This is a genomic window from Pseudomonas sp. DF11, from assembly GCF_058148565.1.
In genome coordinates, this window is record NZ_JBYVYN010000007.1 from 230,687 (window position 1) to 343,197 (window position 112,511).

At 60.3% G+C, this 112,511-nt stretch carries 109 protein-coding genes, 2 tRNA genes and 2 pseudogenes (2 of these 113 running past the window's edge); 57 read left to right on the top strand and 56 right to left on the bottom strand.

The annotated features are described in order from the left end of the window. The 3 genes from AC30D9_RS21095 to glyA all read left to right on the top strand — a co-directional run. Positions 1-302, top strand: partial view of a Rid family detoxifying hydrolase gene (locus AC30D9_RS21095; RefSeq protein WP_134925756.1) — the 3' portion only. It extends 130 nt beyond the left edge of the window; only the last 302 of its 432 coding nucleotides appear in the window; its start codon lies off the left edge, out of view; it ends in the stop codon at positions 300-302. 94 nt (positions 303-396) lie between these two features. Beyond that, entirely contained in the window at positions 397-1,650 is a 1,254-nt protein-coding gene (gene thrC / locus AC30D9_RS21100; RefSeq protein WP_307574547.1) for a threonine synthase, read from the top strand. An 11-nt stretch (positions 1,651-1,661) separates the two neighbouring features. Then, positions 1,662-2,900: a serine hydroxymethyltransferase gene (gene glyA / locus AC30D9_RS21105; protein WP_134925757.1), complete on the top strand. Its 1,239-nt coding sequence runs from the start codon at positions 1,662-1,664 to the stop codon at positions 2,898-2,900. 137 nt (positions 2,901-3,037) lie between these two features. Here glyA and AC30D9_RS21110 read toward each other — a convergent pair whose 3' ends face one another. After that, entirely contained in the window at positions 3,038-4,057 is a 1,020-nt protein-coding gene (locus AC30D9_RS21110; RefSeq protein WP_109754854.1) for a Glu/Leu/Phe/Val dehydrogenase family protein, read from the bottom strand. A gap of 186 nt (positions 4,058-4,243) precedes the next feature. On the opposite strand from AC30D9_RS21110, the gene AC30D9_RS21115 reads away from it, so the two are divergent. Then, on the top strand, positions 4,244-5,047 hold the full coding sequence (locus AC30D9_RS21115) for a SirB1 family protein (protein ID WP_307574549.1): 804 nt from the start codon (positions 4,244-4,246) through the stop codon (positions 5,045-5,047). A 206-nt stretch (positions 5,048-5,253) separates the two neighbouring features. Here the strand turns inward: AC30D9_RS21115 and maiA are convergent, their stop codons facing one another. From maiA to hmgA, 3 genes are read right to left on the bottom strand one after another with little or no spacing between them, the layout of a single operon-like run. Continuing rightward, a complete protein-coding gene (gene maiA / locus AC30D9_RS21120; RefSeq protein ID WP_490144770.1) occupies positions 5,254-5,889 on the bottom strand; it encodes a maleylacetoacetate isomerase in 636 nt (211 codons plus the stop codon). A 10-nt stretch (positions 5,890-5,899) separates the two neighbouring features. Beyond that, positions 5,900-7,204: a fumarylacetoacetase gene (gene fahA / locus AC30D9_RS21125; RefSeq protein ID WP_490144771.1), complete on the bottom strand. Its 1,305-nt coding sequence runs from the start codon at positions 7,202-7,204 to the stop codon at positions 5,900-5,902. 3 nt (positions 7,205-7,207) lie between these two features. Beyond that, positions 7,208-8,512: a homogentisate 1,2-dioxygenase gene (gene hmgA, locus AC30D9_RS21130; RefSeq protein ID WP_490144772.1), complete on the bottom strand. Its 1,305-nt coding sequence runs from the start codon at positions 8,510-8,512 to the stop codon at positions 7,208-7,210. Positions 8,513-8,663: 151 nt separating this feature from the next. On the opposite strand from hmgA, the gene AC30D9_RS21135 reads away from it, so the two are divergent. After that, complete coding sequence (locus AC30D9_RS21135; RefSeq protein WP_490144773.1) at positions 8,664-9,485, top strand: IclR family transcriptional regulator; 822 nt, start codon at positions 8,664-8,666, stop codon at positions 9,483-9,485. On the opposite strand, the gene AC30D9_RS21140 is transcribed toward AC30D9_RS21135, so the two are convergent. From AC30D9_RS21140 to AC30D9_RS21155, 4 genes are all read right to left on the bottom strand, one after another. Continuing rightward, positions 9,450-10,151 (bottom strand): hypothetical protein, encoded by a 702-nt coding sequence (locus AC30D9_RS21140; protein ID WP_307574557.1) that lies wholly within the window; start codon positions 10,149-10,151, stop codon positions 9,450-9,452. The genes AC30D9_RS21135 and AC30D9_RS21140 overlap by 36 nt on opposite strands. A gap of 122 nt (positions 10,152-10,273) precedes the next feature. Then, entirely contained in the window at positions 10,274-12,829 is a 2,556-nt protein-coding gene (locus tag AC30D9_RS21145; protein ID WP_490144774.1) for a helix-turn-helix transcriptional regulator, read from the bottom strand. A gap of 292 nt (positions 12,830-13,121) precedes the next feature. Beyond that, positions 13,122-14,489: a DUF1329 domain-containing protein gene (locus AC30D9_RS21150; RefSeq protein ID WP_134925765.1), complete on the bottom strand. Its 1,368-nt coding sequence runs from the start codon at positions 14,487-14,489 to the stop codon at positions 13,122-13,124. Positions 14,490-14,511: 22 nt separating this feature from the next. Then, on the bottom strand, positions 14,512-16,305 hold the full coding sequence (locus AC30D9_RS21155) for a DUF1302 domain-containing protein (RefSeq protein WP_134925766.1): 1,794 nt from the start codon (positions 16,303-16,305) through the stop codon (positions 14,512-14,514). Between the two features lie 631 nt (positions 16,306-16,936). On the opposite strand from AC30D9_RS21155, the gene AC30D9_RS21160 reads away from it, so the two are divergent. From AC30D9_RS21160 to AC30D9_RS21170, 3 genes are all read left to right on the top strand, one after another. Next, a complete protein-coding gene (locus AC30D9_RS21160; RefSeq protein ID WP_134925767.1) occupies positions 16,937-18,901 on the top strand; it encodes an S-type pyocin domain-containing protein in 1,965 nt (654 codons plus the stop codon). Beyond that, positions 18,898-19,149, top strand: coding sequence for a bacteriocin immunity protein (locus AC30D9_RS21165; protein ID WP_490144775.1), 252 nt, complete (start codon positions 18,898-18,900; stop codon positions 19,147-19,149). The genes AC30D9_RS21160 and AC30D9_RS21165 overlap by 4 nt, the downstream gene beginning before the upstream one ends. A gap of 211 nt (positions 19,150-19,360) precedes the next feature. Beyond that, entirely contained in the window at positions 19,361-20,125 is a 765-nt protein-coding gene (locus AC30D9_RS21170; RefSeq protein ID WP_490144776.1) for an N-acetylmuramoyl-L-alanine amidase, read from the top strand. Between the two features lie 44 nt (positions 20,126-20,169). On the opposite strand, the gene AC30D9_RS21175 is transcribed toward AC30D9_RS21170, so the two are convergent. The 4 genes from AC30D9_RS21175 to AC30D9_RS21190 all read right to left on the bottom strand — a co-directional run bounded on the left by AC30D9_RS21175 (position 20,170) and on the right by AC30D9_RS21190 (position 23,696). Continuing rightward, complete coding sequence (locus AC30D9_RS21175) at positions 20,170-21,081, bottom strand: SDR family oxidoreductase (protein WP_134925770.1); 912 nt, start codon at positions 21,079-21,081, stop codon at positions 20,170-20,172. A 338-nt stretch (positions 21,082-21,419) separates the two neighbouring features. Next, the gene (locus AC30D9_RS21180) at positions 21,420-22,322 is read right to left on the bottom strand and encodes an alpha/beta fold hydrolase (RefSeq protein ID WP_490144777.1); all 903 of its coding nucleotides are present in this window, start codon (positions 22,320-22,322) and stop codon (positions 21,420-21,422) included. Continuing rightward, entirely contained in the window at positions 22,322-23,104 is a 783-nt protein-coding gene (locus AC30D9_RS21185; RefSeq protein WP_307574571.1) for a class II aldolase/adducin family protein, read from the bottom strand. The genes AC30D9_RS21180 and AC30D9_RS21185 overlap by 1 nt, the downstream gene beginning before the upstream one ends. 136 nt (positions 23,105-23,240) lie before the next feature. Continuing rightward, complete coding sequence (locus tag AC30D9_RS21190; RefSeq protein ID WP_490144778.1) at positions 23,241-23,696, bottom strand: flavodoxin; 456 nt, start codon at positions 23,694-23,696, stop codon at positions 23,241-23,243. 153 nt (positions 23,697-23,849) lie between these two features. Between AC30D9_RS21190 and AC30D9_RS21195 the strand changes: the two genes are divergently transcribed. Beyond that, positions 23,850-24,323: a PAS domain-containing protein gene (locus AC30D9_RS21195; RefSeq protein ID WP_134925773.1), complete on the top strand. Its 474-nt coding sequence runs from the start codon at positions 23,850-23,852 to the stop codon at positions 24,321-24,323. Positions 24,324-24,377: 54 nt separating this feature from the next. After that, positions 24,378-24,983, top strand: a complete 606-nt coding sequence (locus AC30D9_RS21200) for a hypothetical protein (RefSeq protein WP_134925774.1) — start codon at positions 24,378-24,380, stop codon at positions 24,981-24,983. 1 nt (position 24,984) lies between these two features. On the opposite strand, the gene AC30D9_RS21205 is transcribed toward AC30D9_RS21200, so the two are convergent. Then, positions 24,985-25,944 carry a MerR family transcriptional regulator gene (locus AC30D9_RS21205; RefSeq protein WP_490144779.1) on the bottom strand — a complete coding sequence of 320 codons (960 nt, stop codon included), beginning with the start codon at positions 25,942-25,944 and terminating at the stop codon, positions 24,985-24,987. A gap of 209 nt (positions 25,945-26,153) precedes the next feature. Here AC30D9_RS21205 and AC30D9_RS21210 point away from each other — a divergent pair, with 209 nt between their 5' ends. The 7 genes from AC30D9_RS21210 (at position 26,154) to AC30D9_RS21240 (ending at position 30,755) form a co-directional block, all read left to right on the top strand. After that, complete coding sequence (locus AC30D9_RS21210; RefSeq protein WP_490144780.1) at positions 26,154-26,714, top strand: antibiotic biosynthesis monooxygenase; 561 nt, start codon at positions 26,154-26,156, stop codon at positions 26,712-26,714. A gap of 95 nt (positions 26,715-26,809) precedes the next feature. After that, on the top strand, positions 26,810-27,520 hold the full coding sequence (folM, locus tag AC30D9_RS21215; protein ID WP_490144781.1) for a dihydromonapterin reductase: 711 nt from the start codon (positions 26,810-26,812) through the stop codon (positions 27,518-27,520). Between the two features lie 20 nt (positions 27,521-27,540). Next, positions 27,541-28,101: a GTP cyclohydrolase I FolE gene (gene folE, locus AC30D9_RS21220; protein WP_490144782.1), complete on the top strand. Its 561-nt coding sequence runs from the start codon at positions 27,541-27,543 to the stop codon at positions 28,099-28,101. Next, positions 28,102-28,473 carry a dihydroneopterin triphosphate 2'-epimerase gene (folX, locus tag AC30D9_RS21225; RefSeq protein WP_003178065.1) on the top strand — a complete coding sequence of 124 codons (372 nt, stop codon included), beginning with the start codon at positions 28,102-28,104 and terminating at the stop codon, positions 28,471-28,473. Between the two features lie 104 nt (positions 28,474-28,577). Next, positions 28,578-28,874 carry a DUF1244 domain-containing protein gene (locus tag AC30D9_RS21230; RefSeq protein ID WP_490144783.1) on the top strand — a complete coding sequence of 99 codons (297 nt, stop codon included), beginning with the start codon at positions 28,578-28,580 and terminating at the stop codon, positions 28,872-28,874. Next, positions 28,867-29,205 (top strand): HopJ type III effector protein, encoded by a 339-nt coding sequence (locus AC30D9_RS21235; RefSeq protein ID WP_490144784.1) that lies wholly within the window; start codon positions 28,867-28,869, stop codon positions 29,203-29,205. Before AC30D9_RS21230 ends, AC30D9_RS21235 begins: the two co-directional genes overlap by 8 nt. A 299-nt stretch (positions 29,206-29,504) precedes the next feature. Next, the gene (locus tag AC30D9_RS21240; protein WP_490144785.1) at positions 29,505-30,755 is read left to right on the top strand and encodes a 2-aminoadipate transaminase; all 1,251 of its coding nucleotides are present in this window, start codon (positions 29,505-29,507) and stop codon (positions 30,753-30,755) included. 184 nt (positions 30,756-30,939) lie between these two features. Here AC30D9_RS21240 and trxB read toward each other — a convergent pair whose 3' ends face one another. Further along, positions 30,940-31,902: a thioredoxin-disulfide reductase gene (gene trxB, locus AC30D9_RS21245; protein ID WP_003205459.1), complete on the bottom strand. Its 963-nt coding sequence runs from the start codon at positions 31,900-31,902 to the stop codon at positions 30,940-30,942. Between the two features lie 310 nt (positions 31,903-32,212). On the opposite strand from trxB, the gene cysZ reads away from it, so the two are divergent. Continuing rightward, on the top strand, positions 32,213-32,968 hold the full coding sequence (cysZ, locus tag AC30D9_RS21250; RefSeq protein WP_134925780.1) for a sulfate transporter CysZ: 756 nt from the start codon (positions 32,213-32,215) through the stop codon (positions 32,966-32,968). A gap of 40 nt (positions 32,969-33,008) precedes the next feature. Further along, the gene (locus tag AC30D9_RS21255) at positions 33,009-34,208 is read left to right on the top strand and encodes a glycosyltransferase family 4 protein (protein WP_490144786.1); all 1,200 of its coding nucleotides are present in this window, start codon (positions 33,009-33,011) and stop codon (positions 34,206-34,208) included. A gap of 137 nt (positions 34,209-34,345) precedes the next feature. Here the strand turns inward: AC30D9_RS21255 and AC30D9_RS21260 are convergent, their stop codons facing one another. From AC30D9_RS21260 to AC30D9_RS21270, 3 genes are all read right to left on the bottom strand, one after another. Next, a complete protein-coding gene (locus tag AC30D9_RS21260) occupies positions 34,346-35,449 on the bottom strand; it encodes an NADH:flavin oxidoreductase (protein WP_490144787.1) in 1,104 nt (367 codons plus the stop codon). A gap of 300 nt (positions 35,450-35,749) precedes the next feature. After that, positions 35,750-36,232, bottom strand: a complete 483-nt coding sequence (locus AC30D9_RS21265; RefSeq protein ID WP_134925783.1) for a glutathione peroxidase — start codon at positions 36,230-36,232, stop codon at positions 35,750-35,752. Positions 36,233-36,345: 113 nt separating this feature from the next. Then, positions 36,346-36,831 (bottom strand): FKBP-type peptidyl-prolyl cis-trans isomerase, encoded by a 486-nt coding sequence (locus AC30D9_RS21270; RefSeq protein ID WP_003205467.1) that lies wholly within the window; start codon positions 36,829-36,831, stop codon positions 36,346-36,348. Between AC30D9_RS21270 and AC30D9_RS21275 the strand changes: the two genes are divergently transcribed. From AC30D9_RS21275 to yihG, 3 genes are read left to right on the top strand one after another with little or no spacing between them, the layout of a single operon-like run. After that, complete coding sequence (locus AC30D9_RS21275; protein WP_134925785.1) at positions 36,800-37,138, top strand: DUF3565 domain-containing protein; 339 nt, start codon at positions 36,800-36,802, stop codon at positions 37,136-37,138. The two genes, AC30D9_RS21270 and AC30D9_RS21275, sit on opposite strands and share 32 nt — an antisense overlap. A 58-nt stretch (positions 37,139-37,196) precedes the next feature. Beyond that, positions 37,197-39,296, top strand: coding sequence for a phosphate acetyltransferase (gene pta / locus AC30D9_RS21280; RefSeq protein WP_134925786.1), 2,100 nt, complete (start codon positions 37,197-37,199; stop codon positions 39,294-39,296). After that, positions 39,297-40,205 carry a 1-acylglycerol-3-phosphate O-acyltransferase, YihG family gene (gene yihG / locus AC30D9_RS21285; RefSeq protein ID WP_490144788.1) on the top strand — a complete coding sequence of 303 codons (909 nt, stop codon included), beginning with the start codon at positions 39,297-39,299 and terminating at the stop codon, positions 40,203-40,205. It begins immediately after the preceding gene. A gap of 180 nt (positions 40,206-40,385) precedes the next feature. Here yihG and cysN read toward each other — a convergent pair whose 3' ends face one another. From cysN to AC30D9_RS21300, 3 genes are all read right to left on the bottom strand, one after another. Further along, positions 40,386-42,284, bottom strand: coding sequence for a sulfate adenylyltransferase subunit CysN (gene cysN / locus AC30D9_RS21290; RefSeq protein WP_307574591.1), 1,899 nt, complete (start codon positions 42,282-42,284; stop codon positions 40,386-40,388). A 9-nt stretch (positions 42,285-42,293) separates the two neighbouring features. After that, positions 42,294-43,211, bottom strand: coding sequence for a sulfate adenylyltransferase subunit CysD (cysD, locus tag AC30D9_RS21295; protein ID WP_092329398.1), 918 nt, complete (start codon positions 43,209-43,211; stop codon positions 42,294-42,296). A 270-nt stretch (positions 43,212-43,481) separates the two neighbouring features. Then, positions 43,482-44,240 (bottom strand): Nif3-like dinuclear metal center hexameric protein, encoded by a 759-nt coding sequence (locus AC30D9_RS21300; protein WP_134925789.1) that lies wholly within the window; start codon positions 44,238-44,240, stop codon positions 43,482-43,484. 104 nt (positions 44,241-44,344) lie between these two features. Between AC30D9_RS21300 and algW the strand changes: the two genes are divergently transcribed. The 3 genes from algW (at position 44,345) to AC30D9_RS21315 (ending at position 48,644) form a co-directional block, all read left to right on the top strand. Next, the gene (algW, locus tag AC30D9_RS21305; RefSeq protein ID WP_134925790.1) at positions 44,345-45,505 is read left to right on the top strand and encodes a Do family serine endopeptidase AlgW; all 1,161 of its coding nucleotides are present in this window, start codon (positions 44,345-44,347) and stop codon (positions 45,503-45,505) included. Positions 45,506-45,805: 300 nt separating this feature from the next. Continuing rightward, a complete protein-coding gene (locus AC30D9_RS21310; RefSeq protein ID WP_490144789.1) occupies positions 45,806-47,911 on the top strand; it encodes a TonB-dependent siderophore receptor in 2,106 nt (701 codons plus the stop codon). 13 nt (positions 47,912-47,924) lie between these two features. After that, complete coding sequence (locus tag AC30D9_RS21315) at positions 47,925-48,644, top strand: DUF4198 domain-containing protein (RefSeq protein ID WP_490144790.1); 720 nt, start codon at positions 47,925-47,927, stop codon at positions 48,642-48,644. A gap of 330 nt (positions 48,645-48,974) precedes the next feature. Here AC30D9_RS21315 and AC30D9_RS21320 read toward each other — a convergent pair whose 3' ends face one another. The 3 genes from AC30D9_RS21320 to AC30D9_RS21330 are packed head-to-tail and all read right to left on the bottom strand — an operon-like array spanning position 48,975 to position 50,088. Further along, positions 48,975-49,598, bottom strand: coding sequence for an SOS response-associated peptidase (locus AC30D9_RS21320; protein ID WP_134925793.1), 624 nt, complete (start codon positions 49,596-49,598; stop codon positions 48,975-48,977). A 35-nt stretch (positions 49,599-49,633) separates the two neighbouring features. Beyond that, a complete protein-coding gene (locus AC30D9_RS21325) occupies positions 49,634-49,894 on the bottom strand; it encodes a putative signal transducing protein (RefSeq protein WP_072344436.1) in 261 nt (86 codons plus the stop codon). 11 nt (positions 49,895-49,905) lie between these two features. After that, positions 49,906-50,088 (bottom strand): CPXCG motif-containing cysteine-rich protein, encoded by a 183-nt coding sequence (locus AC30D9_RS21330; protein WP_134925794.1) that lies wholly within the window; start codon positions 50,086-50,088, stop codon positions 49,906-49,908. A gap of 138 nt (positions 50,089-50,226) precedes the next feature. Here AC30D9_RS21330 and AC30D9_RS21335 point away from each other — a divergent pair, with 138 nt between their 5' ends. Further along, the gene (locus AC30D9_RS21335) at positions 50,227-51,393 is read left to right on the top strand and encodes a 1-acyl-sn-glycerol-3-phosphate acyltransferase (protein WP_307574598.1); all 1,167 of its coding nucleotides are present in this window, start codon (positions 50,227-50,229) and stop codon (positions 51,391-51,393) included. Between the two features lie 211 nt (positions 51,394-51,604). Here the strand turns inward: AC30D9_RS21335 and AC30D9_RS21340 are convergent, their stop codons facing one another. Continuing rightward, positions 51,605-51,886 (bottom strand): hypothetical protein, encoded by a 282-nt coding sequence (locus tag AC30D9_RS21340; protein ID WP_109754892.1) that lies wholly within the window; start codon positions 51,884-51,886, stop codon positions 51,605-51,607. Between the two features lie 341 nt (positions 51,887-52,227). On the opposite strand from AC30D9_RS21340, the gene AC30D9_RS21345 reads away from it, so the two are divergent. After that, on the top strand, positions 52,228-52,434 hold the full coding sequence (locus tag AC30D9_RS21345; protein ID WP_047735959.1) for a hypothetical protein: 207 nt from the start codon (positions 52,228-52,230) through the stop codon (positions 52,432-52,434). A gap of 133 nt (positions 52,435-52,567) precedes the next feature. Here AC30D9_RS21345 and AC30D9_RS21350 read toward each other — a convergent pair whose 3' ends face one another. After that, positions 52,568-53,152, bottom strand: coding sequence for a YajG family lipoprotein (locus AC30D9_RS21350; protein ID WP_003205489.1), 585 nt, complete (start codon positions 53,150-53,152; stop codon positions 52,568-52,570). 205 nt (positions 53,153-53,357) lie between these two features. Between AC30D9_RS21350 and AC30D9_RS21355 the strand changes: the two genes are divergently transcribed. Both AC30D9_RS21355 and mqo read left to right on the top strand, forming a co-directional pair. Continuing rightward, positions 53,358-53,591, top strand: coding sequence for a hypothetical protein (locus AC30D9_RS21355; RefSeq protein ID WP_134925796.1), 234 nt, complete (start codon positions 53,358-53,360; stop codon positions 53,589-53,591). 739 nt (positions 53,592-54,330) lie between these two features. Beyond that, complete coding sequence (gene mqo, locus AC30D9_RS21360) at positions 54,331-55,836, top strand: malate dehydrogenase (quinone) (protein WP_134925797.1); 1,506 nt, start codon at positions 54,331-54,333, stop codon at positions 55,834-55,836. A gap of 56 nt (positions 55,837-55,892) precedes the next feature. Here mqo and AC30D9_RS21365 read toward each other — a convergent pair whose 3' ends face one another. From AC30D9_RS21365 to AC30D9_RS21375, 3 genes are all read right to left on the bottom strand, one after another. Continuing rightward, complete coding sequence (locus tag AC30D9_RS21365; RefSeq protein ID WP_490144791.1) at positions 55,893-56,357, bottom strand: hypothetical protein; 465 nt, start codon at positions 56,355-56,357, stop codon at positions 55,893-55,895. 187 nt (positions 56,358-56,544) lie between these two features. Further along, a complete protein-coding gene (locus AC30D9_RS21370) occupies positions 56,545-56,832 on the bottom strand; it encodes a PA4642 family protein (protein WP_109754896.1) in 288 nt (95 codons plus the stop codon). 60 nt (positions 56,833-56,892) lie between these two features. After that, positions 56,893-57,378 (bottom strand): hypothetical protein, encoded by a 486-nt coding sequence (locus AC30D9_RS21375; RefSeq protein ID WP_490144792.1) that lies wholly within the window; start codon positions 57,376-57,378, stop codon positions 56,893-56,895. Positions 57,379-57,664: 286 nt separating this feature from the next. Between AC30D9_RS21375 and dauA the strand changes: the two genes are divergently transcribed. After that, positions 57,665-59,398, top strand: coding sequence for a C4-dicarboxylic acid transporter DauA (gene dauA / locus AC30D9_RS21380; RefSeq protein WP_490144793.1), 1,734 nt, complete (start codon positions 57,665-57,667; stop codon positions 59,396-59,398). Between the two features lie 167 nt (positions 59,399-59,565). Here the strand turns inward: dauA and AC30D9_RS21385 are convergent, their stop codons facing one another. Next, on the bottom strand, positions 59,566-60,039 hold the full coding sequence (locus AC30D9_RS21385) for a WbuC family cupin fold metalloprotein (protein ID WP_307574611.1): 474 nt from the start codon (positions 60,037-60,039) through the stop codon (positions 59,566-59,568). Between the two features lie 3 nt (positions 60,040-60,042). Further along, positions 60,043-60,600, bottom strand: coding sequence for a hypoxanthine-guanine phosphoribosyltransferase (locus tag AC30D9_RS21390; RefSeq protein ID WP_060614135.1), 558 nt, complete (start codon positions 60,598-60,600; stop codon positions 60,043-60,045). Between the two features lie 173 nt (positions 60,601-60,773). Here AC30D9_RS21390 and upp point away from each other — a divergent pair, with 173 nt between their 5' ends. Both upp and AC30D9_RS21400 read left to right on the top strand, forming a co-directional pair. Beyond that, positions 60,774-61,412 (top strand): uracil phosphoribosyltransferase, encoded by a 639-nt coding sequence (upp, locus tag AC30D9_RS21395; RefSeq protein ID WP_134925803.1) that lies wholly within the window; start codon positions 60,774-60,776, stop codon positions 61,410-61,412. Between the two features lie 2 nt (positions 61,413-61,414). Continuing rightward, positions 61,415-62,689, top strand: a complete 1,275-nt coding sequence (locus tag AC30D9_RS21400; RefSeq protein WP_134925804.1) for a uracil-xanthine permease family protein — start codon at positions 61,415-61,417, stop codon at positions 62,687-62,689. A 143-nt stretch (positions 62,690-62,832) separates the two neighbouring features. Here the strand turns inward: AC30D9_RS21400 and hemH are convergent, their stop codons facing one another. After that, positions 62,833-63,858, bottom strand: a complete 1,026-nt coding sequence (hemH, locus tag AC30D9_RS21405; RefSeq protein WP_490144794.1) for a ferrochelatase — start codon at positions 63,856-63,858, stop codon at positions 62,833-62,835. A 13-nt stretch (positions 63,859-63,871) separates the two neighbouring features. Beyond that, on the bottom strand, positions 63,872-64,771 hold the full coding sequence (locus tag AC30D9_RS21410; protein WP_307574615.1) for a TIGR01777 family oxidoreductase: 900 nt from the start codon (positions 64,769-64,771) through the stop codon (positions 63,872-63,874). Between the two features lie 196 nt (positions 64,772-64,967). Between AC30D9_RS21410 and AC30D9_RS21415 the strand changes: the two genes are divergently transcribed. The 6 genes from AC30D9_RS21415 (at position 64,968) to AC30D9_RS21440 (ending at position 70,731) form a co-directional block, all read left to right on the top strand. Next, positions 64,968-65,954 carry an NAD(P)/FAD-dependent oxidoreductase gene (locus AC30D9_RS21415; RefSeq protein WP_307574617.1) on the top strand — a complete coding sequence of 329 codons (987 nt, stop codon included), beginning with the start codon at positions 64,968-64,970 and terminating at the stop codon, positions 65,952-65,954. Positions 65,955-66,128: 174 nt separating this feature from the next. After that, on the top strand, positions 66,129-67,091 hold the full coding sequence (locus tag AC30D9_RS21420) for a YbgA family protein (protein ID WP_490144795.1): 963 nt from the start codon (positions 66,129-66,131) through the stop codon (positions 67,089-67,091). Next, the gene (locus AC30D9_RS21425) at positions 67,091-68,038 is read left to right on the top strand and encodes a MerR family transcriptional regulator (RefSeq protein WP_307574621.1); all 948 of its coding nucleotides are present in this window, start codon (positions 67,091-67,093) and stop codon (positions 68,036-68,038) included. Before AC30D9_RS21420 ends, AC30D9_RS21425 begins: the two co-directional genes overlap by 1 nt. Before the next feature lie 12 nt (positions 68,039-68,050). Beyond that, on the top strand, positions 68,051-69,511 hold the full coding sequence (gene phrB / locus AC30D9_RS21430) for a deoxyribodipyrimidine photo-lyase (RefSeq protein WP_307574623.1): 1,461 nt from the start codon (positions 68,051-68,053) through the stop codon (positions 69,509-69,511). Between the two features lie 113 nt (positions 69,512-69,624). Beyond that, positions 69,625-70,398, top strand: a complete 774-nt coding sequence (locus AC30D9_RS21435) for an SDR family NAD(P)-dependent oxidoreductase (protein ID WP_490144796.1) — start codon at positions 69,625-69,627, stop codon at positions 70,396-70,398. Between the two features lie 27 nt (positions 70,399-70,425). Beyond that, positions 70,426-70,731, top strand: a complete 306-nt coding sequence (locus AC30D9_RS21440; RefSeq protein ID WP_134925810.1) for a YkgJ family cysteine cluster protein — start codon at positions 70,426-70,428, stop codon at positions 70,729-70,731. Positions 70,732-70,863: 132 nt separating this feature from the next. Here the strand turns inward: AC30D9_RS21440 and AC30D9_RS21445 are convergent, their stop codons facing one another. The 6 genes from AC30D9_RS21445 to hemA form a co-directional block, all read right to left on the bottom strand. Further along, positions 70,864-71,382 (bottom strand): acyloxyacyl hydrolase, encoded by a 519-nt coding sequence (locus tag AC30D9_RS21445; protein ID WP_060740656.1) that lies wholly within the window; start codon positions 71,380-71,382, stop codon positions 70,864-70,866. 115 nt (positions 71,383-71,497) lie between these two features. Beyond that, positions 71,498-72,289 carry a glutamate racemase gene (murI, locus tag AC30D9_RS21450; protein ID WP_134925811.1) on the bottom strand — a complete coding sequence of 264 codons (792 nt, stop codon included), beginning with the start codon at positions 72,287-72,289 and terminating at the stop codon, positions 71,498-71,500. Then, positions 72,282-73,037 carry a molybdopterin-synthase adenylyltransferase MoeB gene (locus AC30D9_RS21455; protein WP_490144797.1) on the bottom strand — a complete coding sequence of 252 codons (756 nt, stop codon included), beginning with the start codon at positions 73,035-73,037 and terminating at the stop codon, positions 72,282-72,284. Before AC30D9_RS21455 ends, murI begins: the two co-directional genes overlap by 8 nt. Further along, on the bottom strand, positions 73,031-73,861 hold the full coding sequence (gene prmC, locus AC30D9_RS21460) for a peptide chain release factor N(5)-glutamine methyltransferase (protein WP_490144798.1): 831 nt from the start codon (positions 73,859-73,861) through the stop codon (positions 73,031-73,033). Before prmC ends, AC30D9_RS21455 begins: the two co-directional genes overlap by 7 nt. Before the next feature lie 14 nt (positions 73,862-73,875). Beyond that, positions 73,876-74,958, bottom strand: coding sequence for a peptide chain release factor 1 (gene prfA, locus AC30D9_RS21465; protein WP_134925813.1), 1,083 nt, complete (start codon positions 74,956-74,958; stop codon positions 73,876-73,878). Continuing rightward, complete coding sequence (gene hemA, locus AC30D9_RS21470; RefSeq protein ID WP_053125199.1) at positions 74,955-76,244, bottom strand: glutamyl-tRNA reductase; 1,290 nt, start codon at positions 76,242-76,244, stop codon at positions 74,955-74,957. Before hemA ends, prfA begins: the two co-directional genes overlap by 4 nt. A gap of 172 nt (positions 76,245-76,416) precedes the next feature. Here hemA and AC30D9_RS21475 point away from each other — a divergent pair, with 172 nt between their 5' ends. The 8 genes from AC30D9_RS21475 to ychF all read left to right on the top strand — a co-directional run bounded on the left by AC30D9_RS21475 (position 76,417) and on the right by ychF (position 83,337). After that, entirely contained in the window at positions 76,417-78,141 is a 1,725-nt protein-coding gene (locus AC30D9_RS21475; protein ID WP_134925814.1) for a tetratricopeptide repeat protein, read from the top strand. Between the two features lie 4 nt (positions 78,142-78,145). Then, on the top strand, positions 78,146-78,763 hold the full coding sequence (lolB, locus tag AC30D9_RS21480; protein WP_109754911.1) for a lipoprotein insertase outer membrane protein LolB: 618 nt from the start codon (positions 78,146-78,148) through the stop codon (positions 78,761-78,763). Between the two features lies 1 nt (position 78,764). Beyond that, positions 78,765-79,616, top strand: a complete 852-nt coding sequence (ispE, locus tag AC30D9_RS21485) for a 4-(cytidine 5'-diphospho)-2-C-methyl-D-erythritol kinase (RefSeq protein ID WP_307574632.1) — start codon at positions 78,765-78,767, stop codon at positions 79,614-79,616. Positions 79,617-79,653: 37 nt separating this feature from the next. Then, positions 79,654-79,728 (top strand) — tRNA-Gln (locus AC30D9_RS21490). 47 nt (positions 79,729-79,775) lie between these two features. Continuing rightward, positions 79,776-80,717 (top strand): ribose-phosphate pyrophosphokinase, encoded by a 942-nt coding sequence (locus tag AC30D9_RS21495; RefSeq protein WP_003171603.1) that lies wholly within the window; start codon positions 79,776-79,778, stop codon positions 80,715-80,717. Positions 80,718-80,860: 143 nt separating this feature from the next. Beyond that, a complete protein-coding gene (locus AC30D9_RS21500; RefSeq protein WP_092329337.1) occupies positions 80,861-81,463 on the top strand; it encodes a 50S ribosomal protein L25/general stress protein Ctc in 603 nt (200 codons plus the stop codon). 166 nt (positions 81,464-81,629) lie between these two features. Beyond that, complete coding sequence (pth, locus tag AC30D9_RS21505) at positions 81,630-82,214, top strand: aminoacyl-tRNA hydrolase (RefSeq protein ID WP_003185374.1); 585 nt, start codon at positions 81,630-81,632, stop codon at positions 82,212-82,214. 22 nt (positions 82,215-82,236) lie between these two features. Beyond that, on the top strand, positions 82,237-83,337 hold the full coding sequence (gene ychF, locus AC30D9_RS21510) for a redox-regulated ATPase YchF (protein WP_490144799.1): 1,101 nt from the start codon (positions 82,237-82,239) through the stop codon (positions 83,335-83,337). Between the two features lie 62 nt (positions 83,338-83,399). On the opposite strand, the gene AC30D9_RS21515 is transcribed toward ychF, so the two are convergent. The 11 genes and pseudogenes from AC30D9_RS21515 to AC30D9_RS21565 all read right to left on the bottom strand — a co-directional run bounded on the left by AC30D9_RS21515 (position 83,400) and on the right by AC30D9_RS21565 (position 96,364). Further along, positions 83,400-85,463, bottom strand: a complete 2,064-nt coding sequence (locus AC30D9_RS21515; RefSeq protein ID WP_490144800.1) for a calcium-binding protein — start codon at positions 85,461-85,463, stop codon at positions 83,400-83,402. A gap of 218 nt (positions 85,464-85,681) precedes the next feature. After that, a complete protein-coding gene (locus AC30D9_RS21520; protein ID WP_109754916.1) occupies positions 85,682-86,269 on the bottom strand; it encodes a hypothetical protein in 588 nt (195 codons plus the stop codon). Between the two features lie 4 nt (positions 86,270-86,273). Next, positions 86,274-86,717 carry a DUF3592 domain-containing protein gene (locus tag AC30D9_RS21525; protein ID WP_307574638.1) on the bottom strand — a complete coding sequence of 148 codons (444 nt, stop codon included), beginning with the start codon at positions 86,715-86,717 and terminating at the stop codon, positions 86,274-86,276. A 145-nt stretch (positions 86,718-86,862) separates the two neighbouring features. Beyond that, positions 86,863-88,059 carry an enoyl-ACP reductase FabV gene (fabV, locus tag AC30D9_RS21530; RefSeq protein ID WP_490144801.1) on the bottom strand — a complete coding sequence of 399 codons (1,197 nt, stop codon included), beginning with the start codon at positions 88,057-88,059 and terminating at the stop codon, positions 86,863-86,865. A 94-nt stretch (positions 88,060-88,153) separates the two neighbouring features. After that, positions 88,154-89,191, bottom strand: coding sequence for a sensor histidine kinase (locus AC30D9_RS21535; RefSeq protein ID WP_490144802.1), 1,038 nt, complete (start codon positions 89,189-89,191; stop codon positions 88,154-88,156). Positions 89,192-89,200: 9 nt separating this feature from the next. Then, positions 89,201-90,661: an ATPase domain-containing protein gene (locus AC30D9_RS21540; RefSeq protein WP_490144803.1), complete on the bottom strand. Its 1,461-nt coding sequence runs from the start codon at positions 90,659-90,661 to the stop codon at positions 89,201-89,203. Positions 90,662-90,881: 220 nt separating this feature from the next. Next, positions 90,882-91,091, bottom strand: coding sequence for a hypothetical protein (locus tag AC30D9_RS21545; RefSeq protein ID WP_490144804.1), 210 nt, complete (start codon positions 91,089-91,091; stop codon positions 90,882-90,884). 219 nt (positions 91,092-91,310) lie between these two features. After that, on the bottom strand, positions 91,311-92,216 hold the full coding sequence (locus tag AC30D9_RS21550; RefSeq protein WP_371925610.1) for a methyl-accepting chemotaxis protein: 906 nt from the start codon (positions 92,214-92,216) through the stop codon (positions 91,311-91,313). Continuing rightward, positions 92,211-93,473: pseudogene (locus AC30D9_RS21555) on the bottom strand (cache domain-containing protein); the annotation flags it as partial. The pseudogene AC30D9_RS21555 and the gene AC30D9_RS21550, both read right to left, overlap by 6 nt. 532 nt (positions 93,474-94,005) lie before the next feature. Beyond that, positions 94,006-95,067: an ankyrin repeat domain-containing protein gene (locus AC30D9_RS21560; RefSeq protein ID WP_490144805.1), complete on the bottom strand. Its 1,062-nt coding sequence runs from the start codon at positions 95,065-95,067 to the stop codon at positions 94,006-94,008. Between the two features lie 79 nt (positions 95,068-95,146). Beyond that, positions 95,147-96,364 carry an MFS transporter gene (locus AC30D9_RS21565; RefSeq protein WP_490144806.1) on the bottom strand — a complete coding sequence of 406 codons (1,218 nt, stop codon included), beginning with the start codon at positions 96,362-96,364 and terminating at the stop codon, positions 95,147-95,149. Between the two features lie 331 nt (positions 96,365-96,695). On the opposite strand from AC30D9_RS21565, the gene AC30D9_RS21570 reads away from it, so the two are divergent. From AC30D9_RS21570 to AC30D9_RS21590, 5 genes are all read left to right on the top strand, one after another. After that, positions 96,696-98,753, top strand: coding sequence for a methyl-accepting chemotaxis protein (locus AC30D9_RS21570; RefSeq protein ID WP_490144807.1), 2,058 nt, complete (start codon positions 96,696-96,698; stop codon positions 98,751-98,753). A gap of 103 nt (positions 98,754-98,856) precedes the next feature. Continuing rightward, a tRNA-Met gene (locus AC30D9_RS21575) sits at positions 98,857-98,933 on the top strand. A gap of 508 nt (positions 98,934-99,441) precedes the next feature. Next, the gene (locus AC30D9_RS21580; RefSeq protein WP_212801451.1) at positions 99,442-99,882 is read left to right on the top strand and encodes a hypothetical protein; all 441 of its coding nucleotides are present in this window, start codon (positions 99,442-99,444) and stop codon (positions 99,880-99,882) included. Between the two features lie 307 nt (positions 99,883-100,189). After that, positions 100,190-100,417, top strand: a complete 228-nt coding sequence (locus tag AC30D9_RS21585) for a hypothetical protein (RefSeq protein WP_212801452.1) — start codon at positions 100,190-100,192, stop codon at positions 100,415-100,417. Between the two features lie 162 nt (positions 100,418-100,579). Then, positions 100,580-101,488 (top strand): hypothetical protein, encoded by a 909-nt coding sequence (locus AC30D9_RS21590; RefSeq protein ID WP_490144808.1) that lies wholly within the window; start codon positions 100,580-100,582, stop codon positions 101,486-101,488. Positions 101,489-101,666: 178 nt separating this feature from the next. Here the strand turns inward: AC30D9_RS21590 and AC30D9_RS21595 are convergent, their stop codons facing one another. Continuing rightward, the gene (locus AC30D9_RS21595; protein WP_212801454.1) at positions 101,667-102,167 is read right to left on the bottom strand and encodes a hypothetical protein; all 501 of its coding nucleotides are present in this window, start codon (positions 102,165-102,167) and stop codon (positions 101,667-101,669) included. Between the two features lie 456 nt (positions 102,168-102,623). Between AC30D9_RS21595 and ggt the strand changes: the two genes are divergently transcribed. Then, a complete protein-coding gene (gene ggt / locus AC30D9_RS21600; protein ID WP_490144809.1) occupies positions 102,624-104,465 on the top strand; it encodes a gamma-glutamyltransferase in 1,842 nt (613 codons plus the stop codon). Positions 104,466-104,543: 78 nt separating this feature from the next. On the opposite strand, the gene AC30D9_RS21605 is transcribed toward ggt, so the two are convergent. Continuing rightward, a complete protein-coding gene (locus AC30D9_RS21605; protein WP_370873836.1) occupies positions 104,544-104,975 on the bottom strand; it encodes a methyl-accepting chemotaxis protein in 432 nt (143 codons plus the stop codon). Positions 104,976-105,083: 108 nt separating this feature from the next. Then, positions 105,084-105,860: pseudogene (locus AC30D9_RS21610) on the bottom strand (PAS domain-containing protein); the annotation flags it as partial. A 219-nt stretch (positions 105,861-106,079) separates the two neighbouring features. Here AC30D9_RS21610 and AC30D9_RS21615 point away from each other — a divergent pair. The 3 genes from AC30D9_RS21615 (at position 106,080) to AC30D9_RS21625 (ending at position 109,476) form a co-directional block, all read left to right on the top strand. Beyond that, positions 106,080-107,498 (top strand): short-chain fatty acid transporter, encoded by a 1,419-nt coding sequence (locus tag AC30D9_RS21615; RefSeq protein ID WP_490144810.1) that lies wholly within the window; start codon positions 106,080-106,082, stop codon positions 107,496-107,498. A gap of 112 nt (positions 107,499-107,610) precedes the next feature. Next, positions 107,611-108,771, top strand: coding sequence for a hypothetical protein (locus AC30D9_RS21620; RefSeq protein ID WP_490144811.1), 1,161 nt, complete (start codon positions 107,611-107,613; stop codon positions 108,769-108,771). Between the two features lie 177 nt (positions 108,772-108,948). Beyond that, a complete protein-coding gene (locus AC30D9_RS21625) occupies positions 108,949-109,476 on the top strand; it encodes an SET domain-containing protein (protein ID WP_490144812.1) in 528 nt (175 codons plus the stop codon). Between the two features lie 7 nt (positions 109,477-109,483). Here AC30D9_RS21625 and can read toward each other — a convergent pair whose 3' ends face one another. Further along, a complete protein-coding gene (gene can / locus AC30D9_RS21630) occupies positions 109,484-110,128 on the bottom strand; it encodes a carbonate dehydratase (protein ID WP_003205581.1) in 645 nt (214 codons plus the stop codon). Between the two features lie 5 nt (positions 110,129-110,133). After that, the gene (locus tag AC30D9_RS21635; protein ID WP_256594270.1) at positions 110,134-110,262 is read right to left on the bottom strand and encodes a hypothetical protein; all 129 of its coding nucleotides are present in this window, start codon (positions 110,260-110,262) and stop codon (positions 110,134-110,136) included. On the opposite strand from AC30D9_RS21635, the gene AC30D9_RS21640 reads away from it, so the two are divergent. Further along, positions 110,261-110,665, top strand: a complete 405-nt coding sequence (locus AC30D9_RS21640; RefSeq protein WP_134925835.1) for a serine kinase/phosphatase — start codon at positions 110,261-110,263, stop codon at positions 110,663-110,665. The two genes, AC30D9_RS21635 and AC30D9_RS21640, sit on opposite strands and share 2 nt — an antisense overlap. A gap of 143 nt (positions 110,666-110,808) precedes the next feature. Here AC30D9_RS21640 and rimI read toward each other — a convergent pair whose 3' ends face one another. Both rimI and AC30D9_RS21650 read right to left on the bottom strand, forming a co-directional pair. Continuing rightward, on the bottom strand, positions 110,809-111,261 hold the full coding sequence (gene rimI, locus AC30D9_RS21645) for a ribosomal protein S18-alanine N-acetyltransferase (protein WP_047229376.1): 453 nt from the start codon (positions 111,259-111,261) through the stop codon (positions 110,809-110,811). After that, positions 111,254-112,039 (bottom strand): energy transducer TonB, encoded by a 786-nt coding sequence (locus AC30D9_RS21650; RefSeq protein WP_490144813.1) that lies wholly within the window; start codon positions 112,037-112,039, stop codon positions 111,254-111,256. The genes rimI and AC30D9_RS21650 overlap by 8 nt, the downstream gene beginning before the upstream one ends. Before the next feature lie 181 nt (positions 112,040-112,220). Between AC30D9_RS21650 and mksB the strand changes: the two genes are divergently transcribed. Beyond that, positions 112,221-112,511, top strand: partial view of an Mks condensin complex protein MksB gene (mksB, locus tag AC30D9_RS21655; protein WP_109754932.1) — the beginning only. 990 nt of this gene lie beyond the right edge of the window; only the first 291 of its 1,281 coding nucleotides appear in the window; its start codon is at positions 112,221-112,223; its stop codon lies beyond the right edge, outside the window.

A 112,511-nucleotide genomic window follows, 5' to 3' on the forward strand; every position in this document is an offset into this window, starting at 1 on the left:
CCATCTACCTGTCGGCACAGACCCCGGTCTCGGCGCTGAACAATGAAGTGCTGGCCAAGGATTTCGAAGGCCAACTGCGCCAGACCCTCGACAACCTGGCGCAAATGGCCGAAGCGGCAGGTGGCACCCTGGCGAACGTGGTCAAGGTCACGGCGTTCATCACTGACCTGAGTGAGTTCCCAACCCTCAACCGCGTCATGGAAGAGTACTTCACCAAGCCGTATCCGGCCCGCACCACCGCCGGTGCCAGTGCACTGGCACGCAATACCCTGGTTGCCATCGACGCCATCATGGTGATCTGAAACACCTTCTGTCAGCGGAGTGCCCGTCGGTCCGGTGAACTGGACCGACGTTGGCAAGGAAAGCACCAGCACAGCGTACTTTCAGAGGGTGACCATGAAAAATTCGTACAGAGAGTATGTATTGCAGTGCCTGGCTTGCGATCGAAGCTACCAGCCCCATGAGGTCAGCTACTACTGCCCTCACTGCAAAATCGATGGCGCGCTGGACGCGCTTTACGATTACCCGACACTCAAGCGCGAATGGTCCCGGGACAGCCTGGCCCATGACCACGGCCGTGGCATGTGGCGTTATGACCGCTTGATGCCGTTGAGCTCGACGCAGTTCATTCCACCGTTATTGGTGGGCAATACGCCGCTGTACTCGCGCCCCGAATTGCTCGGCAAAGGTGCTCGAATCAAAGTCTTCGTAAAAGACGAATCGCGGCAACCAACCGGGTCGTTGAAGGATCGCGCCAGCGCCCTGGCGGTGGCCCACGCCATGCAATCCGGTGCGCGTACCGTAGCGGTGGCCAGCACCGGCAATGCCGCTTCGGCATTGGCCGGGATGAGCGCCAGCCTGGGCCTGCACAACGTCATTTACCTGCCCAAGAGCGCGCCTCGCGAAAAGCTCGCGCAGATGCAAGGCTACGGGGCCGAGATCGTGCTGGTCGATGGGCAATATGACGAAGCCTTCGAACAATGCCTCAAGGCCTGCGAAGACCACGGCTGGTACAACCGCACCACCGGGATCAACTCGTACATGAGCGAAGGCAAGAAAACCGTCGCCTTCGAAATGTGCGAACAACTCAACTGGCAGGTGCCAGACCTGGTGTTCGTGCCCGTCGGCAACGGCTGCATCCTGGGCTCGGTCTACAAAGGCTTTTTCGACTTGCTGCAATTGGGTTGGATCGAACGCATCCCACGCCTGATCGGCGTGCAGGCCGAGCACAGCGACTTCATGTACCGCGCCTGGCGCAACGACCGCTCGATGCAGAAAACCGAACGCCGTCCCCCCACCAGCCTGGCCAGCAGTATCAATGTGGCGCTGCCACGTGATCGCCTCAAGGCCATGCGTGCGGTTACCGCCAGCGGCGGAGAGTTCATCTGCGTCAGCGACCCGAGCATTGTCGCCGCCGCCTCCAGGTTGGCCGCCAGCACCGGCGTGTTTCCAGAAGCCGGAGCCGCCAGCGCCTTCGCCGGCCTGCTCAAGTATGCAGAAACACACCCCGACACGACGCAAACCGCCGTGATCCTGATCACCGGCAGCGGTTTGAAAGACACCTCGATTTTTCTGTCCAACTCGACCCAAAGCCAGGCACGGGCGTTCCCGCATCACGTGACTGCGCCACCGGCCGAAGCGCTTATCTAAGGAATCACACCATGAGCCTGCAAAATTTCGACCCCGCCATTGCCCGCCTGATCGACCGCGAGCGCAATCGCCAGGAAACCCACCTGGAGCTGATCGCTTCGGAAAACTATGTCAGCGAAGAAGTGCTCCAGGCCCAGGGCTCGGTACTGACCAACAAATATGCCGAAGGTTATCCGGGCAGGCGCTACTACGGCGGCTGCAAGGTCGTCGATGAGGTCGAGAACCTGGCCATCGAACGTGCTCGCAAGCTGTTCAATTGCGAATACGTCAACGTGCAACCGCACTCAGGCTCCCAGGCCAACCAGGCGGTTTTCCTGGCGGTACTCGAACCTGGCGATACGATCCTGGGCATGTCCCTGGCCCACGGCGGCCACCTGACCCACGGCGCCTCGGTGAATTTTTCCGGCAAAGTGTACCGGGCTTTTTCCTATGGCCTGGACAAGGAAACCGAAACCCTCGACTACGAAGAAATGGAGGCCCTGGCCAGGGAACACCGACCCAAGATGATCATCGCCGGGGCCTCGGCCTATTCGCGGACCATCGACTTCCAGCGCTTTCGCAAGATCTGCGATGAAATCGGCGCCTACCTGATGGTGGACATGGCGCACTACGCCGGGTTGATCGCCGCCGGTGTCTACCCGTCGCCGGTTGGCATCGCCGACTTCATCACCTCCACCACCCACAAGACCTTGCGCGGCCCGCGCGGTGGCTTGATCCTGGCGAAGGCGCAATACGCCGCCCTGCTCGACAAGACGATTTTCCCGGTGTACCAGGGCGGCCCGCTGATGCACGTCATCGCCGCCAAAGCCGTGGCGTTCAACGAAGCCTTGGGCGACGGGTTCAAGCATTACCAGCAGCGGGTGATCGACAACGCCCGCGTCATGGCCGACGTCCTGACCCGACGCGGCTTGCGGGTAGTGTCCGGTGGTACCGACTGCCACATGTTCCTGCTCGATCTGCGCTCGATGAACATCACTGGCAAAGACGCCGAGGCCCTGCTGGAAAGTGCCCACATCACCCTGAACAAAAACGCGATCCCCAATGATCCGCAGAAACCGGCGATCACCAGCGGCATTCGCATCGGCACACCGGCATTGACCACACGCGGCTTTGGCGAAGCGGAATGTGCCGAAGTGGCGAACTTGATCGCCGACCTGCTGGAACAACCGGACAACGCCGCGCGCCTGGATAACACCCGGCGCCGGGTGATGCATTTGTGCGAATGCTTTCCGGTGTATCTGTTGAGGTGATGCAGCTGTGGGAGCAAAGCTTGCTCGCGATGAACGATGACTCGGTTAGCCTGAACAGTCGCGACGCCTGCATCGCGGGCAAGCCCTGCTCCCACAGATCGGCTGCTTCACTGCTACCCATTACTTCCTTTTGATTTTCAGCGGTACAACAAACGCTCCGCCAGCTCATCGGCCACCCGGGCCGGTGAGCGTTTCTCCGCCTGGGCGTGGGCGAAGACTTCCGTGAGGCGGGCACCGATCTTCGACAAGTGCGCGGTGATCGTCGACAGTTCTTCGCCACGGTGTTTCAACGCGACGTAGATCAGCCCGCCGGAGTTGATCACATAGTCCGGCGCATAGAGGATTCCACGTCTTTCCAGCTGGTCGGCCACCTGCAGGTTGCTCAACTGATTATGGGCCGAGCCGGCAACGGCCGAGCAACGCAGTTGCGCCACGCTGTGGCTGTTGAGCACGCCGCCCAGCCCGCAGGGGGCAAGGATGTCGCAGGGGGTGCTGAGCAACGCATCGTTGGCGATCGGATGAGCGCCCAGTTGCTCCATCGCCAATTGCACCTTGCCTGGGTCGATGTCACTGACCAGCAGTTCGGCACCCGCCGCGTGCAGCTGTTCGGCCAGGGCATAACCGACATTGCCCAGCCCCTGGATCGCCACCCGCAGGCTTTCGAGATTATCGCTGCCCAGGCGGGCCATGGCGGTGGCACGGATGCCGGCAAAGACTCCCATCGCCGCGTGGGGCGCAGGGTCTCCCGAGGCGGTGGTGCTGGTGACATGGCGCGTCTGCTGGGCGATGCAATCCATGTCGGCCACCGACGTACCGCTGTCGATAGCGGTGATGTAGCGCCCGTCCAATTGCTCGATACAACGACCGAAGGCTTCGAACAGCGCCGCCCGACTCTCGACATGGGCCGGGCGCATGATCACCGCCACCCCGCCCCCCACGGGCAGGCCGGCCAGCGCCGCCTTGTAGCTCATGCCCTGGGCCAGGCGCACGGCATCAGCCACGGCACTTTCGTCGTCGGGGTAGGCAAGATAACGACAGCCCCCCAGGGCGGGCCCGGGACGGCTGCAATGAATGGCAATCACCGCCTTCAACCCGGTCGTCGGGTCTACGCTTAGGTGCAGCGATTCAAGGCGGGAGCTTTGCATGAGAGCAAACATCGTAAGGCTCCCGAATCACTTTTGTTTGTTTCGCCAGTATAGGCGTGCAGTCGAAAATTGCTGGAGTACGCCGGAATAAGCCGCCGGGGTTGTCAGTCTTTTTCGGCATAACCTGTAACTGCGTCTGTCCGAGACTGGACGAAAATCCAAGGCAGGGCTAAAACGAGGCATAGCCCGGAGAGTTTGATGAAACCGCGCCAAGCCTTTTTTGACTGTTTGCACCGTTCGCCACCGGCGCTGTTCGAAGCGGCGCTGTGGATCGCTGCCGAACATGATAGCGATGTGGACGTACCGGCCTTGCTGAAGGATTTCAAGGAGCTGCAACAGCGGGTCAGCCACGGCCTGCCGATGTTGCCGGTCAGCGAGCTGGGCCAACCTTTGTTGCGACGACTCAATGACCTGGGGTTCGCCCAGGACGATTTCACGCCGCTGCGCCCACGTGCGGCGCTGCTGAACCAAGTGCTCACCCGCAAGCGCGGGCAACCCCTGGCGCTGAGTTTGATTGCCCTGGAGTTGGCCCGAGGCCTGGAAATTCCGATGGTCGGTGTCAATTTCCCCGGCCATTTCCTGCTGAAAGTACCCGGGGCCGATCATCTGCTCGATCCGTGTGGTGGCCGCCGGCTGTACCCCAATGACTGCCGGGAACTGCTACAGCGCCAATACGGCGCGAACATGCCGCTCAAGGCAGAACACCTGGTCACCGCCGAGCCGATACAGATGCTCCAGCGCCTGTCGCGCAACCTGCGCCAACTGCATCTGGCCAACGACGATTACATCGCGGCCCTGATCGACGCCGAACGGGTGCTGGAGCTGGGCAACGCCAGCGCCGCCGACTACCTGGCCCGCGCCAGCCTGTATCAGCGGCTCGACTGTCCGAATGCCGAGCGCTTCGACCTGGAACATGCGCTGATGCTCAGCGACGACCCGATCCAGCGAATTCGGCTGACGGAGCGGCTGGGGCATTTGCCACCGAATTCGATTGTGCATTGAGCGGTTGCAGGCGTGCAGATTCAGGTTGCTGGTTGAATCGCTATCGCGAGCAAGCTCGCTCCCACAGTTGATCGCATCGAACTCAGGCTCTATGTTCACCGCAGACCACATGTGGGAGCGAGCCTGCTCGCGATGAGGCAGGCAGCGCCAACATCATTGGGGCTGACCCACCGCTATCGCGAGCAGGCTCGCTCCCACAGGAATGATCAAGGTGTATCGGGTTGATTCGCCGGGTGCGCCTGTTGGAACGCCGCATGCCCAGCCGCCAACGCCGCCACGCGACGGATCCGCGGATACGCCTGCAAGGACACATTGAAACGCTCGGCCGCGTACAACTGCGGAATCAGGAACACGTCCGCCACCCCCGGCTCTGCACCGAAGCAATAGCCGTCATCGCCAATCAACTGCTCCACGGCCGCCAGCCCCTGGCTGATCCAGTGCCCGATCCATTCCGTCACCTGGGTTTCATCGTGGCCCCACTGGCGCAATTTGTTGAGCACGCTGACGTTGTGCAGGGGGTGAATATCGCAACCGATCAACGCCGCCACACCACGCTCATGGGCCCGAACCGCCAGGTCTGCGCTGAGTAGCGGCACCTGGGGATAACGCTCCTCCAGGTATTCGATGATGGCGGGCGATTGCACCAGCAGCGCGCCTTCATCGGTACGCAACGCCGGCACCCGGCCTTGGGGATTGATCGCCAGGTAGGCCGGCTGGCGATGTTCGCCCCCCGGCGCTGCGATCAGGTTGACTGGCAGGGCCTGGTAATCCAGGCCCTTGAGCGCCAGCGCAATGCGCACCCGGTAGGACGAGGTGGAACGGTAGTAGGTATAGAGTTCCATGCCCTGATCCTCAACGCGCCGGCAGGATCTTGCCCCGGCACTCGCCGAAGCCGATGGAGGCGAAACCCTCGCGGCGGCAACGGGCCCGCAGGATGATTTCATCACCGTCCTCGAGGAAGCGGCGCACTTCGCCAGAGGCCAGTTCGATCGGTTTTTTGCCACCCTCGGTGATTTCCAGCAGGCTGCCGAATTGATGGTTTTCAGGCCCCGACAAAGTACCCGAGCCAAACAGATCACCGGCCTGCAACTGGCAACCGTTGACGCTGTGGTGCGCGACCATTTGCGCCACGGTCCAGTACATGTACTGGGTGTTGCTCAGGGTCAGGCGCTGGGCCGGCAGGTTTTGCTCGACCATGGCCTCGGTCAGCAGCAGGACCTCCAGCTCGATGTCGAAGGCACCGCTGGCCTGGTCACGCTTGTCCAGCAGATACGGCAGTGGCTGTGGATCGCCTTCCGGGCGCGCCGGTTGCGGGCGGCGGAACGGTTCCAGGGCTTCAGCGGTCACCACCCACGGCGAAATACTGGTCAGGAAACTCTTCGACAGAAATGGCCCCAGGGGCTGGTATTCCCAAGCCTGGATATCCCGGGCCGACCAGTCGTTGAGCAGGCAGAACCCGCCAATGTGCTCAGCGGCATCGCCGATGGCGATGGGTTCGCCCAGGGCATTACCCTTGCCGATCCAGACCCCCAGTTCCAGCTCATAGTCCAGCCGTGCACACGGACCGAAAGTCGGCTCGGTCTGGCCGGCGGGCAGGGTTTGGCCCTTGGGACGGCGCACGTCGGTGCCGGAGGGGCGAATGGTCGAGGCGCGGCCGTGGTAACCGATGGGCACATACTTGTAGTTGGGCAACAAGGGATTGTCGGGACGGAACAGCTTGCCGACATTTTGCGCGTGTTCGATACCGACGTAGAAGTCGGTGTAGTCATTGATCCTGGCCGGCAAGTGCATCTGGCAGTCGGCGGTGCGAACCAGCAGCTTCGCACCCTGGGCTTCGATCTTGCCCCGCAGCGAGCTGTCTTCGCGCAGCAACTCCAGCAAGCGCTCACGCAAGGCCACCCGAGCGCCGCGGCCCAGGTCGAAGAACCCATTCAACTGGCCGTCCTTCATGGCCTCGACAGCTTCGCGCGCCGTGCCGTCAAACAGGCCCGCCTGCAACGCGGCCTGCAAATCGAAGATGAACTCGCCAATGGCCACGCCGCTACGAGGGGCGCCGCCGTTGGTGCTGAAAATGCCCAGTGGCAGGTTTTGCAGCGGGAAGTCGGCATGCCCGTTGGCGGAGGTGACCCAGCTACGGTCAGGGGAAGGTTGAGTCATGGGTTATCTCCGGGTCGGGTCGAACGTGACAGGCAGCGAGGCCCAACAAGCATCGTAGTCGGTTTGCAGTTGCGGGCAGTCCAGGGCGAAACGGCTTGGACGCAACACCTGGCTGGTCTCGAACATGAAGGCCATGGTGTTATCGATTTTCGCCGGCTGAAGTTCAGCGTTGATCGCCTTGGTGCAGGTTTCGCCGTCCGGCCCATGGGCACTCATGCAACTGTGCAAGGACGCACCACCCGGCAGGAAACCTTCAGCCTTGGCGTCGTAGGCGCCTTGGATCAGGCCCATGAATTCATTCATCAGGTTGCGGTGGAACCACGGCGGACGGAAGGTTTTTTCCGCCACCATCCAGCGTGGCGGGAAGATCACGAAATCGAGGTTGGCCAGGCCGTGGATGCTGGTAGGCGAGGTCAACACGGTGAAGATCGACGGATCCGGGTGATCGAAGCTGACCGTACCAATGGTGTTGAAGCGACGCAGATCATACTTGTACGGCACGTTGTTGCCGTGCCAGGCCACCACGTCGAGGGGCGAATGATCCAGCTCGCAACCCCACAACTCACCGAGGAATTTCTGCACCAGCGGGGTCGGTTGCGCGAGATTCTCGTAATGGGCGACCGGCGTCAGGAAGTCCCGTGGGTTCGCCAGGCCGTTGCTGCCGATGGGCCCGAGGTCCGGCAAGCGCAGCGGCGCGCCATGGTTCTCGGCCAAGTAACCACGGGCCTGCGGATCGAGCAGTTCGACACGAAACTTCAGGCCCCGGGGCAGCACGGCGATTTCCAGCGGTGCCAGCTCCAGCACACCCAGTTCGGTGGCGATCCGCAGCCGTCCCAGTTGCGGCACGATCAGCCATTCACCGTCGGCGTTGAAAAACACCCGTTCCATGGAGCGGTTGGCCCGGTAGTGATAAAGGCTGATGCCGGCCGGTTTGTCCGCACCGGCATTGGCCGCCATGCGCACCAGCCCGTCGATGAAGTCGGTGGGCTCGACGGGAATCTCCAGCGGGTTCCAACGCAGGCGATTGGGCGTGACTTCGCCCAATGGACCACCTGCCAATTGCCGTTCGAGCCGGGTGAAGGCCGGGTGATTGGCCGAGGGCCGGATGCGATACATCCAGGTACGCCGCGCTTCGCTGCGGGCCATGGTGAACGCGGTGCCGGAGAACAATTCGGTATAGAGACCGTACGGGGCTTTCTGCGGCGAGTTCTGGCCCACCGGTAATGCGCCGGGCAATGCTTCGCTGGCAAATTCGTTACCGAAGCCTGATTGGTAGACCAGGTCCGACACTGGGGAATCGAGGTTCATGGAGCCTCCTGGAATGCGGCCCGTCACTCAACGGAGTGGTTGAGGCGCACCGGGTTATTTTTATCGTAATTCAATTACGCATAACGTAATTTGCTCGCCAGCGACCGTCAAGCTATAAAGACGCCCATTCGCCTCTGGACCCTGCGCCACCATGGAAACCCCGCTCAGCAACGGTAAACAGAAAGTCCGCTCGGCCGAAGTCGGCACCGACATCCTCAAGGCGCTGGCTGAACTGTCCCCCTCCACATCGCTCTCGCGGCTGGCCGAACACGTGCAAATGCCGGCGAGCAAAGTGCATCGATACTTGCAGGCCTTGATCGCCAGCGGGTTTGCCGAGCAGAACGCCGCCACCAACCACTATGGCCTGGGCCGTGAGGCCCTGCGTGTTGGCCTGGCGGCGCTCAATGGCATGGACGTGCTGCAAGTCGCCGCCCTGCCGTTGTCCGAGTTGCGCGACGACTTGAACGAAACCTGCTTCCTGGCGGTTTGGGGTAACCATGGCGCAACCGTGGTGCGCATCGAACCCGCCGTGCGGGCCGTGACCGTGGTGACGCAACTGGGCTCGGTATTGCCGCTGCTCAGCTCGTCCACGGGGCTGGTGTTCAGCGCTTATCTACCGGAGCGCGAGACCATCGGTTTGCGCGAGCGGGAAGTACAGGGCAGCGAGCATCACGCGCTCGCCGACGACCGCGCCTACGCCGCCCTGTGCGAGCAGATTCGCCGTCGCGGCCTGCACCATGTGCATGGCTTGCTGATGCCGGGCGTGGATGCCTTGTCTGCACCGGTATTCAATGCCGTTGGCGAGGTGAAGGCGGTGATGACCATCGTCGGTCCGACCTCGCTGTTCCACGCCGACGAAAACGGCCCGGCGGCGCAACGCCTGTTGGCGGCGACCCGGGCCGTGAGTTGGCGGATGGGGTATGAAGCAGGTCCGGGATCAGCCCAGGAAATCCGGGACAATCCTGATCAGTAGTTCATTGAGGTGCGCCGGGACCAGTCGCGGATGGCAATCACGTTCTTCGCCACTGAAGGCGACCATATAAATACCCTGATGATCGCCCTTGGAGTGATAGGGAATATCATCATGGTGGAAATGGTCCAGTAGGTATTCAACCAGTAATTCGGAAGACGACACCATCCGTTCACCGGAGTCATGGGGCACAAAACTGGTGACGTAGACTTTATCCAGGTCGACGCCGGGCAAATGAACTTTCAAGGCTGCATGAACATCCATGGCATCCAACGGCCTGATAGAGCGCTTGGATAAATCCATTGCAGGTTTTTCTGTCAGGCTTGTAACGATATCCACGACAATTTTTTCAAAAGCGATTAAATCCAGGGCCTTGACCCGATCTTCCGTGGCAAAGGAATAACGCTTGCTGAACACATTGCTGACGGCTTGTGTGTAGTTGGGCAATCGCTGCTCCACAACACAGGCCAGCGCTTCATCGAACAGGGTTTCGGAAGATCCAACTTCAGGATTAGGAAAGTCTGCCAACGTATTCAAATAGGTATTCAACGGGTTGACACCCAAGCCTTGCAGGTGGTCGCCCAATAGCACTTTCACGGCAAAGTCCACGCGAGTGTTCTTCAGGGCGCGAAGTCTTTCGGAGTAAGAAGAAAACAATTGAGTATTCATAAACATCCTTGTCATATCAGGGGCTCGAACTTCCTGTTCGGCCGGTCATTAAGTTATACCTCAGGCGCCCCCCTTATTGTAAAAAGGCAAAGTGTAAGAGTGCGTAAATAACTCATTTGAAGCTAAGCCATCATGCCCATGACTTTGGCTTTTGCTACCGCTTGAGTACGCCGTTGCACCCCCAATTTGCTATGTATCCGCCGCGAATGGGTTTTTACGGTGTGCAACGATATGAACAACCGTTCGGCAATTTGCTGATTGGAATAACCCTGTGCAATCAACTCCAGCACTTCCAGTTCACGGTGACTGAGTAACGGTTCTTCGGACGACAGCACCGCCGTCGCCTCGACTTGCTCCGTCGTTTGTGCCCACCGCAAGAGCTCGGGCTGGCGCAAGCGCAACTCACACAAAGCTTGCTCGGCCCGCCAGCAGGCGACTCGTTCAAGCCCCTCCTGCATCATCGTCCGGGCCTGGACACGATCACCAGACAACCAGACGACCTCCGTCAGCACCAGGTGCAGCTCGGTTTCCAAGCTGTGCATTTCACTGGCCTGTGCCTGGGCGATCATTGCCCTGAGTCGATTTTGCGGATCATCTGCCCGCTGCAGGTAGACCTCGGCCAGCACCAGCAGGTATTCAAGTCGCGCAATCAACTCCAGGGTCGCGGGAGGCGCGTGCTTGGCCCGCGGCCCGCGAAAATGGCGCAAGACGCGGGTCAAGGCTTCATGGGCCAATTGCGCCCGTCCCTGTTGCAACCAGAACTGGCAACTGGTTTGTAACAACACGCCACGGTAAACGGTGTCGGGAATGTGCCGCTGCTGCATGATTCGCTCGGCATCGCGCAATTGCATGAAGGCTTCGCCATAATCGCCTTGGTTGGCGGCCAGGGTAGCCTTGCCGAGAAAGCCGTAGAGCACCTGTTTGTCCTGGCTGTGCAGGCCCGTTTCCAGGCCCGCTTGAAACTGTTCGGCGGCCCGTTCCCCAAAGCCCATGCGCATGGCCAGGCGCCCACGCCGCAAGGCAATACGCCCCAACAACGCAGAAAAATCCTGGCCCGGTTTATCCAGCAGCGCCTGGACCGCGGCCAACAGATGATCGGCCCGGTGCGGCGCGCCCCGTTGCTCTAGGATCTGGGCATGGTCCAGTTCCAGCAACCCTTCAAAAACCAGCGAGCCTTGGGCACGCGCCAGGCACAATGCCTGGCGATTGATCCATTGCGCAGAAGCCAGTTCGCCTGCAAGCAGCGCCTGCTGCGTCAGCCCACCCAGGCATAGCACCCGCTGGGCCCAGGCATCGGGGTCCAGGCTGGCCTGGGCTTGGAGGAAGTGCTCACGCGCCTGCTCGCCGTCGCCCGAGAGGTGCAGCAGCCAGCCCTGCAAGACCTGCCACCTTGCCAGCACCTGTCGCTGCCGACAGGCTGAAGGCTGCGGCATGAACCTGGCCAGTTGCTCAATACATGCCGATGCCTGGTCGAAGCGGCCGGCGAACAGCAGCGCAGCGGTGACCAACCCCACCGATTGCGGCGTACCGAGGGTCAGCGCTTCGCCTTGTTGATCGTGCAAGCCCAGCAACAACACGACGTTACGGCGCTGCAAGACGTGCTCGAAGCTCAGATGCTGCAAGAAACTGACGGCGGTCTCGAACTCCTCGGCCAACAGGGCTTGTTCGAACGCCATTTGCCAGTCCTGCTCGGCAGCAAACCACTGGCAGGCCCGACGATGCCAGGAACGCCCCTGGGACCAGGGCTCTTCACGGACCAGCCGGGCCAGGGCCGGGAAGATTTGCAACCAATCCGACGTCTGCTCCCACGGCTCGATGAAACACCCCAGGTCCAGCAACAACGGCAGGCATTCAGCCCCCACGGTGTCGCCGAACAGATGCTCGCACAGCCGGGCATTGAAGCGCGGCAAACGCGCCAGCACACGCCAGGCCTGCGCCAGGTCCGGGGTCAGCGTGCTGAACAGTTCGTACTCCAGGTAGTCGAGCAAGGTCCCGGGGCGCCCTGGCGTTGCATGACTGCGCGCCCATTCGCAACGCTCGAGCAGGGTGATACGTACTCCGGCACACCAGCCGCCACTGCGCTGGATCACCTCACGGGCAGTGCGGGCAGCCTGGGGAGCGGGCAGGTGACGAAGCAATGGCAGGACATCGTCAGGGGTGAAGAACAACGCCTGCGCATCGAACTCGTGCAGTTCGTCATCGAGTAACAGCCGCGGCCAGTTGCAATGGGGACGACGGCGGCCATTCAACCACAGGTGCAACGCCGGACTGCTGGTGTTCAGCAGGCGGTCGAGCAACTGGTCCAGCTCGGGATTCGGCACCCGGCAGTAATCATCCAGGAACAACCACGTCGGGGTTTGCAAACGCGCCAAGTGGGCGAGCAAGCCCGCCTCATCCAGCGTCGGCAAACCGAGGGTCTGCGCCAGGCGCTCGCACATTTGCACCGCGCTCAATGCCGTGCCCCCCAAGGGCAACCAATGCAATCGACAACCGGGGGGAGCCTGCAGGAAGCATTCGGCGAACAACGCACTCTTGCCACTGCCCGCCGGCGCGCAGAGCAATTTTACCCGCGCTTCGGAAGTCAGCAGCGGCTCGCTCAGGGACCGCCGCGGCACATGCGTCGAGGACAGGCGAGGCAGCAATCCTGGACGGTCCGGACACGGGGTCATGGCGGTCATGGGTGAAGATCCTGTTTATTGTTATCTCACCACCCTAGTCCTGTGTCGCCAAGCTTTGGAGAAGTATTCAGCGCGCTGATTGGCGCCCATAAAAAAACGACCGGCAGGGGCGCTGCCGGTCGATCACGACTATCAAGTCAGACATAACCTTGCGAGGGTTGGATTTATTGTGGGAGCAAGGCTTGCCCGCGATAGCCTCACTGCGGTCCAAAAGCTGAACCGCGTTATCGTTCATCGCGGGCAAGCCTTGCTCCCACAGATAAATCCCCTCGCCACAGTGAGCTGCCAGACCTTAGCGAACCCCGCTGGAACGCAGCGCTGCCGGCGTGTAGTCGGCGGCCCTGGCTTCGAAACCGTACTCGTAGCTGTGTTTCTCTTCGTTCTTCATCCCCAGCGCGATGTAGCGGCCGGCGATGATGTCGTAGAGCGCCTCCAGGGTGTAGCCCGGGTTCTGATGGTCGTAGTAGAACTGGGCATGGCCTTCGGCAACACGCCACAGTTGGCCGCGACCGTCGTAGTGATCCACCAGCGCCGCCTGCCAACTGTCCTCGTCGAAGTACATGTGGCGCTTGGCATAGATGTGCCGCTCACTCGGCTTGACCGTGCCGACCACTTCCCAGACCCGGTGCAATTCATAGCGGGTCAGGTCCTGGTTGATGTGGCCGGCCTTGATCACGTCGTCGTACTTGAGGCTTGGCGAATCGAGCTTGTAGCTGTTGTACGGGATGTACATTTCCTTCTTGCCGATCAGCTTCCAGTCGTAACGGTCCGGCGCGCCGGAAAACAGGTCGAAGTTGTCGGAAGTACGCAGACCATCGGCGGCGGTACCCGGGCCGTCGTAGGCCACTTGCGGGGCACGACGCACCCGGCGCTGGCCGGCGTTATAGATCCAGGCCAGGCGTGGCTCCTTCACTTGGTCGAGAGTCTCATGCACCAACAGCACGTTACCGGCCAGGCGCGCCGGAGCGGTCACCTCCTGCTTGAAATAGGTCAATACGTTGCTGGCTTTTTCCGGATCGGCGTCCTTGATCAGGAACGGCACGGCAATTTCTTCTTCGAAGCGGATCGGTGTGAAGCTGCCATTGGTCTGCGGCGTGGCCTGGGTGATGATGCGTCGCAGGTTACCGCCGTGATAACGGGTGACGTGGTTCCACAACACTTCCACGCCATTCTTGGGAATCGGGAAGGCGTAGTAGCGGTTGCCGGTGAAATTGGCCAGGCCATTGCCGTCGTTGATGGCGTTCACGTTAAGGGCGCTGCGCTTGGCCGACTCGTAGATTTCCGGTGGCAAGCCGACGCTGCGATGAGTCGGGTAGACCGGGATCTTGTAGGTTTCCGGGTAACGCTTGAACATCGCGACCTGGCCTTCGGACAGCTTGTCCTTGTACTTGTCCACGGTCGCGGCGGTGATGGTGAACAGCGGTTTTTCATTGGCGAACGGGTCGGCCAAAAAGCCCTTGCTGTCCACCGCACCGGCATTTTTAGGGATACCGCCAGTCCAGGCCGGGATCGAGCCATCGGCATTGCCGGCTTTTTCCGCGCCCAACGGCGTGAGGCTGGTGCCCAGTTTGTTCGCTTCATCCGGCGAAACCGCCGCCATCACGTTCGCGGCCAGCAGGCTCAAGGCCAGGGCACCGCATTGCAGGATCATCTTGCGCATTGGGTTTTCCTTGTCAGCCAGATCAGAAGTTCACGCCGAAGCTCAACGCGAGGAAGTCGCGGTCTTCGAGAACGTTGTAATCGCCGCCAAAAAAGTCGGTGTAGCTCAAGCTGGCGGTGTAGGTGTTGCGGTAATCGGCATCGACACCAACGCTGATCGCCTTGGCGCCTTCGTTGAACAGACCGTTGGGGCCATAGCCAGCCACGTCATGGGACCAGGACACGTTGGGCTTGAAGTTCACCCCGCCGATCACGTTGGAGTAATCGAGAATCGCCCGGGCGCGATAGCCCCAGGACGTCGAGGTGACGAAGCCATCGGTGTCACCCTGGAAGCCATACTGGCCATAGACCGAATCACGGCCGTAACGCAACTTGTCCTTGGACTCCAGGCCGCCGACATGCACTACTGCAGCCTCGCCGACCACCGTCAGGCGATCAGCCCCCAGCACCTGATCGAAGAAGTGCGTCAGGGTGCTCTGGACCTGGGTCACTTCCTTGCGCCGGTAACCGGTGTTGTCGGCCCCCGGCGTGGTCGCGATGGGCGACGCCGCGCCACCGGCAATCGGGTTGACCAGGGCCAGGGTCAGGTCGTTGGTATTGACCTGTACCGGCGCGTTGGGACGGTAGCTGACTTCCCCGGTCCACGCGGTGCCGGTAGGTAACGTGGTGGAGAAACTGGCGCCGTACAGGCGGATGTCTTCCGGGTATTCAAGATAGTACCCACCACGGCCCAGCATCACGCTTTGCGCCAGACCCGCACCGCTGCCAGGCGCCAGGCCGTTGGCAATCGCGACCATGCCCGGCAACGCCGCCAGCGTCGAGAGCCCCGCCGTGGTCGTCCCGACGGTAGGCGTACGACTGTGGTAGTTCATGAAGTACAGGCCGTACTCGGTGTCATCGCCGAGCCAGCGCAACGCCGTGCCCCACTGGCCGGAGTCACGAGCGTCGCGGTCACCGCCACGGGGAATGATCACCCCTTCGCGGGACACCTGGATCTCCTGGCCGAATGCCCGGGTCAATGGCACGAACGGCGCAATCGCCGGGCTACCCACGGTGTAGCCAGTGGTGCAGCCATCGGCCACCACATCGTTGCCGAAGAACGTGCCGCAGTTATCGACGACGGTCTGGTCCCACTCCAACTGGTAGAAACCTTCGATGGTGAGCTTGTCGGTCAGGCCCTGGGAGGCGAACAGCATGTTCACCGGGATCAAGCCTTCCTTGATCTCCGCACCAGGACGACGGAACGCGGACACGTCCACCGGGTTGATGCTGTTGATGGAGTTGCCGATGAAGGTACTCTCACCCCAACTGACCACCTGCTTGCCGGCGCGCACGGTGCCCGGCAGATCGGCGATGGAATAGTTGTGATAGACGAAGGCATCGAGAATCTGCGCCCCCGAGGACTTGGCGCCTTCCTTGCGATTGCTGTCGCTGATGTCCTTGAACTCGCGGCCTTCATCCTTGAGCTCGAAGTCATACCAGTACTTGCCGCGCACGAACACACCGGTGTCGCCATACTTGAGTTCGAGGTCGTGCAGGCCTTTGAAGATCTTGGAAAAGGTCTCGCCTTTCTTGAAATTCAACCGCCCATCATCACCGGTGGAGGACTGGCCCCGGCCGCCGTTGACTGTGCCGACCAGGTCCTTGTCGGCATCGCGCATGCCCCAGCTCGCGCCCACGGACAACGACGAATCGAACTGACCCTCGATCTCGCCAATGTTGAATGAAACGGCCTGCGCCTGGGCACAGCAACCCAAGGCCACCGCGACGGCCAGCGCCTGCGGCTTGAAGATGGCGCGCATTGTTATTGTTGTCATGCGTCTTCCCCGGTGAGTGACAGAGGCTTCACCCTACTGCCGCACGCCATGGGCGATAAGCGCACCAAGGAGGTATTCGCGCTGTACCTAAAAAGGATTACAGCCCTTGCACGGTGGGCCTTTGCGCCGCGCATGGATGGTCTGGATGATGGGTCATCAGCGCCGCGCATACTCATGCCCAGCCTGCGACTGTTACGCGCCCTGCAACGGTGCATGTCCGGATCCGGGCTGTTTCCCATCGGGCTCGATGCCTATGCTGGCCGGGCTTGCAGGGCAACGGGCCTGCAAGCCCAAGCCGTCATGGCATCCCTCATGCCTGGCGCACCGTCATTCGGATGGATTGCTTATTGGTCCATCATCCCGTGCTTAGCGACGTTGGTTTGTAGCTCCTTTGCAACGTCATGTTTAGGCCGCTGCTTTTTGCAGCGGCCTTTTTTATGTGCGGCCATTTCCGAATTAAAACTTCTTGTTTCCTACATTGTTGTCGGAAAGGCTCACCTGCCTGCATTCAGAGATCGAACTTATAGTTTTCTTGGTCGCCCAGGAGGGGTGACCACATAAATAGCCATGAACGACCGCACGTGCTGACTACCGGTATGGCTATTCAGATTCGATTCGAAAGGAACTCGATATGCAGCAAGAAAAAAACATACTTGTAAATAGAGGTATACCTCGCACGCCTTCGTCACCTGACGGGTTTGGGTTTAACGTAAGGCGGGTGTCAGGCCCAGACCACTCCGATCGTGCATACGATGCCGTTGATTATGCTCTTGATTGGCTGGATGAAAGCAACACATCTACCGAGGAGCTCTTCAACGAAAACATCAGAAACATCGCTCATATAACCAACACAGAACTCGCAAAAACAAGAGCGGCCGTTGCTGCGGTGGTCCCTCCTGGAACCGATGCGCTCGAAATCGAATTACGAACACTCAAGCTACAACTGTTCAAAGCGAGGACAGATCATCAAGAACACCTAGCGATAGCCAATCTTTATTACGGTCATGACCCACTGACTCACAAAGTTCAAGACGCTCGTTATAAGGGTTTCGAGCTCATTGGCCGTCGTGGAGGACAAAGTGCTTACTACAACGCAATTGCCAAGTGGAATGTCTCTTATGCTGCGGCGTACGAGGCAAAGTTTCTGGCTGAGCAGATCAAACTACTGGATGCTCGCTTAACCACACACAACAAAACCATTGCCGAGGCAAAGGCAAAAGCAGCCGCGGAGGCTCAGGCAAGGGCCGAGGCTGAAGCCAAGCGCGTGGCTCAGGAACAGGCGCGCAAGGCTGCCGAAGCCGAGGCTAAACGCGTTGCTGAAGAACGAGCGCGGTTTGCGGCAGAGGCGCAACGCCTAGCAGCAGTTGAGGAAGCCGCAGCTCAAGCAGAAGCCCAGGCCGAAGCCAAACGCATTACCGCGGCGCAAGCACGCAAGGTCGCCGAAGCCGAGACACTACGCGTGGCCCAGGCACAAGCACTGCGACAAGCCCTGGCCGGTCGTGCATTCCCAATGCCGGGCACCGCAGCCGTAGCGGGTCCAGTATTCGCAATCGCTGGTAGTACCCTGGCCACAAGCCCGGCAATGACCTCGGCCATCCAGACTGCGTTACGAACCGCGATCGCCATGGCTGTCGAAACGGCCACCGCAGTAGCAGCGCCGGCTTTGGCAGGATTTGCGGCCCTGCTTTATTCACCCAAGTTGGCGAACGGCGAACTGCCGGAGCGGTTTGCTTTCAGTACACCACTCTCAGACCTCACACCGACACAAAACAACGATTTACGTGAAATGGCTGATGCCGGGGAAGTCATTGATTTGCCTGTACGCCTCAGTTCCAAAGCAGCATCAGATGGGCAGTCAGAAATTTTTGTAGTCAAAACTGACGGTATGAGTAGCCCCTCAGAAGTCACGTTAGTGCCGGTTACTTACAACGCCCAACACAATATCTACATCGCTGCGACCGCAGATACTCCCCCAAAAACCTTAACCTGGACACCAATTGTTCAACCCGGAAACAGTTCCACAGCGCTTCCCATTGAACCTCCTAACCCGCCTGTTTTTACAGGCGCATCGATAACACCTGTTGCGGGAAGGATTGATTCATTCCCTGAGGTAACCGAGAACAGCTTTGATGATTATGTTTTTGTTTTTCCGATCGACTCAGGCCTGCCGCCTCTGTACGTCATGTTCAGGGATCGACGGGAAGACCCTGGGATTGCGTTGGGAATGGGGGCTCCGGTTTCAGGCGTGTGGACGGACGCAGCAGCGAAAGGTGAAGGGGCACCTATTCCGTCGCAGATCGCGGATCAGTTGAGGGGGAAGGAGTTTAGAAATTTCAGGGAGTTTCGAGAGAGTTTCTGGAAGGCGGTTGCCAGCGATCCTATACTTTCTCAACAGTTTGATCCGGGCAGCCTAGCTCATATGAAGAACGGATATGGAGCATTCGTCAAAAAAACAGAGCGAGTTGGCGCTCGCATTAAATACGAGCTGCATCACAAGCAATACATTTCGCTGGGCGGAGATGTTTACCACCTTGAAAACATTAGGCTAATGACACCTCGACAGCACATCCAAACGCATCAGGAGAACAAAATATGAACTCAACAATAAGCGAGATGAGCGAGTTAGAATTTTTGGTTTTTGTCAAAAAAATATATGAAGCTGACTTCTATCCAGAAGAGGCTCACACTCATGCAGTCTTAGAATTTGAACGAATTTCAGAACATCCTTCTGGATCAGATTTATTGTATTACCCAGAAGCAGGAAAGAGCGGACCTGAGGCTGTGGTGAAGGAAGTAAAAGAATGGCGCGCCGCCAACGGAAAACCGGGATTCAAGCAACCCTGATCCAATGAAAAACTAATCAACGCCCTTTTGCTTGCTGACAGCCCGCGCAGCAAAAGGGTTTTCTATCGCCATCATTAATAATCCTTAGCCTCTTAGCGCCCGTTCCTACAATAAAACCAGAACCCAACTACGTGCACATAAAAAATCCACTGTTACGCTGAAATCAATCGCAGCACTTCGCTTCGATTTATTGAACAGTGAGTTATCAAGAATGCAAATAAACAACACAAGCTATCGCTCAAAAAAAGGCCATAATAGCCGCGTTCGTTTTTTAGTCTTCCATTACACCGCCGGAAACTTCGCATCGTCCATCAATGCATTGACCGGCCCTTCGGTCAGCGCCCATTACCTGATTCCCGACTTTTGCGATCCCACCTATTTGAAAGCAGGTTTCAAGGAACCGCAGATTTTCAACCTGGTAGACGAAAACCAGCGGGCCTGGCATGCAGGTGTGAGCAGTTGGGGGAATCGCAGCAATCTGAACGACAGCTCGATCGGCGTGGAAATTGTCAATTTGGCGACCGATAACCAGGGGCAATTTACCTTTCCGCCCTATAAGGAACAGCAAATCGAGGCGATCGAATATCTCGCGGCGGATATTCTCAAGCGCTACCCCGACATCAGCCCAGTCAACGTGGTGGCGCATTCGGACATCGCCGCCGGGCGAAAGAGTGATCCGGGTCCGATGTTCCCCTGGTACGCGTTGTATCTCAAGGGTATCGGCGCCTGGTTCGATGACACTACTCAAAAGACTTTTTTGCAGGCTTACCAAGCCAGCGGAATCCCTCTTCGCGAACAATTGCTCACACTGTTCAAAAAATATGGCTATGACACCTCGGCGGCCACGACAAGCGCGGGCTTCCAGCGCCTGGTGCGCGCCTTCCAGCTGCACTTTCGTCCGGCCAAATATGATGGTGTGATGGATATCGAGACCGCCGCGAACCTGGCGGCCCTGGTGAAAAAGTATTTTCCATGAGCACGGTTGCCGCCGCTGACGGCAACCGGCCCAGGCCATGAGGTTTAAATGGCGTGGCGTTGCAGATTCGCCATCATTTCCTTCAAGGCTTCCAGGTTGTCGTTCGGGTGTACCGCATTTTCAAAGTCGCAGATCTGCTGCCAATGGGCGGCGACATCTTCGGGTGAAAAACCTTTGCGCGGATCGAAACCAGCCCCCAGGCTGCGCTCCCAGCGCACCTTGCCCATCCAGCCGCCGCCCACTTCGAACAGGCCGGAAGTTTCCTGGCAGTTCTCACTGGCCAGGTACACCACCAGCGGGCTGACGAGTTCGGGCTTGAGTTGTTCGAATACCTGCGGCGGGATCAGGCCTTCGGTCATGCGGGTACCGCCGGTGGGGGCGATGGCATTGACCAGGATGTTGTTCTTGCGGCCTTCGATGGCCAGGGTCCGCGTCAGGCCATAAAGACCGAGCTTGGCCATGCCGTAGTTGGATTGGCCGAAGTTGCCGTAGATGCCCGAGGTAGAAGCGGTGAAGATCACCCGCCCGTAGTTTTGCTCACGCAGATGCGGCCATGCCGCCCGGGTCACCTTGTAGGCACCCTCGACGTGGACGCGATAGACCAGGTCCCAATCGGCGTCGTCCATTTTGTGGAACGTCTTGTCCCGCAGGATCCCCGCGTTGTTGACCACCACATCGACGCGACCGAACGCGTCGAGGGCATTTTGTACAAGCTTGTCGCCATCGGTCACCGAGTCGTGGTTGGCCTCGGCGATGCCGCCCGCCTCGCGGATTTCGGCGACCACCCGGTCTGCTGCCGAGGCGTTGGCCCCTTCGCCCTGGGCCGAGCCGCCAAGGTCGTTGACCAGCACCTTCGCGCCTTGTCTGGCGAACAGCAGCGCATGGGCGCGTCCCAGGCCGCCGCCGGCTCCCGTGACGATCACGACTTTATCTTCGAAGCGCACAGACTCACTCATGGCAGAACTCCAGCAGGCGGACAGGACAATGGGCATGAGTGTCCGGCACAAGTGGGCCGGTCACAATCAACACGGTTGCAAGTGAATAGTGGCCGATAAGGCGGGGGGATGATGCGGGCCCAAGCCACGGCGGCACATTCGATTCTTTTGCTGGCCGCAACACCGCTATCGCGAGCAAGGGATTTTGGTGCCCACAAATGCTGTATTCACAATCGATCTAGCGTGGGAGCGGGCTTGCTCGCGAAAGCGTCGGTACATCCATCACATGCGCCGACTGAAAGACCGCTTTCGCGAGCAAGCCCGCTCCCACACAGGTCTGGTCCGGCAGTGCCAAGTCGTCAGGAATAGGCCATTTGCCTGCGCGGCGCGGCGATGGCTTCGCGAAACGCCAGGTAATGCTTGAGCACCTGCACCGGGGCCTCGGTATGCGGGTAATGCCCGATGTCGGGTAACAGCACCGTGTCAGGGTTGGGAATCAGGGCCTTGTAGCGCGCCACCATGTGCTCACCGGAAATCGGGTCGACCGCGCCGTCGATCACCCGCAACGGCACGTCGCCACGCCGCATTGCCTGTACCCAGCGATCGCGTTGCACACGGCGCTCAGGAATGTAGGTGATGAGTTTATGCATGATCCGCGGACCGTGATGGGCTTCTACCAGGCTCCAGAAATCATCCAGTTCGCTTTCCGAGGGGCGGGTCTTGGGGCCGAAAATCTGCCGGAAACTGCTGACCAGGCTCTCCCGCGAGAACGCCCGCCCCAACAGCCAGCCCAGGGGGCTGAGCAAGAGTTTCTGGGCCAGGACCGGACGATGGGTTTCCGGGAACAGGCCACCATTGAGAAAGACACAACTGGCCAGACGGATGCGCGCTTCGTAATGCCGCGCGAGCAGTTCCTGGGCCACGCTGTCACCGTAATCGTGGGCCAGCACATGCAGCGCGTCCCCCACATTCAGGTGCGCCAGCAAGGCCTGTTGCAGATCGGCCTGCTCCAGCAGGCTGTAGACGTGATCCATCGGCTTGGCGGAGTCACCGAAACCGAGCATGTCACAAGCGATCACCCGATAGCGTTGCGCCAACGGTTGCCACAGGTAATGCCAATCCCAACTGGCGGTGGGGAAACCGTGGATCAGCAGCAACGGCTCGCCCTGCCCCGCCACCCAGTAACGGATGGCATGGCCACGGAACATGAAGATCTGGCTGCGCTGGCGCCAGATACGCAGGGGAATCTGCGCCGGGGGCATCAGCTTCTATACCCGGCGTCTTGTTGATCGAGCTTGCGCAGCAATGCCGGCCAGGCCAACGCGCCGCCCATGCCCTGGGCGCTTTTGGTCACCCCGGCGATCATCGCCCGGGCGCCGGCCAGGATCTGCGGCTCGATGGCAATCAGTTCGGCTCCGCCGTTCTGGGCCAGGACCTGGATGTCACAGGCTCGTTGGAAGGTGAACATCATCAGGAAGGTATCGGCGATGGTCCCGCCGCAGGTCAGCAAACCATGGTTGTGCAGCATCAGGAAGTTGCTCTGGCCCAGGTCCGCCTGCAGGCGCGCCTTTTCTTCGTGATTCAAGGCCACCCCTTCGTAGGCGTGATAAGCCAGGCTCGAGAGCACAAACAGCGATTGCTGGCTGATCGGCAGCACTCCCTGTTTCTGTGCCGATACCGCCACGCCAGCGGCGGTGTGAGTGTGCAACACACAAGCCACATCATGGCGCACCTCATGCACCGCGCTGTGGATCGTGTAGCCGGCCGGGTTGATCTCGTAGGGACTGTCCATCAGCTTGTTGCCGGCCTGATCGACCTTGACCAGGCACGAGGCGGTGATCTCATGGAACATCATCCCGAACGGGTTGATCAGGAAATCCTCGGTACCGGGAACCTTCGCGGAAATATGGGTGAAGATCAGGTCATCCCAACCATACAGCGCGACAAGCCGATAACAGGCGGCAAGGTCCACCCGGGTTTGCCATTCGGCCGCACTGACCTGTTCCTTGATACTGAGTGTCGTTTGGATAGGCGCTACGCTCACGGCTCTGACCTCTGGCTTCTTGTTATGTGTTTCGATCGAAACGTCGTACGCAAGAAAGTCAGTCTAGTCAGGTCTTTCAGAGGCGGTAGTTGCATTGGCAGCCAGCTTACTGGCCGAATGAGTCAGCGCCCGCGCTTCAAGGGCGCAACGTATCGATCAATTCCGCCAGCCAAGGCTCGGCATCGGTTTCCGGGGTGACGCTTTCGCTGGCATCCAGACGCAGCATCGGCAGTATTTCGCGCACGCCCAATTCGGCGAACAGCTCGCACATCTGCTCGCCGCCGGCGCAGAAGGTATCCCCATAACTGGCATCGCCCAGGCCGATCACCGCGCCAGGCAAACCGCGAAAAAAACCTGGCAATTGGTCGCGGATGGTCGAATACAACGGCACCAAATTGTCCGGCAACTCGCCCATGCCGGTCGTGGAAGTTACCGCCAACAGGGCCTCAGGCGCGAAGGCCTGGACATCCGCCAGGGTCGCGCGAGGGTCGTGCCAGGCGTCAAAACCCGCATCGCGAAGCAGTTTGGCGGCGTGCCGGGCGACTTCTTCGGCGGTGCCGTACACCGAGCCGGAAAGGATGGCGACTTTCATCAATCTGATCCTGAAGCTGAAAAAGAGCCGGGATAGTAACAGTTGCACCTGCCTGGCTGCGAATGGCTCTCGACAGCGATAATGGCCAGTGGACAGCCTAACGATTTCTTCTAGAATGCAGCTCCAACAAGGACGTTCAAAGGAGATTTCTCCATGATCAACGCTCAACTGATGCAACTGGTCATCAACGCTTCGAACGACGGAATTGTCATCGCCGAAAAAGAAGGCGAAGACAACATCCTGATCTACGTGAACCCGGCCTTCGAACGATTGACCGGTTATCACCGCGACGAAATCCTTTATCAGGATTGCCGATTCCTGCAATCGGGGGACCGGGACCAAGCCTCTCTGGAGCCCATTCGCAAGGCCTTGAAAGAGGGCGGCACCTGTCGCGAGGTATTGCGCAACTACCGCAAGGACGGTACGCCGTTCTGGAATGAGTTGTCGCTGTCCACGGTAAAAAATCAGGCTGACGGGCATACCTATTTCGTGGGTGTGCAAAAAGATGTCACGACCCAGGTCAAGGCTCAACAACGCGTCGTCCAGCTGGAACGGGAGCTGGCCGAAGCACGAGAGACAATTGCCCGGCTTGAAGCGACGAACGGCGCAAACAAAACCCAGAATTAATGGTCAGTCACTACAATCACCAGTGAAAATGTAAATCATCATTTCGAGCCGATCATGCAGCGCGATGCCCTCCTGACGCAGGATGAACTGGATTTCATCCGCACCATGCAACACAACCCGCAGTTGAACGAGCGGGATGTCACGTCGAGCTTGCTGGTAAACGGTGGGTCGCAGATCCGTGACTTGCTGACACGTCTGGCGGCGAATGAGCAGGTCACGCTGCAAGCCAATTTCGAAAACCAGCAGATGACCTTTCCGCTGCACCTGGTGGAAGACGAATTCCATGCGATGCACCTGCGCTTGGGTGTGCCGAGCATCTACGAAGACGGACCGAAGATTCGTCCATGGCGCCTGGCGCTCGAAGAACCGGTAGCGCTGGAAAATATCAAGGGGCAGCCGGGACCGCTGTGGGTCCACGAAGTGTCCTGCAAGGGCGTATTGCTGGAAAACCGCAGTCGTGCCAAGCCGCCGAAGCAGTTTGCCTTGTGGTTCAGCCCATCGGGCTACGAGAGAATTTCGTTACGAGGCACCTTCGAACGGGAAACCGATCGAGGCCTGTTTGCCTACCATCTGAGCCAGAATGACCAGGACGAGACGGAGCGTCTGCGCCAGTACATCCTGCAGCAACATCGACTGACCCATCCCACCATGCATCTCTAACTCAGGTATCCAGGTTGCCTGCCAGAAATTGACGCAGGCGCTGGGGCATCACCGCGCCTTCGTTGCCCAGGCAACCGATTGACGAGCCCACCAGGCTTTCCTGCGCCAGGTCAGATGCATCACCGGCCAGCATCAGCGGACAATCCAGGCTCATCGCCAATTTGCCCAAACGCTTGGGCAAGTCCGGGACCGGCGCATGATTGGAGACCAGCACCAATGCCACAGGCTGGATCTTCTGGCACACCAGGGTCAGTTCCTCGAACGGCAGGCCGATCGATAACAGCCTGACGCCCACTTCCGCCTTGGACAGGAACAGCCCCGCGACCAGCAACTCCAGCTCATGACAATGATCGGCAATGGCGCAGACCAGGACACGCGGCGACGCACCTTCGCGCTTGAACAAGAGCCGCTGGATGATGCGCGAACGCAGGAAACCATCGAAAAACACCCATTCACTGGTTTGTCCGAACGCCTGCTGGCGTTGCATCAATTGGCGCCAGAGCGGCATCAGGACGTCCTGGAATACGACCGGTACGGTGTAGGTGGAAAAGACCTGGCCGTAGACGCGATCCAGTTCCACATCGTCAAAGCAGGCCACCGCGTCCGCCACTTGTTGTCGCCAACGGGCATGATCGGCCCTGACCAGGTCGGATGAAATCAGCGTGGAAACGGGTTGTACCGACTCGGTCTTCGCCAGGATCTTTCCTACTTTGCTTACCGCCACCCCGCGTTCGATCCACGCCAGGATGCTGCGCACCTTATCAATATCGCCCAACGAGTACAGGCGATGCCCGCTTTCGGTGCGAGTAGGCTGGATCAAACCGTAGCGCCGCTCCCAGGCGCGCAGGGTCACGGGATTCACTCCGGTCATGCGCGCGACTTCACGAATGGGGAACAGATCTTCCCGTTTCAAGGCACTTGATGCCTGGAAAACAAAGCTATCTTCTGTGATCACACTCATTTTGGCGGACAATTCCGGCTGGAAAATTGGATCCAGTTTACTCCTCTCAAGACATGTCATGACAAGGACTATGCGTGATTTTGTCGTTTTATGCGCGATCAGGAATAATCCTTGCCTGTTTTTTGGCGACCAGACGCTACCCACCACCCCGGGGCGTCCCCCGCGAACCTCCTACCCGGAGTGCCGCGCCTGTCTTACGGAGATGCATAATGTCTACCTCACCCGTCACCCTGATGGTTGCCCGCCGCGTCGCCAACGGACGCTATCAGGATCTGATCGCCTGGTTGCGCGAAGGCGAACAATTGGCCACCGATTTTCCCGGCTACCTGGGTTCCGGCGTACTCGCGCCACCGCCCCAGGACGATGAATTCCAGATTATCTTCCGTTTTGCCGACGAGCAGACGCTACACGCCTGGGAACACTCCGCCTCGCGCACGGCCTGGCTGGGACGGGGCAGCGATCTGTTTGCCCATCCCTCCGAACACCGGGTGCGTGGCATCGATGGCTGGTTTGGCGCGGTCGGCCAGCGTCCGCCCCGCTGGAAACAGGCCGTGGCCATCTGGCTCGCGTTCTTTCCCGTGTCGCTGTTGTTCAATTTCCTGTTGGGGCCGCTGCTGGGCGAACTGGGTTTGTTGAGCCGCGTGTTCATCAGCACGCTGATCCTGACGCCGCTGATGGTCTACCTGTTCATCCCGATGTCGACCCATCTGCTGGCGAACTGGCTCAACGGCGCGCCACAGCGAGCGTTGCCGGCGACTCAGAATCACTGATGCTCCCACAAGACAGCACTGGATTCACCTTTGTACATAGGACACACCCTGCGTCGCTGTTATAGTTTTGCTCTTGCCGCGAACCGAGTCGTCCTATGTCCAGCGCCACCGCTCCGATCCTGATCACTGGCGCAGCCCAGCGCGTCGGCCTGCATTGCACCCGGCGATTGCTGGAAGACGGGCAACCGGTGATTGCGACCTATCGCACCGAACGCCCGGGCGTGCAGACGCTACGGGACCTGGGTGCGGTGGTGCTGTTCGCCGATTTCTCCAGCGAAGCGGGGATCCTGGCCTTTATCGAACAGCTCAAGCAGCACACCGACCGGCTGCGCGCCATCGTGCACAACGCCTCGGCCTGGCTGGCCGAAGGCCCGGGCAGCGAAGCGGCGGCCTTCAACGCCATGTTCGGCGTGCACATGCTCGCGCCTTACCTGATCAACCTGCACAGCGCCGAGCTACTGCAGCGTTCAACGCCTGCGGATATCGTGCATATCAGCGATGACGTGACCCGCAAGGGCAGCGCCCGGCATATCGCCTATTGCGCCACCAAGGCTGGCCTGGAAAGCCTGACACTGTCGTTCGCGGCGAAGTTCGCACCGGCGATCAAGGTCAACGGCATCGCCCCGGCCCTGCTACTGTTCAACCCCGAAGACGACGCGACTTACCGCGCCAAGGCCCTGGCCAAGTCCGCGCTGGGTATCGAACCCGGCAGCGAAGTGATCTACCAGAGCCTGCGTTATCTGCTGGACAACCCTTATGTCACCGGCACGACCCTGACCGTCAACGGCGGGCGACACGTCAAATAGCCTTGTTTCGAGGATGCACCATGACGCTATCCCTGCCCCAGAACTATCGCGAGATCCTCATCGGCCTGGGGGAAAACCCCGAGCGCGAGGGGCTGCTCGATACCCCGGCCCGTGCCGCCAAGGCCATGCAGTACCTCTGCCATGGTTATGAACAAAGCGTCGAGCAGATCGTCAATGGCGCGCTGTTCGCCTCTGACAGCGATGAAATGATCATCGTCGCCGACATCGAACTCTATTCACTCTGCGAACATCACCTGTTGCCCTTCATCGGCAAGGCCCATGTGGCTTATATTCCTACGGGCAAGGTCCTGGGGCTGTCGAAGATCGCCCGGCTGGTGGACATGTTCGCCCGCCGCCTGCAAATCCAGGAGAACCTGACCCGGCAAATCGCTGACGCGGTGCAGCAAGTCACCCATGCCGCCGGCGTGGCGGTGGTGATCGAGGCCCAGCACATGTGCATGATGATGCGCGGTGTCGAAAAACAGAACTCGACCATGAACACCTCGGTGATGCTCGGCGCTTTTCGCGATTCCAGCACCACGCGCCAGGAGTTCCTGCAATTGATTCGACGGAGCAAGTAAATGCCACAACTTCAGCCAGCCATGGCACGCATCAAGGTCAAGGACCTGCGCCTGCGCACCTTCATCGGCATCAACGAGGATGAAATCCTCAACAAGCAGGATGTGTTGATCAACCTGACCATCCTCTACGCCGCCCAGGAGGCGGTGCGCGACAATGACATCGACCATGCGCTGAACTACCGCACCATCACCAAGGCGATCATCGCCCACGTGGAAGGCAACCGCTTCGCCCTGCTCGAACGCCTGACCCAGGAATTGCTCGACCTGGTCATGGCCAACGAGTCGGTGCTGTACGCCGAAGTCGAAGTCGACAAGCCCCACGCCCTGCGATTCGCCGAGTCGGTGTCGATTACCCTTGCGGCGAGCCGCTGAGCGGCGCGTTTTCAGACGCAGCCCTCAAGCGGTAAGCTTGTCGTCACTGCAATCCATCCCACAGCTTGAAGCACGCCGCTTGAAGCTGTTCGTCAGAGACCATCATGAACGACCAACAACGCCTCGAGCTCGAAGCCGCCACTTTCCGTCGGCTGGTTGCCCACCTGGACAGCCGCAAGGATGTGCAGAACATCGACCTGATGAACCTCGCCGGCTTCTGCCGCAACTGCCTGTCCAAGTGGTACAAGGCCGCCGCCGATGAACGCCAGATCGAGGTCAGCCTCGACGACGCCCGCGAAGTGGTCTACGGCATGCCGTACGCCGAGTGGAAAGCCCAATACCAGAAAGAAGCCAGCGCCGAACAACAGGCGGCGTTCGCCAAAGGAAAACCCGATGCCTGATCTCGATACCCTGCGTACCCGCCTCAAGAGCGGCGAACATGCCTTCGCCGACACCCTGGCCTTTATCGCCGCCGGCTACGACTACCAGCCCCAGGCCTTCAACAACGGCGGCGTGCAAAACGCCGCCGGGCAGAACGAAGGTTCTTGCAAGACCCTCGGTCTGGCGCTGCTCGAAGGTTTGAGCGATGAAGAAGCGCTGCTGGCGTTTGGCGAACACTACCGTTCGGTGCTGGCCACGCCCGAGGGCAGTGACCACGGCAATATCCGCGCGCTGATGGTTCATGGGTTGGCGGGTGTGAAATTCGAGGCGCAGCCGCTGCAACGGCGCTGATCCAAAGCCTTCCCTCTGTGGCAGATCCACTTTTGTGGCGAGGGGATTTATCCCCGCTGGGCTGCGCAGCAGCCCTAAAATCTGATACCTCGGTGTGTCAGACAGATTGAGTCATTTGCTATTGGGGCTGCTTCGCAGCCCAGCGGAGATAAATCCCCTCGCCACAGGAACTCAAAAACGCCAGACACTTATCCACATCCCGACTTTTAAGATTGACCCGGCAACTTTATTTCGTTTGCCGGGCCCCTCTGCTCGCGGCTTAGATAACGGAAATTTCTCCTCTGTCCGAGCCGTCATCCATGAGCAGCGAATCCATCAGCCAATCGATCTCCATCGTGCATCCCGTCAGCCTCAGCCACGGCAAGAATGCCGAGGTCTGGGACACCGACGGCAAACGCTACATCGATTTCGTCGGCGGCATCGGTGTGTTGAACCTCGGCCATTGTCATCCACGCATCGTCGAGGCGATCCGTGAACAGGCCACCCGGTTGACGCACTACGCCTTCAATGCCGCGCCCCACGCCCCCTACATTGAATTGATGGAGCGCCTGGCGACGTTTGTCCCGGTGGATTACCCGGTCAGCGGCATGCTCACCAACAGCGGTGCCGAGGCGGCGGAGAACGCCTTGAAGATCGTGCGTGGCGCCACGGGCCGTACCGCCGTGATCGCGTTTGACGGCGCCTTTCACGGCCGCACCCTGGCGACCCTCAACCTCAACGGCAAGGTCGCGCCCTACAAACAGAAAGTCGGTGTATTGCCGGGACCGGTGTATCACCTGCCCTACCCCAGCCAGGACAACGGCATAACCTGCGCAGAAGCCTTGAAGGCCATGGAAAGGCTGTTCAGCGTCGAGATCGATGTGAACGACGTCGCCTGTTTCATCGTCGAGCCGGTACAGGGCGAAGCCGGCTTCCTGGCGATGGACGTAGCCTTCGCCCAGGCCCTGCGGCAGTTCTGCGACGATAAGGGCATTGTGCTGATCATCGATGAGATCCAGTCTGGCTTCGGCCGCACCGGCCAACGCTTTGCGTTCTCGCGACTGGGCATCGAACCAGACCTGATCTTGCTGGGTAAAAGCATCGCCGGCGGCGTCCCCCTGGGGGCCGTGGTGGGACGCAAGGCACTGCTGGACAACCTGCCCAAAGGCGGCCTGGGCGGCACTTATTCCGGCAACCCCATCGCCTGCGCCGCCGCCCTGGCGACCCTGGATGAAATGACCGACGCCAACCTGCACGCCTGGGGCTCGCAACAGGAAGAAGCGATCGTCAGCCGCTACGAATCCTGGCGCCGTCGCGGGCTAACGCCCTACCTGGGCCGCCTGACCGGCGTCGGCGCGATGCGCGGCATCGAACTGGCCCACGCCGACGGCACCCCGGCCTCGGCACAACTGACGCAGTTGCTGGCCCTGGCACGGGAGTCGGGCTTGCTGCTGATGCCCAGTGGTAAGTCGCGGCACATCGTTCGGCTGCTGGCGCCGTTGACCACCGAGGCGGCGGTGTTGGAAGAGGGCTTGGATATTCTGGAGGCCTGCCTGGCGCGGCTGTCCTGAACTACGGACTCTCCTGACCAAACAAAAACCTGTGGGAGCGAGCCTGCTCGCGATAGCGGTGTGTCAGACATCTCTATACCGACTGATCTGTCGCCATCGCGAGCAGGCTCGCTCCCACAGGAGGAAAGTGATAAATCCGGGCATAAAAAAACCGGCCGAAGCCGGTTTTTCTGTGCCTGACGGATCAGAACGAAGCGTTCTGCAGGCCATCCAGGTAGCGCTCGGTGTCCAGGGCCGCCATGCAGCCAGCGCCGGCCGAGGTGATGGCTTGGCGGTAGACGTGGTCGGCCACGTCGCCGGCCGCGAAGATACCCTCGACGCTGGTAGCGGTGGCATTGCCATCACGGCCGCCCTTGACTACCAGGTAGCCATCCTTGAGTTCCAGCTGGCCTTCGAACAGCGAGGTGTTCGGGGTGTGGCCGATGGCGATGAAGACGCCGTCAACCTTGATCTCGTCAAAGCTGCCGTCGTTGTTTTTCAGGCGGGCACCGGTCACGCCCATGTTGTCGCCCAGCACTTCGTCCAGGGTCGCGTTGAGCTTGAGGATGATCTTGCCTTCGGCCACGCGGGCATTGAGCTTGTCGATCAGGATCTTCTCGGCGCGGAAGGTTTCGCGACGGTGGATCAGGGTGACCGTGCTGGCGATGTTCGCCAGGTACAGCGCTTCCTCGACCGCGGTGTTGCCGCCACCGACCACTGCCACAGGCTTGTTGCGGTAGAAGAAACCGTCGCAGGTGGCGCAGGCGGAAACGCCTTTGCCCATGAAGGCCTCTTCCGACGGCAGGCCCAGGTAACGAGCGCTGGCACCGGTGGCGATGATCAGGGCATCACAGGTGTAGGTCGCGCTGTCGCCGGTCAGGGTGTAAGGCTTGGCGGCGAAATCCACGGCATTGATGTGGTCGAAAACGATCTCGGTCTCGAAACGCTCGGCGTGTTCTTTCATGCGCTCCATCAACGCCGGGCCGGTCAGGCCGTGGACGTCGCCCGGCCAGTTGTCGACTTCAGTGGTGGTGGTCAATTGACCGCCGGCCTGCATGCCGGTGATCAGCAGCGGCTTGAGGTTGGCACGGGCCGCATAAACCGCAGCGCTGTAACCGGCGGGGCCGGAACCGAGAATAATCACTCGCGAATGACGCACTTCAGACATGACCTGCTCCTGTTGACCGGACCTTGCGGGCCGGAACGCCGGGTGAGCGGCGTGAATAAAAAAGGACCGTTGACGCACTTGGGGAAGGCTGGTTTCGACAGTCCTGAAAAAGAATGGGTGCAGCGTATCGAGGGAGCGAAGATTAAGGAAATACGGTTTAACAATCCAGCTCATAGGTGAGCTCTATGCCCAGCGGTCCCTCTAATAGGCGCCTTCAGCGCAAGAAACGTTGTTACACGCCATGTCGCCGCTTTCCCAGGCGAGGCAAAGCCGGTAAGGTCGGCGCGTTCACCTTCGCTCGGAGCCACCTATGCCCGCCCCCGTCCTGTCCGGTCCGCAATATCTGCGAGAAGGCCTCAAGCTGGTCTTGAGCCCGGGCCTGCGCCTGTTCGTACTCTTGCCCCTGGCGATCAACCTAGTGCTGTTCGTCGGTTTGATTTACCTGGCCGGCCATCAGTTCAGCCTGTGGGTCGATACGCTGATGCCGTCGCTGCCGGACTGGCTGAGTTTCCTCAGCTACATTCTCTGGCCGCTGTTCGTGGTGCTCGTCGTGCTGATGGTGTTTTTCACCTTCACCATGCTCGCCAACATCATCGCCGCACCGTTCAACGGCTTTCTCGCGGAAAAAGTCGAAGTGGTCGTCCGTGGCACTGACGACTTCCCGGCGTTCAGTTGGGGCGAGTTGATCGCCATGATCCCGCGTACCCTTGGCCGGGAAGCGCGCAAGCTTGGCTATTTCCTGCCTCGCGCCCTGGGGCTGTTCGTACTGTCGTTCATCCCCGTGGTCAATCTGGTGGCGGCACCGCTGTGGTTGCTGTTCGGCATCTGGATGATGGCGATCCAGTACATCGACTACCCGGCGGACAACCACAAGCTGGGCTGGAACGAAATGCTCGCCTGGCTGCGGGAAAAACGCTGGCAGAGCCTGGGCTTTGGCGGCAGCGTGTACCTGGTGTTGCTGATTCCGGTGGTCAACATCCTGATGATGCCAGCGGCGGTGGCTGGGGCGACCTTGTTCTGGGTGCGTGAGCAAGGCGCCGAGACCGCGTTGGCCCGGCAGGGCTGAGTCGGTCACAAATCCATCATCCTGGTGTCACAATGACGAAATGGCCCCGGTCGACACTGGGGTCATGACCACATCCCTGCACATTACCCTGATCACCGAAACCTTCCCGCCGGAAATCAATGGCGTGGCCAATACCCTTGGCCGCCTGTACGACGGCCTGCGTGCCCGTGGGCATCAAGTCGAACTGATACGGCCTCGCCAGGTCGACGACCGACGCCAGGCCAGTGACGAGCAGTTGCTGCTGTGCCGGGGCTGGCCGCTACCGGGCTATCCGGGTTTGCAATGGGGCCAGGCGTCCATGCACAAACTGCTCAGGCGCTGGAAACGCCATCGTCCGGACGTACTGTACATCGCCACGGAAGGGCCGCTGGGTTTGTCGGCACTGCGCGCGGCACGACGCCTGGGCATCTCGGTAGTCAGTGGTTTCCACACCAACTTCCAGCAATACACCCAGCAGTACGGCCTCGGGCTGTTGAGTCGCGGACTCACCCATTACCTGCGCTGGTTTCACAACCGCTCCAGCCTGACCCTGGTGCCCAGCCTCAGCCAGCGCCTGGAACTGGAGCGACGCCATTTCGAGCGCGTGGCACTGCTGTCTCGCGGCGTGGACAGTCAACTGTTTCATCCGATCAAGCGTTCGGCGAGCCTGCGTGAGGCGTGGGGCCTGGGCGACGATGACATCGCCGTGATCCATGTCGGACGCCTGGCACCGGAGAAAAACCTCGGGCTGCTCAAGCGCTGTTTCGCCACACTGTGCAGCGCTTTCCCGCAGCGACGGATGAAGCTGGTGGTGGTCGGCGACGGCCCGCAGCGGTCCACACTGGAGCAGGAACTGCCTGAAGCGATCTTTTGTGGCTCGCAACGCGGCGAGGCGCTGGCCAGCCATTACGCGTCCGGGGATGTGTTTGTCTTTCCGAGCCTGACCGAGACCTTCGGTAATGTGGTGCTGGAAGCGCTGGCGTCCGGGCTGGGCGTGGTGGCCTACGATCAGGCCGCGGCCGCGCAGCACATCCGTCATGGTTACAACGGCGTACTTGCAATGCCGGGGGATGAAGAAGCCTTCTGCGACGCGGCCCGCTGGTTGCTGGATGAGCGCGAGGCCTTACGGTGCGTGCGCCTCAATGCCCGCCAACACGCCAGTCGTCAGGGCTGGGCATCGGTGATCGAGCAGTTCGAGGCGCAGTTGCGCGGGGTTTGTGTGGGTGAGCAGGTGATGCCTGCTGCGCCGACGGTGCGCTGAATCTTTAGTGATTCTTAGATCGTCATCGCGAGCAGGCTCGCTCCCACAAGGGATCTCGGTCGTACACAAGTCATGTATCCACTAAAGATCGAATGTGGGAGCGAGCCTGCTCGCGATGGGGCCAACTCAGGCGCCGCTTAAACCAGGGTCATCAACGCTTCGCGACTGAACGGCAAGATTTCCTGCTCGCGCCCCTCACGCACTTTTTGCGCCCAGTCCGGATCCACCAGCAGCGCACGCCCCACCGCCACCAGGTCGAACTCGTCATTGTTCAGGCGCTCCAGCAGCTTCTCCAGGCTGGCCGGCTGCGCGACTTTGTCGGTGTTGACCATGAACTGCAGGAACTCGCCATCCAGGCCGACGCTGCCGACGGTGATGGTGGGCTTGCCGGTGAGCTTGCGGGTCCAGCCGGCCAGGTTCAGCTCGGAACCTTCGAACTCCGGCTCCCAGAAGCGGCGTGTCGAGCAGTGGAAAATATCCACGCCAGCGTCGGACAACGGCTTGAGGAATTCGCCCAGGGCTTCAGGGCTCTGCACCAGGCGCGCGGTGTAATCCTGCTGTTTCCATTGGGAGAACCGGAAAATGATCGGGAACCCCTCGCCCACCGCCACGCGCACGGCACGGATCAACTCGATCGCAAAGCGCGAACGGTTGGCCAGGCTGCCGCCGTAACCGTCGGTGCGCTGATTGCTGCCGTCCCAGAAAAACTGGTCCACCAGGTAACCGTGGGCACCGTGGATTTCCACGCCGTCCATGCCGATGCTCTGGGCATCTTTTGCCGCTTGGGCAAACGCAGCGATAACCTCGTCGATATCGGCCTGGGTCATGCCGTGGACCACCACCTGGCCGTCCTTGAGCTTTTCGGTCGGACCATAACCCGGCACGCTGGCATCCGGCTCGGTGCCAAGGCGGCGCACGTTGCCCACATGCCACAACTGCGGAACGATCTTGCCGCCTTCGGCATGCACTGCATCAACCACTTTCTTCCAGCCGGCCAACGCCGCATCGCCATAGAAATGCGGCACGTTCGGGTAGCCATTGGAAGCCTTGTGCCCGACCGTCGTGCCCTCGGTAATGATCAGGCCGACCCCGGCCGCCGCGCGACGGCGGTAATACTCGACCACCTTGGCATTGGGCACGCCGCCGGGCGAAAAGGAACGGGTCATCGGTGCCATCACCACCCGGGTCGGCAACTCGAACGTGCCGAGGTGGAAGGGTTTGAACAGGGCTTTTACAGGCATGAGGCACTCCACGAGACGAAGTCACAGGTCGATATGACGACGATAATATGGGGCGTGCCGAGTGCTGGGTAGCACTATTGATTTGAATGATTAAGGATTAGAAGATCGCGGCAGTCTGGATTGAACCGAATGCCTAGCCGGATGCAAGACCTGTGGCGAGGGGATTTAGCCCCGCGGGGCTGCGAAGCAGCCCCAAAACCCTGCTAACTCGGTGTGTCAGAAAGACCCGCTCGCATGATGGGGTTGCTGCGCAACCCAGCGGGGATAAATCCCCACGCCACAAGGGACCAGTGCCTGGCTTCAGCTCAGCGCTTTTTCAATGGCCTGGATCACGGAAGGATCATCCGGCGGCGTGCGTGGCGAGAAACGCGCCAGCACCCGGCCGTCCTTGCCGACCAGGAATTTTTCGAAGTTCCAGGTAATGTCCCCGGGAAACTCGGCGCCCTCACCCGCCAGCAGGCGGTACAACTGATGACGATCATGCCCATTCACTTCCAGCTTGCTGGACAGCGGGAATGTCACGCCATAGTTGAGGCTGCAGAAATCCTGGATTTCCTGCTCGGTCCCCGGCTCTTGCCCGGCGAACTGATTGCAGGGCAGGCCCAGCACGCTGAACCCTCTGTCCTTGTATTGCTGATAGAGATTTTCCAACGCCGCGTACTGAGGCGTCAGGCCACATTTGGAGGCGACGTTGACCACCAGCACGACTTGCCCCTTGAACGGCGCCAGAGCAAGCTCCTGACCATCCAGGGCTTTGAGTTTAAGGTCGTGAAAAGCACTCATGACGAACTCCAGGTTTGCGGATCTTTTCGAAACAGCCACGGACGATGCTAACAGCAACCGACTAAAAAGGCGCCGTATGGCGCCTCTCCAGTTACTTGAGCGTAGCGCAGAAATCAGTGGTGATGGCCACCTTCGCCATGGACGTGACCATGAGCGATTTCTTCCTGGCTGGCGTCGCGGATGTCGACGATCTTGACTTTGAAGTTCAAGCGCTGGCCGGCCAACGGGTGGTTGCCGTCAACGGTGACGTCATCGCCTTCCAGGTCGCGGATGGTGACGATCTGCATCTGGCCATCGGGCGCCGAGGCGTGGAACTGCATGCCCACTTCCAGCTCATCCACGCCTTCGAACATGCTGCGGCTCAGGGTGCTGACCAGTTCGGCGGAGTACTCGCCATAGGCGTCTTCCGGTTCGACGGTAACGTTCAGGTCGTCACCGACCGTTTTACCTTCCAGGGCTTTTTCCAGACCCTGGATGATGTTGCCTGCGCCATGCAGGTAGACCAGCGGAGCGCCGCCGGCAGAGCTGTCGATGACCTCACCAGCGTCGTTGGTCAGGGTATAGTCGATGGAGACAGCCTTATTGGCGGCGATCAGCATGGGGCGAGACCTTTTGCATAAGAATGAAGAACGGACAAGTCTAAACAAGGATTTGCCCGAAAGCGAACGGAACCCGGACAAACGGGCTTGCTCGAACAGACCGACGGTCACGGGTTTGCATCAGGACGAGGACGGGCACTGGGTGGCCGAGCTGTCCTGCGGCCACACCCAGCATCTGCGTCACCAGCCTCCGTGGCAGTCCCGGGCCTGGGTGCTGGATCCGGCGCAACGCATTGAAAAAATAGGCCAGCCCTTTGATTGCGGCTGGTGCGCGCAGAGCCCGGTTAGCGATAACCTTGGCGACTGAATTGACGGTAGACGGCAGTTATAGCCTCGCCCTTGCCATGCACCTTTAGAGAATCCGCATGCAAACTTTTTTTATCGCGCCCACCGATTTTGGTGTGGGTCTGACCTCCATCAGCCTCGGGCTGGTGCGTACCCTCGAACGGGCCGGGCTGAAAGTCGGCTTTTTCAAACCCATCGCCCAACCCCACCCCGGCGATACCGGGCCGGAGCGCTCCACTGAACTGGTGGCCCGTACCCACGGCCTCAAGCCGCCACAGCCGCTGGGCCTGGCGCATGTCGAGCGCATGCTCGGCGACGGCCAGCTCGATGAGTTGCTGGAAGAAATCATCACCCTTTACCAACAGGCCGCCATCGGCAAGGACGTGCTGGTGGTCGAAGGCATGGTCCCGACCCGCAGCGCCAGCTACGCCGCCCGGGTCAACCTGCACCTGGCCAAGAGCCTGGACGCCGAAGTCATCCTGGTGTCGGCGCCAGAAAACGAAGTGCTGGCCGAGCTGTCCGGCCGGGTGGAATTACAGGCGCAACTGTTCGGTGGGCCGAAAGATCCGAAAGTCCTCGGGGTGATCCTGAACAAGGTCCGCACCGAGGAAAGCATGGAGGCGTTTTCCGCACGCCTCAAGGAGCACTCGCCGCTGTTACGCAGCGGTGATTTCCGCCTGCTCGGTTGCATCCCCTTCCGCCCCGAACTCAACGCCCCGCGCACCCGCGACGTGGCCGACCTGATGGGCGCGCAGGTGCTCAACGCCGGGGATTACGAAACCCGGCGCATGAGCAATATCATCATTTGCGCGCGCACCATGCGCAACACCGTGGAGCTGCTCAAGCCAGGCGTGCTGGTGGTGACCCCTGGCGATCGCGACGACATCATCCTCGCGGTGAGCCTGGCCGCAATCAATGGCGTGCCGCTGGCCGGCCTGCTGCTGACCAGCGATACCCTGCCCGACCCGCGCATCATGGACCTGTGCCGAGGCGCCTTGCAGGCCGGGTTGCCGGTGCTGTCGGTGAGCACCGGCTCCTATGACACCGCCAACCTGCTCAACGGACTGAACAAGGAAATCCCCATCGATGACCGCGAACGCGCGGAGATCATCACCGATTTTGTCGCCAGCCACCTGGATGCCAACTGGCTGCACCAGCGCTGTGGCACGCCACGGGAAATGCGCTTGTCGCCGGCGGTCTTCCGCTACCAATTGATCCAGCGCGCCCAGGCTGCCAACAAGCGCATCGTGCTGCCCGAAGGCAGTGAACCGCTGACCGTCCAGGCCGCCGCCATTTGCCAGGCCCGGGGCATTGCCCGCTGCGTGTTGCTGGCCAAACCGGCCGACGTCGAGGCGGTGGCCCGCGCCCAAGGCATCGAGTTGCCGCCGGGGCTGGAGATTCTCGACCCCGATTCGATTCGCGAGCGTTATGTCGAACCCATGGTGCGCCTGCGCAAGAGCAAAAGCCTGAACGCACCGATGGCCGAGCAGCAACTGGAAGACACCGTGGTCATCGGCACCATGATGCTGGCCCTGGATGAAGTGGACGGCCTGGTGTCCGGGGTCATCCACTCTACCGCCAACACCATCCGTCCGGCCCTGCAACTGATCAAGACCGCGCCGGGTTGCTCCCTGGTGTCCTCGGTGTTTTTCATGCTGTTTCCCGAAGAAGTGCTGGTGTATGGCGACTGTGTGATGAACCCGCACCCCAGCGCGACAGAGCTGGCGGAGATCGCCCTGCAAAGCGCCGACTCGGCCGCGGCGTTCGGCATCACCCCACGGGTGGCGATGCTCAGCTATTCCAGCGGCGAGTCGGCCAGTGGCGAGGAAGTGGAGAAAGTCCGCGAAGCCACCCTGCTGGCCCACGAGGCGCAACGCGGCTTGCTGATCGACGGCCCGCTGCAATACGACGCCGCCGCCAACGAAACCGTGGCGCGGCAACTGGCGCCCAACAGCCAGGTGGCCGGTCGCGCAACGGTATTCATCTTCCCGGACCTGAACACCGGCAACACCACCCACAAGGCCGTGCAACGCAGCGCCGATTGCGTCAGCCTCGGGCCGATGCTGCAAGGCCTGCGCAAACCGGTGAACGACTTGCCGCGTGGCGCCCAGGTCGACGACATCGTGTACACCATCGCCCTGACTGCGATCCAAGCCGCCAACCGCCCCCTGGATATCTAAATGCTGGATTTTCTGCCTGTCCCACTGCGGGGCGTGATTGCCTCGCTGCTGTTGGCGCTGAACACCATCGCCTGCTGCACGCCGCTGTTCATCGTGGCGATTTTCAAATTGTTGCTGCCCTTCCCCGCCGCCCAGCGCTGCACCGACTGGCTGATGGGCCATATCCACGAAACCTGGATCAGCAACAACAAGGCCTGGATGAACCTGCTGCGCCGCACCCGCTGGCACCTCAGCGGCCTGGAGGGCCTGGACTACCAGCACTCGTACCTGGTCACCAGCAACCACCAGAGCTGGGTCGACATCATGGTGTTGCAGTACGTGCTGAACCGGCGCATCCGGCCATTGAAGTTTTTCCTCAAGCAGGAGCTGATCTGGGTGCCGGTGATCGGCCTGGCCTGGTGGGCGCTGGGGTTCCCGTTCATGAAGCGCTACTCCAAGGCGTACCTGGAAAAGCATCCGGAAAAGAAAGGCAAGGACCTGGAAACCACCCGCAAGACCTGCGCGAAGTTTCGCGACAACCCGGTGGGCATCTTCAACTTCGTCGAAGGCACGCGCTTCACCGAAGGCAAACATGCCCAGCAACAGTCGCCGTTTCGCTACCTGCTCAAGCCCAAGGCCGGCGGCATCGCGTTTGTACTCGATGCCATGGGTGAGCAACTGGAGTCGATCATCAACGTGACGATCCATTATCCGGGCGGTCGTCCGGGGTATTGGGATTTGCTCTGCGGCAACGTGGGAGAGGTGGTGGTGCATTTCCAGGAGCTGAAGATCCCGCCGCAGTTCATTGGCAAGAACTACGATCAGGACGGGGTGTATCGCCTGGAGTTCCAGGGCTGGATCAACCAGTTGTGGCAGGACAAGGATGCGCTGCTTGCGCAGATGCATCGCGAGTATCCGAACCGCCACTAACTTCCCTTGTGGGAGCGGGCTTGCTCGCGAAGGCGGAGTGTCAGACAGCATATTTGTTAGCTGATACACCGCCTTCGCGAGCAAGCCCGCTCCCACAGTTGACCGCGTTGAAGTCCAGATAAATGAAAAAGCCCGCAGATGAATGCTCACCTGCGGGCTTTTTATTGACTGCCGCGTTGGTTAGATCGCCCCACGCTTGCGCAGCAGATCCAGCACTTGCTTGACGCTTTCTTCCAGCGTCAGCGACTGGGTGTCGATCACCAGGTCGGCATCCAGCGGCACGTCGTACGGGAAGGATTCGCCCGGGATGTTATCGCCAGCAGCGGCGTACAACCCTTGCGGATCACGCTGGGCGCAGACCGCTGGCGAGGCCTGGACATAGACTGTCAGCAGGCGCTCCCGGCCGATCAGGTCCTTGGCCTGCTCACGCCCTTCGGCATTCGGCGCGACGAACGCGGCGAGGGTCAGCAAGCCGGCTTCGTTGAACTGACGGGCAACGTGGGCCGCACGACGCCAATTCTCGGTACGTCCGGCACGGTCCTGTGGCAGGCCCTTGTTCAGGTCGTGACGCAGGTTCTGACCATCGAGGACGAAGACCGCACGGCCCATGTCGAACAACTTGCGTTCCACTGCATAGGCCAGCGTGCTTTTACCCGCGCCCGACAGGCCACTGAACAGCACCGTGGCCGGTTGCTGGCCGAAGCGCTGGGCGCGTTCTTCCACCGACACATGAGCCAGTTTGCCGTGGTGCGTGCTGCTGCCATGGGCCAGCGGCTGGGCGACGATCATGCCGGCGCCGACCGTACCGTTGGTCAGGCGATCGATGATGATGAACGCGCCGGTGGTGCGGTTGCTCTCGTAACCGTCCAGGGCAATCGGTGCATCGAGGGCGATCTTCACCTTACCGATTTCGTTGAGCTGCAACGCGCTGGCCGGGCCCTCTTCCAGGGTGTTCACGTCGACCTTGTTGACGATGCTGGCAATCGAGCCCGGCACGTAGCTGGTGGCGCGCTTGATGTCGTATTTCTTGCCCGGCAGCATCGGCTCTTCGGCCATCCACACCAGCATCGCTTCGAAGCTGTCGGTGACCGGCGGCACGTTGTCGGCATGCACCAGCAGGTCGCCACGGGAGATGTCGATCTCGTCTTCCATGGTCAGCGTGACCGCCTGGCCAGGACCGGCGTGCTCCAGCTCACCTTCGAAGGTGACGATGGATTTCACGCGGCTGCTCTTGCCCGACGGCAACACCACCACTTCATCGCCCTTGTGCACGATGCCGCTGGCGAGGGTGCCGGCGAAGCCGCGGAAGTTCAGGTTCGGACGGTTGACGTACTGCACCGGGAAGCGCAGGTCGGTGAAGTTACGGTCGCCCGCCACTTCCACGGTCTCGAGGATTTCCATCAGCGACTGGCCGGTGTACCACGGCGAGCGCTCGGACTTGTTCACCACGTTGTCGCCCTTGAGGGCAGACATCGGCACGAAGTGCATGCTGGTGGGCTTCATCTTCAAGCCTTCGGCGAACTTCAGGTAGTCGGCCTTGATCGACTCGAACACGCCCTGGTCGAAGTCCTTGAGGTCCATCTTGTTGATGGCCACGACGATGTGCTTGATGCCCAGCAACGAAGCAATGAAGCTGTGGCGACGGGTCTGGGTCTGCACGCCGTAGCGGGCGTCCACCAGGATGATCGCCAGGTCACAGGTGGACGCACCGGTGGCCATGTTGCGGGTGTACTGCTCATGGCCGGGCGTATCGGCGATGATGAATTTGCGCTTGGCGGTGGAGAAGTAGCGGTACGCAACGTCGATGGTGATGCCTTGCTCGCGCTCGGCCTGCAGGCCGTCCACCAGCAGCGCCAGGTCGATGTCGTCACCGGTGGTGCCGACTTTCTTCGAATCGCGGGTGATAGCTTCCAGGTGATCTTCGTAGATCATCTTGGAGTCGTGCAGCAGGCGCCCGATCAGGGTGCTCTTGCCGTCGTCGACGTTACCGCAGGTCAGGAAACGCAGCAGCTCTTTGCGCTCGTGCTGGCCCAGGTAGGCGAGGATGTCCTCGCTGATCAAATCAGATTGGTGCGACATGACAACCCCTTAGAAATAACCCTGACGTTTCTTATCTTCCATCGAGCCTGCGCCATCGTGGTCGATGACCCGGCCCTGGCGCTCGGAAGTTCGCGTCAGGAGCATTTCCTGAATGATGTCCGTCAGGCTTTCGGCCTCGGACTCCACCGCGCCCGTCAACGGGTAGCAGCCAAGGGTACGGAAACGCACTTTCTTTTTGACGATGCGAGCTTTTTCTTCGTCGGACAGGTGCTCGAGGATGCGCTCGTCGTCGATCATGATCAGCGTGCCGTTCTTCTCGATCACTTCACGCTCGGCGGCGAAGTACAGCGGCACGATCGGGATGCCTTCGAGGTAGATGTACTGCCAGATGTCCAGCTCGGTCCAGTTCGACAGCGGGAACACGCGGATCGACTCGCCCTTGTTGACCTTGCCGTTGTAGACGTTCCACAGCTCCGGGCGCTGGTTCTTCGGATCCCAGCGGTGCTTGCTGTCGCGGAACGAGTACACGCGCTCCTTGGCGCGGGACTTTTCTTCATCGCGACGGGCACCGCCGAACGCGGCGTCGAAACCATATTTGTCCAAGGCCTGCTTGAGGCCTTCGGTCTTCATGATATCGGTGTGCTTGGCGCTGCCGTGGGTGAACGGGTTGATGCCCTGGGCCACGCCATCCGGGTTCACGTGGGTGATGAGGTCCAGGCCCAGTTCCTCGACCATGCGGTCGCGGAACTTGTACATTTCCTGGAATTTCCAGCGAGTGTCGACGTGCATCACCGGAAACGGCAGCTTACCGGGGAAGAACGCCTTGCGTGCCAGGTGCAGCATCACGGCGGAGTCTTTACCGATGGAGTACAGCATCACCGGGTTATCGAACTCGGCGGCCACCTCGCGGATGATGTGGATGCTTTCCGCCTCCAGCTGTTTCAGATGCGTCAGTTTGTCGACCATGGCTACTCACGAAAACTTTCTTATGAACGGCCAGCGGGCCGTGTTCGAGCGGGGAATCCTAGCACAGCGACCTCTTCTAATCAGGGCGCCAGCTAGATCGAAACAGCATATGGATATGCCTGGCGGTTCGGGCATTGCGGTGAGTTCTGGGGGAGCCAGTGAACTCTGTGGGAGCAAAGCTTGCTCGCGATGACGTCGGCACATGCAACGCCGCTATCGCGAGCAAGCTTTGCTCCCACAGGCCCGCTTCCACATTCAGTTCAGCGTTAGTCAGATGGGATTCGGGCAATCGATGAAGATATGTTCCAGGGCAAAGCGTCGCGCCAGGTAATCACCCAACGCCTGCACGCCATAGCGCTCCGTCGCATGGTGCCCGGCGGCGATAAAGCTGATGCCGTTTTCCCGCGCGCTGTGGAAGGTCTGCTCCGACGCCTCGCCGCTGAGATAAAGGTCGACGCCGGCCTGCACGGCCTGGTCGATATAACCCTGGCCGCCGCCGGTGCACCAGCCGACTCGGCGGATCATCTGCTCGCCTTCGATCAGCAAGGGCTCGCGGCCCATGGTTTCCTGGACCTTGCGCGCAAAATCCCGCGCCGTCATCGGTTCGGACAGGGAACCGACCAGGCCGACAATCTTGGGGTTGTCCGGATCCAGCGGCCCCTCGACGGTGATGTCCAACTGACGGGCCAGTTGCACGTTATTGCCCACCTCGGGGTGCAGGTCCAAAGGCAAGTGGTAAGCCAACAGGCTGATGTCATGCTTGAGCAGCGTTTTCAGGCGACGCTGTTTCATGCCGGTGACACAGGGGTTCTCGCCCTTCCAGAAATAACCGTGATGCACCAGCACCAGGTCGGCCTCGGCCTCGACGGCAGCGTCGAGCAAGGCCTGGCTGGCGGTGACGCCGCTGACAATGCGCATTACCTGGGGCGCGCCTTCGACCTGCAGGCCATTGGGGCAGTAATCGGCAATCCGGCTGCTCGCCAGGTAACGGTCCGCTTCTTCGACCAGGGTGCTCAGGGCTACGGCCATGAAAAGACTCCTAAATATCCCGTTCAGAGGCGCGCGCGGCCTCGTATAATGCGCGACATTATGGGCGGTCTCATACCGCCTGCAACCTTTGTAGGACGTGCTTAATGCTCAAGGCGCTGCGTTTTTCCGGCTGGCCGCTGTTGGCCGGCGTGCTTGTCGCTCTACTGATTATCCAGCGCTACCCGGAATGGGTTGGCCTGCCGAGCCTCGACGTCAACTTGCAGCAGGCGCCGCAAAGCAAGGCGGTGCAACAGGGGCCGGTGTCCTACGCCGATGCCGTGACCACCGCCGCGCCGGCCGTGGTGAACCTGTACACCACCAAGGTCATCAACAAACCCAGCCATCCGCTGTTCGAAGACCCGCAATTCCGGCGCTTCTTCGGTGACAACTCGCCCAAGCAGAAGCGCATGGAGTCGAGCCTGGGGTCGGGCGTGATCATGAGCCCGGAAGGTTATATCTTGACCAACAACCACGTCACCAGCGGCGCCGACCAGATCGTGGTAGCCCTCAAGGACGGCCGTGAAACCCTGGCCCGGGTGATCGGCAGCGACCCGGAAACCGACCTCGCGGTGCTGAAGATCGACCTCAAGAACCTGCCGGCCATCACCATCGGCCGCTCCGACAGCATCCGCATCGGTGACGTCGCCCTGGCCATCGGCAACCCGTTCGGCGTTGGCCAGACCGTGACCATGGGTATCATCAGCGCCACCGGGCGCAACCAGTTGGGCCTGAACAACTACGAGGATTTCATCCAGACCGACGCCGCGATCAACCCCGGCAACTCCGGCGGCGCGCTGGTGGATGCCAACGGCAACCTTACCGGGATCAACACGGCGATCTTCTCCAAGTCCGGCGGCAGCCAAGGCATCGGTTTCGCCATTCCGGTGAAGCTGGCGATGGAGGTGATGAAGTCGATCATCGAACACGGCCAGGTGATTCGCGGCTGGCTGGGGATTGAAGTCCAGCCGCTGACCCAGGAACTGGCGGAGTCCTTCGGTTTGTCCGGGCGGCCCGGCATCGTGGTGGCGGGGATTTTCCGCGATGGCCCGGCGCAGAAGGCCGGCCTGCAGTTGGGCGATGTGATCCTGAGCATCGACGGCGAACCGGCCGGCGATGGCCGCCGCTCGATGAACCAGGTAGCGCGGATCAAGCCCACCGACAAGGTGACCATCCAGGTCATGCGCAACGGCAAGGAGCTCAAGCTCACCGCCGAAATCGGCCTGCGCCCACCGCCGGCACCGGTGGCGGTCAAGGAAGAGCAATAAGCCGCGCAGCGCTTCCTGAGTGGTCAAACAAATCCCTGTGGCGAGGGGATTTATCCCCGCTGGGCTGCGAAGCAGCCCTAAAAGGTTTGAGGCAATCAACCTGGCACTCCGAGGTGAAGGGTTTGGGGGCTGCTTCGCAGCCCGACGGGGATAAATCCCCTCGCCACAAAAAAATCCTACCCGCCCCTCCAGAGTGATCCCCCTGACAATCCATCCGTATATCCCTTGAAAATACAGATAGCATGAATTCTCATTAGTAGTGTTATATTGTTTCAATTATAGAAATTGGAACAACATAACATGTCATCTCTGAAACGGATTTCCCTCGCCGGCCTGGCTTTGGGTCTGCTGGGCGATCCAGCCTACGCCGAAGAAATTCAGCCCCTGGAACTGGACGCCATCAACGTGACGTCCGACTACGAATCCGCCACCGGGCCAGTCACCGGCTATCGAGCCACGCGCTCGGCCAGTGCCACCAAAACCGACACGGCCCTGCGCGACATCCCGCAATCGATCAGCGTAATTCCCGCCAGCGTGCTCAAGGACCTGGGCAGCACCAACGTTGAACGGGCGCTGGAATACGCCGGCGGTGTATCGAAACAAAACAATTTCGGCGGCCTGACGCTCTACGAATACAGCGTGCGCGGCTTCACGACGTCGGAGTTCTACAAGGATGGTTTCAGCGCCAACCGCGGTTATCCAAGCACCCCGGACGCGGCCAACATCGAACGCATCGAAGTGCTCAAGGGCCCCGCCGCCAGCCTGTATGGGCGAGGCGACCCGGGTGGCACGGTAAACATCGTCACCAAGAAACCCCAGCCCGAAGCCTTCACCACCCTGCAAACCAGCGCCGGCAGTTGGGATCGCTACCGCACCGCGCTGGACGTCAACACGCCGCTGGACACCGAAGGCAACCTGCTTTCAAGAGTCAACCTGGCGGTCGAGGACAATCACAGCTTTCGCGATCACGTCGACAGCAAGCGCGTCTTCGTCGCCCCTTCCATCAGTTGGCAGTTGAACCCCGACACGCGGTTACTGGTGGAAAGCGAAATCGTGCGCCACAGCTCGACGTTCGACCGTGGCATCGTCGCCCCGAACAATCGCTGGAGCGGCGTTTCCCGCTCGACCTTTTTGGGCGAACCCAACGATGGCGATATCGACAATCACAACAACATGCTCCAGGCCGCCCTCGAACATCAGCTCAACGACACCTGGCAACTGCGCCTGGCCAGCCATTACAAACAGGGTGAACTCTGGGGTTTCGCCTCCGAAGCACGCCCACTGAACGCCGACAGCCACACGGTGAACCGCCGCTATCGCGAGCGTGACAACAATTGGCACGACAGCATCACCCAACTGGAATTGCGTGGCCTGTTCGACCTCGGCCCCTGGCAGCACGAACTGCTGATCGGCAGCGAATACGAGGACTACCGCAAGAACGAGCGCGTGACCACCATTGGCGGCAGCGCCTACCCCATCGACATCTACCAGCCGATCTACGGCCAGCCGAAACCCAATGGTGCTCGTACCGGCACAGACTTCTTCGAACATGTGCAAAGCCGCGCGCTGAACCTGCAGGACCAGATCGTCTTCACCGACAAACTGAGGGGCCTGCTCGGCGTGCGCTACGAGCATTTCGAGCAGAGCATCGACGACCACACCCGCGATCGCACCAGCCGCCAACGCCACGACGCCCTGACACAACGAGCCGGTCTGCTGTATCAACTGACACCCCAGGTGGGTCTGTTCGCCAACGTCTCCACTTCATTCAAGCCCAATAACGGCCTGGATGCCGACGGCAAATCCTTCAACCCCGAGGAAGGTGTCGGCTATGAAGTGGGGATCAAGAGCGAACTGTTCGACGACCGCCTGAGCACCACCCTGGCGGCGTTCCATATAGAGAAGGAAAACGTCCTGAGCCCGGTCGCCGGGACCGACTTCAGCCGAGCCGTGGGCAAGGCCCGCAGCCAAGGCATCGACCTGCAACTCACAGGGCAAGTGACCGATGCCGTACGGCTGATCGGCGCCTTCGCCTACATCGATGCCGAAGTGACCAAGGGCGACCAGCAGATTCCCACCGGCAGCCGGATCCTCGGCGTCGCCAAACACAGCGGCAGCCTGCTGGGGGTCTACGAATTCCAGGATGGGCACCTGCGTGGTTCGGATATCGGCGCGGCGTTCACTTATGTCGGGGACCGCTCGGGCGAAGCCGGCAAGGATTTCGAACTGCCGGCCTACCACACGGTGGATCTGCTGGCCCATTACAAGGCCAGCGATGACGTCACCGTGGGCCTGAACCTGAACAACGTCTTCGACGAAAAGTACTACGAACGCTCCTACAGCAACTACTGGGTCACCCCCGGCGAGCCGCGCAACTTCACTGTCAGTCTCACCCTTGCGCTATAAAAGGAAAATCGACATGAAACACCCCAAGACCTTCGCCCTGCTCGGCCTGCTCCTGGCCACACAGGCCTCGGCCCATGGCCTGTGGACCGAACAGCGGCGCGGCAACATCGAAGTGATCTACGGCCACGGTGCCGAAGACAATGCCTTCAAGGCGCAGAAAGTCAGTGGCGCCTGGGCCTATGACCTGGGCGGCAAGATGATCCCCGTCACCGTGGAGCGCCTGCCGGACCACGCCCGGCTGCAACCGCTCAAGCCGCCGGCCGTGCTGGCGGTGGCGCTGGACAACGGCATGTGGTCGCAGACCGCCGACAAGAAGTGGATCAACGAAGGCCGCAGCAAAGTGCCCGGAGCGATTGAATCGACCCACACGTTCAAATACAGCCTGGCGATCTATGAACCGGGGGCGAAACTGCCGGCGCTTGCACCGATCAAGTTCGTGATCCTGCCGGAAGTCGACCCGCTGACCGTCGGGCCGGGCCAGTCATTGCCGGTACGGGTGCTGCTGGATGGCAAACCGGCGGCCGGGGTGAAACTGGTGGGCGACTACCGCAGCGCGCCAAACACCGTATCGACGGAAACCGACGCAGAAGGCCGGGCCAAGGTGCTGGTGCGCAACGAAGGCTTGAACGTGGTCGCGGCGCAGATGGAAATTGCGCTCAAGGACGACAAGGACGTGGCCACGCGTGGTGTATTCACCTCGTTGACTTTCCTCGGTGAACCGCATCACGAGTAACCCCCGAATCTATTGTGGGAGCGGGCTTGCTCGCGAAGGCGGTGAGTCAGCTTGCATGAATGTTGGATGTCACGCCCCTTTCGCGAGCAAGCCCGCTCCCACAGGGGATTGGCGGGGACCGCACGCTTGTGAACACCCGCAGCCTAGTGTGGGAGCGGGCTTGCTCGCGAAGGCGGTGGGTCAGCTTGCATGAATGTTGGATGTCACGCCCCTTTCGCGAGCAAGCCCGCTCCCACAGGGGATTGGCGGGGACCGCACGCTTGTGAACACCCGCAGCCTAGTGTGGGAGCGGGCTTGCTCGCGATGAGGCCAGTACAATCACCGCAAAACTCAAGCCGGCGTCAAGCACTCCGGCCCGTTGAGTTTCGGATCATTGACCATGTTGGCCAGCACTCGCTCGCGCAGTGGTGCCGGTTCGCTGGCCAGCAGCCCTTGCAAGGCATGCAGCGGGGTCTCGGGATCGAGCCACAGGCGCTGGCCTTCTTCGTCCAGGATCAATGGCCGGCGCTGGCCCGCCGCTGGCTGGGTGATGACCGCCGTGCTCAGCCACACCTGCTCCTGCACCGGATACGCCTCCCAGATCGCGGCAAAAAACAACGACGAACCCTCCCCCGGCGTCAACCAGTACGGGCGCTTGCGCGTGCCGCCGCGCCACTCATAGAAACCATTGGCCGGCAGCAGGCAGCGGCGCAGGCGCAAGGCCTCACGGAACATCGGCTGCTCGGCCACGGTTTCGGCCCGGGCATGGGCCGGGGTGCGGGACAGGTCGGTCAGCCACGGTGGCGTCAAGCCCCAGCGCGCCCGGGCCAGTTCGCGCTGGCCAGCGGCGCCGGCCCGCAGCATCAGCACCGAATCGTTGGGCGAAATATTCCATTGGGCCTTCTGATCGGCGGGAAAACCGGGCAGGGCCGCGAAGGAGGGGTTCCAGCGAAACAGGGCATAACGTCCACACATGGGGCAACACGACTCTTGATCAAACGGCCGCCAGCCTAGCAGACCAGCGTGCCGGGGTAACTGTCCGGTTCATCGCCGGGCAACGGCAGCGCGGCATTGTACGCGGCGATCAACTCCCGGGCGTATTGCGCCTGGTCGTCCTCCACCGCCAGCCCCAGCAGGCCCTGCATGGGCAACTCCCCCGCACCACCCAGCAGATCGCGCCCCACCAGATGCGCCGTGATGCCTTCGCTGGCAAGCATCCCTTGCAACAACTCGCCTTCCATCAGGTTTTCCAGCTCGTAGATTCGTCGCATGGACGCCCCCATCACTCGTTTTCGCTGTGGACCTCAAGCATCCATTCGTGACCATCGGTTTGCAGCACGAAGCTGATCGGGCGGCAGCACACCGGACAGTCCTCGATATAGGTCTGGTCGCCGCCGGACAAATCCAGAACCGCTTCCGCTGGTTCGCCGCAATAAGGACATTCGTAGTGTTCGGTTTCCAGCATCGCGGTCTCCCAGGTGACTTGTGCGTATAATCGCCGGTCTATTTGCAGGGCTATTTTTGTCTGGCTTATCTTCCAGGCCGTGCCCCGTCGTTTTTTGATCGAACCTTTACTTACCCTAGCCGTTTCCAACAAGAGAGCATGATGGGCGAATTCGATGCCATCCGACCTTACGACGACAGTGAAGTCCCAGCGGTGCTGGCCCGGCTGCTCGGCGACAAGGCGTTTCTAGATATCCTCACCCACTTCCGCTTCCCACGCCTGGCCGGCGCCTTCGGCTGGATGCTCAAACCTCTTATAGCGCAAAGATTGCGCCGTGAGTTCGCTGGTGTGACATCGGTCGCCACGTTGCAGGACAAGGTGGAGTTCTACGTCGACCACACCATCGAGCGTGCCACCGATGGCGTGACCTACACCGGGGTGGAGCAATTCAAGTCCGGCAGTGCGTACCTGTTCATCGCCAACCACCGCGATATCGTGATGGACCCGGCCTTCGTCAACTACGCCGTGTATCACGCCGGCCTGCCGACGCCGCGCATCGCCATTGGCGACAACCTGCTGCAAAAGCCCTTTGTCAGCGACCTGATGCGCCTGAACAAGAGCTTCATCGTGCACCGCTCCATCACCGGGCGGCGGGAAAAAATGGCGGCGTACCAGTTGCTGTCGGCGTACATCAACCATTCGATCCGCAACGACTGCGCCTCGATCTGGATCGCCCAGGCCGAAGGGCGGGCCAAGGATGGCGACGACCGTACCGAGTCGGCGATCCTCAAGATGTTCCACATGAGCCGCAAGGACGAGCCGTTCGGCGAGGTGATCCAGTCGCTGAACCTCACTCCGGTGTCGATCAGCTACGAATACGACCCGTGCGACCAGGCCAAGGCCCGCGAGTTGTACATCCGCGCTACCACCGGCACCTACACCAAGGCGCCGGGCGAGGACGACGTGAGCATCGCCAAGGGCATCACCGGCTACAAGGGCCGGGTCCACGTGAACTTCGCCGCGCCGATCACCGAGTTCTACGAGGACACCAAGCAATTGGCTCAGGAGATGGACCGGCAGATTCTCGGCGGCTACCGGCTGTTCCCGGTGCATTACCTGGCTTACGCACAATGGGCCGACGCTGACCCGCAGTTGCAGGTTCCGACGGCGGCCGAGGTGTTTGGCGCCGAAGAGCTGGCCAAGGCCGAACAGGAATGGCAGCGCCGGCTGGACGCCTGCCCGCCGGAACACCGGCCGTTCCTGGTGCGGCAATATGCGACGCCGGTGCGTAATCAGTATCGGGTCAAGGCGGGGTTGGCGCTTTAAGCGATAGGTCTGAGGACAAGGGTTCCCTGTGGCGAGGGAGCTTGCTGTGGCGAGGGGATTTATCCCCGTTGGGCTGCGCAGCAGACCCAAACCCTGATAGCTCGGTGAGTCAGGTCGATCACATCAAACCGATCAGGGCTGCTACGCAGCCCAACGGGGATAAATCCCCTCGCCACAGGTCACCATGTCCCAGATCAAAACGGCTACGCCATCAGAACTGCGTACTGATCCACGACACCAGCAACGCCAGCGCCAGGCAGCCAAAGCCAAACCGGTAGAAAAACCGGTTCATCCGCTGGGTGGCCAGGTCCAGCAAAGCTTCGAATCGTTCATTACCTTCGCGATTGCGCGCCTCAAGGCACGCCCGCGCCCGTTGTTCACGACGACGCGTCGCATGCAACACCCAGCCGCCCGGGCAGGCAAACAGCAACGCCAGCAGGTTGATCAGTTTGGCGGGGTGGGCGGCGAACAACGAAAGCAGATGCGACGACATCACGAACCTCAAGCGAAAAACGGACAGGACACATCCGTGGCCTACGAACAGGGCGCGGATTCTACCGAAAGCCTGCCGCCCTGCACTGTTTTTTCCGACCAGTAACGATCCCCTGAGGTGATGACCGAGTGATTTTGTGGCGAGGGGATTTATCCCCGCTGGGCTGCGAAGCGGCCTCAGGATTTCTGCAGCGCCCAAGAGCTTGCGAGTGCTGCGCACTCGAACGGGGATAAATCCCCTCGCCACAAGAGAAAGGTTCAATCCATCATAATTCTTTGCGTCACGGTTTCGTCATCTGATTAGGCCACTCTGTCGCCCTTCAAACCTGCACGGAACCCGTCATGCTGCACGCTGAAAACCAGGATCGCCTCTATCTCATCAGCCCGAGCGACGAACAACAGAACCTCGTCGACAGCCTGTCCTTCAACGTGCAGGACCGACATTGGCTGGTGTATTGCGCCCTCGGCGGCCATCAACATGCCGACCTTCCAGAGACCGACCTGCTGACCGGGATCAGTGTGCTGGAGCTGTATTCCCAGGCAGCCTGAGGATATCACCCATAAAAAACCCCTGTGGGAGCAAGGCTTGCCCGCGATGGCGGTGGATCAGTCAATACTAAAGTGGCTGACACTCCGCTATCGCGAGCAGGCTCGCTCCCACAGGGGTTATGGGACGTATTACTTACTCAGCCAGCACCTGGCCAATGGTCGGGTCCTTGAACAGCCGGGTCAGGGCATCGCTCAAGACGTCGCTGACCAGCTTGGTATTGGTGTCCTGGTTAGGCGCCATGCCGAAGCGCTGGTCCAGGGAGGCACCGTAACGACCACTGTAGCGGCGGTTGGCGTTCTGCACGTCGGAGCGGAAGGTCGCGCCGATGGTGGCTTCGGTCACGTACATGCCTTCCTTGGGCGACTGGTACTTGAGCTCGGCCAGGGTCACGGTCAGTTGCGGTGCATTCAAGGCATTGGCGGTCGGCGTGAAACCGAGCAAACGCACCGCGGCTTCAGCCTGGGCTTGCAGCTTGGGCAGGATCTGCGCGCCCTGCACCGTGATCACGCTGGTTTCCGGATACAACCCGCCACGGGTGCCGAGCGTCGGCGACGGACGACCATCCACGACCCGCACCACCACTGGCTGGCCACGACCGACCGGCGCCAGCTGGGCATTGAGCTTGGGCTCCGGGTTAAGTTGTTGCGGGCTGTGGGCGCAGCCGACGAGGGTCAGGCTGGTCACAGCGATCAAACCGAACAACAGGCGTTGCAACATGCTCTTCTCTCCAGAATCGGGCACAAACAGGCCGGCAGTATAGCGGTGCGCCATCGCGGTGAACTAGCGCCTTACGATGAATACTGAAATGTCTGACACGGGCCGTGGTTGCCGGTTCCTGTCACCCCATTGTCACGGTCCTTACACCGGCATGTCATGGCGCGCTGTCAGGCTTATCCCAAGCTCCCTGACCTGGTATTCGATCATGCGCTTCCTTATTTCCCTGTTCACCCCGCGCCCACATCACCGCAGCTTCGCCCTGCTCGATCGCAATGGCCGTTGCCAGGCATTCAAGCAGTGCAGCCTGCAACCCATGGGTGAAGGCTGGGTGGAAATCGACGAGATCCGTCTCAACTGGTTGCACCAGCCATTGCCTGCCAGCGCCCGCGTGCAACCGCTTCATGCTCGTCCACGCAACCGGCAGCTGTTGACCATCTGACCAGACGACTAATAAAAGTCATTAAACACGACCATTTCCCTGCGTTTCTTCGATACAATCTCCCCCCGATTATAAGGACGTCTCCTGATCGGGCCTCGCAACACCGCTGATGCGCTGGTATTGGCACCCCGCAACGCCCACAGAGAGCCGCCCACACAGATCGAGTGAAGCTGGCGCGCTTGCTGTTCTTCAGGCAAATCCCCCACTTTTCGCGAATCTGCAGAGCTGTCATTACGCTCGGTCACTGAGCTGTCTGCCCGTTTTGCCTGTCATGTACTACATGGGGGGCAACCAAACCGGGCACGGTGCCAGGCTGGGACAGCCCTTTTTTGAGGTTCACGTCTTCAAAAGAGCGTGAAAAAACGGGTTTTCACAACTTCACGAGAGTGTGGCGAGCAAATGAAGAGTTTTGCGTCTGAACAAGCACCATTAGCGTCTGAAACAGCCCAACGACACAGGACCGGATATCGCTCAAGAACCGGCGCCTGAAGCCTGTCCGCTACGGATTTGGTTGCACGAACGGATGTCTCGGCCATAAGTCGAATTGCCTGCCAGGCGCTGAAATGAGTTCATGTGACTCTTGAGGCCAGGCTGCATGCATCCGCAGTAGGTGCGAAAAATTGCGAAGATACGGACATGGCGATCCTGGCCATGGATAACTGGGGCGCAACTGACCTGCCCCGCCACTCCTGGCCGCTATGCCGACAATTTGGTGCTGCAGATTTTGGAGACGCGTTAAATGGCGCATAACGAAGCAGTCGATGTAGTTCTGGTAGGGGCCGGCATCATGAGTGCCACCCTGGCCGTACTGCTCAAGGAGCTCGATCCCGCGATTTCGCTGGAAGTCGTCGAGCTGATGGATTCCGGTGCCGCGGAGAGTTCCAACCCGTGGAACAACGCCGGCACCGGCCACGCCGGGCTGTGTGAGCTCAACTACACGCCCCAGGCGGCCGACGGCACTGTCGACATCAAGAAAGCCGTGCACATCAACACCCAGTTCGAGGTATCGAAGCAGTTCTGGACGTACCTGACCCAAAAAGGCACGTTCGGCTCTTCCAAATCTTTCATCGCCCCGGTGCCACACCTGAGCTTCGTGCAAGGCGAGAAAGGCGTGTCGTTCCTGAAGAAGCGCTTCGAGTTGATGCGCCAGCATCACGCCTTCGCCGACATGGAATACACCGAAGACAAGGCCAAGATGGCCGAGTGGATGCCGCTGATGATGCCTGGCCGGCCGGCCGATGAAGTCATTGCCGCCACCCGCGTCATGAACGGGACCGACGTCAACTTCGGCGCCCTGACCAACCAGCTGCTCAAGCACCTGACCAGCGCTCCGGACACCCAGGTCAAATACTGCAAGCGCGTCACCGGCCTCAAGCGTAACGGCAGTGGCTGGACCGTGAGCATCAAGGACGTCAATTCCGGCAGCAGCCGCGACGTCGACGCCAAGTTTGTGTTCCTGGGCGCCGGCGGCGCAGCGTTGCCGCTGCTTCAGGCTTCGGGCATCGAGGAAAGCAAGGGCTTCGGCGGCTTCCCGGTCAGCGGCCAGTGGCTGCGTTGCGACAACCCGGAAGTGGTCAAGCACCACCAGGCCAAGGTCTACAGCCAGGCCGCCGTGGGCTCGCCACCGATGTCGGTACCGCACCTGGACACGCGTGTGGTCGATGGCAAGAAGTCCCTGCTGTTCGGGCCGTACGCCGGTTTCACCACCAAGTTCCTCAAGCACGGCTCGCTCATGGACCTGCCACTGTCGGTACGCGCCGGCAACATCGGCCCGATGCTGGCCGTGGCCCGGGACAACATGGACCTGACCAAGTACCTGATCAGCGAAGTGATGCAATCCATGGAACAACGCCTGGAATCCCTGCGGCGCTTCTACCCCGAGGCGAAAGCCGAGGACTGGCGCCTGGAAGTGGCCGGCCAACGGGTGCAGATCATCAAGAAGGACCCGAAGAAAGGCGGCGTCCTGCAGTTCGGCACCGAACTGGTGGCAGCCAAGGACGGCACCCTCGCCGCCCTGCTCGGCGCATCGCCGGGTGCTTCGGTGACCGTGTCGATCATGCTGGAACTGATCGAGCGTTGCTTCCCGGACAAGGCCAAGGGCGAGTGGGCCGCCAAGCTTGCAGAGATCTTCCCGGCCCGGGAAAAAGTGCTGGAAACCGACGCGGCGCTGTATCGCAAGATCAACGCGCAGAACAACATTGCGTTGGAACTGGTTGAAGACAACAAGGCCCAAAGTTACGCCTGATACTGCGTAGTTATAAAAAGCCTCCCGCGCAAACGGGAGGTTTTTTATTATCCGCGTTATGACTTCATGCTGAACTTGACCCGACTTCCGCCATGCCGAACATAATCGTCGTCATCTTCGACTTCCAATAACTCTGCACTACAGAAACCTGCCGGCTTCGCTTCAGCCCAGCGACGATAAGGCATTGTCTGCTGGTCGTTCAACGGCGCTCCGGCAATATGCCCGAAACTGAAATGGCAGGTGCGACTTCCCTGAGTGTAGGTAAATGACTCTCGCTCGGCGCGCGACTGGGGCAGGTAATAGGTTAGCTCCTGGCTCTCGCCGGGATTTACCGAAAAGCTGTGGCCTGCATTTTCCGGGGCCAGGGACCACGTAAAATCGCTGCCCGGCACAATGACCGCTGATGTGGCATTGAATATTTCCACATTGACGATCTCATCGAACGCACTGGAAACCGAACTTGCCGTGCAACCGACCAGCGACAATAACGCCCCGGCAATGTATCTGTTTTTATCTTCCATGATATATACAACTCCATTTGAACAATTAGACTGAAAGCACTTGGCTTCAATGCAAAATTAATCGAAATGCAGTTAAAACAAAACAGCCCGAATGGTGACATAACCTTTCGGGCCTGGTTGAATAAAACGCAGAAACACTGACTAAACTTCAATCGCCCCGAAGGGCGATGACAATAATTTAACGCGATCAGCCACGCGCCTTTTTGATCAACTCGATATATTCCTCGGCATTACGCTGGTCCTGGACCAACGCCACGAAATCGTTGCCATGCTCATCCTTGCCGTTGAGGTCATGGCCGGCTTCGACGAAAAACGTCAGGAAGCGCTCGAAGTCGTCGACCCGCAGGCCACGGTAGGCCTTGATCAGTTTGTGCAGCGACGGCGAAGTGGCATCGACCGGCTCGAAATTGAGGAACAGCTTGATCTGTTCATCGCCAATCTCGTCGCCAATCACTTGTTTCTTGTCTTTACGCATTGCCGGCTCCAGCTCGCACAGTTCACGGGGCGGGCAGTTTACCCCCGGCAAGGCCCGGGCTCAACGCGAGCGTTCGGCACCGGTGTGCAGGTCGGCCCAGATATGGCCGTTGGTGTAGGTGAGGAACTGCACATAGACCGTGTTGTTGCGCAACAGATCGATGACCACCCGGTACTGGGCCTGTGGATAAGACAACGTCAGGGTCTTGCTCGCCTCGTCGAAGACCGGCTTTTTCAGGCTTTTGCTTTCGCCATCGAAGTTGAGGATCACCTGGCTGAGGGTGGCCCCCTTGTTCATCGGCTTGCCCTTTAAGCGCACCAGCAAGGGTGAAGTGACCGGTATCGGTTGCTGGTTGGACTGACGCTGGTTACCGAGCACCACCGAATACTCGGTCACTTGCAGCAATTGCTGCTGTTCAGGCTGCTCCTGGCGCACCACCAAGTCATCGGGCGGCAGGAACTGGCTGTGCATCGGCGCGGCAACGGCTGCCAGGGGCAGGCTGGAGATCAGCAGTAACGCGGCACAACGGCGAATCGATACACTCATGACAGGCTCCAGGGTCTTGGCCTGGCACTCTAGCATGAGCCTGGACGGTAAAAATAACGACCCAGGTCAATACTTACACACGACGAGCGCGGCATACTCAGAGAGCCATCAGCCTTGCCCAGCAGGTGTATGCCTTTGTGGCGAGGGAGCTTGCTCCCGCCGGGCTGCGCAGTTGCCCCAGAATTTTGCGAGCGCTACGCACTCGAGCGGGAGCAAGCTCCCTCGCCACGGGTCCTGTGTTTGCCAAGGCTCAGGGGGTTTCCTTTCTTTCGTGCGTGGAGTACCCATGTCTTTCTCCGCCCCACCGTTATTCGCCGCTTGGCGCCAAAGCTGGCGCGCCGGTTACACCCTTGAACGCCTGCGTGGCGATCTGGTGGCCGGGCTGACCGTCGGTATTATCGCCATCCCACTGGCCATGGCCCTGGCAATCGCCGTCGGTGTCCCGCCGCAACACGGCTTGTACACGGTGTTGGTGGCCGCGCCCTTGATCGCCCTCACCGGCGGCTCGCGCTTCAATGTCAGCGGGCCGACGGCGGCGTTCGTGGTGATCCTGCTGCCCATTACCCAACAATACGGCCTCGGTGGCCTGTTGTTGTGCACCATGCTCGCCGGCCTGATTCTGATCACCTTGGGATTGATGCGCGCCGGGCGGCTGATCCAATACATCCCCTATCCGGTCATCCTCGGCTTTACCGCCGGGATCGGCGTGGTCATCGCCACCTTGCAACTGAAGGATCTGCTGGGGCTGGTCACCGTCGGGCAAGCCAAGCACTACATCGAACAACTGGGCGAATTGATCGTGGCGCTGCCCAGTGCCCGACTCGGCGATGGCATCATCGGCATCAGTTGCCTGGCGGTACTGATTGCCTGGCCACGCTGGGTACCACGGGTTCCCGGGCATCTGGTGGCCTTGCTGGTCGGGGCGCTATTGGGACTGGTGCTGGAACGCGGCGGTTGGCCGGTTGCGACATTGGGTGAGCGCTTCAGCTATGTGGTCGATGGCATCAGCCATCCCGGTATCCCGCCGTTTTTGCCGCGCTTTGACTGGCCATGGAACCTGCCAGATGGCCAGGGCCATCCCCTGGTGCTGTCCTATGACCTGATCCGCCAATTGCTGGGCCCGGCCTTCGCCATTGCCATGCTTGGCGCCATCGAATCGCTGCTGTGCGCCGTGGTGGCGGACGGCATGACCGGCAGCAAGCACGACCCCAACGCCGAGCTGATCGGCCAAGGCCTGGGTAACGTCGTGGCGCCGCTGTTCGGTGGTATCACCGCCACGGCGGCCATTGCCCGTAGCGCGACCAATGTGCGCAGTGGCGCCTCCTCACCGCTGGCCGCGATCATTCATAGCCTCGTGGTACTGCTGGCGATGGTGCTGCTGGCGCCGTTGTTCAGTTACTTGCCCATGGCTGCCCTGGCGGCACTGCTGGTGATAGTTGCCTGGAACATGAGCGAAGCCGGGCATGTCCTGCACACGTTGCGCATTGCGCCGCGCAGCGACGTACTGGTGCTGCTGACATGCCTGAGCCTGACCGTTTTGTTCGACATGGTCATGGCGGTTGCCGTCGGCCTGCTGCTGGCCGCCGGGCTGTTCATCAAGCGCATGAGCGAGCTGACGGACAGCGCCGAACTGCCTCGTCACTTCCATCAAGCCTTGCTGGACATGCCCGAGCATGTACGCTGCTACGCAATCCGTGGGCCGCTGTTCTTCGGTGCAGCCGAAAAAGCCCTGGATGTGCTGCGCAAGTTCGATCCGGGGGTGCGCGTGGTGGTGGTGGAAATGAGCGCCGTGCCGATGCTGGACATGACCGCGCTGGCCGCTTTTGAAAATATCCTGAAGGATTACCGCAAGCAGGGCATCGGCCTGATCCTGGTGGCGACCGCCCCCCGGGTGCGCCTGAAATTGCGACGTGCCGGCATTCATCGCGAGCAGCGTCAATTGGCGTATGTGCAAACCCTGGAGCAGGCGCGGGTCAAGAGTGAGCAATGGCTGGTAGCTGCCGGCCACGCCGCTCATTGAGGACCTGCTTGATCCGTGGCGAGGGGATTTATCCCCGTTGGGTTGCGAAGCGACCCTGAAATCAGGCGACTCGGTATGTCAGGCCGATCGAGTCGATCGGTTTAGGGCTGCTTCGCAACCCAGCGGGGATAAATCCCCTCGCCACAGAAGCCCTGCTGCCACACCGTTCAGTCGAACTGCGCGCGCATCCAGGCCTGGTACTCGGCCACGCCTGGCTCGCCTTCGCGGGGCGCCCAGTGGGCCAGTTCGCCCTCGCCCACGGGCCGGTATGGGCCGGCCTTGCATTCGAACATCAGGCTGTCGGCTTCCAGCACCACCAAGCCGTGATACACACCGGCCGGCAGGTCGACACCGAGGCAATCGCCACCGGCCTGCAGGATGCGCTTGTCCACCACCGCACCGGCGTCGTCGAAAATCAACACCCCCAACCGGCCCTTGAGTACCAGCAAGGTTTCCGCCTTGTCGGCGCTCAGGTGGCGGTGCGGCGGGATGTAGGTCGAAGGCTGTAGACCCACTGCCATGCGATGGCACGGCTCGTCCATCTCATGAAAGTTATGGTGCTGTCGCCCACGAGGGCTGGTCGCAGCTTTTTCGGCCAACTCATCGAGCAGCGCGTGATCCAGAAAGCTTGGCTGAGTCATCGATTACATCCCCTTGACGGCAAAAATGCCATTAGCGTTGCGCCAGTAGCCTTTGTAGTCCATGCCGTAGCCAAAGATGTAGCGGTCGACGCACGGCAGGCCGACGAAATCGGCTTTCAAGTCAGGCCGCGCCTTGCGGTCATGGTCCTTGTCGATCAGCACGGCGGTGTGCACGGCACGAGCGCCGGCGTGTTTGCAGAAATCGATGATCGCGCCCAGGGTGTGACCTTCGTCGAGGATGTCGTCAATGATCAACACGTCACGGTCGATGAACGAGACTTCCGGCTTGGCCTTCCAGAACAGATCGCCGCCGCTGGTTTCGTTGCGGTAACGGGTCGCATGCAGGTAGGACGCTTCCAACGGGAAGTTCAGATAGGTCAGCAATTTTCCGGAGAAAATCAACCCGCCGTTCATGACACAGAACACCACCGGGTTGGCATCCGCCAGTTGGTCGTTGATTTGCGCACCGACACGGGCAATGGCCGCTTCGACTTCAGCTTCGGTGTACAGGCAGTCAGCCTCTCGCATGATTTGACGGATATGCTCGAGATCAGCGGACATGGCGCTCTCCAGGAGAGATTGAGGGGGACGGGTTCGGAAAAGCCGGCAAAGGTACGCATCCCGCCCGGCCAGATCAAGCGTTTGTGGACTAACGTTCTGTATTGTCTATAGGACAACACCCTCGGATAGATTAATCTAGGCCGGTTTTTTTGCCCGCCGCCGGAGCCTTCCCCATGCCCATCCTCGAGATCCGCCATCCGCTGATCAGACACAAACTCGGCCTGATGCGCCGCGCCGACATTAGCACGAAGAACTTTCGCGAACTCGCCCAGGAAGTCGGTGCGCTGCTCACCTACGAAGCCACCAAGGACCTGCCGCTGGAAACCTACGAGATCGACGGTTGGGCCGGTACGGTCCAGGTCGAGAAAATCGCCGGCAAGAAGATCACCGTGGTGCCGATCCTGCGCGCCGGCATCGGCATGCTCGAGGGCGTACTGAGCCTGATCCCGGGGGCCAAGGTCAGCGCCGTGGGCGTGGCTCGCAACGAGCAGACCCTGCAAGCGCACACCTACCTGGAAAAACTGGTGCCCGAAATCGACGAGCGCCTGGCAATGATCATCGACCCGATGCTCGCCACCGGCAGCTCCATGGTCGCCACCATCGACCTGTTGAAAAAAGCCGGTTGCCGGGACATCCGCGCCATGGTGCTGGTCGCGGCCCCCGAAGGCATCAAGGCGGTACAGGACGCCCACCCGGATGTGACCATCTACACCGCGTCCATCGACCAGAAACTCAACGAGCATGGCTACATCATCCCGGGCCTGGGCGATGCCGGCGACAAGATCTTCGGCACCAAGCAGAAGGACGCTTGAGCATGCAGGATGAGTTCAACGATCCGCTCTGGCGCCAGGTGCTGTCCGGCGCGCAGATGCTGTTCGTCGCCTTCGGCGCGCTGGTCCTGATGCCGCTGATCACCGGGCTGGACCCTAACGTGGCGCTGTTCACCGCCGGCCTGGGGACGATCCTGTTCCAGGTCGTCACCGGGCGCCAGGTGCCGGTGTTCCTGGCCTCGAGCTTTGCCTTCATCACCCCGATCATCCTCGCCAAGGGCCAGTTCGGCCTGGCCGCGACCATGGGCGGCGTGATGGCGGCGGGTTTCGTCTACACCTTTCTTGGCCTGGCGGTGAAGATCAAGGGCACCGGCTTCATCGACCGGCTGCTGCCACCGGTGGTCATTGGCCCGGTGATCATTTCCATCGGCCTGGCCATGGCGCCGATTGCCGCCAACATGGCGATGGGCAAGGCTGGAGACGGCACCGAGCTGATTCATTATCAAACCGCGATGATGATTTCGATGCCGGCCCTGCTCACCACCCTGATCGTCGCGGTGTTCGGCAAAGGTATTTTCCGCCTGGTGCCGATCATCTCCGGCGTGCTGGTGGGCTTTGCCATGGCGTTTTTCTTCGGCGTGGTGGACACCGCGAAAATCGCCGCCGCACCGTGGTTCGCCCTGCCAAACTTCACCGCGCCGGAGTTCAACTGGCAGGCGATCCTGTTCATCGTGCCGGTCGCCCTGGCGCCAGCCATCGAGCATATCGGCGGGGTGATTGCCGTGGGCAGCGTGACCGGTCGCGACTACCTGAAAAAACCCGGCCTGCATCGCACCCTGCTCGGTGACGGTCTCGCCACCACCGCCGCCGGCCTGTTCGGCGGCCCGCCCAACACCACCTACGCCGAAGTGACTGGCGCGGTGATGCTGACCAAGAACTACAACCCGAAGATCATGACCTGGGCGGCGATCTTCGCCATCAGCCTGGCGTTCATCGGCAAGTTCGGCGCGCTGCTGCAAAGTATCCCGGTGCCAGTGATGGGCGGGATCCTGTGCCTGTTGTTCGGTTCGATCGCGGCGGTGGGCATGAACACCCTGATCCGCCACAAGATCGACCTGGGCGAAGCGCGCAACCTGGTGATCGTTTCGGTGACGCTGGTGTTCGGCATCGGCGGTGTACTGGTGGGCACCGGTACCGGCCCGGACGACTTCGGTCTCAAAGGCATTGCGCTATGCGCGGTGGTGGCGATCGCCCTGAACCTGCTGCTGCCGGGCAATGACAGCTGGAAGCAGAAGCAGGCGGATGAGCCGCTGATCTGATTCGAGCTTGAGGTTTTTATTGTCAGTCAGATAGCTATCGCGAGCAGGCTCGCTCCCACAGGGGGATCTGTTGTGAACACCAGTTTGTGTTCACTCGAGATCCTCTGTGGGAGCGAGCCTGCTCGCGATGAGGCCCTTGAATTTCACAAAGCGATCGGCGCCCGTTCACATAGCTTACTCAACGCCTTCGCCCACTGCGGCTCGTCATTGAGACACGGCACCAGCACCAACTCCTCCCCCCCTGCCGCGCGGAACTGCTCGCGCCCGCGATCGCCGATTTCCTCCAGGGTCTCGATGCAGTCGGCCACGAACGCCGGGCACATCACCAGGATTTTCTTCACGCCGCTTTTGGCCAACTCATCCAGGCGCGCTTCGGTGTAGGGTTCGATCCACTTGGCACGGCCCAGCCGCGACTGGAACGACACCGACCACTGCCCCTCCTTGAGCCCCATGCGCTGGGCGAACTGTTCGGCCGTGTGAATGCACTGGGCGCGGTAACAGGTGGCCATGACTTCCGGCGGCGCGTTCTTGCAGCAGTCGGCATCCTTGAAACAATGAAACCCCGTTGGGTCGAGCTTGGTCAGGTGACGCTCGGGCAAGCCGTGGAAACTCAACAGCAGGTGATCGTGATCCTGCATCAGGTAGGGCTTGGCGCTGGCCACCAGGGCGTCGAGGTATTCCGGCTGGTCGTAGAACGGCTGGAGAATCGAGAACTGCACATCGAGCTTCTTTTCCCGCGCAACCCGCTTCGCTTCCTCGACCACCGTGGTGACGGTGCTTTCAGCGAACTGCGGATACAACGGCGCCAGGGTGATCTTCTTGTGCCCCTGGCTCGCCAGACGCAGCAGCGCCGACTCAATGGACGGCTCGCCATAACGCATCGCCAGCTCCACCGGGCCCTGGGTCCACTGCGCGGTCATGGCCTGTTGCAGCCGACGACTGAGTACCACCAACGGCGACCCCTCGTCCCACCAGATCGAGGCGTAGGCATGAGCCGACTGCTCGGGACGCTTGATGAGGATCAGCGACACCAGCAAGCGTCGTACCGGCCATGGCAGGTCGATGACATACGGATCCATCAGAAATTGATTGAGGTAGCGGCGCACATCGGCCACCGAAGTGGAGGCAGGCGAACCCAGATTCACCAGAAGCAACGCGTGATCGGTCATGCAACGTCCTATTTCAAAGGCGGCTGGACAAGTCTTCCAGGGCCGCGGGCAAATCAGTGAAGCGGAATGTGAAACCCGCCGCCTGCAATCGGGCCGGCGTGGCGCGCTGGCCGCCGAGCAACAGCAGTGACAACTCCCCCAGCGCCACTTTCAATACAAGTTCCGGCATTGGCACCACGGCCGGCCGATGCAATACACGGCCCAGGGCCTTGGCGAAATCGCGGTTGCGCACCGGGTCAGGAGCGCAGGCATTATAAGGACCGCTGGCATCGGAGCGGTGCAGAAGAAAATCAATCAGGGCGATTTGATCGTCGATATGAATCCACGGCATCCACTGCCGACCATTGCCGATACGCCCGCCCAGCGCCAGTTTGAATGGCAGCAGCAGCCGCGACAAAAAGCCGCCCTCGGCAGACAGGACCAGGCCGGTACGAACCAGCACCACGCGCATGCCCAACGCCTCGGCCCGTTGCGCGGTTTCCTCCCAGGCGATGCACAGCTGGCTGGCGAAATCTTCGCTTACCGGCCCCGACTCCTCGGTCAATTCACGCTCGCCGCCGTCGCCATACCAGCCCACCGCAGAACCGGAAATCAACACCTGCGGTTTCTGCTCGCAGCGCTCCAGCCAGGCCAGCAGAACTTCCGTCAAAGTGATGCGACTGCTCCACAACAATATCTTGCGTTTGTGGCTCCAGGGCCGGTCGGCAATCGGCGCTCCCGCGAGGTTGATCACCGCGTCCACTGGCGCGTCGACGTCCTCGAGCCTGGCAACGCCGCGCACTTGCGCCCCGCAGATTTTCGCCACCTCTTCGGGCCGGCGACTCCATACCGTCAAGCGATGTCCCTGCTCCAACCAGAAGCGGCAGAGCTGACGTCCGATCAAACCAGTACCGCCGGTCAGCAATATGTGCATGAGATGTTCCTCGCATCGCGTTTTACCCGGCCCATTAGTCTATTTTTATAAGCAGGGATTTTTCGTATCGGACAGGGTCTGTGTTTAACAATAGGACAACCTGCCCAAACGCGAACGGTAAAACTTATACCAAAAACCCGAATTGTACAGGTTTAAACGACGGCGTAGTCTGTACAGAAAGGTAAACGAGGCCCTCATGACTGTACCTATCGCAATCATCGGCACCGGCATCGCCGGACTTTCAGCCGCCCAGGCCCTGACGGAGGCCGGGCATATCGTTCAACTCTTCGATAAAAGCCACGGCAGCGGCGGACGCATGTCGAGCAAACGCAGCGACGCCGGCGCCCTGGACATGGGCGCGCAATATTTCACCGCGCGCGATCGGCGCTTTGTCACGGAGGTCCAGCGCTGGCAAGCCAACGGCTGGGCCGCGGAATGGAACCCGCAACTCTACAATTTCCAGGGCGGGCAACTGAGCCCTTCGCCGGACGAACAGACCCGCTGGGTCGGCACTCCGCGCATGAGCGCCATCACCCGCGCCCTGCTCGGCAAGTTGCAAGTACAGTTTTCCTGCCGGATCACCGAGGTGTACCGCGGCCAGGAACATTGGCATTTGCAGGACGCTGAAGGTTTCACCCACGGCCCCTTCGGCCAGGTGGTGATCGCCACGCCCGCGCCCCAGGCCACCGCGTTGCTGGCGGCCGTACCGAAGCTGGCCGGCGTGGCGGCCGGGGTAAAAATGGACCCGACCTGGGCAGTGGCCCTGGCGTTCGAAAAACCGCTGGATACCTCCATGGAAGGCTGCTTCGTACAGGACAGCCCCCTCGACTGGCTGGCCCGCAACCGCAGCAAACCCGGACGCGACAGCAAGCTCGATACCTGGATACTGCATGCCACCAGCGACTGGAGCCGGCAACACATCGACCTGTCCAAGGAAGCGGTGATCGAACACCTGCACGGCGCCTTTGCCGAACTGCTGCACAGCGCCATGCCCGCACCGAGCTTCAGTGTCGCCCATCGCTGGCTCTACGCCCGCCCCGCTGGCAACCATGAATGGGGCGCCCTGGCCGATGCCAACCTGGGCCTGTATGTGTGTGGCGACTGGTGCCTGTCCGGCCGGGTCGAAGGCGCATGGCTCAGCGGCCAGGAAGCTGCCCGCCGCCTGCATGCAAGCCTGCAATAGATCGCGTCACCCCATCGCCTTGCGCTGCTGTCGAAAGAGACAGCAGCCTGCCCCTGACACAGCTTGACGTCGCCTCGCCACGCAATCCGGTTGACATACGCGGGTTCGAGCCTATGATGAAAATATTGTACAGAAACAAAAAACTGTACAAGATTTAGCAATCAGAGGTCGCCCATGCCCAGCGCAGCCATCGCCAAACCCAGAATCGCCATCAGCGCCTGCCTGATGGGTGCTGAAGTTCGCTTTAACGGCGGGCACAAGCAATCGCAGTTGTGCAGCCGCACCCTCGTCGATTATTTCGAGTTCGTACCGGTGTGTCCCGAAGTCGCCATTGGCCTGGGTATCCCCCGGGAGCCGATCCGCCTGGTGGGCAGCCCCGAACACCCCGAGGCGCTAGGCACGGTGAATCGCGACCTCAACGTGACCCGGCCACTGGCCGACTATGGGCAGCAGATGGCAGGGGAACTGGATGACATTTGCGGCTACATCTTCATGCAGAAATCGCCGTCCTGTGGGCTGGAGCGGGTCAAGGTCTACGACCACAACGGCGTGACCCAGGACGGCGGCGGGCGCGGCATCTATGCCCAGGCCTTTTGTGCCCGCCACCCCGACCTGCCGGTGGAGGAAGACGGTCGCCTCAACGACCCGGTGCTGCGGGAGAACTTCCTGACCCGGGTGTTCGCCTATGCCGCCTGGCAATCCTTGCGGCGCCAGGGCCTGACCCGTCGCGGCCTGATCGCATTCCATTCGCGCTACAAATACCTGCTGATGGCCCACAACCCGGTGCAGTACAAGGTCCTGGGCTCCTTGTTGGGCAACATGGGCAGGACCGATCCTAACGAACTGGGCCCACGCTATTTCAGTGCATTGATGGCGGCCTTGAAGAAATGCGCGACCCGCCGCACCCACACCAACGTGCTGCAACACCTGAGCGGTTACCTCAAGCGCGCCATCGACGCCGAGGACAAACAGGAAGTGCAGCACCTCATCGGGCAGTATCGCCTCGGCATCGTGCCCTTGGTGGTGCCACTGACGTTGCTCAAGCATCACTTGCGCCAGCACCCCGATCCTTACCTGGCGCAGCAGGTCTACCTGCAACCGCACCCGGAAAACCTCAGCCTGCGAAACGCTATTTGATGAGCAACGAGCCCGATTCCAGCGCCAGCGAAGACCTCGGGGCCGATTTTGCCCAGGCCTTGGCGCAAGGCTGGCTGCCCATCCGCGAGGTCGCCCGGCAAACCGGTGTCAACGCCGTCACGCTGCGCGCCTGGGAACGCCGTTACGGCTTGATCGTGCCGCACCGCACGCCCAAGGGCCACCGACTGTTCAATGCCGACCATGTGCAACGGATCCTGAACATCCTCACCTGGATCGATCGCGGCGTTGCCGTGAGCAAGATCAAACCCTTGCTGGATACACCGCAGCCACCGAGCGAACCCACGCAGGCGCCAGAGAATGACTGGCAGCCCCAACGTCATGCCCTGGTGTTGGCGGTGACACAACTGGCCGAGCGCCAGATCGATGACCTGGTCAATCAGGCGATGGCGCTGTACCCGCCCTGGACCGTGTGCGAGCAATTGCTCTTGCCGTTGCTGGCCGAGCTGCACCTGCGCTGGCAGGGCCAGTTCGGCGCGCAGCTGGAACGGGTCTTCCTGTACTCGTGGCTGCGCAGCAAATTCGGCAGCCGCATCTACCACAACAACCGTCAGCTGCATGGCGCGCCATTGTTGCTGGTCAATCATTCAGACTCGCCCCAGGAGCCGCACCTGTGGCTCACCGCCTGGTTGGCCAGCAGCGCCGACTGCCCGGTGGAAGTCTTCGACAGCCCTCTACCGCCGGGCGAACTGGCCCTGGCGGTGGAACGCCTCAAGGCCCGCGGCGTAGTGCTGTATGCCAGTCACGTCCTCAATCTTTCCCAACTGCCCAGGCTGTTGGGCGGCATCGATTGCCCGATCATCATTGCCGGCCCGGCCGCGTCGATCCACCACGCCAGGTTATCCACAGGCGTCGCGCTGGTTGACGTGTCCTGGGCCGTAGACCCGTTATCGGCTCATCGCGAACTGAGCCGCAGAGCGCTCCTTTAGATGGAAAACAGCATGCAACTGATCTGGCTGCGCAGCGACTTGCGCCTGCACGACAACACCGCCCTGGCGGCGGCAGCGGCCCAGGGCCCATGCGTGGCGGTGTACCTGACCAGCCCCGAACAATGGCGCGCCCATGACGACGCACCGTGCAAGATCGACTTCTGGCTACGCAACCTCGGCGCGTTGAGCGCGGCCCTGGATGAATTGAACATTGCGCTGCTGATCCGCGAAGCTGCGCATTGGCACCAGGCCCCACACGTGCTGCTCAAGCTGTGTCGCGAGCTGAACGTCGGTGCCGTGCATGTCAACGAAGAGTACGGCCTGAATGAAACGCGACGCGACGCCGAAGTCGCCCGTGCACTGCATGAGCAGGGCATTGAGTTTCACAGCCACCTCGACCAATTGCTGTTCAAGCCCGGCAGCGTGTTGACCAAGACCGGCAACTATTTCCAAGTGTTCAGTCAGTTTCGCAAGGTCTGCTACAGCCGCCTGCATTTCTCCTTGCCGAGCCTGGTCGCCACACCGCTCCGGCAGGCTCCCACCGGCATTGCCCGTGACCCGGTGCCGACGCAAGTCGCTGGATTCCCCCCACCCAGCGAAGCTCTACGCGCCCTCTGGCCCGCTGGCGAAACCGAAGCCCGTCGGCGCCTGGACACCTTTGTCGACCAACACATCGATGACTACCAGAGCGAACGGGACTTTCCCGCCAGACCGGGCACCAGCCAACTATCGGCCTATCTGGTGGCCGGAGTGGTGTCGCCGCGTCAGTGCCTGCATGCCGCGCTGCAAGCCAACCAGGGTGAATTCGAAAGCGGAAGTGCCGGAACAGTGACCTGGATCAATGAATTGCTCTGGCGCGAGTTCTATAAACATATTGTGGTGGGCTATCCACGCGTGTCACGCCATAAAGCGTTCCGCCCGGAAACCGAGGCGCTGGCGTGGCGCAAGGCCCCCGCAGAACTGGAGGCCTGGAAGCAAGCACGCACCGGCCTGCCGATTATCGATGCGGCCATGCGTCAGTTGCTGGAGACCGGCTGGATGCACAACCGTTTGCGGATGGTCGTAGCGATGTTCCTGACCAAGAATCTGCTGATCGATTGGCGCGAAGGCGAGCGCTTTTTCATGCAGCACTTGATCGACGGCGACCTGGCCGCCAACAATGGCGGCTGGCAGTGGAGCGCCTCCACCGGCACCGATTCGGCGCCCTGGTTCCGCATCTTCAACCCGTTGAGCCAGTCGGAAAAATTTGACCGTGAAGGCCTGTTCATCAAACGCTGGTTACCTGGACTGAACGATCTGGACAGGCAACAGGTCCATAGCCCAAATACCCAAGGCGGCTTGTTTGGCGCAGTGGATTATCCGGCACCGATCGTGGATTTGCGCGAGTCCAGGGCGCGGGCGTTGGCAGCGTTCAGAAACCTGCCGACGCACCAGGACATAGCCACTGCAGGGATGGGCGATCAGGGAACATGAAATGCCGGCCTGCGGGGTGCACTATTTACCCGATAACATATAGTTACTAATCGTACGGACTCTACTGAAAAAACCGCATAGCCAGTACGCTGTCCAATCGAAAGGAGCATGGAATGGGTTCAAGACTGCCGCGGCGCTATTGGCTAACCGGGGCTGGCAACGGAATCGGCGCTTCGTTGGCTGAAGCGATCCTGGAGACGGGCGCATACCTGGCCATCAGTTCGCGCTCTGCCCGATCATGCGAAACCCTTTCGGTACGTTACCCAGAACAAGTGCTGACAGTGCCCGGCAATTTGACCGACAGCCAGACCGTACGCGAAATTGGCGAACAAATCGCCCAACAATGGGGCGGCCTGGACAGTGTGATCCTTAATGCGGGAACGGCTGAGTACGTTGACGGACAGCCGGCCGATCACACATTGATAGAACATATCGTACGCAGCAATCTGCTGGCCGCCAGTTTCTGCATTGAAGTGGCCATGCCGTTGCTGCGCGCCGGGGCCGAACCTCATCTGGTGGGTATTACTAGCCCCGTCACTTATTTGCCGCCCTCGCAAATCGAAACGGGTGACAACGCAATGCGTCATCTGTTCGAGTCGGCTAGGGCAGGGCTGGCGTCCGCAGACGTCGATGTGACGTTGGTGCACCCTGGGTATGACGGTCCATCGCTGAAACCCGACAGTTGCTTTCCTACGCCGGCCCATCGGTCGGCGGACGAAGCGGCGCGGCATGTGCTCGATCAACTGGTCCAACGCCCGCGGGAAGTCGCGCTCCCCATCGCATCCATGATCGCACTCTGGCCTTTACCTTCTTCGACCGAAACCATGCAGGCCGATACCGAATCATGCCAGGCAAAAAACGGCTATCCGATCAAGGGGCAACCCTGAGCCGCCGATTGCCTTACACTGCGCGCCATGAAAACGATCCCCCTGCATGAAATCCCGGCACCGGCCATCACGTGTTCGACGTGCGCGGCGTGCTGCTGCCAGTTGGAAGTGATGTTGATCACCGACACAGGGGTTCCGCAACGATTTATCGCCACGGACGATTGGGGGGCCGAGGTGATGCTGCGGCTTGATGACGGGTGGTGCGCCGCCCTGGATCGCGACAGCATGATGTGCAGCATCTACGAAAAGCGTCCGCTGATCTGCCGCGAATTCGAGATGGGTGCGGCGGAATGCCTGGAAGAGCGCCAGGGGATTGCGACGGCATATCGATAAAGGAATGATCTGACAGAGCTGATTTACTGCGGGAGCGAGCCTGCTCGCGAAAGCGGTAGATCAGGCAACACCATATTGGCTGGCCCACCGCTTCGCGAGCAGGCTCGCTCCCACAGTTCTCAAGCTGTTTTGTTACAGCGGCATCGTGTAGTGCAGCGCGTAGCTTTCCACACCGTCGTTGGTCGACTTGATACCCGCGTTGGAGTAATGGGTGGCGCGGATGCCCACTTCATGTCCACCATTGAAACGCAGGCCAAACCCGATGCGATCCTCGAACTGGAAGGCCGTTCCCAACTTGTTGCTTTCCACTTCGGTATTGGCGAACAGTGCAACGCCGACACCCGCCTCTATATAAGGCTTCACGTTCTGGCCGGAAAATTCATACACAAACACAGGCGAGAACGACAGGCTGTGGTTGCTGGACGTCTCGTCCCCCTCCCAATAGGTATAGGCGCCGCTCCAGTAGCCGGTCAGGCGACCGACATCACTTTGCAGCCAACTCTTGTCCCAGTCGAACTGCATGCCCAGGCGATAAGTCATGGTCGAGTCGCTGGTCTGGCCCACCCCAAACTCCACTCCCGCTGCTTGTGCAGTGTAAGTGTGCCCCAACAATGCAGCCGCAAACGCGGCAAAACAGAATAAGCGCTTCATTAGAAACATCCTTTTCCGAACAGACTTAGTTGATTTTTCTTACAAACAGACAAAGCTATAGAAATCTGCGCTAAAACAGAAGTTCAGCCTGTTTTACACAATTTTCACGTTTTTTTTACAGATCGAAGCTTCGCACAACGCCAGACGAATGCCATAGGGTCGGTAGGATTTTTCTTAAATGTATCGGATCTGCACTCGTCCAGAAATGCGTTTCACTGGCAGGACCCTCCGCCAATAGCCCTCGCTCAGCCAAGAGGCGCTGGAGTTGCCGGGCCACGGCGGCACCGGTGTCGATCAGGCTGATGTGCTCCGGAATCATCCGCGCGAGCAATGGCTTGAGGAACGGATAGTGCGTGCAACCCAGGATCAACGTGTCACAGCCGGCGGCCAGCAAGGGCTCCACGTAATGTTGCAGCAACTGATACAAGGCCGGGCTGTGCAGATCACCCGTTTCGATCAGTTCCACCAGCCCCGGACAGGGTTGCGTGATGACCCGCACATCGGTGGCGAAACGGTCGAGCAGCGCGGCGAACTTGGCACTCTGCAAGGTGCCGGTGGTGGCCAGCACCCCGACGATACCGCTGCGGGTCGCGGCAGCCGCCGGCTTGACCGCCGGCTCCATGCCAACGATGGGCCAATGGGGAAAATCCCGGCGTAGATCGGCAACGGCAGCCACCGTTGCGGTGTTGCACGCCACGACCAGCGCCTTGGCGCCCTGGCCCAAGAGAAAGTCGGCAATGATCGCGCAGCGTTGTCGGATGTATTCCGGGGTTTTCTCGCCGTAGGGAATATGCCCACAGTCAGCCACGTACAACAGCGATTCATTGGGCAGCAACCGGCGGATTTCCCCCAGCACCGACAACCCGCCGACACCCGAGTCAAGCACACCGACCGGCGCTTCACTCATGTCGGCCACCACATACGCCGCAGCCTGGATCGCGCTTGACCCGCAGTTCACGGAAACGTGTACCCAACGCATCGATCAATAGCAGGCGCCCCACCAGCGGCTCACCGAAACCGACCAGCAACTTCAAGGCTTCAAGGGCTTGCAGGCTGCCCACCAACCCCACCAACGGTCCGATCACACCGGCTTCGCTGCAGGTCAGTTCGACTTCACTGCCGTGGCCATAGAGGCAGTGGTAGCAAGGGCTTTCGGGGCGGCGTGGATCGAACACCGACAACTGCCCTTCCAGGCGAATCGCCGCGCCGCTGACCAGCGGCTTGGCCGCCGCGACACAGGCCATGTTCACCGCTTCGCGGGTCGAGAAATTGTCGGAGCAGTCGAGCACCACATCCACCGCCGCGACCGCCGCAGCCAGGCTGTCTTCGTCCATGGCCGCCAGGTGAGGCACCAGCCGGACCTCGGGGTTGATCGCCGTCAGGCGACGCATCGCCGAATCGACCTTGCTCAGGCCGACGCTGTCGGTGTCGTGAATGATCTGGCGTTGCAGGTTGGTCAGGTCGACGGTGTCGAAATCCGCCAAGTGCATCTCACCCACTCCGGCGGCGGCCAGGTACAACGCCACCGGGGCGCCGAGACCGCCGAGGCCGACGATCAGCACGCGGCTTTGCTTGAGACGCAATTGGCCGTCGATGTCGACGTGCTGCAACAGAATCTGCCGGCTGTAGCGCAACAGCTCCTGATCGTTCAGCACGGCAGGCACCCCAGGCTGATGCGCTCGTGACCGCCCAGGTCCTTGCGGCTGTGGACTTCAGCAAAGCCCTGGGTCTGCAGCAAATCACGCACGGCTTCGGCCTGATCGTAACCGTGTTCAAGCATCAACCAGCCGCCCGGTTCAAGATGCCCGGGGGCCTGGGCAATGATCTGGCGCAAGTCATCCAGACCGTCCGGCCCCGCGACCAGGGCACTGGCCGGTTCGAAACGCACATCGCCCTCGACCAGATGCGGATCGCTGGCCGCGATATAAGGCGGATTACTGATGATCAATGTAAAACGCTCGCCCTCCAACGCGCTGAACCAGTGGCTGCTCAACACCGTGACGTTGCCCAGGTCCAGGCGCTGGCGATTACGCTCGGCCAGGGCCACGGCTTCCAGCACCCGGTCGACCGCCGTGACTTTCCAGGCCGGCCGCTCACTGGCCAATGCCAAGGCAATCGCGCCGCTGCCGGTGCCCAGGTCCAGGACCCGTGCCGGGGTCGCCGGCAACAACGCCAGCGCGGTTTCCACCAGCAACTCGGTGTCGGGACGCGGGATCAGGGTGTGGGGGGCGACTTCCAGGTCGAGTTTCCAGAAGCCCTGCTGCCCGAGGATATACGCCACCGGCTCGCCGGAACGACGCCGGCGCAGGTATTCGGAGAATAGCAACGCCGCCTCGCTTGGCACGATCCGCTCGGGCCAGGTGTGCAGGAAGCTGCGGGACTTGCCCAGCGCAGCGGCCAGCAACAATTCGGCGTCCAGCCGCGGCGTGGGCGAATCCGGCAGTTCGGCGGCGCGTAACAGACTGGCGATGATGGTCATTTATTCACCTGTGCTTACTCGCCAATCGCCGCCAACTGGTCGGCCTGGTATTCGGCCAGCAACGGCTCGATCACCGCATCGACACCACCGGCAAGAATCTCGTCGAGGGAATACAAGGTCAGGTTGACACGATGGTCGGTAACCCGGCCCTGGGCAAAATTGTAGGTGCGGATCCGCTCGGAGCGATCACCCGAACCCACCAGCAGCTTGCGTTCGCTGGCGATGGCATTGGCGGCGGCGCTGGTCTGCTGGTCGTTGAGCTTGGCCGACAACCAGGCCATGGCCCGCGCGCGGTTCTTGTGCTGGGAACGTTCTTCCTGGCACTCGACCACGATGCCCGACGGCAAGTGCGTGATGCGGATCGCCGAGTCGGTCTTGTTGACGTGCTGGCCGCCCGCGCCAGAGGAACGATAAGTGTCGATCCGCAGGTCCGCCGGGTTGATCTCGATGGCTTCCTGCTCGTCCGGCTCGGGCAATACCGCCACGGTGCAGGCCGAGGTATGGATGCGTCCCTGGGATTCAGTGGCCGGCACGCGTTGCACGCGATGGGCGCCGGATTCGAATTTCAGCTTGCCATAGACATTGTCGCCTTCGACCCGGGCGATGACTTCTTTATAGCCGCCGTGTTCGCCTTCGTTCTCCGAAAGAATCTCCACCCGCCAGCCGCGACGTTCGGCATACCGCGAATACATACGGAACAGGTCGCCGGAGAAAATCGCTGCCTCGTCGCCACCGGTACCGGCACGGATTTCAAGAAATACGTTGCGCCCGTCATTCGGGTCCTTGGGCAGCAGCATGCGCTGCAGGTTGCTTTCCAGTTCGAGCAACTGCTCCTTGGCTTCGCGAACTTCCTCCACCGCCATCTCGCGCATGTCCGGGTCGCTGTCCTTGAGCAGTGCCTGGGCACCTTCGAGGTCGCCCTGCACTTTGAGCAGCTGTTTATAAGTGGCGACGATCGGCTCGACTTCCGCATATTCCTTGGAATAGGTGCGGAACTTGTTCTGGTCGGAAATGACTTCGCCATCGCCCAGCAAGGCGGTCAGTTCTTCGAAACGGTCCTGGAGGATGTCCAGCTTGTTGAGCAGTGACGCTTTCATTGCGGTTTTTTATCCGAAAAACTATCCGGTGAGCCCTCACCGAGGGCAAAGAGCTCCTGAGCCATGGCCAGCGCATCGAGGCGGCCTTCGGCGGTCAGCTTCTTGAGCTGAACGCTGGGAGCGTGGAGCAATTTGTTGGTCAGGCCCCGGGCCAGTTGCACCAGCACCTCTTCGGCACTGCCGCCGTTGGCCAGCAGGCGCTGGGCTTTTTGCAGTTCCTCGTCGCGCAGGCGTTCACTCTGCTGACGATACGCCTTGAGCACATCCACCGCGGCCAGCTCGCGCAGGCGCACCATGAAGTCGTCGGCACCGACGCTGATCATCTCTTCCGCCGCCTGGGCCGCGCCCTGCCGGCTCTTGAGGTTCTCGGCGACCACCTCGTGCAGATCGTCGACGCTGTAGAGGTAAACGTCGTCCAGCTCGCCGACTTCCGGCTCGATATCCCGGGGAACGGCAATGTCCACCATGAAAATCGGCTTGTGCTTGCGCAGCTTCAGGGCACTTTCCACGGCGCCCTTGCCAAGGATCGGCAACTGGCTGGCGGTGGAACTGATGACGATGTCGCTGTGTACCAGCTCGGCGGGAATGTCCGACAGCAGCACCGCATGGGCGCCGAACTGCTCGGCCAGGGTACTGGCCCGCTCCAGGGTGCGGTTGGCGACGACAATGCGCTTCACACCCAGGTCGTGGAGATGGCGAGCGACCAGGGTAATGGTCTCGCCAGCGCCGATCAGCAGCGCCTGGCTGCGTTGCAAATCACTGAAAATCTGTTTCGCCAGGCTGACAGCGGCAAACGCCACGGACACCGGGTTCTCGCCGATGGCCGTGTCGGTGCGCACCTGTTTGGCGGCGTTGAACGTAGCCTGGAACAGCCGCCCCAGCAGCGGGCCGACGGTGCCGGCCTCACGGGCCACGGCATAGGCCGACTTCATCTGGCCGAGGATTTGTGGCTCGCCCAACACCAGCGAGTCGAGCCCCGAGGCGACACGCATCATGTGACGAACGGCCGCATCGTCTTCGTGCACATAAGCACTGGCGCGCAGCTCTTCAAGGCTCAGGTTGTGATATTCGGCCAGCCAGCGCAGGACTGAATCGGCTGAAACGTGATCCTGTTCTATATAAAGCTCGCTGCGATTGCAGGTGGAGAGGATCGCAGCTTCGCGACTGTCGGTGAGTCGGCAGAGCTGCTGCAAGGCCTCAACCAGCTGCTCAGGCGTAAAGGCCACGCGCTCGCGGACGTCTACTGAAGCAGTCTTGTGGTTAATACCGAGTGCAAGGAAGGCCATTCAAGGTCGCTGATGGTGACGTGAAGCCGGCAATTGTCCTACTTCGTCAGATTCAGAACAACCACTCGATCTCTATCGCCCCGCGAGGGATGGTAAATCGACGGGGCGGTTATGTTTGACTCAAGGCTTGTGTCATGATGATCCGACCGCAGGTTAGTCGTCCTCTTCCTATATGAATAGATCTTCCGCGTTGCTCCTCGCTCTTGCCTTGCTCAGCGGCTGCCAATCCATGGCCCCCGTTTCGACGGACGGTACGCCGCCGGTCGAAGACAGCGTGCAGGCACCTGAAAAACCCAAGGTCTACGGCTCGTTCAGCGAAGAAACCATCTTCAGCCTGTTGAGCGCCGAACTGGCGGGCCAGCGCAATCGCTTCGACATCGCGCTGGACAACTACGTGACCCAGGCCATCAATACCCAGGACCCGGGCATCTCCGAGCGGGCCTTTCGCATTGCCGAATACCTGGGCGCCGACCAGCCGGCGCTGGATACCGCGCTGATCTGGGCCAAGAACGCCCCGGACGACCTCGAAGCGCAACGCGCCGCCGCCGTGCAACTGGCCCGGGCCGGGCGCTATGACGACTCCATGATGTATATGGAGAAAGTCCTGCTGGGCAAGGGCGACACCCATTTCGATTTCCTGGCGCTGTCGGCCGCCGATACCGACCAGGAAACCCGCAACGGCCTGATGAAAAGCTTCGATCGCCTGTTGCAGCGCCACCCGAACAACGGCCAGCTGATTTTCGGCAAGGCCCTGCTGCTGCAACAGGATGGTGACACCCAGGGCGCCCTCACCCTGCTGGAAGACAACCCGCCGGAAGCCGGCGAGGTGGCACCTATCCTCCTGCGCGCGCGCCTGCTGCAAGGCTTGAATCGCGGCGACGAAGCGCTGCCGCTGCTGGAAAAAAGCATCAAGAAGTACCCGGACGACAAACGCCTGCGCCTCACCTACGCCCGCATGCTGGTGGAAAACAACCGCATGGACGACGCCAAGGTGGAGTTCTCCAGCCTGGTCCAGCAATACCCGGAAGACGACGAATTGCGTTATTCCCTGGCACTGGTCTGCCTGGAAGCCAAGGCCTGGGACGAGGCCAAGGGCTACCTGGAGGACCTGATCGCCCGGGAAAGCCACGTCGACTCGGCCCACCTGAACCTGGGTCGCATCGCCGAGGAACGCAACGATCCCGAGAGCGCACTGATCGAGTACGCCCAGGTCGGCCCGGGCAACGACTATCTGCCAGCGCAGTTGCGCCAGGCCGATATCCTGATCAGCAATGGCAAGACCGCCGACGCCCAGAGCCGCCTCGCCGTACAGCGCGATTCCCAGCCGGACTACGGCATCCAGCTGTACCTGATCGAAGCCGAAACCCTGTCGGCCAACAATCAGGGCGACAAGGCCTGGAACGTGCTGCAACAAGCCTTGAAGCAGTACCCGGACGATCTGAACCTGCTGTACACCCGTGCGATGCTGGCGGAAAAACGCAACGACCTGGCCCAGATGGAAAAAGACCTGCGCCTGATCATCCAGCGTGATCCGGACAACGCCATGGCCCTCAACGCCCTGGGCTACACGTTGTCGGATCGCACCACCCGCTACGACGAAGCCAAGCTGCTCATCGAACAGGCCCACCAGATCAACCCGGAAGACCCGGCGGTGCTCGACAGCCTCGGCTGGGTGAATTTCCGCCTGGGCAATCTCGACGAAGCCGAACGCCTGTTGCGCCAGGCCCTGGAGCGTTTTCCCGACCAGGAAGTCGCCGCTCACCTGGGCGAGGTCCTGTGGGCCAACGGCAAGCAACGTGAAGCCCGGCAGATCTGGAGCCGATTCCTCAAGGATCAGCCTGACAGCCCTATCCTGCGCAGCACCATCAAACGCCTGACCGGATCCGAGACTCTTTAAAATCATGTTTTTGCGCCATTTCATCGTGTTCAGCTTTATCGCCCTGCTCGCCGGTTGCGCGGGCTTCGGCGCCCGTGAATCCGTCCAGGGCCAGGGCAACCAGGCCCAGTGGCGCGAGCACAAGCAACAACTGAGCGGCCTCGACGGCTGGCAGATCGACGGCAAGATCGGCATTCGCGCGCCAAAGGACTCGGGTAGCGGCACGTTGTTCTGGTTGCAACGCCAGGACTATTACGACATTCGCCTGTCGGGCCCGCTGGGTCGCGGCGCGGCCCGTCTGACCGGCCGGCCGGGCCAGGTCTCGCTGGAAGTCGCCAACCAGGGACGCTACGAGGCGCCCACCCCCGAAGCGTTGCTGGAAGAACAATTGGGCTGGAAACTGCCGGTTTCCCACCTGACCTGGTGGGTTCGCGGGCTACCGGCACCGGACAGCAAGAGCCGCCTGACCCTCGACGCCGACAGCCGCCTGTCCAACCTGGACCAGGATGACTGGCAAATCGAATACTTGAGCTATGCCCAGCAGAACGGCTACTGGCTGCCCGAACGCATCAAGCTGCATGGCAGCAACCTCGACGTCACGCTGGTAATCAAGCAATGGCAGCCGCGCAAGCTGGGGCAATGACATGAGCGTTGCACGCCTGACCCTGCCCTCCCCGGCCAAGCTCAACCTGATGCTGCACATCCTCGGCCGTCGTCCGGACGGCTATCACGAGCTGCAGACGATTTTTCAGTTCCTGGACTACGGCGACGAAATCACCTTTGCCGTGCGCGACGACGGCGTGATTCGCCTGCACACCGAATTCGAAGGCGTCCCCCACGACAGCAACCTGATCGTCAAGGCGGCGAAAAAACTCCAGGAACAGTCCGGTTGTTCGCTGGGCATCGATATCTGGATCGAAAAAATCCTGCCCATGGGCGGCGGTATCGGTGGTGGCAGCTCGAATGCGGCGACGACTTTACTGGGGCTGAACCACCTCTGGCAGTTGGGCTGGGACGCGGATCGCCTGGCGGCGCTGGGTCTGACACTGGGCGCCGACGTGCCGGTTTTCGTGCGTGGCCACGCCGCTTTCGCCGAAGGCGTAGGGGAGAAACTCACCCCGGTGGAACCCGAAGAACCCTGGTACTTGGTACTGGTGCCGCAAGTCTCTGTAAGTACAGCAGAAATTTTTTCAGATCCGCTGTTGACACGTAACTCTCCTCCCATTAAAGTGCGCCCCGTTCCCAAGGGAAACAGTCGAAATGACTGCTTACCGGTGGTAGCAAGGCGTTATCCAGATGTTCGTAACGCATTGAATTTGTTAGGTAATTTTACCGAAGCAAAACTCACCGGAACTGGAAGTTGTGTGTTTGGGGGCTTCCCAAGCAAAGCTGAAGCTGATAAAGTCTCGGCCCTTCTGACAGAGACCCTTACGGGGTTTGTAGCAAAAGGAAGCAACGTTTCGATGTTGCATCGCAAGCTGCAAAGCCTGCTCTAAAAGGAATCGAGTGCTGGGCACTCGCAGCAACAGATACAGGGGCGTCGCCAAGCGGTAAGGCAGCAGGTTTTGATCCTGCCATGCGTTGGTTCGAATCCAGCCGCCCCTGCCATTTTCCTATACTCATCCAGGTATACCCTCAGCCTTCAGGTACTGCGCGTGTCCAAGATGATGGTCTTTACGGGGAACGCCAACCCCGATCTGGCTCGGCGTGTAGTACGTCAGCTGCATATCCCTCTCGGTGACATTTCTGTCGGTAAGTTCTCCGACGGCGAAATCACTGCCGAGATCAATGAAAACGTTCGCGGTAAAGACGTCTTCATTATTCAGCCGACTTGCGCTCCGACCAACGATAACCTGATGGAACTCGTCGTGATGGCTGATGCCTTCCGCCGTTCCTCGGCTACTCGTATCACTGCTGTTATTCCTTACTTTGGTTATGCCCGTCAGGATCGCCGTCCGCGTTCCGCACGTGTGGCAATCAGCGCGAAAGTCGTGGCTGACATGCTTACCGTAGTCGGCATCGACCGTGTCCTCACGGTTGACTTGCATGCTGACCAGATTCAGGGCTTCTTCGATATTCCCGTGGATAACATCTACGGCTCCCCGGTCCTGGTGGATGATATTGAAGATCAGCGCTTCGAGAACCTCATGATCGTGTCCCCGGACATTGGTGGCGTCGTGCGTGCACGGGCCGTTGCCAAATCCCTGGGCGTGGATCTGGGTATCATCGACAAACGCCGTGAGAAAGCCAATCACTCCGAAGTGATGCACATCATCGGCGACGTCGAAGGGCGTACCTGTATTCTGGTCGACGACATGGTCGATACCGCCGGCACCCTGTGCCACGCGGCCAAGGCCCTGAAAGAGCATGGCGCTGCCAAGGTCTTTGCCTACTGCACACACCCTGTGCTGTCGGGTCGAGCGATCGAAAACATTGAAAATTCCGTGCTGGACGAACTGGTGGTGACCAACACCATCCCGTTGTCCGCAGCAGCACAAGCCTGTGCGCGTATCCGTCAACTGGATATCGCACCGGTGGTTGCCGAAGCGGTTCGCCGCATCAGCAATGAAGAATCGATCAGCGCGATGTTCCGCTAAGGGCCCTGCCCTCGCCGCGACATCTCGTTGACGAAAAGCGCCCCGCCCCGACATTCACTGCCGGGGCGGGGCTTTTTTGCCCATATCGCCTTTAGCGCTGGTCGCAAGCGCTGGGGTGAATGTGGTTACTTTGGAGATACAACATGAACGATTTTACTCTGAATGCTGAAGTGCGTTCCGACCTGGGGAAAGGTGCGAGCCGCCGCCTGCGTCGTCTCGCAAGCCTGGTCCCAGCTGTAGTCTACGGTGGCGACAAAGCCCCTGAGTCCATCAGCATGCTGGCCAAAGAAGTTGCCAAACTGCTCGAAAACGAAGCGGCCTACAGCCACATCATCGAGCTGAACGTTGGTGGCACCAAGCAAAACGTCGTGATCAAGGCCCTGCAGCGTCACCCGGCCAAAGGCCACGTGATGCACGCTGACTTCGTACGCGTAGTAGCCGGCCAGAAACTGACCGCTATCGTGCCTGTGCACTTCGTTGGTGAAGCTGCTCCGATCAAGAAAGGCGGCGAAGTTTCGCACGTTGTTTCGGAAATCGAAGTGACCTGCCTGCCGAAAGACCTGCCTGAATTCATCGAAGTCGACCTGGCTGACGCCGAAGTCGGCACGATCATTCACCTGTCCGACCTCAAGGCTCCTAAGGGCGTTGAATTTGTTGCCCTGGCACACGGCGATGACAAGGCTGTTGCCAACGTCCACGCTCCACGTGTTGCTCCAGAAGCCACTGAAGAAGGCGCTGCAGAGTAATTTCACTCTGTCGCCGGAGTGATCGGAAACATCGCGGACTGGAACGTAGCGAGACAGCGGGCGAGAACGCGAAGTTTACTTAACGGTAAATCCTCCATTTTCGTCCACTGCCGCAACACCGCCTGATTGCGACATCGTTATCCACACTCCAGGAAGGGCCCCTATCGTGACTGCCATTAAACTGATCGTTGGCCTGGGAAATCCAGGCGCTGAATACGAACAGACCCGGCATAACGCAGGGGCCCTTTTTGTTGAGCGCATCGCGCACGCACAAGGCGTCAGCCTGGCGGCCGATCGCAAATATTTCGGCCTGACCGGGCGCTTCTCGCATCAGGGTCAGGATGTTCGTCTGTTGATCCCTACCACCTACATGAACCGCAGCGGCCAGGCCGTGGCGGCATTGGCCGGTTTCTTCCGCATCAAGCCTGAAGAAATCCTGGTGGCCCACGACGAACTCGACCTGCCTCCGGGCGTTGCCAAGCTCAAGCAAGGCGGCGGCCATGGCGGGCACAACGGGTTGCGCGACATCATCGCGCAATTGGGTAATCAGAATACCTTTCACCGCCTGCGGCTCGGCATCGGCCACCCGGGCGTGGCCAGTATGGTTTCAAACTTTGTCCTGGGTCGTGCGCCTCGCGCCGAACAGGAAAAACTCGATGCCAGCATCGACTTTGCCCTCGGCGTGCTGCCGGATATCCTCGCCGGTGAATGGAACCGCGCGATGAAAAACCTGCACAGCCAGAAGGCCTGACACTTATCCGAGGGGAAACACCATGGGATTCAATTGCGGCATCGTCGGCCTGCCTAACGTCGGCAAGTCCACCCTGTTCAACGCCCTGACCAAATCCGGTATCGCGGCCGAGAACTTCCCCTTCTGCACCATCGAGCCGAACACCGGCATCGTGCCGATGCCCGACCCGCGCCTGGAGGCCCTGGCGGCCATCGTGATCCCGGAGCGCGTACTGCCGACCACCATGGAGTTCGTCGACATCGCCGGCCTGGTGGCCGGGGCCTCCAAGGGCGAAGGCCTGGGCAACAAGTTCCTGGCCAACATCCGCGAAACCGACGCCATCGCCCACGTGGTCCGCTGCTTCGAAGACGAGAACGTGATTCACGTCTCCAACAGCGTCGACCCGAAACGCGATATCGAGATCATCGACCTGGAACTGATCTTCGCCGACCTCGACAGCTGCGAGAAGCAACTGCAGAAAGTCGCTCGCAACGCCAAGGGTGGCGACAAAGAAGCCGTCGCCCAGAAAGCCCTGCTCGAGCAGTTGATCGCCCACTTCACCTTGGGCAAGCCGGCCCGCAGCCTGATCAAGAACATGGGCGCCGATGAGAAGCAGATCATTCGCGGCTTCCACCTGCTGACCACCAAACCGGTCATGTACATCGCCAACGTCGCTGAAGACGGCTTCGAGAACAACCCGCACCTGGATGTGGTCAAGGCCGTTGCCGAAGAAGAAGGCGCCATGGTCGTTCCGGTCTGCAACAAGATCGAAGCGGAAATCGCCGAGCTTGAAGACGGCGAAGAGAAGGACATGTTCCTGGAGGCCCTGGGCCTGGAAGAACCTGGCCTGAACCGCGTGATCCGCGCCGGCTATGAAATGCTCAACCTGCAGACGTACTTCACCGCAGGCGTAAAAGAAGTCCGCGCCTGGACCGTTCGCGTCGGTGCCACCGCGCCACAAGCCGCGGCCGTGATCCACACCGACTTCGAAAAAGGCTTCATCCGCGCCGAAGTCATCGCCTATGACGACTTCATCCAGTACAAGGGCGAAGCTGGTGCCAAGGAAGCCGGTAAATGGCGCCTGGAAGGCAAGGAATACATCGTCAAGGATGGCGACGTGATGCACTTCCGTTTCAACGTCTGACGGCTTTCCTGAGCCTATCGCGTGGCAGCGACTCACTGCCACGCGACCTTCTCAAGCAGACGTCACGTCAATAGATGCCCTTGATCGACCTCTGCTGCCACCCCGATCAGCCCTATCCCGGCATCGGGAGTAAAGATCATGTCATCTTCGTCTAGGTTTTCCCGCCAGTCCCCGGCCAGCGCGATCTGGAACCGGTGGCCTTGGGCGTCTGCCTCCAGATCCGTCAGATAGGTGCGGTCCAGCTCCTGGTTGTACACCATCTTCAGCGTAGTGCCCGTACCGTCTCCGAAGCCGGTATAGCCTAGCGTCGCCACATCGATCTTGTCGTCGACCGTGAAGCCTTCGATAAGGTCGGTAAAGCTCTGGCTGGCAGTACGATAGCTGTCTTCGGTAGAGATGTAGCGGAACACGTCGGCGTTTTCCCGGTTATCGGTCCACAACGAGATGTCGGCCCTGTCTCCGCCGTTGAGACGGTCGGCACCCGCGCCGCCGATAATTACATCCGCGCCAGCGCCGCCGTCGATACGGTCATTGCCGCCCAGGCCATAGATGATTTCCGACAAGGCAGAACCATTGATCGTATCTGCGGTAGACGCACCTTCAACAGTGGGCGCGGTGAACACCAGGTTGGTGCTGTTCAATTGCCCCACCAGGTTGCCGTCCAAGGCCAGTTCAAACCGTTGCCCGGCGGCATCGGCGTCGTAGCTCTTGAGGTAGGTGAGCGTGCCGTCTGCGCTGGCCTGGACGGCCAAGGTGCCGTCATGGCCGTCGCCGATGCCGGTGAAGCCCAGGGCAATCAAGTCGATGCGGTCCCGAGAGGCGTCGAAGTCCTGGACCCGGTCGCTGTGGTTTTGCGCCGCAGTGCGGAAACTGTCGCTCAGTTCGGTGAAGCGGAAGATGTCAGCGCCAGCGCCACCTTGCAGGAGGTCGCGCCCGCCGTTGCCTTGAAGCACATCATCCCCCGCCAGGCCACGGATAATTTCGGCGGCATCGGTACCCTGCAAGATTTCTTCACCGACGTATCCGTCCACATGGAGCTTGCCGTCCTGGCTGCCGAAGCTTGTATCCACACTGCCATCCGCGTTCCAGCGGATGATGCTGAAATCCCCACCGCTCGTGCCGGTCGCCAGGATCTTGCCATCGGCCTGTACCGTCACAGCCACAGGCGTGTCGGCCTCGAAGGTCACCTTGCCATTGGAGCCAAAGCCGGTGTCAAAGGAGCCGTCAGTGTTAAACCGCGCCACAGTAGCCGAGGTGGAGCCTTCGCCATGGCCCATGACGATGATTTTGCCGTCAGCCTGCACGGTGACCACTGAGTCTTCGCCAAACCCCATGGCAGCACTCAAGTAGAGAACACCGTCGTCGCCGAAATGGGTATCCAGCTGCCCCTCGGGATTGAAGCGCTGCAAGGCGTACGTCGGCTCACCCGAGCCGGCAGCATTGTACGCAGCCCCGACCACGACGCCGCCATCGGCCTGTACCGCAGTAGAGATTCCGCCGTTGTAGTATTCGTCTTCAGGAATGTTGACGGTCAGCACGCCATGGTCGCCAAAGCCATCGACGAAAGTGCCGTCATTGCCAAGCCTGCTCACCGTGGCCTGGTCAAATCCGCGGGCGCTGATCTGGAACGTGCCATCCGTATTGGCCGTCAGGTCGATGTCCTTGAAGTCATGACTGATGTCGACCGTGATAGCGCCGTTTTGACCAAAAGTGGCATCGCGTGTCCCGTCGCTGTTGAAGCGCTCCACCTGAACGCCGGTATTCAGCGCTGTGGCGATCAGCACCTTGCCATCAGATTGCACCGCCGTCAGCTCGTAGCGCGACGCCGGGGCTATCGCGGCGGGTACGATATCGACGCCGCCGTCATGGAAACTGGTGTCCAGACTGCCATCTGCGTTCAGGCGGATAACGCTATGGTTCTGTTCGTAGCCGTAGCTTTCCTCGCCTGGCGCTCCGGGGTAACCCCATGCCAGGTACTCCGTATAGCCACCGACCAGGATCTTGCCGTCCGGCTGGATAACGATGCTCTGGTTATCATCGAACTGGCCGGTGAGGTCGACCTGGACTGTGCCCGGGCCAGTTCTCACGGTATGAGTACTGACCGTCGTGTTGTCGGTGGTTGCCATGGGTTAATCCTTTAAGGGCATTGGATCCGTCACTCTAGTGGAGCAGGAAGGATTTGCACGCGACCCCATCGCTGACAGGAGCAGCGTCCGACCGGTGGCTTTTTTTAGCCGTCTGGCCTCGCTGGAGGGCTGAGAAAGGTGCGCATAGCAAAAAAGCCGCGTTGGTTCGCGGCTTTTTCATGGGTGTGGTGATGGAGGTACTTGAGAGTCGCTACGGCCTAGAACAGATAGCCTATATAGATCGCCCCGCCACCACCGGCCTGCAAACCCGCATTAATGCCTGCCATGACCAACGCGCCCTTGGCCGACTTCGCCAACTGCCGGTTGACCGTGGTGGACGCGATGAGCGCGGTCGCCGGGTTGGCGTTCAACGCCATCGACAATGCCAGCAGCTTGGGATCGAGCCCGAACAGCAGAGCCGTGGCCGAGCCGCCAATCCCCAGGCCCACGCCCACTTCGGTATACATGCAAGGGCCGGTGATGTCGTCACTGGTCAGGTCGCGACTGACCAGGGCGTCGCTGACGAAGACCTTGCCGGTGCTGGGAAACGCCTCAGCCGCACCGGCCGCACTCACGCCCTTGCCCTTGATCTGGATATTGATCTTGCCGAAGCGCGGCAGCCTCGCGCCAAACCCGGCACCCACGCCGACCCCGCCATAGCGATAGCTGATGTCTTCGCCTTGGGGCGAGCGCAGGATAATCGAGCCGCCACTGCCCGCCACCATGACCACAGTCAGGCCACCACCGCTGGCGGTCTGGTACTGCCAACGACTTTCATTGACCGGGAGTGGGATGTTGTAGCTCATACGTTCAAAGTCCTTTATGTGAATGAACCGCACCGCGGCCGCGCGGCCGGATGGCTTTCAGCAGGCCGACAAAAGTGAACACCAGGCCGATGAATCCCAGTACCCCAGAAGTGCCCCACAGGGCGGCCGGGGCATCGACGATGGCGCTGCCCGCCGGCTGCTCGGGCAAGTAATGCACCCGCACCGGCTGGTCCTTCTGGTAACCGAAGATAAAGCCGCCTTGGGGGTAGGAAATTTTTTCGCCGCTGGCGGTGGTGAAAGCGATCTCAGGATGCGAACCACCGGCATTCAAGTGGCTGACAATGCCATCGGCAGTCTGTGCCCGGGCGAGAAAGTCGCGTCGATCGATTGTGAGATTGACGGCAATGCCCAACAAGCCAATGCCAATCAGGGCAAAAAGCAGGCCCAGCAGAGTTGTCCCGATGCGTGACGGGGTGTCGTTAGCCATGGTTTATCTCGGCGTTCATCCATGAAAGAGGCCGTCAGGATAACAAAGAAGTCTCGCTATCCCGCACCCCCAACAAAATTATTCAGGGCCAGGAGAAGCAGCTGCCTCTTGCATGAAGCGTCGAGGCAGCCTCCAGACTTATGGCCTATGCCTGGACCAGATTGGCAATCTTCACGTCCGGATCGACGTCAGCCTCGTAGTCCACCCCTTCGATGCCGAAACCGAAGAGACGCAGGAACTCCGCCTTGTAACCGACAAAATCCGTCAGTTCGTAAAGGTTATCGGTGCTGACCTGATCCCAGAGTTGCTTGACGCGATCCTGGACTTCGGGAGCCAGTTCCTTGTAGTCCACGCGCAGGCGCCCTTCCTCGTCCATCACGGGAGAATGGCCGTACAGGCTGTCTTTGTAGAGCGCATGAACCTGCTCGATACACCCCTCGTGCGTGCCCTGCGCCTTCATGACTTTAAACAGCAATGACAGGTACAGCGGCATGATCGGGATCGCAGAACTGGCCTGAGTCACCACGGCTTTCAATACCGAGACCCGCGCATCGCCCCCCAGGTCAGCCAATCGCTCACGAATACCAAGGACTTTCTGATCCAGGTCCTTCTTGGCCGCGCCAATGGAACCATTCCAGTAGATGTCATGCGTCAGCTTTTCGCCCAGGTAGGTGAACGCGGTCGTTTTCGCCCCGTCGGCCAGGACACCCGCGTCGTGCAGGGCATCGATCCACATCTGCCAGTCTTCGCCGCCCATCACGGCCACCGTGCCATCGATTTCGCTCTGGGTCGCCGGTTCCAGGGTCGTGTCCTTGACCACTTCTTTATCCGTATCCACACCCTTCAAGGTCACGGCCTTGTCGAGCGGCTTGAGGGTAGAACTCAATACCACACCGGTCTTGGGGTGCGTGCGGCGTGGCGCGGCCAGGCTGTAGACAACGAGGTCGATCTTGCCCAAGTCGCGCTTGATGACGTCGATGGTCTGTTGTTTGATTTCATCGGAAAACGCATCGCCGTTGATGCTCTTGGCGTAGAGCCCCTCTGATTCGGCGAACGAGTGAAAGGCCGCAGTGTTGTACCAACCAGCGGTGCCAAGCTTGCCTGGATCACCTTCACGCTCGAAAAACACCCCCAGGGTCTTGGCGCCACAACCAAAAGCGGCGGTTATCCGCGCAGCCAGCCCGTAGCCGGTCGATGCACCGATCACGAGTACGTTCTTTGGCCCATCGGTGATGGGGCCTTGGGCGGTCACGTAGTCGATCTGACTCTTGACGTTGGCTTCACAGCCAGTGGGGTGGGTCGTCACACAGACAAAGCCACGTACGCGCGGTTTGATGATCATAAAAGGATCTGCCTCTTCCAGGATGTAGAGCGCCAACACTGGCCATTAAAGTCGTAGACGCCTGGAAAGTGGAAGCGTCACGGTGAATGTAGCCTTACGTGGCTTGACTCACCAATGGCAACCTCACGATGAACTCGCTCCCCTGGCCATCTCCCCCGCTCTTGCCAATCACTGTGCCGCCATGGCTTTCGACCAGCTCGCGCACCACCGTCAAACCAATGCCCAAGCCTGCACCGTTGAAACCGACGGCGTGAACGTCCTGCACGAATGGCTCGAAAATGAACGGCAGCGCCTGGGCCGAGATCCCGATACCGCTATCGCGGATGCTGATTTCCAACAGGCCGGTCTCGACGGTAGCCGAAAGCCTGACGGTGCCGCCAGCGGGTGTGTACTTGGCGGCATTGCCCAGCAAGTTGCCGAGAATCTGAGCCAGCCGCACCGGGTCGCCGTTCATCGACAAGGCACACTCGGGTAATTCGGTCCTCAAATGCAAGTCCCGCGCGAGCATGACCGGCCGGCAATTGTCGACGGACTCACGAATGATCTGGACGATATCGACAACCTGGCAATCGAGGCGAAACTTACCGGTCTTGACCCGAGAGACGTCGAGCAAGTCTTCGATCAATCGAGATATGTGCCGCACCTGGCCTTCGATCAACTTCTGCATGCGCGGCAGTTCCTCACTGGGCACCCGCGACAGCCGGTCGGCAATCATGCTGATGGGGGCCAGCGGATTGCGCAGTTCATGGGCCACCAGGGCGAGGACGCTACGCTGGCGCTCCAGCGCGCGTTCGGCCGAAGCCTTCAGGTGTTGCGCGCTGAGGGCGGCGATAACCAATAGTTCATTGGCTTCGCGCATATCCAGATACAGCTGTTGTTGCTCTGCCGCCGGTGTGTTTTTTGGCTTCTCCGCCTCGGACTGGGCCGACAGGATCGCCAGGACCAACTGCTGGTTGGCCTCGATCAACTGCTCGATCTGTTGCTTATCGGCGAGTTGGGTGTTGGCGTCGCTCAGCTCCTTCTGCAACGCCGCCAACACCGCCCGCGCCTCGACGGTTTTCTGGCCAAGCAAGAACAACTCGCGAGCGACCGTGGCCTTCGCTTGCTCACTCTTGCCATTGCCCTTATCCATGGCCGTGACTCATCCCGTGCCATGGCCGGAACGTTGCAGGGTAGGCCGACCGCCGAGCAACCCCTCCCGATCCGGCAACATTTCGCCGATCTGTAAACCGTTGTCGTCGATGCGATAAAGGCGTAACTCATCAGAGTGAGCGCTGGCGCGGACCTTGACCACGGCCATGATGCGCAATAAACGGCTCTGCACTTCAATGTAGCGTTGAACGATGATGGCGTCGGTGAGAAACGCCGTGCCGTAAGGACTGAAACGCAGGTCGGTGTAGCGATCCTCCAACTCCGAAGTCAGCAACACCGTGACGCCGGCGCTGGTCAGCGCCGTGACCATGCGCGACAACGACTCGCGAAAGTCTTCGCGGAAGGTCGGCGCCAGCGCCAGTTCGAAGCCCGACAGCGAATCGATGACCACCCGGGTCGCTTTCAGGCGGGCGATCTCGCTGAGCAGCAAGTGCACGATTTCATCGATGGACAGATCCGGCGCGCGGCTATCCACCAGACCGATTTTTCCAGATTGAATCAGGTTGGCGAGCGTGGGGTTCTGGGAATGATTGGGACGCTGTTCAAACACCGCAATCACGCCGGTTTCACCGTTGCGCACGCCTTCGGCGAGAAAGGACGCCGCCAGGATGCTCTTGCCCGAACCGGACGGCCCCGCCACTAACAAGGAATACCCGCGTGGCAGGCCACCGCCGAGCATTTCATCGAGCTGCGGTACGCCCATGGCCAGGCGCTTGATGGGAAATGCCAGTGGCGATTCGCCCGAGTTGAAGGGTGCGGGGGAAAATACCTTGATCCCCGACGAAGCGATACGGAAGGTGTGCAGACCCGGCAGCGTCGGCTGGCCGCGCATCTTCATGATTTCCATCTTGCGCACCATGGAGTTGCGCTGGACGCTCTGGCGCAGCCAGATCAGCCCATCGGCCACGGTGAAAATCGGGTTGGTATCGGTTTCGGTAAAGTATTCGCCGATCAGGAAAGTCGTGGCCTGCCAGGTGGTCATCAACATGCCCAGTTGCTGGACGAACTGCGGCAGGTTGTTATTCGGGTTGTCCTGGGTCTGACTGGCCAGCACCACCGAACGGAACGAGTCAACGAACACCAGCGCCGGGGAGTGAGCCTCCACCTCGCTGACAATGCGTCGCAGCACTTCGTCCAGATCCCCGGCCAGGGTGTCGTCAGCCAGGTTGACGTAGCGGATCGACTGATTGATCGCGTCGCTGTCGAAGAAATCGAACTGCTGCTGATAACGCAGCATCTTCAGCGGCGGCTCGCCCAGCACGGTAAAAAACAGCGCGGGACGCTCGGGGGTCGCCAGGGCAAACATCATCTGGTGCGCGAGGGTGGTCTTGCCGCAACCGGGCGGGCCGGCGATCAGATTGAAGGAAAACTCCGGCAATCCTCCGCCCAAGACCTCGTCCAGCCCTGGCACGCCGGTGGCCAAGCGGTTGATAGTCACTTTGGTGCTCATGGCGAATTTTCCTGCGAAGGGGTGTCGCTCAAGGAAGGTTCCCACACGCCACGAAGCAAACGTGCGGTGAGCGAAGGCCCGATCAACGTGGTCAGCAACTCGTAGAAAATAGTCAGCAACATTTCACCGAAAAATAGCGCATCGGCTTCGCTTTGCTCAACGAGTACGGATTTAAGGGCCGTCAGGACCTGGCCGGGCTGTACCTTGTCGCAGGTACTGGTCAGGCGCGGATGGGCAGCCCCACACAGATGCAGGCTGCGGCGTAAAGCGCGGCAACCCCTTGCTGGCCGATGACGGGCGTAAGGGCCGCCTCGATATCCTGCAAAATCGAAATGATCGCGTCGGCGGTCTTGGCAATGTCAGCGTTGGGGCCGACGCGGTGCGTCAGAGAAGCTACGATCTGACGGCTCTCTTCGCTTAGCGTGGACATAGCTAACTGATATCCGATGGGCAAGTATCGATAGTACACCCTCAAGGGCGTTATCGAGCTTGCGCTGGGCAAAGCAATGCAATTGCGATCATCCGCAGTCAGCGGATAAACCCAGCCAGACCACTTACCTAAACTGAAAAATCCCCGGTATCACTCGCTGATACAGGGGATTTAGCATCATCACGCCCCAGGCTGGCGCCTGGAGCGGGTTGGAAAAAACTAACTCCTTTTGACCTTGAAGCGCCCCAGTACACGCTGCATCAGCGATGCCCGTTCCGAAAGGTCCTTGGCCGCCACCGCGCACTCTTGTGAGTTGGACTGGTTTTTCTGTGTCACTTCATCGATCTGCTCCAAGCCGATGCTGGCCTGCTGCAAGCCCGAAGCCTGCTCGCTGGAGGCTTGATAGATCAACGAAACCAGGTTGGAAACCGCGCTGGTTCCATTGACGATGTTCTTCAGCGATTCGGCGGTCCGGCCGGCGATGATCATGCCCCGTTGCGTCTTGCTCGAGGAGTCAGCGATCAGCGCGGCCGTCTGCTGGGCGGCCTCGGCGCTGCGGGCGGCCAAGCTGCGCACTTCATCGGCCACCACGGCAAAACCGCGCCCAAGCTCACCGGCCCGGGCCGCTTCGATGGCCGCGTTCAGCGCCAGCAAATTGGTTTGTGCGGCAATGTTATCGATGGTGGTGATGATCGCGGTGATGTCCTTGCCCGAATTGTCGATCTCGGCCATCGCGGCAATCAGCTCGCTCATCAATTTGTCGCTCTCCCCCGCATCGGCTCGCGACGCCTGGGATTGCTCATCGGCCTTCTTGGCGTTGGCGGCGTTGTCCCGGGTCTGCGCCGCCATTTGCGTCATCACCGCACTGATTTCGGTGATGGACGAGGCGGAATTGGAGGCGCCATCGGACAGTGACTGGCTCAGGTCGGTGACCTGCGCCGAACTGCCGGTAATCTGGGTGGCGCTGATTTGAACCTCGGAAATCAGTTGGTTGAGGTTGCTGACCATCTTCTCCAGTGACTTGCCCAGGGTATCGTGGGGCGAAGACAAGCGGACCTCCAGGTCCAGGTCTCCCTCGGAAATGCGCTCGGCCACCCGCACTTGCCGTTGCAGGCTTTCAGACATGTCGTTAAGGGCCGCAGACAACTGCCCGACTTCATCCTCGGATTTCTGCACCAAGCGACGGGAGAAATCCCCCAGGCTGATGTTGCCGGCCAAGGCCGCGGCCTCGCGAATCGGCCCGACGATCTTCGCGGCGGCAAACCACAGGGCGGCCAGGGCCAGCAGCGAAATACCCAAGCCCACCGAGACTTGCCAGATGCTGTTGCTGATACTGCGTGCCTGCAACTCCTGCTCCAAGGCAATGGCCTGGCTCATGACCACGGCCTTGGGCAGACGAATCAATACCGCCCAGGGCTTGCCAGTACGACCGAGCGTAATGGGCATCAGCACTTCGATGTTCTGGGTTTGAGGGTTGAGCAAGCCGTCACTACGACCGCCCTGGATATCACTCAGCACTTTTTCCCAGGACTCAGGCAGCAAGGCCTTGATGGACTGACCAATCAGATCAGTGCGCTGGCTGTCCGCGACTACCAGCCCCTGGTTACTCAGGATCGACACCGTGCCCTTGCCACCGTAGAGCTCGGCGGACATCTGCTCGCTGAGTTTCTGGATAAAGGCGATATCGTAGTCCGCCCCGACCACACCGTAGAACTTGCCATTGGCGACGATCGGAACCGACAAGGTGGTCAGCCATACGTTTTTGCCCTGGACCACGTAAGGAATGGGGTCCAATACGCTTTCCTTCAGGGTGTCGCGCGGGCCGCTGTACCAGCCGCCTTTAGGCACACCATTGGGGTGACGATCCGGCGAGTCATACTCGACCAACGGTTGCACCGCGACATGACCACCGGCGCTGCGTGTCCAGTAAGGCGTGAAGCGCCCCGTCTGTGGATTACTGCCATCCTGGGTGTTGCGCGATGCCAGATCCTGTCCGTCCAGCGCATCCGGTTCCCAGCAGGAATAGGTGCCATTGAAATCGGGGTTGTCCTTGAGGACGCCGAGCAGCACCGTATTGATCTGTTCCCGGCCCAATGCCAGGGGGCTTGGCGTGGCCTTGCTGGCGGCAAAGGCATTGGCCATGGTGCGGGCCGCATCCAGGGCATTTTGCAACTTGGCCTGAATGGCATTGGCCCGGGATTCGGCCAGGTTCTGAATTTCCCGGATGGTGGATTTTTCCACCAGCGCCGAGACTTCGGTGGCCACATATTGCTCGTTGGCCCGTGCGGTAAAGAGCCCGTAGACAATCAGACTGACCGATGAAACAAACAGGCAGATGCCTGCCGTGACACAAATGCGTGCCTGCAATGATTTGAACTTCATATCATCCCCTGCCTGATTCTATTTATTGCCAGCGTTAAAGACGACGGTCTCTAACTCATGCACGACGCGGCGAATAAGCATCGATCACGGCTGTTTACGCGGCCTACGAGGCAATCGCCTGGAAAGGGCACGGCGATACAGCTGCTTTATAAGTATTTGAAACGTGGCAGGTTGGGGGCAAAAAAGCAGAAGAGGTATTCAAGTCAGGAACCGAAGGCCTTATGTCCAGGACAGTAAGGGCGATAGCTGGAAAGAATGCGAAACCTGCTTGTCCGGTAACCACAGGGTCACCCTTGAATAATGCCGCAGAATCCATTCAGACCAATAACCACAACAGCAAATTAACACGGTCGAGATTTGTACAAAATCGAACTTAGGACTTATACAAAATAGTGCTTTAGGCGTAATTCGCCGGGCCCCATCATCCGGATGAAAGTGTCCACAAGCGACGTGAACACCGTGCCTTACCGGGAATATCTGAGGCGTCACGCCGGGCCATTTGATCCTGAAAAGGGCTGGGCACCCCGTCGCGTTATCGACTATAGGAGGGCATCGCCAATGGCACCGGCTGCGGGTTGGCGATGACCCAGCGCACAGCCAATTCACAAAGACGATCAGTGTGCTCGGCGTCATCGTTGCCATTGCGCAGAGCAACTGCCAGCGCCCGTGTTTCAGCGAGTTCGGCCGCCGGCAAGGACACGGCGCTGCCCACGTGGTCAACCAGAGCCGCCAACATCGCTTTGAAATCCGCGTCCCAGTTGGCCGAGCCGTTGTGGTGAATCTCTCGGGAGATACGGCCACTGATGCGGATCACCTCACCTTGCATCGTCGCTGCGGCACCAGAGGATGGCACCAGCAGCTCCCACAGTTGCTGATGCTGGTCAGGCCAGCCGTTGGCCGTGACGACGATAGCGGCCTGACCGTCGTGAACCTTGCGGGAGGCAACGGGAGTGACGTCGAAAAGACGATAAAGACTGGCCAGGGCAGCGTCCGTTGCCTCGAGATAGTCCGGGTTGAAAGAGGCCCGATGAAACTCGAATTCACGGCCGATGCGCTGCACCTCGGCGAGCATGCCGTCATCGGGTTGCAACCCTGCCGCCAGCAGAGTCTGGGCGATTTTCGCGGTGGCCTCGATATCGGCATTGCGGGTAGTCGCCAGGGCAATATGCAGCACACCCTGTCCCTGCCGACTCCTGGCATCGACGCTGGCGCCGCGGCGGATCAGGGCAGCGATGGCCTCGGCTTTGTGACTGTTGGCCGCGGCATGCAGCGGCGTGTAGCCCTGGTAATCCTGCGCCTCGATATCGGCGCCCAGATCCAGTAGCAGGTCGACACCGCCGATCCAACTCGAACTGCGATGGTGCAGGGGTGTTCGTTGGTAAGTGTCACGGGCATTGATGTCGGCGCCCTGCTCCACCAGCCAGCGGGCCAGTTCATCGGGACAGTTGTAGAAGCCCAGCGCGGTGCTCTTGCTGTAACCGCCGGTGGCTTCAAGCTCGCATTCATCGAACACGGCGACCAGCTCGGCAAACGAGGCCTGCTCCAGCAACTGACCGAAGTCCTTCGGCAATGTCTTGCGTTTACGCTTACCCATGGCGGCGGTCACCGTTCTGATCAAAAGATTTTTCAGCATAAGCTCAAATATTCATGGGTCACGGCCATCTGAATGTAGATCAGGCTTTTTTGGTTCTCGGCAGGAAAATCGCCAACACCCCGAACAATGGCAGGAACGAACACAGCCAATACACGTACTCGATACCCCGGATGTCTGCCAAGTGCCCCAGCAGCGCAGCGCCAATCCCGCCGAAACCGAACATCAGCCCGAAAAACACGCCGGCGATCATCCCGACATTGCCCGGCACCAGCTCCTGGGCATACACAACGATGGCCGAGAACGCCGAGGCCAGGATGAAGCCAATGACCACGCTGAGGATGCTGGTCCACAGCAGGTCGACGTGAGGCAGGATCAAGGTGAACGGTGCCACGCCGAGGATCGAGAACCAGATCACCGCCTTGCGCCCGATCCGATCGCCAATCGGCCCGCCGAAGAAAGTCCCCGCCGCCACTGCTCCGAGAAACAGGAACAGGTGCAACTGCGAAGAGGCCACCGACAAGTCGAACTTCTCGATCAGATAGAACGTGAAGTAGCTGGTGAAGCTGGCCATGTAGAAGTACTTGGAAAACACCAGCAGCCCCAGCACCACCAGCGCACTCAAGACCCGCCTTTTGGATAAACCATGGGTGGCCGCCTGGCCTTGCTTGAGCTTGAACAAGTTCAGGTGGTCGGCGTACCAGCGGCTGATGCGGTACAGCACGAACAGCGCAAACAGTGCGAACAACCCGAACCAGGCCACATTGCCTTGCCCGTAGGGAATGATGATCGCCGCCGCCAGCAGCGGGCCAAAGGCCGAGCCGGCGTTACCGCCCACCTGGAACGTCGATTGTGCCAGCCCGAAGCGGCCGCCCGAGGCCAATCGCGCCACCCGCGACGCTTCCGGGTGGAAGGTCGACGAGCCGATGCCGATCAATGCCGCCGCCAACAGGATCAAGGCAAAACTGCCGACCATGGACATCATCACAATGCCGACCAGCGTGCACACCGTCCCGGCCGGCAGCAGCCAGGGCTTGGGGTGGCGGTCAGTGTGATAACCGACCCAAGGCTGCAACAAAGAAGCGGTCAACTGGAACGTCAAGGTGATCAAGCCAACCTGGGTGAACGTCAGGCCATAGCTGTCCTTGAGCATTGGATAAATCGAGGGCAGCACCGCCTGGATCAAGTCGTTGATCAGGTGCGCCAGCGCCACGGCGCCGATGATCCGCATGACCAACGGACTGCTTTGCGCCGAGGCGGTAACGGGTGGGGTGACAGCCGGGGTATTGCTGATAGCCATGGGAGTTTCCATACGACAGAGGGCGCACACGGGCAGGTAGGTCAATGTGCCATTTTTCGGTGCAGCAAGGCTATCCCCTTAGCTAGCTATCGACCTTGAAAAATTGTCGAAATCCAAGGTGATAGCCCAACGCCATGGTCTGAATCTTGCCTTGTTAATCAGCTACAACGCGGCCCCTTACAAAGGGGACCGAGAATGGGAAGTTTCGCTACAGAGCAGGCCTACCAAGCCGATTTGGACAAACTTTCGAGGCCTTTTAAAAGGGCACCCGTTTTGGCACTTGTGTAGAAACGCACAAAAACAGTGCAAGGGTGTTCAGGGGAGTATGGGCATGCAGGCTTTTTTATCACCCGGAATCAGGTTGTTGGGGCATTTCGGCTTCGCCCGCAAATTCCAATTACTGTTCCTGCTTTTTATCCTGCCGCTCATGGGCAGCCTGTGGCTCATCGGCCAGGACTATCGCGACAAACTCAGCCTGATTTCCGGGGAACGCACCGGGGTGCGCCAATTGCTGGCCCTGGATAACCTCGACAATCTGCTCACTGCCCAGCGCAACCGCGCCGCCCGCTGGCGTGCCACCGAAACCAATCGACAACCAACCCCGGCGACACTGGCCGCCATGGCTGCATTCGATGCCGTTCAACCGGCCCTCAACCAGGCCGCCAGTGACCTGGCCACTACCCTGCAAGCCGAAGGGGCTGAAGCCGATACCCTCGCCCGCTATCAAACCCTGCAAACCAGCCTCAACGGTCTGGATTCGAAAAGCCTCGGCAGCGTGGGTTGGTGGCCCGACGGCTACGACCGCTTCACCGCAGCCCTCAGCGCCCTGCAAGCCTTGCGCGAACAGATGGTCATGGACAACCGCCTGACCCTCGCCTCCTGGTTGGAAACCTATCTGCTGACCCAGATTTCCACTCAGCAGACGCCCGACCTGATCGAACGGGTCGGCCGCCTGGCCAGCGTCGGCCAGGCCTCCGTGGTGTCAGGCCAATTCACGCTGCAGAGTCGCCTGCAACTGCGGGACCTGCGCAGCCGTATCGGCGACGCCCGGGACCAACTGGTCAAGACCGGAGCACTCCTGGAAACCCATCTGCCCAGCGAATTGCAAACCTGGGCCGGACAGTACCAGGGCAGCCTCAAGCACTTGGATGCCGGCCTGAAAGTGCTGGATGACGGCGTGTTCGGCGGCTCCATCAACCTCAAGCCCGAGGACTTCGAAAAACACCTGGACGCCCTCCTCACCGACCTGGCGACCCTGCGCCAACAGTCGCTGGTGGCACTGGATACACGACTGGAGCACTACCACGGTTCGGCGATTCGCCAATTCACCCTCGTAGCGACGGTGCTGGGCTGCCTGCTGCTGGCCGCGCTGTACCTTTTTGTTTGCCTGCAAGCGTCGATCCGACGCAGCGCCAGCGGTATCACCCTGCTGGCCGAAGCCCTGCGCGATGGCAATCTCAGCTTGCAAGTACCGGTGCAAGGGCGTGATGAACTGGCGGCCATCAGCACCGCCCTCAACGTTGCCGTGGTGCAGTTGCGCACCAGCCTGCTGGGTGTGGACCACGAAACGTTGCAGTTGAGCGACGCCGTGCGCACTCTCAATACACACTCCAGCGGCGCCTTGGGAGAAGTCGAAGCCCAACAGATGCAGATCAGCCAGATCGCTGCCGCCGCGACGCAACTGGCCGCCACCTCCCAGGGCGTGGCGAAGAGTTGTGAACAGGCATCCGACAGCGCCCAGCAAACCCGCCGCATTGCCACCGACAGCAGCGTCGACAGCCAACGCACCACGGCGAGCATCCAGCAGCTCAACCAGCGACTCAACGACACCGCCGCCGCACTGGGGCGGGTCAGTGAACAGGGGCAACAGATTCAACTGGTGGTCGATACCATTCGTGGCGTGGCCGAGCAGACCAATCTGCTGGCTCTCAATGCCGCCATCGAAGCGGCTCGCGCCGGAGAACAGGGCCGTGGTTTCGCGGTAGTGGCCGACGAGGTGCGCAGCCTGTCACAACGCACCCAATCCTCCACGCAACAGATTGCCGCCACCGTCGACAGCCTGCGCGCCACGGTCAACGAAGCCGTCAGCCTGATGGAAGCCGCCTGCGGCCAGGCCCAGTCCGACGCCCAAGCCGTCACCGGTCTTGGCGAACGCCTGGGAGAAATTGCCAGCGCGGTGCAAAGCGTCACCGACACCCTGGCGCAAATCGCCACCGCCGTGGATGAACAAGCCAGCACCGCCGACGAGGTCAGTGGCAATATCCAGCAGGTCGACCAGGCGGCGATGCGCTTGCTCGATGGCGCACGGGCCGTGAACCTGGCGGCGGATACCCTGAGCAAGGGAAGCCAGGCCTTGAGTGCCAATACAGGGAGATTTCAACTCGGTTGACAGGTATTTACAGCGAGGATTGATAAGCGGTTGAAAGCGCAGAGAAATATTTCAGATTTACGCTTGACACATCCTCGTTACCGGCGAATAATGCGCGCCACTTGGCTACATAGCTCAGTTGGTTAGAGCATAGCATTCATAATGCTGGGGTCCGGGGTTCAAGTCCCTGTGTAGCCACCAAGTACTAAAAACGGCTTATCGAAAGATAAGCCGTTTTTTTATGCCCGAAGAAAACAAACCGGCCTGACACCCATCGCGAGGCAGCTCCTACGTTCAGGGAATGAGTGATTTGCGCCACACGCCTCCCATGGCTACAGTCAGCCTCTATATCCCAAGCCCACGGATGGAGTGACACGTGCTTACATACCTCAAACCGAATCTTCATCGCCTGCAAGGTCCGCCCTCCTCCACAACCACATCCGCAATGGGTAACAGAGCGACCGCCTACACCCGCTAGGACACTAACATTTGCTAACAGGCCGTGTTGGCCACGCACAAATCCGCTCCGACTAGGTACCACTTCAACATTTCTCAACATCGCGCTAGGCACAGCACTCAAATAAATGTCAGGTTTTGATAGATTCGTCTCCTCGATCAGATGTTGAGTTTTGTTAAATCGCTGGCCCTCATCAGACGACCCAGTATCCATTCTGATACCTACCGTTTACGCTCATCGAGAGGTGGAAATATGCTCTATAGAGGCGTCTCGCTCACGACTCACACCGCATCAGCAGGTTTGATCAAGGTGAGCGGCGAGAAGACAACGGTGACCCCAAAATACGACGGCAAAGCACGCCATGATGGGACTTTCACCTATGGAGACTCCATAGAAAACGCCGTTAATGCTCAACAGATAGAAACAGGGACGTGGGGCTCCGCGTTTATCTCCACGACGCGAAACAAAGAGACTGCAGAATTCTTCGCTACGCATGATAGAGAGGGGAACGTAGTGCCAGGTGTTGTCTACTGGATCGATGACGCGCTGTTTGACAGATACGGCGTGATCGCCATGGAGTCAGAGCAACCAAAATTTCCAGAAGAGCAGGAGGTCTCAATTCGCCCAGAGGCGGGTGTGACGATTCCAAGTGAGGTAGTTTTTCACGTCGAGCTCATTGAGCCGTCGCAGTAGCGCAACGCTAAAACCGTTGCATGGACGAACTCCGTCGGACTCAAGGCTGAGCAATTCACGCATGGCTTCACGCACCTCCTTAACGCCCCCTGGAACCCGCGTATTCTCTCTGGGAGCGAGCTGCGCGACGCTGGTATGCACGATCAACTGCCAGCAGGCTCGTAACCACCATTGTGCGCGAACCGCTGCCCCCGAATGGGGAGCAACTCTCCGATACTTTTTCCACAGACGGATCGCTGCAATTTCCCCCCACGGCATGAACAAACTGCGGCTATTGTTGCTGTTCAAACTCAACGGAGACACCAAAATGGCTGAACAGTACGCGGGACAAATCGTTGCGGTAGGGCCAGACAATTTGGATTATCAGATTCAGGTATTCCAAGACGTGCTCACAGAACGATTGCTTAGTGGCGAGGTAAGGCACACGCCTGGATTGAAGCGTTATCAAATTCAGGGAGGCGGAGCTGTGAACCAGGTTTCTGAGACCGAGTACCAAGTGGTCGCGACTGGCATGAAATTGACTGTGTACGCTTAACCAAAGCAGATTTGAGAACACTTCCATGGACGAGTTCTGCATACACGATCAAATCGCAGTTCGCATCCATGTTTCTAGGCGTGCCGGACCGACAAGCTCGGCACCCCTTACAAATAGTACTAGGCGTATAAGATCAAAAGACGCGAGCCGGAGGGCGCCAAAATGGAATTGATAATGGACTTTAAGGCCGACTGGCACGACATGCTCAAAGAAATTATGGGAGCGAAATGGGGGCTCGACACGAAAGGAATCACTGAGGACGTGCCCGTCCACTACTTCAACGCAGCGCAACGACGTATACCCGTGAAGCCTCGAGCGCTCCTAGTATCGGATGTTTTTCATTGCCCGCCAGAACACCTACTTGGCTGGACACAGATCAAAAAAAAAGTAGAACAAGGTCAGGACCTGTCCCCGCACCTGAGCAAGCTCATAGATGAAATTGGTAAAACTGATCTGATGCTCAGCGATTGGGGTGTATATCACTTACATCTAGGCACAGAGCTAAAGGGTCGCTACATTGCCCGAACAGGACCGCTCCTCTTTGCTCGAGTAACCGAGGACGACTTTTACGCAATCAGCATCTACAGCCATGATGATTGGACGGATGCTGACATAGTAGAAACGATCCACAGAAATTGGCCTGAGTCGATTGCACATTGGGTTCTCAAAGGAATGCAGCCAGCAGAGAAACTGACATCTGATCAGCGCAAAACACTGCGCAAGAAACGATACAACTCATTCGTTCAAGTAAGCGATGGCACTACATATGCACCTATTGGCGGTGGATATGTGTTCTCTGGCCACAGCATATTTGCGATTACAGAGATGGATAAAGAGCATGACTTTCTCGAATGTCTGGAGCGACTCATCCCCGGACTGATGCCAAAACTGCTTCCCGAACTTCATAAGCGTGGTTACTTAGAAGGCGCTGATATCAGAGTCAGCCTAGTGCTGACAGATCTCGCTTACTTCGCTCACTTCACTGAATACAACATCGCTATCGAGCTTCAGAAGCGCCGCCCAGGACCTTGGCGAACAGCTATTTCGAGAAATGCAAAAGACTTGAAATAGGTCAATACCTGAGGCGCAGCCTTTCACAATTTGAGCAGGCTCTGGCGGAATGTGAGACAGGTATGAGAGGAGCCCGCGCCCGCCCCGTCAAAGTAACCTGCCTGGGCGTCTCCCCCCTAACAGACCCCAGACGGATTCTGGACAGGCTCAACAGTCTATGGATCACCAAGAAACCCGCCTAGGGCGGGGTGGGGGCTACAGGCTGAGTTGGCGGTGCTGCTGGAGGCACTGACTGTATATTCGGTTGGTCAGATGATATGGATGAGCTTACAACTGCCGCTTCACTGACTGCCTTGATCGCCGCAGATTCGACGCCTGCAGGTGCGACAGCGCAGTTAAAAGCCATGGTGACCGAAGCATAGACTCGATCATTCGCACTTCCTCCCTTTGGATATCCCACGATACCGTCTTTGCCGGCAGTTGCGACACTCGCTCTGCGCTTCAGCGCTAAGACGCCCGAGAAATTCTCATCGACGGCTGCCTGAAGGGCATTTGTTGAGCCAGATAAGCCCGACCAAGCCGTTGAAGCAGAACCTTTGGCCATGGGTGCGAATACCGCACCAGCCAAAGTACCGGTTGCAGCTAACATAAATCGTCCCGAGCTTATCGCTCCGCTGCCTTGCCCCATATAGCGCTGGAGTTCAATGCAATAAGTGATCGCTGCCGCATAAGCTTTCACGGCGTCTTTCTCCTCACATTGAGCCGTACAAGGCTGCTTCTCCTCAGTCCACGGCCAAAGAGGTTCCTTAGGGATTGATGGCAAACCGAGGTTTCTTTGCAGTGACGCACAACCAGACGTCAATGCGATGCTTATGACTAAGCATGACCAGATGATTTTTTTGTTCCCCATGTTCCACATCCAAGTGATGGCTTTATGATATTTATTGGTATGGAGAAATAGCTGAGATTTTGTTATCTGCAAGCTGATATGAAGAAAAAGCTACGCCTTAGAGCTACATGCCATTCACGCCCAGCTCATTAACTCAGCCAGGGAAAGCGAGAGGCTGGCACCGTCAATCATCCAAGGTTTGCCCCGCCACGGATTCACTTCATTCAAATCCGCTGCGATTTGCGCCACACGCCTCCCATGGCTACAGTCAGCCTCTATATCCCAAGCCCACGGATGGAGTGACACGTGCCTACAGATCTGAAACCGAACTTTCATCGCCTGTCAGCCGTTTCGCTGCTGGCTTTCGCTCTGACACTCGCAGCCTGTAAGGCCCCGCCCTCCTCCACAACCACACCGGCATTGCCTGCCCCACCGGAGGTCGTCTCCGGCTACCGCACCGATCTACAGACCCGCTACGCCGACAAGCACATGGCTGCCGCGGCCAACCCGTTGGCGGCCGAGGCCGGGCGGGAGATGTTGCGACGTGGCGGCTCGGCCATCGACGCGGCGATTGCGATGCAAGCGGTGCTGACCCTCGTGGAACCGCAATCTTCAGGCATCGGCGGCGGCGCGTTCATTGTGCTGTGGGATGGCAACGCCGTACGCACTTACGACGGACGCGAAACGGCACCGGCCGGTGCCACCGAAAGACTGTTCCTGCAGGCCGACGGCCAACCCATGCCCTTTACTGCCGCGCAGATCGGCGGTCGTTCGGTGGGTACACCGGGGGTATTGCGCGGACTGGAACTGGCCCATCGCAAACATGGCCGTCTCGAATGGGCGACGCTGTTCGAGCCGGCCATCGCGCTGGCGGAGCAGGGCTTCGCGATCTCTCCCAGACTGCATGCCTTGATCGCGTCCGACCCGTCGTTGCCGGGCTCGCCAGACATGTCGGCCTACTTTCTCAATGCCGATGGCAGCCCAAAAGCGGTCGGCACTGTGCTGAAGAATCCAGCCTTGGCCGGCGTGCTCAAACGCATCGCCCACGAAGGCCCCGATGCCTTGTACAAAGGGCCGGTTGCCGAGGAAATCGTCGCCAAGGTGCAGGGCCACGCCAACCCCGGCAGTCTTTCGCTGAACGACCTTAAGGGCTACACCGCACGGGAGCGGCCAGCGTTATGCACCGACTACAAGCGCTGGCAAATCTGCGGCATGCCACCACCGTCTTCGGGCGGGGTTGCCGTGGCGCAGATCCTCGGGACATTGCAGGCCCTGGAACAGCGCGACAGCAGCGCCGCCCTCGCGCCCTTGAAACCGCTCAATACCACTAAACCCGCCGGCATTGAACCCACCGCCGAAGCGGTGCACCTGATCGCCGAAGCCGAGCGCCTGGCCTATGCCGACCGCGCCCAATACATCGCCGACCCGAATTTTGTCGCGGTACCGCTCAAAGGCCTGGTCGACCGAGGTTACCTGGCCAGCCGTGCCAGCCTGATCGGCCCTCGAAGCATGGGTGTCGCCAAGCCCGGCACCCCACCGGGCATCCAGGTGGCCTACGCCCCGGACCGTTCCCCCCTGCGTATTTCCACCTCACAAGTAGTGGCCGTGGACGACCAGGGTGGCGCGGTGTCCATGACTACGACGGTGGAATCGGCGTTCGGCTCACATTTGATGGTCCAGGGCTTCATGCTCAACAACCAGATGACCGACTTCTCGTTCATCCCCGAAGAGAATGGGCAAAAAGTCGCCAACCGCGTCGAACCGGGCAAACGCCCTCGCTCATCCATGGCTCCGACGCTGATCTTCGATCAGCAAGGTAGATTGGTGGCCGCTGTCGGGTCCCCCGGCGGCTCGCAAATCATCGAATACGTCGCCAAGTCAGTCATTGGTCTGCTGGATTGGAACCTGGACCCGCAAACCGCTATCAACCTCCCCAACTTCGGCAGCCGCAACGGCCCCACCGAACTGGAAAAGGGGCAGTTCAGCCCGACGCTGATCCAGGCCCTGAAAGACAAGGGCCACACCGTGAGCGAGATCGACATGAACAGCGGCACCCAGGCCATCGTCCGGGTGCGTGATGCGCAAGGGAAAACGTCTCTGGCCGGCGGCGCGGATCCGCGGCGGGAAGGAGCAGCGCTGGGAGATTGAACGCTCGCCGATCAAATCGGGCAGCTTGCTTGGGTGTTGAATGTGCTCGCGATGGCGGCGGCTCGCTCGGCAGGTTTCTCAAGTCGATAGCTGGTTGGCAAACTGGCTCACCGCATCGACCACCTTCTTCGCCCCGTCCTGGATCTCGACGATCACCGTCCCCGCTTCGGCGGCCAGGGCCAAGCCATGTTCGGCCTGGTGCTGGCCATCGGTCATCAGGGCCACGGCATTGCGGGCCATGTCCTGGTTCTGGCGGACCACGCCGACGATTTCATCGGTCGCCTGGCTGGTGCGCGATGCCAGTTGTCGCACTTCATCGGCCACCACCGCAAAACCGCGCCCTTGCTCGCCGGCCCGGGCCGCTTCGATCGCGGCGTTGAGCGCCAGCAGGTTGGTTTGTTCGGCGATGCCGCTGATGGTCTTGACGATGGTACCGATCACCAGGGATTGCTCATTCAGGGCCTCGATGCCTTCGCCAGCGGTTTGCATGTGCCGGGCCAGGTCGCGCATCACATCCACCGCCTGGGTCACCACGGTCGTGCCGCGCTGGGCACTGTTGTCGGTCTGCAACGAGGTGCTGTAGGCAATGTTGGCGGCTTCGGCGACGGCTTTTTCCTGGTTGACCTGGTCCGTGATGTTGGTCGCGAACTTGACCACTTTGTACAACCGCTCGTTGGCATCGAGCACCGGGTTGTAGGAAGCTTCCAGCCAGACCTCGCGACCACTGCTGTCGAGACGCTTGAAACGGCCAGCCACGAATTCACCGCTGTTCAGGCGCTTCCAGAACTGCTCGTAGGCCGCGCTGTTGTATTCCTCAGGCTCGCAAAACGTGCGGTGATGCTTGCCCTTGATCTGCGCAAGGCTATAGCCCATGGCGTTGAGGAAGCGATCATTGGCCGTCAGCACATGACCACCCAAATCGAACTCGATCACCGCCGTTGAACGCACCAACGCACCGATGAGGTTCTCATGCTCGCGAGAAGCCTCGATGGTGCGGGTCAGATCATTGGAGTACATCGAAAAATAGCGAATCCGCCCATCGACATTCCGTACGGGCTGGAGGATCGAACGCAGCCAGGCTTCCTGGCCATTGCCCCGCAGCAGGCGCACGGCACCGGAAAAGTGTTCGCCGCGGGTCAGCGCCGACGTGAAGCGAACCTGGAACTCATTGGATTTCAAATACGCGGGAACCAGCTCATTCACAGGCCGGCCAATCAAGTCCTGGCTCTTGTAACGCATCTCGTCGAGGAAGTTCTGGTTGACCGATTGAATCCGTCCGTCGGCGTCCAGGGTGAGGCCAAGCATTTCACGGTCCAGGCTTTCCTTGACTTGCATAAGACTGGACAGTTCTTGGCGCAGAGCCAGTAGCTCCTGCTTCAGGCGGTTGTTAAACATTGGGCAGCTCCGACAGCGGGAGAATTAAGTGGCTTGTTCCCTTGCCATCGGCGCAGCGTTTTTTTTCTAAAGAGCGCCGCGAGCCCATATTGAAAATATTCCAGGACGCCCTCGAACCCGATAAGCCTGCCATGGTCACTGGATTGTTCTACTGTTGCGCCTGTCCCTTGAAGCCTTGCCGCCATCAATACCCATAACCATAAAAACGAGGTAATTACCGTGACCACCGACATCGAAGACAGCCGTTCCGCCCGCTTCGCCTTGCGCTGTTCCAGTTTCGCCGAGCGCTGGTTCCCGGACTCCTGGGTCTTTGCCGCGCTGGCGGTGCTGGTGGTTGCCATGGCGACACAATTGATCGGCGCCACGCCTACGGCGGCGGCCATGGCGTTCGGTGACGGCTTCTGGAGCCTGATCCCATTCACCATGCAAATGGCCTTCGTGGTGATCGGCGGATACGTGGTCGCCAGCTCGCCACCGGCCGTAAAATTGATTGACCGCCTGGCACGCATTCCGACCAACGGCCGCTCCGCGGTGGCCTGGGTAGCGCTGATTTCCATGGTCGCGTCATTACTCAACTGGGGCCTGTCGCTGGTATTTGGTGGTTTGCTGGTGCGCGCCCTCGCCCGTCGCACCGACTTGAAGATGGACTACCGCGCCGCCGGAGCCGCCGCCTACTTGGGCCTGGGCGCGGTGTGGGCCCTGGGCTTGTCTTCGTCGGCAGCGCAATTGCAGGCCAACCCGGCCAGCCTGCCGCCGTCGATCCTGTCCATTACCGGTGTCATTCCGTTTACCCAGACGATTTTCCTCTGGCAGTCTGGCGTGATGCTGCTGGCGCTGATCGTGATCTCGTTGATCGTCGCCTACGCCACTGCTCCCGGCCCCAACAGCGCCCGTGACGCCGCCGCTTGCGGGATCGATCCGAGTTTCAGCATGCCGGCGTTGCAGCCCCGCACCCGACCTGGGGAGTGGCTGGAGCACAGTCCGCTGCTGATCATTGCGCTGGTGCTGCTGGCCGCCGGCTGGCTGTTCCACGAGTTTTCGACCAAACCTGCGATCAGTGCCATTTCCGGCCTCAACACTTATAACTTCCTGTTCATCATGCTGGGCGCCTTGCTGCACTGGCGGCCACGCAGCTTCCTCGACGCCGTGGCCCGCGCGGTGCCGACCACCACGGGCGTGTTGATCCAGTTTCCGCTGTACGGCTCGATCGCCGCGCTGCTGACCACGGTCAAGGGCAGTGACGCCCAGACCCTGGCCCACCACATCTCGACCTTTTTCGTACAGATCGCCTCCCATGACACCTACGCCTTGCTGATGGGTGTCTATTCGGCGGTGCTGGGATTCTTCATTCCTTCCGGCGGCGGCAAGTGGATTATCGAGGCGCCCTATGTCATGCAGGTGGCCAACGACCTGAACTATCACTTGGGCTGGGCCGTACAGATCTACAACGCCGCCGAAGCGCTGCCGAACCTTATCAACCCGTTCTACATGCTGCCGTTGTTGGGGGTCTTGGGACTGAAAGCCCGGGATCTGATCGGTTTTTCTTTCGTGCAGTTACTGGTGCATACGCCGCTGGTGCTGGCGCTGCTATGGGCGCTGGGGACAACATTAAGTTATTTGCCGCCGGCGATGCCATAAAGCCATAAAAAAGGGCCGATATTTCCATCGGCCCACTTTTTCTTCGGCCCGGTCTGTTTCAGTATGGAAACACCCTGCTTCGAGGGGTCCACACGCTGAAAAGGATCTGAGCATGTCCAAACTCGCCGTACTTTCTTTTGCCGCCCTGGCCTTCAGTGCCGCCGCCCACGCCACCGACATTGATGTACAACTGGGCAGCACCGAACGCGTCACTCGCCTCTTCGCCTACCCCAACAACTGCAACGTCATTTGCTTTCGCGATTGGACGCTGGAGCAGACCGTCGAGCATTACCTGACCCAAAGCGTGCAGCGCGACGGCTATAGCACAGCCAAGGTCAGCGTCAAAAACAACAAAGGGGTTATCCACGCATACTTCAGCGGAGTGCCCAAGAGCTACGGCCAACCGCTCAAAGCCCTGCTCGACGCCGGGGACCTGGCGTACAACGGCGCGAGCAAACTCAACAGCGACAAGAAATGGTCCTACAACTGGTACCTGTTCCTGCCGCTGGGCATGGCCCTGGAAAACCGCAAAAGTGTCGAGTTGCTGCACTTCCCGCCGGATTACTCCCTGACCCAGGCCCAGGACTACCTGGAGTCGGCCACCACCGACCGCTGGGCCACGCTGCTGACCGTCAACGGCATTGCCGCCGACCAGACGCCGGCCTACCAGACCATCATTGACATCGCACCCATCGCGGCACCGTCCAATGCGGGCCAGACGTTGGAGGGGCTGTACGATTACTTCAACGATTACCAGACCACCATGGTCAAGCAGGTCAGCCAGACCGCCAGCGGGAGCGCGCTGCCAATGGTGGCTTTCGGCGCCCCTGTGCGTAACTGGATCAAGACCCAGTACGGCCAGACCGTGGGCGTGCTCGGCCTGGCGAGCATCACGCCGACGGCGGGAGTCAAGGTGCCGGTCCTGGGCTCCAACCACCCAAGCTATATCTGGTACGCCGCTGACAAGGAAAACTACGACGGTGACGAAGCCAAGGCCGACGCCGCCGGCTTGAAAGTCATGGGCCAGGACCTGAGTGCCGCATGCTGGCAAGCGGGCATGGGCAGCAAGCCGGGCACCGACCCGAGCAACCTGCTGAACCAGTGCACGCAGACCTGGCAAGTCACGCAAAAGGAAAAGACCTGCGAGTTGTTCTACACCTCGGTTCGTAAACTGAGTGAGGAAGACGCAGCGAAAAAATGCGAAACGCCGGCGATCAAGTCGCAACTTCCGCAACTGAAAGTGCCCATGCCGCTGCCTGCCGAGGCGGTCTGACCCTTGAGGCGCCTTCCCGCGTAAGCTTGCGCTGACGCGGGAAAGCGCCTTTGGCTCCTGTCAGAGTCGACAGTAGATGCCGAGCTCGACTTGGGCGAAGCTACCAATGTCTATAGCGACCGCTGGCAGGATCGCCGGCGCCAAAAAGTCGAGAGCCCTAAACCGACAGGGACCGTCATGACTACCCTCATTGCAAATAGAACTCGCTCACAGAACCGGGATTGCATTTATCCTGAAAAAGAACTCAGCACCCGCTTGGGTTATCCATCGTTCCGCGATTTCGACGTGTATCAAACCAGCGACGGACGCGGCAATGGGGTCATCGCCCGAAGGGCCTTCCCCCCCATGGAACGGATGTGCAGGGTATCGGGGCTTCTAGTGGGCCGACGACGCCTGCATACACTGCAGATATTGCCGGAAATACACATGTATGACCCACGTTTCGCTGGATTGCTGCTGCATTCTTGCAACCCGAATGTCTTTCTCGACATGAGCGAATTGTGGTTGTGGTCGCTGACCCACATCCACAAAGGCGACTACCTGACGATGGACTACGCCAGCACCGAACGGAAACTGTATCGGCAGTTCGCCTGCCGGTGCGGTTCATCCAACTGTCATGGCTGGATCACCGGCTATGACGAACCGCCGAATGAGCAGGGAATGAAATTCCTACGGCACTGGCGCCATCGCTGTCACCGCGACTGACCCTGGATCAGGGTGCGTCGACCGGACGCAACCGATACTGCGGCGGCAGCTGCTCGAAACCACTGATCGTGGTGTCCAGGCTCTTCCAGCGTCCGTCCTTGATGCCGTAGATGCAGCCATGGATCGACAGTTTCTGGCCACGGTGCCAGGCGTTCTGCACGATGCTGGTATGACCGACGTTGGCCACCTGCTGGATTACGTTGAGCTCGCACAAGCGGTCGACACGTTCCTCTTCGGTCGGCAACTGGCCCAACGCCTCGCGATGCTCGTAGTACAGGTCGCGGATCGAGCGCAACCAGCCGTCGATCAGGCCCAGTTGCCGGTCCTGCATCGAGGCCCGCACACCGCCACAGCCGTAATGGCCGGTGACCAGGATGTGTTTGACCTTGAGCACGTCTACCGCGTACTGGATCACCGACAAGCAATTGAGGTCCGTGTGCAGCACCACGTTGGCCACGTTACGGTGTACGAACAGATCACCCGGCAACATGCCGACGATCTCGTTGGCCGGCACCCGCGCATCGGAACAGCCGATCCACAGGTACTCCGGGGTTTGCTGACGGGCCAGCTTGGAGAAGAAGTCAGGATCTTCCTGCTTGATCGCATCGGCCCAGCGCGCGTTGTTATCAATCAGATCTTGTAATTCGTTCATACTGTCTAGCCTCGATAGAGAGTGCGCAACTGTGACAGACGACCGCCGGTTGAGGTCACGTCGGCGATGCATTGGAATTCCTGGGTGCGCTGCCGGTCGACACCAGTAAGGCCCACAGTATGAGGAATAGCCATGAATGATTCACGACGCCCCTTCGATGCGACCCAACCGGAACCCATCGACGACAACGAAGATCGCATGGGCTCGATGCATGAGTTGGAATTCGACGACGAGCAGCCCAGCGCGAAAATAGGCGACGAATTGCCGGAAGACGAACGCGAACAGCTGATGCCACGTGAACGCGTCCGTGAAGCGGGCATGACCGGCGCCTCGACGGATGATCACGAGCCGACCGACGACGACCTGAGCCCGGAAACACTCATTCGCGAAGACGGCGCCCGGGACGCCTTTGAGGCCGGCGACGACGAACAGGCGGATTGGGACCTGAGTGTCGTGAATGAAAACGACATTGGTGGAGGCGATGGGCTGGATGAAGCGGAAATGGCCGATATCGATCCGCTGGATGGCAAGCGGTAAGTGTCGATAGAGCTGACGCCATCGCGAGCAGGCTCGCTCCCACAGGTTCTGCGTCATAACCAAATGTCTTGAGCGATGCAGATCTAATGTGGGAGCGAGCCTGCTCGCGATGACGGTGTTGCGGTCAACCTTGATGTGGCAGTTCAGTCCACCAAGGTACACGCCATGACCACCGCATCCTCACGCCCACCCACCGCCGGGTAGTAATCCCGGCGCCGGCCCACTTCATTGAAGCCATAGCGTTCATATAACCGGAATGCCGTGCGGTTGCTGTCGCGCACTTCCAGGAAGCATTCCCGGGCCTCGGCCTTGTAGGCAATCGACATCAAGTGTTCCAACAGACGCAAGCCCAGGCCACGGCCCTGGTTTTCCGGCTTGACGGTGATGTTGAGCAGGTGCGCCTCATCCAGGATGATCTGCACCACGCCATGGCCCACTTGCTGCTGGCCTTCGAACATCAGCCAGATCTGGTATTTGCCCAGCCCGTCGAGAAATATCCCGCGGGTCCAGGGATGACTGTAGGCGGCGTATTCGATCTTCAGCACAGCGTCGAGGTCCGCCTCGGTCATCGGGCGGAACGATACAGCGTCACTCATTCGATTCTTTCCAGCGCGCCATCAGCCGGCGCATGGCTTGCCAGACATCAGCCTTGCGCTGTGGCGTTTCCATTAACAGTTCCAGGCCGGGCAATGCCCAGGCCGAGCCCAGGCCTTCGACCTGCAATTCGCGATTGAACGCTTCGGCATCAGCCTCGCCGGCAAACTTCACCGCCGGCAGGCCGATCAGCCACAAACACGCACAGGGCTCATCTTCGAGCCGCGCCGAAACAAAGCCCTGGACGAAATCCCGCGCCGCTTCCGGCCCCTGGTCCATCGTGCCGCGGGACAACAGCGGCCAGCGCACCGGCTCGCCAATGATCTGTGGGCTGTCCGGCAGACCGGCGGCGCGCAGCATGTCCTTGAGCAGCAGATACGCCGGATCGCGGCTTTGGAAGGGCTCGCCCGTGGGCAATTCCACCAGCAACAGGCAACGCCCGGCCCGCAACAACTGCAGGGCGAAACGCGGCGGCGCGACGTAAGGTGCCTTGACCGCAGCCGGCGCTTCAGCGGCGTCCTCCACCGGTTTGGCGTTGGTCCGGGTCGAGGCCAGGCTCGGACGCGGCACTTCGATTTTCGGCCGCTCGGCCACGGGGGCTACCGGCTCGGCCACCGTCTTGGCCACAGGCGCGGTCACAACCGGCGCGATGGACTCGGGCTCGGGCGTTTCCAGCAGCTCGGGCCGCGACGGGGCGGCGAACGGCAATTCGGTACGCGGCAGCCAGTTGACCACCTGCATGGCGGTCAGATAGGCGCGGCGACGGGACTCGATAAGCAAGGGTCGGCCACTTGTGGATAACTGAAAGTGGGAGGGATTCTACCGCCCTTCGGCGCGGATCGCTTCCCTGTTGAGCCAATAGTTGATCGATACAGGACGACAGTCCGTCCAAGGGGTGAATCGCAGCCGGCCCGATGCAGTACAATCGCCGCTTTTAATTGCCAACCCGACGGCCATTGCGATGATCGAACCCAAGCGCGTCTTGCGCGCCCTCGCTGAACACTGGGCATTGCTGGAACCTTTGTGCGAGCACTTCGACCAGGGCACCCTGAGCCTCAACGAATTGCGTTCACAGCTGGCCGCCCAACAACTGGACAGCACGCCCCAGGACATCACCAACCTGCTGGACGTGTGGATCCGCCTGGACATCCTCGTGCCGGTGGCGAAAAGCCCGAACCGCTTCGAGCTCAACGCCCAGATCCATGACTTCCTCGCCTACCTGCGCCGTGAACACCGCCTGGGCCTGTGCCTG

Excerpts from the sequence above, each read along its gene's own strand:
- upp (WP_134925803.1), top strand. The coding sequence starts at position 60,774 with ATGCCCATCCTCGAGATCCGCCATCCGCTGATCAGACACAAACTCGGC.
- AC30D9_RS21410 (WP_307574615.1), bottom strand. The coding sequence starts at position 64,771 with ATGCACATATTGCTGACCGGCGGTACTGGTTTGATCGGACGTCAGCTC.
- thrC (WP_307574547.1), top strand. The coding sequence starts at position 397 with ATGAAAAATTCGTACAGAGAGTATGTATTGCAGTGCCTGGCTTGCGAT.
- lolB (WP_109754911.1), top strand. The coding sequence starts at position 78,146 with ATGTTTTTGCGCCATTTCATCGTGTTCAGCTTTATCGCCCTGCTCGCC.
- AC30D9_RS21625 (WP_490144812.1), top strand. The coding sequence starts at position 108,949 with ATGACTACCCTCATTGCAAATAGAACTCGCTCACAGAACCGGGATTGC.
- AC30D9_RS21170 (WP_490144776.1), top strand. The coding sequence starts at position 19,361 with ATGCAAATAAACAACACAAGCTATCGCTCAAAAAAAGGCCATAATAGC.
- can (WP_003205581.1), bottom strand. The coding sequence starts at position 110,128 with ATGAACGAATTACAAGATCTGATTGATAACAACGCGCGCTGGGCCGAT.
- AC30D9_RS21515 (WP_490144800.1), bottom strand. The coding sequence starts at position 85,463 with ATGGCAACCACCGACAACACGACGGTCAGTACTCATACCGTGAGAACT.
- dauA (WP_490144793.1), top strand. The coding sequence starts at position 57,665 with ATGTCTTTCTCCGCCCCACCGTTATTCGCCGCTTGGCGCCAAAGCTGG.
- folX (WP_003178065.1), top strand. The coding sequence starts at position 28,102 with ATGCCACAACTTCAGCCAGCCATGGCACGCATCAAGGTCAAGGACCTG.
- AC30D9_RS21550 (WP_371925610.1), bottom strand. The coding sequence starts at position 92,216 with ATGTCTGAAAGCCTGCAACGGCAAGTGCGGGTGGCCGAGCGCATTTCC.
- AC30D9_RS21445 (WP_060740656.1), bottom strand. The coding sequence starts at position 71,382 with ATGAAGCGCTTATTCTGTTTTGCCGCGTTTGCGGCTGCATTGTTGGGG.
- rimI (WP_047229376.1), bottom strand. The coding sequence starts at position 111,261 with ATGAGTGACGCTGTATCGTTCCGCCCGATGACCGAGGCGGACCTCGAC.
- AC30D9_RS21425 (WP_307574621.1), top strand. The coding sequence starts at position 67,091 with ATGAGCAACGAGCCCGATTCCAGCGCCAGCGAAGACCTCGGGGCCGAT.
- AC30D9_RS21620 (WP_490144811.1), top strand. The coding sequence starts at position 107,611 with ATGTCCAAACTCGCCGTACTTTCTTTTGCCGCCCTGGCCTTCAGTGCC.
- AC30D9_RS21300 (WP_134925789.1), bottom strand. The coding sequence starts at position 44,240 with ATGGCCGTAGCCCTGAGCACCCTGGTCGAAGAAGCGGACCGTTACCTG.
- AC30D9_RS21500 (WP_092329337.1), top strand. The coding sequence starts at position 80,861 with ATGAACGATTTTACTCTGAATGCTGAAGTGCGTTCCGACCTGGGGAAA.
- prfA (WP_134925813.1), bottom strand. The coding sequence starts at position 74,958 with ATGAAAGCGTCACTGCTCAACAAGCTGGACATCCTCCAGGACCGTTTC.
- murI (WP_134925811.1), bottom strand. The coding sequence starts at position 72,289 with ATGAGTGAAGCGCCGGTCGGTGTGCTTGACTCGGGTGTCGGCGGGTTG.
- AC30D9_RS21110 (WP_109754854.1), bottom strand. The coding sequence starts at position 4,057 with ATGTTTGCTCTCATGCAAAGCTCCCGCCTTGAATCGCTGCACCTAAGC.
- fahA (WP_490144771.1), bottom strand. The coding sequence starts at position 7,204 with ATGACTCAACCTTCCCCTGACCGTAGCTGGGTCACCTCCGCCAACGGG.
- AC30D9_RS21190 (WP_490144778.1), bottom strand. The coding sequence starts at position 23,696 with ATGAAAGTCGCCATCCTTTCCGGCTCGGTGTACGGCACCGCCGAAGAA.
- prmC (WP_490144798.1), bottom strand. The coding sequence starts at position 73,861 with ATGACCATCATCGCCAGTCTGTTACGCGCCGCCGAACTGCCGGATTCG.
- AC30D9_RS21205 (WP_490144779.1), bottom strand. The coding sequence starts at position 25,944 with ATGAGTGTGATCACAGAAGATAGCTTTGTTTTCCAGGCATCAAGTGCC.
- AC30D9_RS21210 (WP_490144780.1), top strand. The coding sequence starts at position 26,154 with ATGTCTACCTCACCCGTCACCCTGATGGTTGCCCGCCGCGTCGCCAAC.
- AC30D9_RS21475 (WP_134925814.1), top strand. The coding sequence starts at position 76,417 with ATGAATAGATCTTCCGCGTTGCTCCTCGCTCTTGCCTTGCTCAGCGGC.
- AC30D9_RS21590 (WP_490144808.1), top strand. The coding sequence starts at position 100,580 with ATGGAATTGATAATGGACTTTAAGGCCGACTGGCACGACATGCTCAAA.
- AC30D9_RS21160 (WP_134925767.1), top strand. The coding sequence starts at position 16,937 with ATGCAGCAAGAAAAAAACATACTTGTAAATAGAGGTATACCTCGCACG.
- AC30D9_RS21415 (WP_307574617.1), top strand. The coding sequence starts at position 64,968 with ATGACTGTACCTATCGCAATCATCGGCACCGGCATCGCCGGACTTTCA.
- hemH (WP_490144794.1), bottom strand. The coding sequence starts at position 63,858 with ATGACCGATCACGCGTTGCTTCTGGTGAATCTGGGTTCGCCTGCCTCC.
- AC30D9_RS21385 (WP_307574611.1), bottom strand. The coding sequence starts at position 60,039 with ATGACTCAGCCAAGCTTTCTGGATCACGCGCTGCTCGATGAGTTGGCC.
- AC30D9_RS21145 (WP_490144774.1), bottom strand. The coding sequence starts at position 12,829 with ATGACCGCCATGACCCCGTGTCCGGACCGTCCAGGATTGCTGCCTCGC.
- AC30D9_RS21270 (WP_003205467.1), bottom strand. The coding sequence starts at position 36,831 with ATGCTGATCGCCGCCAATAAGGCTGTCTCCATCGACTATACCCTGACC.
- AC30D9_RS21640 (WP_134925835.1), top strand. The coding sequence starts at position 110,261 with ATGAATGATTCACGACGCCCCTTCGATGCGACCCAACCGGAACCCATC.
- AC30D9_RS21135 (WP_490144773.1), top strand. The coding sequence starts at position 8,664 with ATGGAAACCCCGCTCAGCAACGGTAAACAGAAAGTCCGCTCGGCCGAA.
- AC30D9_RS21580 (WP_212801451.1), top strand. The coding sequence starts at position 99,442 with ATGCTCTATAGAGGCGTCTCGCTCACGACTCACACCGCATCAGCAGGT.
- AC30D9_RS21115 (WP_307574549.1), top strand. The coding sequence starts at position 4,244 with ATGAAACCGCGCCAAGCCTTTTTTGACTGTTTGCACCGTTCGCCACCG.
- AC30D9_RS21420 (WP_490144795.1), top strand. The coding sequence starts at position 66,129 with ATGCCCAGCGCAGCCATCGCCAAACCCAGAATCGCCATCAGCGCCTGC.
- cysZ (WP_134925780.1), top strand. The coding sequence starts at position 32,213 with ATGCCCGCCCCCGTCCTGTCCGGTCCGCAATATCTGCGAGAAGGCCTC.
- AC30D9_RS21320 (WP_134925793.1), bottom strand. The coding sequence starts at position 49,598 with ATGTGTGGACGTTATGCCCTGTTTCGCTGGAACCCCTCCTTCGCGGCC.
- AC30D9_RS21560 (WP_490144805.1), bottom strand. The coding sequence starts at position 95,067 with ATGGGTAAGCGTAAACGCAAGACATTGCCGAAGGACTTCGGTCAGTTG.
- AC30D9_RS21585 (WP_212801452.1), top strand. The coding sequence starts at position 100,190 with ATGGCTGAACAGTACGCGGGACAAATCGTTGCGGTAGGGCCAGACAAT.
- AC30D9_RS21335 (WP_307574598.1), top strand. The coding sequence starts at position 50,227 with ATGATGGGCGAATTCGATGCCATCCGACCTTACGACGACAGTGAAGTC.
- ychF (WP_490144799.1), top strand. The coding sequence starts at position 82,237 with ATGGGATTCAATTGCGGCATCGTCGGCCTGCCTAACGTCGGCAAGTCC.
- fabV (WP_490144801.1), bottom strand. The coding sequence starts at position 88,059 with ATGATCATCAAACCGCGCGTACGTGGCTTTGTCTGTGTGACGACCCAC.
- mqo (WP_134925797.1), top strand. The coding sequence starts at position 54,331 with ATGGCGCATAACGAAGCAGTCGATGTAGTTCTGGTAGGGGCCGGCATC.
- AC30D9_RS21440 (WP_134925810.1), top strand. The coding sequence starts at position 70,426 with ATGAAAACGATCCCCCTGCATGAAATCCCGGCACCGGCCATCACGTGT.
- algW (WP_134925790.1), top strand. The coding sequence starts at position 44,345 with ATGCTCAAGGCGCTGCGTTTTTCCGGCTGGCCGCTGTTGGCCGGCGTG.
- AC30D9_RS21565 (WP_490144806.1), bottom strand. The coding sequence starts at position 96,364 with ATGGCTATCAGCAATACCCCGGCTGTCACCCCACCCGTTACCGCCTCG.
- AC30D9_RS21435 (WP_490144796.1), top strand. The coding sequence starts at position 69,625 with ATGGGTTCAAGACTGCCGCGGCGCTATTGGCTAACCGGGGCTGGCAAC.
- AC30D9_RS21635 (WP_256594270.1), bottom strand. The coding sequence starts at position 110,262 with ATGGCTATTCCTCATACTGTGGGCCTTACTGGTGTCGACCGGCAGCGC.
- trxB (WP_003205459.1), bottom strand. The coding sequence starts at position 31,902 with ATGTCTGAAGTGCGTCATTCGCGAGTGATTATTCTCGGTTCCGGCCCC.
- cysN (WP_307574591.1), bottom strand. The coding sequence starts at position 42,284 with ATGTCGCACCAATCTGATTTGATCAGCGAGGACATCCTCGCCTACCTG.
- AC30D9_RS21350 (WP_003205489.1), bottom strand. The coding sequence starts at position 53,152 with ATGTTGCAACGCCTGTTGTTCGGTTTGATCGCTGTGACCAGCCTGACC.
- yihG (WP_490144788.1), top strand. The coding sequence starts at position 39,297 with ATGCTGGATTTTCTGCCTGTCCCACTGCGGGGCGTGATTGCCTCGCTG.
- AC30D9_RS21325 (WP_072344436.1), bottom strand. The coding sequence starts at position 49,894 with ATGCGACGAATCTACGAGCTGGAAAACCTGATGGAAGGCGAGTTGTTG.
- AC30D9_RS21525 (WP_307574638.1), bottom strand. The coding sequence starts at position 86,717 with ATGGCTAACGACACCCCGTCACGCATCGGGACAACTCTGCTGGGCCTG.
- AC30D9_RS21340 (WP_109754892.1), bottom strand. The coding sequence starts at position 51,886 with ATGTCGTCGCATCTGCTTTCGTTGTTCGCCGCCCACCCCGCCAAACTG.
- folE (WP_490144782.1), top strand. The coding sequence starts at position 27,541 with ATGACGCTATCCCTGCCCCAGAACTATCGCGAGATCCTCATCGGCCTG.
- pta (WP_134925786.1), top strand. The coding sequence starts at position 37,197 with ATGCAAACTTTTTTTATCGCGCCCACCGATTTTGGTGTGGGTCTGACC.
- AC30D9_RS21165 (WP_490144775.1), top strand. The coding sequence starts at position 18,898 with ATGAACTCAACAATAAGCGAGATGAGCGAGTTAGAATTTTTGGTTTTT.
- maiA (WP_490144770.1), bottom strand. The coding sequence starts at position 5,889 with ATGGAACTCTATACCTACTACCGTTCCACCTCGTCCTACCGGGTGCGC.
- AC30D9_RS21140 (WP_307574557.1), bottom strand. The coding sequence starts at position 10,151 with ATGAATACTCAATTGTTTTCTTCTTACTCCGAAAGACTTCGCGCCCTG.
- AC30D9_RS21375 (WP_490144792.1), bottom strand. The coding sequence starts at position 57,378 with ATGAGTGTATCGATTCGCCGTTGTGCCGCGTTACTGCTGATCTCCAGC.
- AC30D9_RS21230 (WP_490144783.1), top strand. The coding sequence starts at position 28,578 with ATGAACGACCAACAACGCCTCGAGCTCGAAGCCGCCACTTTCCGTCGG.
- phrB (WP_307574623.1), top strand. The coding sequence starts at position 68,051 with ATGCAACTGATCTGGCTGCGCAGCGACTTGCGCCTGCACGACAACACC.
- AC30D9_RS21240 (WP_490144785.1), top strand. The coding sequence starts at position 29,505 with ATGAGCAGCGAATCCATCAGCCAATCGATCTCCATCGTGCATCCCGTC.
- AC30D9_RS21255 (WP_490144786.1), top strand. The coding sequence starts at position 33,009 with ATGGCCCCGGTCGACACTGGGGTCATGACCACATCCCTGCACATTACC.
- AC30D9_RS21355 (WP_134925796.1), top strand. The coding sequence starts at position 53,358 with ATGCGCTTCCTTATTTCCCTGTTCACCCCGCGCCCACATCACCGCAGC.
- glyA (WP_134925757.1), top strand. The coding sequence starts at position 1,662 with ATGAGCCTGCAAAATTTCGACCCCGCCATTGCCCGCCTGATCGACCGC.
- ispE (WP_307574632.1), top strand. The coding sequence starts at position 78,765 with ATGAGCGTTGCACGCCTGACCCTGCCCTCCCCGGCCAAGCTCAACCTG.
- AC30D9_RS21345 (WP_047735959.1), top strand. The coding sequence starts at position 52,228 with ATGCTGCACGCTGAAAACCAGGATCGCCTCTATCTCATCAGCCCGAGC.
- AC30D9_RS21260 (WP_490144787.1), bottom strand. The coding sequence starts at position 35,449 with ATGCCTGTAAAAGCCCTGTTCAAACCCTTCCACCTCGGCACGTTCGAG.
- AC30D9_RS21265 (WP_134925783.1), bottom strand. The coding sequence starts at position 36,232 with ATGAGTGCTTTTCACGACCTTAAACTCAAAGCCCTGGATGGTCAGGAG.
- AC30D9_RS21545 (WP_490144804.1), bottom strand. The coding sequence starts at position 91,091 with ATGTCCACGCTAAGCGAAGAGAGCCGTCAGATCGTAGCTTCTCTGACG.
- AC30D9_RS21390 (WP_060614135.1), bottom strand. The coding sequence starts at position 60,600 with ATGTCCGCTGATCTCGAGCATATCCGTCAAATCATGCGAGAGGCTGAC.
- AC30D9_RS21330 (WP_134925794.1), bottom strand. The coding sequence starts at position 50,088 with ATGCTGGAAACCGAACACTACGAATGTCCTTATTGCGGCGAACCAGCG.
- folM (WP_490144781.1), top strand. The coding sequence starts at position 26,810 with ATGTCCAGCGCCACCGCTCCGATCCTGATCACTGGCGCAGCCCAGCGC.
- AC30D9_RS21570 (WP_490144807.1), top strand. The coding sequence starts at position 96,696 with ATGCAGGCTTTTTTATCACCCGGAATCAGGTTGTTGGGGCATTTCGGC.
- AC30D9_RS21275 (WP_134925785.1), top strand. The coding sequence starts at position 36,800 with ATGGAGACAGCCTTATTGGCGGCGATCAGCATGGGGCGAGACCTTTTG.
- hmgA (WP_490144772.1), bottom strand. The coding sequence starts at position 8,512 with ATGAACCTCGATTCCCCAGTGTCGGACCTGGTCTACCAATCAGGCTTC.
- AC30D9_RS21520 (WP_109754916.1), bottom strand. The coding sequence starts at position 86,269 with ATGAGCTACAACATCCCACTCCCGGTCAATGAAAGTCGTTGGCAGTAC.
- AC30D9_RS21370 (WP_109754896.1), bottom strand. The coding sequence starts at position 56,832 with ATGCGTAAAGACAAGAAACAAGTGATTGGCGACGAGATTGGCGATGAA.
- AC30D9_RS21400 (WP_134925804.1), top strand. The coding sequence starts at position 61,415 with ATGCAGGATGAGTTCAACGATCCGCTCTGGCGCCAGGTGCTGTCCGGC.
- AC30D9_RS21150 (WP_134925765.1), bottom strand. The coding sequence starts at position 14,489 with ATGCGCAAGATGATCCTGCAATGCGGTGCCCTGGCCTTGAGCCTGCTG.
- AC30D9_RS21175 (WP_134925770.1), bottom strand. The coding sequence starts at position 21,081 with ATGAGTGAGTCTGTGCGCTTCGAAGATAAAGTCGTGATCGTCACGGGA.
- AC30D9_RS21155 (WP_134925766.1), bottom strand. The coding sequence starts at position 16,305 with ATGACAACAATAACAATGCGCGCCATCTTCAAGCCGCAGGCGCTGGCC.
- hemA (WP_053125199.1), bottom strand. The coding sequence starts at position 76,244 with ATGGCCTTCCTTGCACTCGGTATTAACCACAAGACTGCTTCAGTAGAC.
- AC30D9_RS21315 (WP_490144790.1), top strand. The coding sequence starts at position 47,925 with ATGAAACACCCCAAGACCTTCGCCCTGCTCGGCCTGCTCCTGGCCACA.
- AC30D9_RS21235 (WP_490144784.1), top strand. The coding sequence starts at position 28,867 with ATGCCTGATCTCGATACCCTGCGTACCCGCCTCAAGAGCGGCGAACAT.
- AC30D9_RS21180 (WP_490144777.1), bottom strand. The coding sequence starts at position 22,322 with ATGCCCCCGGCGCAGATTCCCCTGCGTATCTGGCGCCAGCGCAGCCAG.
- AC30D9_RS21365 (WP_490144791.1), bottom strand. The coding sequence starts at position 56,357 with ATGGAAGATAAAAACAGATACATTGCCGGGGCGTTATTGTCGCTGGTC.
- AC30D9_RS21195 (WP_134925773.1), top strand. The coding sequence starts at position 23,850 with ATGATCAACGCTCAACTGATGCAACTGGTCATCAACGCTTCGAACGAC.
- cysD (WP_092329398.1), bottom strand. The coding sequence starts at position 43,211 with ATGGTCGACAAACTGACGCATCTGAAACAGCTGGAGGCGGAAAGCATC.
- AC30D9_RS21310 (WP_490144789.1), top strand. The coding sequence starts at position 45,806 with ATGTCATCTCTGAAACGGATTTCCCTCGCCGGCCTGGCTTTGGGTCTG.
- AC30D9_RS21535 (WP_490144802.1), bottom strand. The coding sequence starts at position 89,191 with ATGGATAAGGGCAATGGCAAGAGTGAGCAAGCGAAGGCCACGGTCGCT.
- AC30D9_RS21200 (WP_134925774.1), top strand. The coding sequence starts at position 24,378 with ATGCAGCGCGATGCCCTCCTGACGCAGGATGAACTGGATTTCATCCGC.
- AC30D9_RS21605 (WP_370873836.1), bottom strand. The coding sequence starts at position 104,975 with ATGCGCGACCTGGCCCGGCACATGCAAACCGCTGGCGAAGGCATCGAG.
- AC30D9_RS21540 (WP_490144803.1), bottom strand. The coding sequence starts at position 90,661 with ATGAGCACCAAAGTGACTATCAACCGCTTGGCCACCGGCGTGCCAGGG.